The following is a 115,343-nucleotide window of genomic DNA, read 5'->3' as shown; positions in this document are numbered from 1 at the left end:
GTCTATGCTTTACACTCATTATTCCTTTATTACTAAGTGCCTTATTTTTAGTGAAGCGTCAAGTCATTGATTATAAAGTATCGTTTCTTTATTTAGGTGTTTACGGATTAGTAAGTATTTTGCTAGGTGTTATTTTTCAACAACCGAATTGGTTAACGATTTTGTTCTTATTAAATGGTTCGGTGTTAATAACAGGAATTTTTATTTTACCAGATATTGTTGTTTTAGATAGACATTTAATGTTTAAATATGCTTATATTATTATTTGTGGCATTTTCTCAGCCTTATTAAGTTACTTTATTCATTTTATCTTTGCGCCATATTTAGTGGTTATGCTGGTGCAACTTGTCACATTGGGGTTTGATTTTATCAAAAAAGTTATTTATCGAAAACAACTTTTAATTGCATAGTGGGTCCTAATCTTTGTTAGGACTTTTTTTATATCTAAAATAAGCATAATCATATTCTACACACTTATAATATAAAGACAATAGTAGCAATTAGTTGAGATAATGAGGTGTTAGAGATGGATGAATTTTTTAATAAACATAGTCGGATGATTCGTTATTTGCTTTATGCCATTGCCTGTTTAGTCAGTTTAGTGATCATATTTTTATTTATTCAAACATCACCCGTTTGGGGAAGGATTTGGAGTGAAATTTGGGGAAGTTTATTTCCATTTTTTGTTGCATTTTTACTGGCTTATATTATTCATCCGCTTATTTTGTGGATTGATCGAATTCGTTTACCCCGAGTAATTTCGGTGTTTTTATTTTATGTCGTTGTATTTGGAAGTTTATATGGAATTATTTCGTGGTTTTTACCAACCATTATTAGAGAAATTCATGATTTGATTTTAAATTTACCCATTTATTTAACAGCTATTCAAAATCAATTACTAATCTTTGATGAACGAATGGGTTTAAATTTAAGTGAGATATTTTTTAGTGAATATAATACGTGGGTCAGTACGTTAACAGAGCATATTCGTGAAGTGACTGGTTTTACTTTTAACTTAATTTTTTCAATTGTCGGGTCATTAATGTTTATTGTTATTGTTCCAATTGCGTTGTTTTATTTTTTGAAAGATTATGAAAAAATTTTGAATGGGTTATTAAAGTTAGTTCCGAAACGATATCGATCACATGTTGCTTCTTTGTCTAGCTTATTAGATGATTCGTTAGGTTCTTATATTCGTGGGCTAGCACTTATTATGGTTTGTGTCTCATTAATTGCGACCATTTTATTAATGTTTGCTGGAATTGATTATGCTTTACTTTTCGGATTTTTAATTGGTTTAACTGATTTTATTCCTTTTATTGGACCCTTTATTGGTGCCATTCCTGTGATTATTTTTGCGCTCTCTATTTCCTGGAATAAGGTTATTCTTGTCATTATTATTCTTGCTATTTTACAAGCAGTTGAAGGAAATTTTCTACAGCCATTTATTATTGGACGTAATTTAGATATTCATCCTTTGTTTATTATGATTTTAATGATGCTTTCAGGAAGTTTTTTTGGTCTAAAGGGAGTATTTTTTGCGATTCCAGTCTTTTTAGTGATTCGTACGGTTACTCGATATATTCATAATTTAAAAAGTTAATAAAATAAAAGAGAGGATAATGAAGGATGTAAGGGTTATTTTTTATAAGTAAGTGATACGTAAAAAACGACATAAAACTTTCAAAAAGTACAATTATCTCTTGAAAAAATGTTTTAAAATAAATAGGTTTTTGGTAGAATTAATAACGAGTTGTTATATAGTCCCAATAATTGTTTAAATTTTTATGTTGAGTTAAAAGGATTAACTAAAAATGAAAAGGCTATTTTTTTGTTTTTCGCTATAACCTTTAAGACTTCAGCTATAATAATAAAGACTTATATAGCGGTATTTTATAGTCATTAGGAGGCTCCATATGAAAGCAAGTAAGTATATCGATCATACAGTTTTAAAACCAGAAACGACAAAAGCACAAATCTTAACATTATGTCAAGAAGCCAAAGAACATGATTTCGCTTCAGTTTGTGTTAATCCAACTTGGGTTTCTTTATGTGCAGATGAATTACAAGGAACAGATGTAAAAGTTTGTACAGTAATCGGATTCCCTTTAGGAGCAACAATGAAAGAAGTTAAAGCATTTGAAACAAAATGTGCAATTGAAGCCGGTGCAACTGAAATTGATATGGTTATCAATGTAGGTGCTGCTAAAGATGGTAATTGGGAATTAGTATATGAAGATATTAAAGCAGTTGTTGATGCTGCTAATGGAACATTAGTTAAAGTAATCATTGAAACTTGCTTGTTAACAGATGAAGAAAAAGTCAAAGCTTGTGAAATGTCTGTTAAAGCTGGAGCTCACTTTGTTAAAACATCAACAGGATTCTCTACAGGTGGAGCAACAGTTGAAGATGTTCGCTTAATGCGTCAAACTGTTGGTGAAACAGTAGGTGTTAAAGCATCAGGTGGAGTTCGTACATCTGAAGATATGAAAGCGATGGTCGAAGCTGGAGCTAACCGTATCGGAACTTCAGGCGGAGTTGCTTTAGTACAAGGAAAAGAAAACACAACAGCATACTAAAATATCATTAATTAGAGGAGTGAAGTTTATGGCAATTCCAACACCACACATTGGATGTTCTGAACAAGGTGTTATCGCAGAAACAGTTTTATTACCAGGAGATCCATTACGTGCGAAATTTATCGCGGACACATTTTTAGAAGATGTTGTTCAATTTAATACAGTACGTAATATGTTCGGATATACTGGAACATATAAAGGGAAAAAAATCTCTGTTATGGGTTCAGGAATGGGGATTCCCTCAATCGGAATTTATTCTTATGAATTAATCCACTTCTACGGAGTGAAAAACTTAATTCGTATTGGATCTTGTGGATCAATTCGCGAAGATGTTAAAATCCGTGACGTTATTATTGGAATGGGTGCTTGTACAAACTCAAATTACGCTGCACAATATGAATTACCAGGAACATACGCACCAATTGCTTCTTGGGATCTATTAAATAAAGCAGTGAATGTTGCGAATGAAAAAGGAATTGAAGTTAAAGTAGGTAACATTTTATCTTCAGATACATTCTATGATGCTCAAAAGGATTCATGGAAAAAATGGTCTGCAATGGGAGTTATGGGAATTGAAATGGAAGCTGCTGCTTTATACATGAATGCAGCTTACGCTGGAGTTAATGCCTTATGTATCTTAACGGTTTCAGATTCATTAGTAACACATGAAGTAACATCTGCAGAAGAGCGTCAAAATACATTTACTCAAATGATGGAGATTGCATTAGAATTAGCATAATTTTTCTTTCAAAAGAACAACCAGTTTTGGCTGTTCTTTTTTTATCTTCAATAAGTAGCAAGGATTGATGATTTCGCATGAATGTATCGTTAAAATGTGTATAAAATTATAGTTCTAACTGATATTAAATAAAGTAATGGTGGATTAAAAAGGATGTGAAGGAGTTTGTTTAAAAAGATCATAAGAATTTATTTTATGATTTGTGCCCTTTTACTAGGGGCATGTCAGACTAATACGTCATCAACAACGTTAGCTTTATTAGATAAAGTAACTTTTACATTTGAAGCCAAAAAATCAATCATCATCAATCATTCCAATCAAAATCCGTCATCTTCAAATCACATAATGGATGGGACTTTTTTAAAGCCTGAAAAGCCAAGTGATCAAAATGAAGAGACTGATCATAAAATAGTTGAAGAAACGACTCCTAAAAAACCACCTATACCTGATAAAAATGAAGCAACAGATGATGTGATAGGATTTTATGATACTACAATTGAACAAGAGGTGATTGAGTTAGTCAATGATTTACGCCTTCAACTTGGGCTTAAGGCAGTTGAACAGTCTGAGTCATTAACAACAACTGCCCGTTTAAAATCGAAGGATATGGCTAAGTATAATTACTTTAGTCATGAAGGACATTTAACATTCGCCAGTCTGGTAGAAACCTATCAAATATCCTGTCAGATTAGTGGTGAAAATATTTTCAAATCTCAAAGTCCATTACTAGTTGCCTCGGAAATTTTTGAAGCTTGGAAGCAATCACCAACTCATTATGCTAATATGACGAATGAACAGTTTACAAAAATCGGTATTGGCGTTTATGGAATTGAACAAGAGGGTGTACGAACATATTATGTCACCCAACATTTAACGGATTAAATGAAAAAATATGGAATTTTTTTGATTTAATCCTTAAAATAACCTATAATGAAGGTGCACAAAAAAAGATAGTAAATAGAAAATAGGTGGTGACTTTATGGAAGTTCGTCAATTTGATGATTTAGGTTATTCCTTAACAACAATTAAAACGGATAAATTTAAGACAAATTTAATTTCAGTTTCATTTCAATCTGAAATTAATCGTGAAACAGTAACGAAACGTTCTTTACTTCCTTATGTTTTACGTTCAGCAACAGAAAAATATCCGTCTAAAAAAGAAATTAACACGTATTTAGAATCTTTATATGGAGCCTCTTTATCGACAACAGTTGAAAAACGTGGGCAAACCCATAATATTAAGTTCTATCTTTCATTAGCGAATGAAAAGTTCTTAGGAAATCGTGAACCGTTGCTTGAAGAAGGGGTTGAGCTTTTAAAAGACGTGATTTTAAAACCATTAGTGATTGATGGTGGTTTCAAAGAACAAGTGGTTGAAATAGAAAAGCGCTTATTAAAAGAATACATTGAATCGATTTATGATGATAAAGTATCATACGCCTTACAAAAGCTTGTTGAAAATATGTGTGAAGGTGAAACTTTCAGTATTAATTCAATTGGTTATGTGGATGATTTAGAACAAATTAATGGTCAAACATTAATGGAAACATATGAACAGATGTTAAATGAAAATCAAGTGAATATTACAGTGGTCGGAGATATTGATCATGATAAAGTTTATGAAATCTTTAAAAATCACTTCGATTTTGCGCACCGTTCAGTAAATTTACAAGTCGTTGATCATCAAGATAAAGAAATCGAAGAAGTGAAGGTCGTTAAAGAAGAACAAGATATTTCACAAGGGAAATTAAACATCGGATATCGTACCCATACCCGTATTGGTGATGAAGATTATTTACCATTACTTGTATTCAATGGTATGTTCGGAGGATACGCACACTCTAAACTCTTTATGAATGTTCGTGAAAAAGCATCATTATGTTATTACTGCGCATCTCGCTTAGATAACTATAAAGGTGTGATGTATGTTTACTCTGGAATTGAGTCTCAAAACTATGAAAAAGCCCTTAAAATTATTGATGAGCAACTAAAAGATATGGTGGCAGGTAATTTTACAGATAAAGAAATTGATTTAGCTAAGAAGTCATTAATTAATTCAAAATTAGAATCAATGGATCAAGCTTCAGGAATGATGGCGCATGAAGCTTTAAATAAATTATTACCAACTCCATTAACAGTAGAAGAATGGGTAAACCAAGTGAATTTAGTGACAGCTGAACAAATTGTTTCAGTTGCTAAAAAGATTAAAGAAGATACAATCTTCTTCTTAACAGGGAAAGAGGTGACTGAGTAATGGAGTTTAAAGAATTCCCTCAACTACAAGAAAAGTTATATTATGAACAATTAGAGAATGGTTTAGAAGTATACATGTTACCTAAACGAGGTTTCAATAAGTCATTTGCAACCTTTACAACAAAGTATGGATCAATTGATAATCATTTCGTTCCAATTGGGCAAAGTGAGATGAAATTAGTTCCTGATGGGATTGCGCACTTTTTAGAGCACAAAATGTTTGAAAAAGAAGATTATGACGTGTTTGAAAAATTCTCTGCACATAGTGCCTCATCTAATGCTTTCACATCGTTTACAAGAACATGCTATTTATTCTCTTGTACGAGTGACTTAAAAGAAAACTTAACAACATTAATTGATTTTGTACAATCTCCTTATTTCACCGAACAAACCGTGGAAAAAGAAAAAGGGATTATTGCGCAGGAAATTAAGATGTATGATGATAATCCAGATTTCCGTGCTTACTATGAAATCATTGGAAATTTATTCAAAGAACATCCAGTAAAAATTGATATTGCTGGAACAGTCGAATCGATTCAACCGATTACAGCAGAATTATTATATGAATGTTATAATACGTTTTATCATCCATCAAATATGTTATTATTTGTGATTGGAGATTTCGATGTTGAAGAGATGATGGCATTAGTCCGTGAAAATCAAGCGAAAAAAGATTATAAAAAAGAAGAGCCAATTCCACGTGAATATCCAAAAGAAGAGCCTCAAGCTGTTCGTCCGGAAAGTACGTTAGAAATGGAAGTTGGAACAGCAAAAGTTTTTGTTGGAGTTAAAGATGCAAGTGCGGATCAAGATGGTAAAGATTTGCTTAAAAAGGAAGTGGCCTTAGACATTATTTTTGATTTAATATTTGGTAGCTCATCAACGTACTATGAAGAGATGTTAGATAAAGGCTATATTAATGATACGTTCTCATATGAAACAAATTGTGAATTATCATTTGGCTTCTCAATTGTTGGTGGAGATACACGTTATCCTGATGAGTTAGCACACAGTATTAAAGAAAAATTATTAACAATTCCAACGATGACATTTGATGAAACTGAATTCACACGTATTAAGAATAAAAAGGTTGGACGTTTCTTATCAGCATTAAACTCGGTTGAATTTATTGCAAACCAATTTACTCAGTATGCATTTAATGGAGTTCAATTATTCTCAATTCTAGATATTTTAGATGAATTAAGAATTGAAGATTTACAACAATTAGCAAAAGATTACTTTGTTGAAGATCGTATGAGTATCTTTAAACTTTTACCTAAACAAGCATAAAGAAAAGCTCCCTTTTGGGGAGCTTTTCTTTATAGCTATAATGAAGAAAATAAAAAAGGAGAACTGGTGGGGGGCACCAGTTCTCCGAGAGGGGAATAGTATAAGGTTGCATTGGTACTTAGCGAAAAAAGTTTGCTAAGTTCATAACCCAATACGTTTGTTTGATGAGGGGATGTAAAAAATTAAAAATGGAATGAAAAACAATAATGAAAGGAATGTATTGCATGAACGGGGGGGTGTTCATGAATACATTTGAAATTATATCAAAATTCGACAAAATAATGTGTCCTTTCTGTGTTCAGTTATGAAAACTTACATGAACACGTTTTCTTTTGAAAAAAGAAAAAATATAAAAGGAAGTTATAAAAGATGGGCGTATATATAGATAAGTGCGCACAAATAAAGAAGTTAAAGGAGATTATTGATATGTTAAATAATGTTGTGTTAGTTGGGCGTGTTGTACGCCAACCTGAATTGATTCAAACTCAAGAAGGGAAAAAAGTTTCGACTGTTACACTGGCCGTAACGCGTTCCTTTAAAAATGCAGCCAGTGGTGAATATGACACTGACTTCATCAATATTACGTTATGGGAAGGGATTGCTAAGAGCGTCGTTGAATATTGTGGTAAAGGTGCTATCATCGGTGTTAAAGGACGTTTGGTTCATAAAACATATGAAATTCCTAATCATAAATCATTACGTGCAGTAGAGGTGGTTGCAGAAAAAGTATCATTTATCCAGACTCGAACTGGTGATCAAAGAAGCGAATTAGAGAATCAGGAAGTACAAATTGAAGAAATAGCTATGTAAATTAAATGAAGCTAAAAAAGTCGTTACTAATGTAGTAGCGGCTTTTTTTATAAAAGTAAGTTAGTTTGAAAAACATAAAAAGAAGTTATTTAAAACGGCTTGAACTTCAAAGCATTATCTGTCAAAATATTAAGATAGAGTTTAATGAAAAGCGGTGACATGATGATTATTACAACAGCATTTGATGAAACAGAAGAATTGATTATAAAGGCGAAAGAGTTGTCTGAATCTTTGCAAGTTCCATATATGGCACGAAATAAAAAAACCGTTAAATATCTACTTGAGCATGTCGATCCTCATATTTTTGTTGTGAATAACCAACGTGGACTAAGTTATTATGAACAGGGACAAGAGGAAGTCTTCTTTCATCCGAATATGGCGATGCATCGAATTAAGCAAATTAAGAATGGGCAATCGGATAGTTTAATGACGGCTTGTCAGCTTAAAGAAGGAATGACTTTTTTAGATTGCACGTTGGGATTAGCTTCTGATACATTAGTTGCAAATTATATTGTTGGACCTACTGGGAAAGTGATCTCACTTGAGAAAAGCTTCCCTCTATCTGTTTTAGTAAGGGAAGGATTACAGTATTATGCCACTAATGAAAAGCTGGAGTGGAAAGCAATAATTGATCAAGTATCCATTATTAATACTGATAATTTGGATTATTTAAAACAATGTCCAGATGAGTCAGTGGATGTTGTTTACTTTGATTTTATGTTTAATCAATCAGTAGAAAGTTCACATGGTATTAAAATAATTAAGCCAATTGTATCATATGATGTGATGACGGAAGAACATGTTCAAGAGGCATTAAGGGTAGCTAAAGAGCGTGTCGTTGTTAAATCGAGTTATGGGAATCATCAGCTAGGGAAGCTTGGTTTTCAAATAGATCGTCAAAATCAAAAACGTCATTTCTTCTATGGAGTTATTGAAAAATTTTACAAATAGGTTCATTAAGTGTGCATCGTTTATACTGTTCGGAACGTAGAAGTCAATAAGATTGAATGAGTGAGGAAAGAACATTATGATTTCATTGATTGTTGCCTTTGACCGTCATCAATTGATTGGGTCAAAAAATCGATTGCCTTGGCATTATAAAGAAGACCTTGCTTATTTTAAGCAAACAACGATGGGGCATGATATCCTGATGGGACGTCAAACGTTTGAATCCATTTTATCGTATCAAAATAAGCCGTTACCAAATCGACATCATTATGTTTTAACAACTACAACGAACTATGATTATGAAGAGGTAACGGTACTTGCGAATTGGAAAACGATAATACAGAATTATCCAAAAGAAAAAGAGTTATTTATCATTGGGGGACGTTCGGTTTATGAACAGATATTACCTTATGCTGATCGCTTATATATCACACATATTGATCAAGTATTTGAAGGAGATACCTATTTTCCAACGATTGATTGGAACGAATGGGTGTGTATGAAAGAGTACTTAAGTGGTGAATTACGATTTGCTGTTTATGAAAGGATGAGTTAAGTTGTTAAAATTTTTATGGATTGTATTAGGAATTTTATTAGTTATTATTGTGTTAGCTATTATTGTTGTTTTATGTGTGAACGCTCGTGTTCAACAATTAAAAGATGAAAAATATTCTGCACAGGAGCGTTTTTCATTTATTAGTTGGGTTGTTTCATGGGCGATTCCAGTACTATTTAATGTAAAAGTGAATGCTAAAGGATTAGAAAAGTTAGACCAAGTTAAGCATGGAGTTATTTATGCAAATCACCAAAGTAATATAGATATTGTCGCAATGTTAAAAGCGATTAAAAAACCACATGGCTATGTCGCGAAAAAAGAGTTAGATAATATTTTCTTATTAAGTGATTCAATGCGTTTAATTCAATGTCAATTCATGGATCGTACAGATGTTAGACAATCAGTTAGAGTCATTTCTGCAGCGGCGAAAAGTGTTAAGGAAGGACATTTAATGGTTATTTTCCCGGAAGGGACACGTATGGTTCAGGCTGAAGTTGGTAGTTTTAAAGCAGGAAGTTTTAAATTAGCTCAAAAAGCAAAGGCGGATATTGTGCCAGTAACCATTTATAATAGTTATGAAGTATCTAAACGTTGGCCACGTCGTACAGTAATTAATATGGAAATTCATGATCCAATTCCATACGAAGCATATGAATCATTGTCGACGAATGAAATTTGTGAACAAGTTGAAGTAATTATTAAAGAGCCAATGAAGGCATAAAAAAAAGACTGTTTTGATTTTCAAAACAGTCTTTTTTTTGTCAGAAAAATACATAAATAGGTATAAAAAAATGTTTTATTCAAAAAATATAAATATCTTTTATGATGGAGGATATAAAAATCGTGGAACCTCGACAAGAGAAGGAGTCATTGCAAGCAGTGGTTAAAATAGAAGAATGGCTTTTTCTTATCTTACTTGGAATGATTCCAGTCATCAATTTAATTGCCTTTCTTTACTTGAGCTTTAGTCGAAAGATTAATGTTAACAAGCGTAATTTTGCAAGAGCTGTCTTAATTTACTTAATCATTATCTTAATCTTAGTGATTTTGACAACTATTTTGTTATAAAAAGGAGTCATCGACATGAAAAAAAATCGTTCTGTTCAAAGTAATCAGGATTATCCGAGTGCTTTTTCTCACGCTTGGCAAAATGAGATAAATCGCTGCATGTTTGGAAATTTATTAACTCCATTTGAATATGGAAATGAATTTGGGTCAGAATTGATATTTAATGATTTATCTATGACATCAGATGAAGAAAAAAAGAATAGTAAAAAATAAAACTGTGAAGGAAATACCTTTACAGTTTTTGTTCCTTAAGACGAAGTAAAACGCTTACTGAAGTTGAAAATAAAAACCACCCGTCAAACGGGTGGTTTTCACTAGGGCTATAAGCCCTTGTTACCGGCTAGCGTCTCAAGGCGCTAGCTTTCACTTTGTTCAAGCTACTTGCCTTTGCCGCTTTTGCTTACTCCTAAAGGAGTTTTCGTATGGCTAGCTACCCTTTAAAAGGGTCTTCATATTCTTTTACACTTAATTTATCCATGGCTATATCATGGCTTTCTTGTTCCTGTATATATTTCTTAATCGTTGCTTCATTTAATCCAACTGTACTTACGTAATATCCTTCGGCCCAAAAGTGTCTATTTCCAAATTTATATTTTAAATTTGCATGTTTATCAAAAATCATCAATGCACTTTTCCCCTTCAAATATCCCATGAAACTTGAGACACTCATTTTTGGTGGGATACTTACTAACATATGGACATGATCTGGCATCAGATGTCCTTCTATTATTTCTACTCCTTTGTAGGCACATAATTGTTTTAATATATCTCTTATACTGGTTTTATATTGATTATAAATTATTTTTCGTCTATACTTAGGAGTAAACACAATGTGATACTTACACATCCACTTTGTGTGAGATAAACTATTTGCCTTATTGGCCATAAAAATCACCTTTCTCTTCTAAAATAGTAGCCTGAACAACTCTATTATAGGAAGAAAGGTGATTTTTTAGTGGTATAACCCTTATTTCCCACCCGCATAGCAGGTGGTTTTATGTTTCGCACGCTTCGCGAGCTCAACAGGCTAAAGCCTTTAATAAAAAGTGATAATCGCTCGATTATCACTTCTAAATGGAAGATATGTTCGTTTATCGATAAAGACTTACTACATTTGTGGCGTAAGATCTTGGCTTACGATGTTGATTGATGAATAAATCTTTAACAATGGTTGACTGATAGACGATTCTCACATGATTTCCAAGACATTTAATATTATGTTGGTTGAAGTAGTCAATAATTCGTGATTCAAGGGTCATATTTGAAATTTGAGAGAAGATATTTTTCATCGTATCTAAATCAATTTGTTGATCATAAAGAAAAAGATAGATGACTGTTTCTTTATTTTCGCATAAAATTTTGTGTTGTCGAAACATGTTTTCACCTCAGTTTGTTAAGGTTATATTTCTATTTTTCCACGAGCCAGTCTAAGTATTCAATAAAACAAATTTTTTAGCATATATTTTATTGAAGCAGTTTCAAGAGGAATAACTTTAGGGTATAATTTAAGGGGATTTTATTCTGTGTAAAGAAATAGGTGATAATAATGAGAATGGTAGATTTAATTTCTAAGAAGAGACATAATATTGAGTTAACAACCGCTGAAATTGAATGGATTATTAATGGATATACAAACAAAGAGATTCCGGATTATCAGATGTCAGCTTTATTAATGGCTATTGTTTTTAATGATATGACGAAAGCAGAACGTTTAGCATTAACTCAAGCAATGGTTAATAGTGGAGATGTTGTTGATTTATCAGCTATTGAAGGAGTTAAAGTTGATAAACATTCAACAGGAGGTGTTGGAGATAAAACGTCTTTAATCTTAGGTCCTCTTGTTGCATCAATGGGCGTACCTGTTGCGAAAATGAGTGGTCGTGGTTTAGGTCATACTGGTGGGACACTTGATAAACTTGAATCAATCTCAGGAATGAAAATTGAAATTGAGATGGATCAGTTTATTCAGCAAGTCAATGATATTAAGTTAGCGATTATTGGTCAAACAGGAAATTTAGCCCCAGCTGATAAATATTTATATGCTCTTCGTGATGTAACTGGAACTGTTGAGTCAATTCCTTTAATTGCTTCTTCAATTATGAGTAAGAAAATTGCAGCGGGTGCAGATGCGATTGTCTTAGATGTTAAGTTTGGAGCAGGGGCCTTCATGAAAACATTAGATGATGCAAAAGAATTAGCCACTGCAATGGTTGAAATTGGACGTGATGCAGGTCGTGAAACAGTTGCCTTTTTAACAGATATGAATCAACCATTAGGATTTGCCATTGGAAATGCCCTTGAAGTTAAAGAGGCGATTGAGACCTTAAGTGGAAATGGTCCTAAAGACTTAGAAGAGCTTGTTTTACAATTAGCCAGTCACATGGTTGTGTTAGCCAAAAAAGCTGCTAATACTGAGCAAGCTTATGCGCAACTAAAAGAAAAATTACAAAATGGTGAAGCTTTACAAAAGTTTAAAGAGTTTGTTGCGGCACAAGGTGGAGATACTTCTCAAATTGAAAATCCTGAATTATTACCAACGGCGTCTTCTGTTATCCCAGTCACTGCAACAGAAGCTGGATATGTTGAGAAGATTGACGCATTGTCAATTGGAATTGCTGCTATGAAATTAGGAGCAGGTCGTGCGACAAAAGAAGATACCATTGATATGGGTGTTGGTGTAGTATTAAATAAAAAAGTTGGGGAAGCCATCAATCAAGGTGATGTCTTAGCTTATGTTCATACAAATCAAGCAGATTCCCAAGAAGCTATTGAATACATTAAAAAAGCTTATGAGATTTCTTCATCTTCAGTTTGTTCACCTACTTTAATTTATGATATTATTGCCTAGGTTAATCTAATTTTAGTTTGACAAAATAGGTGTGTTTATTTTTGTTTTTTTCATCTCGTTTTAAAGGAGTCGAAAGCTTATCGACTCCTTTTTCTATTTAATTCAGTTATTCAACGGACTTAAACAAATTGAGTGAGTGTTCCTCGTTTTTCTATTTTATCCGCTAATCTCTTCATAAGTTACAAAATAAAAATTAGCGGCCTTCCTAGAGACACTGCATATTTTAATTCCTCTTTTCATACATGTGTAGTAACGCTGCAGGTAGAAAAAGAGGTGCAAAAATGAAAATAAGAAAAGTGTTAATTAGTCTAGTTACATGTTTTATCGTTAGTTGTTTTATTCATGTGACCATCGTTCAAGCTGATGACTTAGTGACGGATGGAAAAGCAGCCATTCTAATCGAAGCGGAAACCGGAGAAATTTTGTACGAAAAAAATTCACATGAAAAACTTGCTCCAGCTAGTATGACGAAAATGATGTCAATGTACATAATTCTTGAAGCAATTAATAATGGATCAATGCAATGGGATGAAGTGATTCGCGTAAGTGAACATGCAGCGAGTTTAGGTGGATCACAAATCTATTTAAAACCAGGTGAAGAAATGCAAGTGCGGGATTTGTTTAAAAGTATTGCTATTGCTTCAGCTAATGATGCAGTGACTGCGCTAGCGGAACGTGTAGCGGGTACGGAAGAAGCCTTTGTAGAAAAAATGAATGCAAAGGCCAAAGAGTTAGGAATGAATGATACAGTCTTTAAAAATCCAACAGGATTAACAGAAGAAGGCCATTTGACAACTCCTTATGATATGTCGATTATTGGACGTCATTTAGTACAAGATTATCCTGAAATTATAGAATTCTCTGGACTTTATGAAGATTATATTCGTCAAGATACAGAATCACCATTTTGGCTTGTTAATACGAATAAGCTTCTAAAATATGTAGATGGTGTAGATGGCCTAAAAACAGGATACACGCAAGAAGCAGGTTACTGTTTGACGGCGACAGCGAACCGTGGAGAGATGCGCGTTATTGCTGTTGTAATGGGGGCAAGTAAATCCGATATTCGTAATCAAGAGGTGACTCGCCTAATTGAGTATGCTTATGGACAATATGAACTTGTACAAAAACTTGAAGGCCAAAAAGTTGTTTCAAATGGTTATAATATGCTGGCTAAAAATCGTAGTTTTGAAATTGTTACATCTGAACCAGTAACAGTGCTTAAAAAGAAAACAGATGCTGAACAAGAATCAAAATATGATTTAAGTTTAAATGAAGAAATTAAATTACCGATTCAACCGGGTGACCAAGTTGGAATATTAACTTACTACTACAACGGAAAAGCATATAAGGAAATTCCACTAACCGTTAAAGAACCAGTAGAGAAAAATAGTTTTATTGGACTTTTAGGATATATAGTGTCACAAATCTTATTCGGGGAAAATGCATAACATGTTTTATGCATTTTCCTCTTTTTTTTTAATTTTAAGACAAATAGAGTCGTGATTTTAATCTTTCTTTATTTACGTATAAAAAAATAAAAACACTATAATTGTCGAAAATGACATATAAACTCAAACTTTCATTTAAAATGAAATCAATCTGACACGGGAAGGGGATTATTATGAGTATAACTGTCTCACTTTATGTTGAAAATCAAGTGTTATATGTGAATTTAAATGGAGAGTTAGATCATCATACATCTGATCAATTACGTAGCCGACTTAATACTGTGATGAGTGAATCACAGATTAAACATATCGTTTTTAACCTTAAACATTTGGACTTTATGGATAGTTCAGGAATTGGGATTATTTTAGGACGATATAATCAATTAAAAGCTGTCAATGGATCGGTCATGGTTATTGGTATGAAACCATTAGTCGCGAAAGTGTTTGAATTATCAGGACTTTCACAAATTATTAAAGTAATTAATGATGACTCGCATCTCGAGTCTGTAATTAGGGGGATTGCATAATATGAATAATGAAATGCATTTACAATTTCCTGCAAAAAGTATTAATGAAAGTTTTGCAAGACTTGTCATTATTGGCTTTATTGCACCGCTTGATCCAAATGCACAAGAATTAAATGAAATTAAAACGATTGTCTCAGAAGGCGTTACGAATGCCATTATTCATGGCTATGAAGATAATGAAAATGGAATCATCGATATGAAAGCAAGTCTTGAGGGACGACGCTTGCGTGTGACAATCCAAGATTTTGGAAAAGGGATTGAAAATATCGAATTAGCTAAACAGCCTCTTTATACAACGAAACAAGAAGAGGAACGTAGTGGACTTGGATTTATGATCATGGAGTCATTTAGTGATCAATTTGAAGTTAAATCAGTTCTAGGAATAGGAACAACCATTTCATTTGAAAAAGAATTTTTACCAGTAGATTCATCAACGAAGTAACATGACAAACATGATACTTAAATGACAAGGCATGAGGGATGGTTAGATGAATAAAAAAGAAATTCAAGAGCTGATTAAAAAGGCTCAAAGTGGTGATGAAGAAGCAAAGTTAATATTAGTTAAGAATCATATGGATTTAGTTTGGTCGGTTGTTCATAAATTTGGTCATTTAGAAGTTGAGAAAGATGATTTATTTCAAATTGGATGTATGGGCTTATTAAAGGCAATTATTCAGTTCGATGCTTCTTATGATACGACATTATCTACTTATGCTATTCCTCTAATTATTGGAGAAATTAAAGCCTTTATTCGTGAACAGAGTCCGATTAAGATTAGCCGTAGCATTAAAAGTAATATCCATAAAATTCAAGAAGTTAAAGATCAATTAAATAAGTCATTAGAACGAGAGCCTACGATTAAAGAACTCGCAGAAGCAACAGAATTAACAGAAGAGCAAATCATTTTGGCATTAAATGCTCCAATGAATGTGGCTTCTTTAGATAATTATGAAAAAGAAGATATGCCACTGATTGAGCGAATTCCAAATCATCAAGAAGGGATGCAACTTGAGCAAAAGATTGTGTTAAAGCAATTAGTCTCAAGTTTAGATCCAATCGAGAAAATGCTCATTTATTTACGCTTTGACTTAGGATATACGCAATCTGAAGTAGCAAAACGCTTAGAAATTAATCAAGTAGCTGTTTCTCGTTTGGAGAAGAAGATTCTAAAAGAATTAAAAGAAAAAATGACGATTTAAAAAGAGCGTGTCTCAAAATGACTGAAGTTTTATAGTCATAGAGCGATACGCTCTTTTTTTGTTTTTATTCGTATATACCTGTCATCAATGTTAATTTTAAGTCTATCTATTATTATCACGCATGACAAATAGAAGGTGTTTATGTTTCAAAAAATGAGTTTGTATGATTATTTTTTGATTGTCATCGAATGATAACAATCTTTTTTATTAGTTATTTATATGAAATGTTAGTTTATAAGGAAATTTGAGTGACTAGCTAATAATTTCTAGAAAAAAAGTCATATTAAAGTGTAGAGTTCATTTTTGAGGAGTGGTGACAAGACGTGAAAACGAAAAAATATGAAGAAGTCATAAAAAATCATGAAGTAAAACCCAATTATGTAAAAAACGCTGCTGTTTCATTTTTCTTTGGTGGCCTAATCTGCTTGGGTGGTCAATTACTGATCGAAATGTATATTCATTGGTTTGGGTTTGTTCGTGAGACCGCTAGTACACTTACGTTAGTAACTGTTATTTTGATTACAGCTATTTTAACCGGTTTAGGTGTTTATGATGAGTTTGGCCAAATTGCAAAAGCGGGAGCTTTCGTTCCAATCAGTGGATTTGCGAACTCATTAACTTCAGCGGCGTTAGAAAGTAGAAGTGAAGGAGTGGTCCTTGGAATTGCAACGAACCTCTTTAAGCTAGCAGGGGCTGTTATTGTGTTTGCTGTTGTTTCTGCTTATGTGTTTGGAATTATTCGCTATTGTTTAGTAGAGTTTAATATTTTCCCTCAACTTAAAGAGTTTGAGGAGATGATGAGGGTAGTGGGGCTTCTAATTATCCGATGATGATTAATCAATGAATTTCATAAGAAAAGGATGGTAGCGATGAAAGTTGGAAGTCAATCATGGAAATTTAATAATAACGTCTATTTACTAGAGACGGCAACGGCAGTTGGTCCATTAGAGTCACAGGGACCATTAAAAGATGATTTTGATATTTTATACGATGAACCTTACTGTGGTCAAAAATCATGGGAACAAGCGGAATCACAATTAATGAGAAGTGCTATTCAAAAAGTCATTAATAAAGCAAAAATTAAAGAAAGTGATATATCTGTTTCATTTGCTGGAGATCTTGTGAATCAAATTGTTCCAACACACTATGTCTTTAGAGAAACGAATATTCCGTTTTTTGGGATTTATGGAGCGTGTTCAACATCAATGGAGTCTTTATTATTAAGTTCCATTTTTGTTGATAGTGATAATGCTAAAATTGCATTAGCAGCAACAAGTAGCCATAATTCATCAGCAGAGCGTCAGTATCGTAATCCAACAGAATACGGTGGCCCTAAACCGGATACAGCTCAGTATACCGTAACTGGTTCAGGTGTTGCGTTAGTAAGTCATAAAAAAACTAAAATTCGTATTGAATCTGGAACTGTTGGAATTATCGTTGATGCTGCGCAAAATGACGCAAATGATATGGGATCAGCGATGGCGCCAGCCGCGGCTCAAACGATTAAACAACATTTCCAAGACTTAGGGCTTGATCCTTCATATTATGATCTTATTTTGACAGGTGATTTAGCAACGTGTGGAAGCCCAATTTTAATTGATATATTAAAAGGTGAAGGATACGATATTAGTCAACAACATAATGATTGCGGAAAGTTGATTTTCTCTGATGACCAACCGGTATTTGCTGGTGGTAGTGGTTGTGGCTGCTGTGCGGTTGTAACTTATGGACATATTAAAAAATTATTAGAAGAGAAAAAGCTAAAACACGTATTAGTCGTTGCAACAGGTGCTTTATTAAATCCAATAATTCTACAGCAAAAAGAAACAATTCCATGTATTGCACATGCTGTTGCTTTATGTGCTGCAGATTAAGTAAAAGATTAAAGATAATTTTAATAAGAAAGAAGCGATTATAGAGATGATATTTATAAAAGCCTTTATTGTCGGTGGTATTATTTGTGCAATCGGACAATTGATATTAGATTATTTTAAGTTAACGCCAGCACATATTACGTGTGGATTTGTTGTTGTAGGAGCCGCGCTTGATGTATTTGGATTATATGATAAATTAATTAAATTTGCTGGAGCTGGAGCTCAGCTTCCAATCATGAGTTTTGGACATTCAGTCATTCACGGTGCCATGGAAAAATCAGAACAGTTAGGTTTTATTGGAATCGGGATGGGAATGTTCGATTTAACAGCCGCCGGAATTACAGCCGCCATTTTATTTGCATTTATAGTTGCCTTGATTTTTAAACCAAAAGGCTGAGAGATAAAGGGCAGATTTATTAAGGGAAAGGTGGGATATTATGGCCTATGACCCATATGTACCAGTCGAAAAGAATATCGATGAAACGCAAAAGATATTAGAAGATAAGCTAGGTATTGGAAAAAGTTTTGATGTTGGTCAGCGTGAGATTGTCGTAATGGAACGTCGAATTCAGCTGTATTATGTAACAGGGCTAGTTGATTCAGAACTAGTTGTAGATTTAATGACGCAGTTATTGTTATTAAATAGTTTACCACATCCGAACGATGATATTTTTCAAACGATTCATAATCGACTTGTTCATCAGCAAGTCACGGTTACGGATAAAGTCAATGATATTTGTACCTCTGTTTTAAGTGGATTAGTTGCGATTATAGTTGATAAAGAAACTCAAGCCTTTGTTGTGGATGTTCGTAGCTATCCAGGCCGTGGTCCAGCAGAACCAGATACAGAAAAAACGGTTCGTGGATCTAGAGATGGTTACACAGAAAATATAGTTGTCAATACGGCTCTGACGCGTCGTCGGATTCGAACAGGGAAACTTCGAAATGTTATTTTGAAGGTTGGCGACCAATCAAAAACAGATGTGGTATTAATGTATATTGAAGGTATTGCAGATCAAGGTATGGTTGATGAGGTAAAGCATCGTATTGAGCAAGTTAAAGTCGATGGATTGACCATGACTGATAAAGAATTAGAAGAATTTATCACAGGACAGGTCTATAATCCGTATCCGCTCGTACGATATACAGAACGTCCAGATGTTGTAGCTGCGCATTTATATCAAGGAATGATTGCGATTATTGTTGATACGTCACCAAGTGTCATGATTGGACCCGTGACTTTGTTCGATCACTTAACAAGTGTGGAGGAGTATCGTCAAACGCCTGCTGTGGGAACCTTCTTACGCCTTATTCGTTATGCTGGGATTATTGTATCAGTCTTCCTAATGCCAACATGGCTATTATTCGTGCTTCATCCAGAATATTTACCTGATTTTCTGAATTTTATAGGACCACAAGAAGAAGGGAATATCCCAATTGTTCTTCAAGTTATATCAGGTGAAATTGGAATGGAGTTTTTACGTCTAGCCTCTATACATACGCCAACGGCTATTTCCTCAGCTCTTGGGATCGTATCTGCGATTTTAATTGGTCAAGTGGCTGTTGATGTAGGATTATTTGGACCAGAAATTTTATTCTATGTAGCTATTGGAGCTTTAGGTGCTTTTGTTACACCAAGTTATGAACTTGGACTGGCTAATAAAATGTTTAAGTTATTTATTATTGTCGGAACAGCATTATTAGGATTGTGGGGCTATATTGGAACAATTGTTATTGGCTTCATTTTCTTAGCAACAATGAAAAGTTTCGGTAAGCCATATTTATACCCACTGATTCCATTTAACTTTAAAGCTTTATTAAAAAGTGTCATTCGTTATCCAATTCCTTATCGATATAATACGCATAAAAGGCAAGAACAACAAAAATCACAACCTGAATAAAAGAGGAAAGTTCCTAATCACTCATGATTGTATGATAGTGAAGGAACTTTTTTTCAATTCTTTAGCTTATTGAGATAAATAGAGAAGTTAGGGATATCATGAACTAAACATCAATAAAAGGAAGTATGTTTTTTTCTTAGACTTATTGTACAAATGTTAAAAATTCGCTACAATTAAGAAATGTTATTAAGTAGGAAGTAGGTGGGTTATGAGTTATGAAGTACGAATTGATGCGTTTGAAGGGCCACTTGATTTACTTTTACACTTATTAAAAGAAGCCAAAGTAAATATTTATGATATTAAAATTGCCGAGATTACGCAGCAGTACTTAGATTATATTCATGCCATGGAAGATTTGAAGCTTGAGATTGCGTCAGAATATTTAGTAATGGCCGCAACTTTAATTGAGATAAAGAGTAAGAGCTTATTACCGAAACAGGTCGTTGAAATAGAAGATGAATATGAAGAGGATTCAAGAGAAGCTTTGATTCAACGATTAGTTGAATATCAACAGTATAAAGAAGTGACGAAAGAGTTACGAGAGTTAGAAGAAGAACGTGGACAGTTCTTTACGAAACCACCGATTGATTTTTCTGATTATATTGATCAAGAAGCTAAGCTTCCACAAAACCTTCAAGTAGAACAATTAATTTCAGCTTTTGAGAAATTACTACGTCGTCATAAATTAGCCAAACCATTGAAGACAAGAATTGTACCACAAAATATTTCCGTAGAAGAACGAATGCGATCATTAGGTCAACAGTTAAAATATAAGAAACGCGTTGCATTTATAAGTTTGTTTGATCGTTTTGATAAAGAATATATCGTTGTAACCTTTTTAGCACTACTTGAACTGGTAAAAGGAAATCAAATCAGTATTTCTCAACAAAATTATTATGAGGATATTTATATTTCTAGTTTAGAAGGTGATGAAATTGTTTAAACAAGAACGTTTAGGTATTTTAGAAGGGTTATTATTTGCTGTTGGTGATGAAGGGATTAGTACACAGCAATTAGAATACGTTTTAGAAGTAAATGAAGTTGAAATTAAATCATTATTGATTGAATTAAGAGAACGATATGCAAGTATTAGTAGTGGAATTGATATTATTGAAGTTGCAGGTGTCTATAAAATGACAACTAAAAAAGATCATGCAATTTATTTAAAACGTTTAATTCAAAACCCAAATCAACGTGGATTATCGAATGCGGCACTTGAGGTTCTAGCGATTATTGCCTATCGTCAACCAATTACCCGTCATGAAATTGAAAATATTCGTGGGGCAAGTAGTGATAATGTTCTAAGAAAGCTTTTAACGTTCTCTCTTATTGAAGAAGCGGGACGTTTAGAAGGTCCAGGGCGTCCTATTTTATTTAGAACAACGGATGACTTCTTAGATTACTTTGGAATTAAGACATTAGAGGAATTACCAGAGTTACCATTCGTTACACCAGACTTTAACTTAGATGAGGAATCAGATTTGTTTAGTTTCTCTGAGGAGGAATAAATACTCATTATCATTTTGTACATACTAAAAAGGTATCCTATTTTAAGTAGAGGAGGTTTTAGTATGCCAAAAGATCCGAAAAGTAAAAAAGTATCTAAAGCTAAAGCTGCTAAAAATACAGTGGATGTAGAAATTGCAGCCGAAGTAGTTGATGATTCAAAACCTAAACTTAAAAAAGGTAAAAAACCGAAAAAAACATATAATTAAGCATTGAGAGCTAAAGCTACCTTATCAATAGATGGGGTAGTTTTTTTTGTTAGAAGTCGTATACAAATCGTGTAGATGTTTAAAAATCTGTCATAACAGGTGCTTTTATTCACTGATATTTTACGGACATTCATCATACAGTTGTAATAGTTACAGGACTGAGGTGAGCAGAAAATGAAAAAAATTAAGATACTATTGACTATTGCGATATTCGTTGTCTTATTAGCGAACGATTCGAACGGGGTATCGGCAATGGAGATTAGTTCGCAATGTGGGATTCTGATGGAACAATCGACAGGGCGTGTGTTATATGAAAAGTGTCCAGATGATCAAATGTATATTGCAAGTATTACGAAAATCTTAACAACCATTGTTGCGATTGAAAATGCAAATCTGGATGAATGGGTAGAAATATCTGATAATGTCACACGCCAAGTGGGTTCAGCTTTGTATTTAACGTTAGGCGATCAAGTGAAACTAATTGATTTACTATATGGTCTCATGCTTCGATCTGGGAATGATGCCGCAATGGCAATTGCGGAATTTGTTGGGGGCGATGAAGCAAGTTTTGTTAAGATGATGAACGACAAGGCAAAAGAAATCGGAATGACAAATAGTGTATTCCAAAACCCTTCCGGGTTAGATGAGACCACTTATAATTTATCGACGGCTAGAGATATGGCACTCATCATGCAATATGCGATGAATAATCCAATTTTTAGAGAAATTACAGGAACAGAAACACATAAGGCAACTACTAAAAATGGGATGACTTATGTTTGGCATAATAAACATAAATTGGTAACTGGTTATTATGAGTATGCCATTGGGGGAAAAACAGGGTTTACCAAACAAGCTAGACGAACGCTTGTGACATCTGCACGTAAAGATGATATGGAATTAGTTGTAGTAACATTAAAAGCAGGAGATGATTGGAACGATCATATGAATTTATTTAATTATGGATTTGATAATTATCAGGTACAGACCATTATTGAACCAGGGGAAATTCAAGTCTCGAATCAAACATTAAGTGATAAGTTATATGTTGAAAAAATGGTCAATGTGATTGTTAAAAAAGATGGAAGTGAAAAAGTGACAACTAATTTATCATTATATAAAAAAGCAAAGGACAATGAAGTTGGGGTACTGCAAGTTTTAATTAATGGAGAAATTCAACAAGAGATTCCTGTTTATAAGGCTATTACACCAAAAGTTGAAAGCCAATCTTGGTTTGATAAATTAATGAATTGGTTTACAGGGGCGGTGAGCTTCTAATGATACATAAAATATGGATGGGACTTTTTACAGTCGGTATTATCTATAGTTTTTTTTATGGAACAACAAGTGAAGTCAATAACGCGATTTTATCTGGAGCACAAGAAGCTATTAATTTAGTCATTTACCTAGCAGGGATTATGGTGTTTTGGACGGGCGTGTTACAAGTGGCTAATCATTCGAAGATGCTTGATGTCCTTTGCAAGGTATTGGCTCCAGTGACACGCTTTTTATATCCAAAACTTCGAGCGGATCATCCAGCTTTAAAATATTTAACGACAAATATGGTAAGTAATTTATTAGGATTAGGAAGTGCCGCCACGCCAACAGGTCTTAAAGCAATGAAAGAATTACAAGCGACCAATCCCGATCCAAGCAAACCTAGTTTTGAAATGTATACACTTCTTGTCATGAATACAGCAGGATTTACAATTATTCCAACTACTATCATTGGGGTGAGGCATATGTATCATTCAACTAATCCGAGTGAAGTGTTTTTACCTATTCTATTTGCTTCAGGAATCACGACGATTGGTGGGCTAATCATTCATAACGTTTATAGTCGAATGAAACGAATTCCTTCGTCTGGTGATAAAACGATTGCTAAGCGCTATGAAAGAAGGTGATGCGGTGGGAGCGATTAGTGTCTATGTTTTACCTGTATTTTTACTTTCTGTTTTCATGATGGCGTTTGTTAATAAAACAAATGCGTTTGATCACTTCGTTGAAGGGGCTAAAGAGGGGATGAGAACGACAGTATCTCTCGTTCCGAATATTGTTGGAATGATTGTAGCGATTAAAGTGTTTCTTGCCTCAGGGATTGTTGATGCCATTGCACAGTTTCTAAATCCTGTCTTAACAGCGATTCATGTGGATGCTCATGTGTTACCTCTTATGATTCTTAGGCCACTTTCAGGATCAGCTGCTTTAAGTGTAACAACGGATTTAATCTCTATTTATGGTCCAGATTCAACAGTTGGTCGTTTAGCTTCAATCATGCAAGGAAGTACAGATACAACGATTTATATTATTACGGTTTATTTCGCTGCAGTGGGACTAAGTGAAATGAAACATGCCCTTAAACTAGGGTTAACAGCTGATTTAATCGGATTTTTTGCTGCTATTTTAGCAGTCTCACTTTTCTTTTAAGAGTTAAATCACATATGAAATAACACCTCGATTGGATTAAACATTGATTTTTACTTATAATAAAGGTAAAATGATGGTTAAATACAAATTCTTGTCGAATTTAGTATCATCTCTGATTGGAGGATTTTTTACATGGAACGATTACAGAAAGTTATTGCCCATGCTGGAGTTGCATCACGTCGTAAGGCAGAGCAACTAATCTTAGAAGGAAAAGTAACTGTTAATGATAAAGTAGTTCGCGAATTAGGTGTTAAAGTAACTGGAAAGGAAAAAATCGAAGTAGAAGGCATCCCGCTACAACGTGAGAAAAAAGTTTACTATGTTTTACATAAACCACGTGGATTTGTAAGTACGGTATCAGATGAGAAGAATCGTCGTACGGTTGTAGACTTCTTCCAAGATAAAGTATCAGAACGTGTTTATCCGGTTGGTCGTTTAGATTACGATACAGCAGGTGTTTTATTAATGACTAATGATGGTGATTTTGCAAATAAAATGATGCATCCAAGTGGAGAAATCGATAAAGTTTATTTAGCACGTGTTAAAGGAATCGTGACACAAGAAAGTTTAAAGCCATTAGCTCGTGGAGTTAAAATTGATGGATATCAAACGAAACCAGCAACAGCTCAATTAGTGTCAGTGGATAAGAAAAATCAATCCTCATTAGTTCGATTAGTGATTCATGAAGGCCGCTACCATCAAGTTAAAAAGATGTTTGATGCAATTGGATTCCCTGTTAAGAAGCTACGTCGTGAGCAATTTGGAAACATTGATGTAGCTGGACTTGCGGCGGGAGAATTCCGTCCATTAACGCCACATGAAGTTAAAACATTAATTTCGATGGCAAATGATAAAAAAGAAAAACCGAAATTACGCTTTACAAAAATGCGTCAATTCTAAAAAAAGAGCGATTAGTGATCACTAATCGCTCTTTTTTTGAATAAAACATAAAAAAATCCTACATAATAATGTGTGATTTGGTAATATTAGTTAAAAGGTGAGTCTTGAACTTTGATTGCTTCAGTTGGGCATCCTTCTGCAGCATCAATAACATCAGCTTCTAAGCTAGCTTCGATTGCAACAGTACCAGTGTTGTTATCTCCTGAAAATACGTTTTCTGCGTATCCTTCATCATCGTATCCGAATACGTCTGGAGCTACAGCACCACATGCACCACAAGCGATGCACTCATCTTTTGAAACAATTGTGAATTTAGCCATTGTTTTGTCCCCCTTCACAGGAATGATAGTTTGATATCGTGTAATTCAGTTGAATTACATGACTTATTATAAACTAAAAAGACAAAAAAATTCAAATTTAATACTCTAAATAAAATAAAATTATGATATAATTACCTAGTCTTATTTGTTTTTTTTACAAAATAGTAAATAAATCGATATTAAATGTCGGTGCATGATATAAAAATTGTTTAGGAAAAAGGAGTGTGAGTGAGGTGGAACAAAAGGCGGATTATGCTGAATTACGAAGATTGTACTTTAGTCATCCTGAAAAAGATAAAACGCCATCTCATTCGATTGAATCTAACTTTGAATCAGAATTAGATGAACCACTTGAAACGCCTTCTTCTCGTCTACATGAGGTGATGACATCAACTCTAGATGCGAATGAGATGTTTTCATCGATTGGTCAAGATGAGGTAAATGAATTTACGACGCAATTAAGTCAACGTTCAAATGACATTATTCATGCGTTACACGATAAATATGGAGCCCGTACCTATTCAAAAATTACCCAAATGATTAAAAGTGAAGATTTCAGTGAATGGGAGCAATTAGAACAAGAATTACTTTCTGTTCAAGTGGAGTCATTAGTTGAGGAGTCAAGCGATGCTAAATTAGAACCGTCTAGTTTATCACTGTTTGAAGATTCATTTGAAGAATTAGCACTTGATGCGGACGCAGATTTGGATTATTTAGATGCCCTTGTTCAACATGATTACGGCCGTTTACGAAAGTTACAATCTGATAGTGAATGTATTAGCTCTATTTTTAGTGAAATTATTGAAAATGAGCAAAAATCAAGTTCTAATTATCAAGATGATGTTTTTAATAAAAATATTGAATTAATCTTTAATTCAGATGTTGATTTAGATGATTGTGAGTGGGAAGAATTTGAGCGACCGATGATTCAACCGTTAACAACAGATTTAAATGAAACCATTGATCAATTGAAACAAAATACTCAATCATTAGAGACGGAGAAAGTAATAGCAGTTGAACATAAGCAAGCAAGTTTAGAAGTTTTTTATTCTGAACAAAAGAAAGAACAATTAGCAGTGGACGAAGCAACAATGATGGATGAAGTCGTTACTCAACCTATTAAACACAATAAAGTTAATGCATTAAATATGTATATTTTAATGACAGGAATAGTTGTTTTAGCGATTATAATCTATTTAGTGTTACAATCTAAATAAGTAATTTGATTAAACTAAACAGAATCGAATTTAATTCGATTTTTGTTTAGTTTATTTTTTGTAAATATTATGAATAATTGGGGTGAGAACCCTATTTTGTTGTTGTTTATAAATGAAATAATGTGATAAAATAATTACAGTCGAGGTGATAATATGGTTCGTTCTAAAGTAATTGCAATTGATGGACCAGCAGCAGCAGGAAAAAGCACAATTGCTCAAAAAGTAGCTCAAATGTTAGGGTATGTATACATTGATACAGGTGCGATGTATCGTGCAGTAACGCTAAAAGCATTAAATCAAAATATTGATGTTGAAGATGAAGAAACAATTGCAAAAATGCTTCAAGATACAAGTATTCGTTTAACGAATGATAAAAAAGTATTCTTAGATGGAGAAGATGTGACGGATGCAATTCGACAACCGATTGTATCACAAAATGTTTCAGCTGTTTCAGCTCATAAATTTGTTCGTGATGAATTAAAACGTCGCCAAATTGAGTATGCTAAAACAGATAATGTGGTCATGGATGGACGCGATATTGGGACAAACGTATTACCAGATGCAGATTATAAAATCTTTATGACTGCTTCTGTGGAAGTTCGTGCACAACGTCGTTATGATGAAAATTTAAGACGTAACATTCCATGCGATTTAGAAACTTTAAAACAAGAAATTCAAACGCGTGATGAATTAGATTCAACACGTAAACATTCACCATTAATTAAGGCTGAAGATGCGATAGTCGTAGATACTTCAGATTTAACAATTGATGAAGTGATCGATGCAATTATAAATATTGTAAAAGGTGGGGAAAAGTAATGAAACAATTCGATGGTTTCAACCATGAAGAAATGACAATGGGTGACGTATTAGCAATGGAAAACTTTGATTTACCATCAGTAAATGATGTGATCGAAGGTGAAGTTGTTCGTGTAACAAATCAAGAAGTAACTGTTGATATCCATGGGGCAACCGAAGGAACAATTTATTTAAGTGAATTAACATTAGATAAAGTTGATTCAGCTAAAGAAGTTATTAAAGTTGGAGATAAAATCAAAGCGATGATTAAAAAAGTAGACGATGAGCAAATCTTATTATCTCGTCGTGCTTTACTTGAGTATCAACGTTTCCAAGACTTAAAAGTAGCGTTTGAAAAAGGGGAAACATTAGAAGCAAAAGTTGAACGCGCTGTAAAAGGTGGATTAATTGTAAACATCGGAATGGAAGCTTTTTTACCAGCGAATATGATTGACGTTACATATGTTTCTGATTTAGAACAATATGTAGGACAAACCGTTTCAGTACGTATTGTTGAGTTCAATGCTCGTAATAAAAAAATTAAAGTATCTCGCAAAATCGTTGTGGCTGAGCAATTAAAAGCACAACGAGAAGACCAATTCTCAACATTAACAGTTGGAGAAGTGGTTGAAGGGACAGTTGTCCGTATTGAAAAATACGGGGCATTCGTTCGCTTTGGGGCTTTAGAAGGATTAGTACATATTTCTGAGATTTGTCACTTACCAGTAGAAAAAGTTGAAGATGTGTTAGCTGTAAATCAAGCAGTGACAGCTAAGGTGATTAAAATTGAAGGAACAAAACTTCAATTATCAATCAAAGCTATTTTACCAACTCCATTTGAACAATTCGTTTCAGCCTATCAGGTAGGGGATATTGTTGAAGGTGAAGTTGTTCGTTTAATGGATTTTGGAGCATTTGTTGAGGTAGCACCAGGCGTAGAAGGATTAGTTCACCTTTCTGAATTATCTTGGGATCATAAAGTGAAGCTTGAAGATATTGTATCTGAAGGAAAACGTGTATCTGTACGTGTTCTTTCAATTGATAGCCAAAATCAGCGTTTAGCTTTATCAATCAAAAAAGTTGAACAAGATCCATGGGTAGCCTTCGGACATAACGTTGGAGATGTAATTAAAGGTCAAGTGACGAATATCACGGACTTAGGGGCATTCATTAAAGTTGCTCCATACATTGAAGGTTTATGTCATTATACAGAAACTTCATGGAATCCTAATGTGAAATTAGCGTCATTAGTTGCTGTTGGGGATGAAGTTGAAGTGAAAATTATTTCATTAGATGCTAAAAAACATCGCTTAGGATTATCTTTACGTCAAGTAAAATCAAATCCTTGGACAGAAGTAACATTTAAATCTGGAGATGTGATCACTGGGAAAGTAGAATCAGCGAATGATCGTGGTGCTTTCGTGGCAGTTGCTGAAGATGTTGTTGGCTTCTTACCAATGAATCAAATCACTGAAAAACGTATCTCTCGTGTAGAAGATGCGTTATCAATTGGACAAGATGTTGACGTAAAAGTGGTTCGTTTTGAACCAAATAATTTTAAACTAGAATTAAGTATTCGTCGTATTAAAGAAGATGCAGAGCGCGAAGAATTCAATAAATATATGCAACAACAAGAAACAGTAGAAAATGAAACATTAGGGGATTTATTTGGGGATGCTTTAAAAAACTTACTATAATAAATTCCAAGTTTCAGTTATAAAAAGGGGGAATTTCCCCCTTTTTATATTCATGATTGAAAATTTGACTAATGCCGTCAAAAACTACTATAATATTAACGACTTATTTTTTGTGTAAAGATGAAAGAAGGTGGCAACATGGTATTACCTGTAGTAGCAATCGTAGGACGTCCGAACGTTGGAAAGTCTACAATTTTTAATCGTATCGTAGGATCACGTGTGTCAATCGTAGAAGATGAGCCAGGGATTACTCGTGACCGTATTTACAGTAGTGGAGAATGGTTAACACGTAAATTCAATGTTATTGATACGGGTGGTATTGAAATTGGTGATGAACCATTTATGAAACAAATTAAGCATCAAGCGGAAATCGCAATGGATGAAGCCGATGTTATCGTATTTGTTACAAATGCTCGTGATGGAATCACACAAGCGGATCAAGAAGTGGCAAATATGTTATATAAGACAAATAAACCAGTCGTTTTAGTTGTTAATAAAGTGGATGACGTAAACTTTAAGGAGCAAATTTATGAATTCTATTCATTAGGTTTAGGTGATCCAATTGCAACATCAGCTGTTCATGGGATTGGATTCGGGGACATGTTAGATCAAATTGTGTTAAACATGCCTGAGAAAAAAGGAATGGAATATGATGAAGATGTCACAAAATTCTGTTTAATCGGACGTCCAAACGTTGGGAAATCTTCGTTAACAAATGCGCTTCTTGGTGAAGAACGTGTTATTGTTAGTGATATTGCTGGAACAACACGTGATGCAATCGATACAGAGTTCACTAAAGATGGACAAAAATATGTAGTTATCGATACTGCTGGTATGCGTAAGCGTGGTAAAGTATATGAAACAACTGAAAAATATAGTGTTCTTCGCGCTTTAAGTGCTATTGATCGAAGTGATGTTTGTTTAATTGTAATTGATGCCTCTAAAGGGTTAATCGAGCAAGACAAGCGTGTGGCAGGATATGCACATGAAGCTGGAAAAGCAGTTGTGATTGTAGTAAATAAATGGGATGCAATTGAGAAAACTGATAAAACGATGAAAGAATGGGAAGATTTAATTCGTACTGACATGGCGTTCTTAGACTATGCCCCAATTGTCTTCTTATCTGCTTTAACAAAACGTCGTTTACATACCTTATTTGAACCATTAAATTTAGCGGCTGAAAACCATAAGAAACGTGTCGTAACACATGTCTTAAATGATGTCATTATGGATGCAGTGGCAATGAATCCAACGCCAACTCATAATGGACAACGTTTACGTGTTTACTATGCGACACAAGTTTCAACACAACCACCAACATTTGTTATTTTCGTAAATGATCCTGAATTATTACACTTCTCATATAAACGTTATTTAGAGAACTGCTTACGTCAGGCATTTGGATTCGAAGGAACACCAATTCATATCATTGCAAGAAATCGTGATTAATGATAGGTTAATGAGGAGGATTTATAATGGCTAAGAATGTAACAGTAGTGGGTGCTGGGAGTTGGGGAACAGCATTAGCACAAGTTTTATGTGATAATCAAAATAATGTAAAATTATATGACTTAAATCAAGAAATTGTGGATGATATTAATCAAAATCATCGTAATTCACGTTTCTTTGCAGATGTTCAGTTACCAGTTGGACTAGTTGCAACAACAAATTTAACAGAAGCATTAAAAGATGCACAAATAATTTTACTTTCTGTTCCAACGAAAGTGATTCGTGATGTCTTAAAAACGATTAATGAGCAGTTAGATCACGCTGTCATGATTATTAATGCAAGTAAAGGGATTGAACCTGGAACGCATAAGCGTGTATCTGAAATTGTAGCTGAAGAAATTGATCAAACTTACTTAGAGGCGTTTGTTGCCTTATCGGGACCTTCTCATGCTGAAGAAGTGATTGAGCGTGCGCTGACAACCGTTACTTGTGCGGCAACAGTAGCAGATAAAGCAAATGAAATTCAAAAAATGTTTAATAATGAATATTTCCGCGTTTATCGTGTCGATGATTTAATCGGTGTTGAAATTGGTGGGTCAATTAAAAATGTGATTGCACTTGCTGCTGGAATCATTGCGGGACTTGGATATGGAGATAATCCGAAAGCCGCTTTAATCACACGTGGCTTAGTTGAGATTAAACGTCTTGGAGCAGCTGTTGGAGCAAAAGAAGAAACATTCAGTGGTTTAAGTGGTTTAGGCGACTTAATCGTAACATGTACGTCTGTTCATAGCCGAAACTGGCAGGCTGGATATAAAATCGGAAGTGGTTCAAATCTTCAAGAGGCGATCGATAGTATGACGATGGTCGTTGAAGGAGTACGAACTTGTCAAGCGACATATGAAATGGCACAAGCTTTACAGATTGAAATGCCAATTGTTGAAACGGTTTATGAGGTTATTTTCAATAAATTAGATCCACGTGTTGCAATTGCTCAATTAATGACTCGTGAGATGAAACCTGAGTTTTATTAATGATAAAAAAACTTTTAGGATTGGACAAAAAATATAAATTATTTGCCTAATAGGTACAAATTACCTCCTGGTGTCATATGTTATATTGAACATGAGACATGAGGAGGTTTTAATTATGTTTGATAATCTTTTTGGACGATTTGGGAAAGATGTAAATGTGAATCAAGCGGATCTTTTTAATATTGCCGACCAAGCTTCTACAATGGATTTGAAAAATGAAGAGCAAGTTCGTGCTTTGATTCAAAGTGTTGGGGCAATGGTAGGACGTAAAGTAGATAAATCAGTTGAAGATCAATTAACAAAAATGATTATTAATGGGGAAGTTCCAACTGATATGAATGAATTATTAAAAATGATGATGTAACCATCATCAATGGTTTTAATTAAGATGGTATTGATTGAGAAAAGAACTTAGCTACGCTAAGTCCTTTTTTTGTTTGAATAAAGTAAAAGATAATCAAGAATATAAAATTCATTAAAAGTTATCATATCTGACACACAGTGATGCATATAATTCGAAGAAAACGCAGGCCTGCAGCCTAATTCACAATCAAATTAGGTTAGAGTGAATCATAAAAATTCATTCAATCGCAGTACAGTAGAAAAGTTTTTAAAAGTTTTATTTAAATTCTCTCATAAAGTAGAGGATAAGCATCATACATTGATATTGACAAATATAAGTGAAAATGGAGGTTTACGATATGGAAACTAATGAACTGATGAGAGACGTCTTTGCCCGCACTAATGGAGAATTCTATTTAGGTGTAGTAGGAGCAGTTCGTACGGGAAAATCTACGTTCATCAAAAAATTCATGGAAACACTTGTTATTCCATTAGTTGAAGATGAAAACGTAAAAAAACGTATGATTGATGAATTACCTCAAAGTGCGAATGGAAAAACAATTATGACAACGGAACCAAAATTCGTTCCAGCACAAGCCGTAAATGTAACGGTTGAAGGAGAAGTATCAGCAAATATTCGCTTAATTGACTGTGTGGGATACGTGATTCCGAGTGCGGTTGGTTATGAAACAGAAGAAGGACCACGCATGGTTAATACACCATGGTATGAAGAACCAATTCCATTTGTTGAAGCCGCAGCAATTGGAACACAAAAAGTGATTGAAGATCACTCACATATTGGAATTGTAATGACAACTGATGGATCGATTGGAAACTTTGATCGTGAGGATTACTTAGAAGCTGAGCAATTAGTTATCGAGCAATTAAAAGCGATTAATAAACCATTTATCGTCATCTTGAATACGACGCATCCAAAAACAGAAGATGTGGCGGAGTTACGTGGACAATTACAAGATGAATATGGGGTTCCAGTTATTCCATTAAGTGTTGAAAATATGACGAAAAAAGATATCTATAGTGTGTTAACTGAAGCATTATATGAATTCCCAGTTTCAGAATTAGATATCAAATTGCCAAGTTGGGTGGATGCTTTAAGTGATGACAACTGGTTAAAAGCTCGTTTCTTAAAATTAATTAATCAAAGTACAAATGAGTTTTATAAGCTTCGTGATATCAACTACTTAGCTGAAGAGTTAAAAGCAGAAGATATCGTTGAAGATTGCTATATTAGTGCCCTTGATGCTGGGGTGGGGTTAGCTGAATTAGAAATTAAAGTTCCTAATCAGTTATACGATCAAATCTTAACTGAATTAGTTGGACCAATTAAAGATAAAGCAGATTTAATGTATTTATTACAAGATTATGCAAATATTAAAAAAGAATACGAACCAATCGCGGGTGCTTTACAAATGGTAAAACAACTTGGATATGGGATTGCCACACCAGCTATTGAAGATATGACTTTAAGTGAGCCAACAGTCGTTAAACAAGGGGCTCGCTATGGCGTACGCTTAAAAGCGATTGCACCATCTATTCATATGATTCGTGTTGATGTTGAATCTGTTTTTGAACCAATTATTGGAACTGAACAACAAAGTAAAGATTTAATCGACTACATCTTAAAAGATGCGGATGAAAATCCATTATCAATTTGGTCAACTGAAGTCTTTGGACGTTGCTTAAGTGACATCGTTCGTGATGGAATTTCTGCTAAACTATATGCAATGCCAGAAAATGCTCGCATGAAACTTCAAGAAACATTAATTAAAATTGTCAACCAAGGTAATGGCGGATTAATTGCGATCATGCTATAATGTATGCGAAAATTCTCTCATCAGCCTGTTGATGAGAGAATTTTTATTATTATTTTGAAAAATTTTGCTTAGTTGTTTAAAGCTTACGGAATTATTACATAATAGGATAAAATAGTGTTATATCAACAAAATATGCAAATAAATGTTTGCAACCCTATAGGGGGTGTGGTAAACTTTTACTTGCAATGAAACATCTTAGGAGGTATTTAAAACTTATGAACCGTTCTCAATTAGTAGATAAAATCGCTGAAAAAGCTGAGTTAACAAAAAAAGATGCAGATAAATTTTTAAGTGCTTATATCGAAACAGTAACTGAAGCGTTACAACAAGATGACAAAGTAGCTTTAGTAGGATTCGGTACATTCGAAGTTCGCGAACGTGCTGCACGTCAAGGACGTAACTTACATACTGGAGAAACTATTGAAATCGAAGCTAGCAAATACCCAGCTTTCAAACCTGGAAAAGCTTTAAAAGACGCTTTAAAATAATTGATAGATGATTGACAAGACAACTTCTGATGAGTTGTCTTTTTTTTCATTTTTTTAGCACCTTTAGAACATGGTATAATAACAATAGATTTCATCGTTTAGCATACATGAAAATCAACCATATTACACTAAAGGATAAAGAGGTGAGAGTATGAGTATTCGTTTCATTGTGGGACGATCTGGGGTAGGAAAAACTCGTGTTATTTTAGATGAAATTAAACAGGCTTGTGACAGTGTACCACAAGGGGATCCTATCTATGTCATCGTTCCCGATCAGATGTCATTTCATATGGAGTATCAGTTACTGAAGCAAAGTGAGCATCCGAGTTTAATGCGTGTTCAAGGATTAAGTTTTAGCCGCTTTGCTTATCGTATTTTACAAGAAACTGGGGGATTAAGTCGTTATCATTTGGATCAAGTGGGACTGGCTATTTTACTTCAAAAAGTAATGAACGAAAAAAAGGAAGACTTAACAGTATTCCCGTTTTATGCAAACAAGCCCGGTTTTATCAATAAAGTCAGTGAAATGATTGCGGAGTTTAAAAACTATTGTGTTAGTCCATCGCAGTTATTTCAATGTGTGAATCAACCACATGAAGATCTAAATTGGTCATTACAATCAACGAAAAAAATTAATGACTTGGCGGTTTTATACGAAACATTTCAACAAGTCTCTTTTAATAAATATTTAATGAGTGAAGATTATTATACGCTTTTAAGTGAGCAAATTGCCAACAGCCAAACGGTGGCAAATAGTGATTTTTACGTCGATGGTTATCATATTTTTAATAAGCAAGAGGAATTAATTTTATTCCAACTCATGAAATATGCTAAATCAGTGACCGTTGTTTTAACACACGATTTAAACTCAGAAAGTCAAGTGTTTGAAATGTCAGGGCGTACACTCACTCGTTTACAAAATGGGGCAGAAGAACGAGGATTAACTTATGAAATATGTGAGTTAACCGCACATGAACAGTCTCGATTCTTTAAGGCAAGTGCACTAAATCACTTAGAGAAACATTTTTTACAAGTTCCACTTGTTCCCTCAAATGAAGAGGGGATTTCTTTCTTTACAGCCGCCAATCGTCGAATCGAAGTTGAGGAAGTCGCGAAACGAATTCATCACTTAGTTCATGATGGTGGGTGTACTTATAGTGATATCGCCATTTATACAGGAGACGCGGCTGCTTATGATGAATTAATTGCGGCCATCTTTACGAAATTTGAAATTCCAATGTTCTTAGACTATAAAGAGTCCATGTTATACCATCCGTTAATGACGATGATTTATCATTTATTTGATGTTATCCTAAATCAATGGCGTCACGAATCGTTGTTTACGGTGATCAAGACCGGTTTGCTAATGAATGTCGAAGGATTAAAAAAAGGACAGTCTTTTTATGAGTTGTATCAAGCTTATCAACGACAAGTTGATTTATTAGAAAACTACTGCTTAGCTCGAAACTTAAAAAAATCAGATTGGCAAACATCAGAAGATTGGGTCTATGAACGTTATCAAGGTCTTGGACGTGGGTATGTTAAAACGGATGCCGACCTTGAATTAGAACAAAAAGTGAATCGAATTCGTAAAGAAGTCAGTACACTGATTTCTTCCTTTGAATCGAAGTTAAAGAAAGCTAAAACGTACAAGGATTATGCGATCGCTACGTTTAGTTTCCTAGAAGAGTGTCAAGTTCCACAAAAACTGGCATTATTCGAGGAAAGTGCTCAAGAGTTACAAGACTTGAAGCTATATAAACAGCACGGTCAGGTTTGGAATCAATTGCTTTCTCTTTTTGAACAACTGGTTGAAATTGGTCAAGAAGAAGCCGTTAGCTTAGAAGACTTCGTGAATGTCTTTAAGTCTGGGATTGAAGAGATGGCGTATGCAACTGTTCCACCACGTCTGGATCAAGTGTCGATTGGGGAGCTTCGTCGTGCCCGTTATCAGCTCGTGAGTGATTTAACGACACCTGGACAATATGGCATTAAGCATGCCTTTGTCTTAGGAGTTAACGAAGGACAAATTCCAAAATCGATGACGGAAAGTAGTTTATTAAGTGAAACAGAACGTGAATCATTGAAAGCATTTGGAATTGAACTAGCGCCAAGCCTTGTTCAAACGCAAATCGATGAGCAATTTATTTTATATACCGTGTTTACGTCGCCCAAAGAATCATTAACGTTATCGTATGCAAGTAGTAACGATGAGGGAAAAGAATTTTTACCATCGTATATTTATGCGCATTTAAGAAGTTTATTCCCAGATGCTCCTGAAGATCATGTTGGACGTGAATGGGAAGAGGAAGTGTATGAGCATTTAACAACCCATTCACAAACGGTGGCTCATTTAATTGCGACGTTAAAGCAATATCCGAATCGTCGTTCTTACTATGAACCGTTATTAGATTATTATCAAGAAACGCAGCCTATTGTCTACCAAATGATCATGCAAATTTTAAATTATCAAAATGAAGTGACAAATTTAGATGCACAGATTACGAAGCAATTATACAGTGATGAAATTGTTGCTAGTGTTTCACGCTTAGAGCTATTTAACCAATGTGAGTTCGCTCATTATCTCCGTTATGGGTTAAAATTAAAAGAACGTGAACAATATAAGCTTGATTTACCGCATATTGGAGAGCTTTATCATGAGGCCTTAAAACGGATTGCGGAGTTGATTAAGAAAGAGAATCGTACCTTTGCGGATTTAACACCTGATGAATGTTTGACGTTATCAAAAATGGTATCCGATGAATTAAGTGAGCAATTATTATATAAAATTTTACGTCAAAGTAAACGAATGATGAAACTAACGGAACGTTTAACCCAAGTCGTCTATAAGACGTTACTTGGACTAAAATATCAAGGGAATCATAGTGCATTTAAGCCACTATTCTTTGAATTACCCTTTGATACGCAACAAACAACGGGAATTCACTTAAAATCACGCGAGTTACCTAATGGTTTTAAGTTATCGTTAAAGGGAATTATTGACCGTGTCGATGTGGCGAAAAATGAAAAAGGTGATCACGCGTATTTACGAATCATTGATTATAAATCGAGTGAAAAGGATTTAGAGCTTGATAAAGTGTATTATGGACTCAGTTTACAGTTACTGACGTATTTAGATATCGTTGTTTCAAATGCTCTACAGTTAATCGACATGCCAGCTGAGATTGGAGGATTATTATACTTCCATGTGCATCGCCCATTTATTAGTCATGATGTTGATGATTTATTACGGCAAGAAGCGTATGAACAAAAAGTTGAGCAAATGCAGCATGAAAAATATAAGATGAATGGTTATTTACCAGAAGATTATGAAGTCGTTCATTTAAGTGACCAGCGTTTAAGTGAGCAGTCAAAAAGTGATATTGTGCCGATTACACTCAAGAAAGATGGAAGCTTCTCAGCAAGAGGAAATGCAACGTTAACGGGGGAGTCATTACAGATGCTTCGTAGATACACAAATCAAATGATTGAGGAGTCAGCCACAAGAATTACGCAAGGCCAATTAAATATTAATCCAATGAAGTACGGAAAAAGTACAGCCTGTGATTATTGTCAGTATCGAGGAATCTGTCAATTTGATCCCGATTTCTTAGGAAACGAATCCCGACTGTTACCTAAAATGAAAGCTGATCTTGCGATGGAAGCGATGAAATGTAAATTAGAGGAAGGAGGAGACGGAGATGAGTAATATTCCTAAAAAGCCGGATGATACAATATGGAATGATGAACAATGGCAAGCTATCTATGAGAAAGGACATGATTTATTAATCTCTGCTGGAGCAGGATCAGGAAAAACAGCCGTCTTAGTTGAACGAATAATTCAAAAAATTTTAATTGATCATATTAACATCGATGAATTACTCGTCTTAACCTTCACAGAAGCAGCAGCAGCTGAAATGAAGCAGCGTATCCGTGCTCGTATTGAGCAAGAACTTGCTAAACAACCAGGGAATTTAGTTCTTTCGGCTCAATTAAATAAAATTTCAGCAGCCAATATTTCGACCTTTCATGCCTTTTGTAATAAATTAATTCGTCGTTACTATTACTTACTTCAACTCGATCCAGTGTTCAAAATTGCAGATGACATTGAAGTGGGTATTTTACAAGATGATGTCATCGAAGAATTATTTGATGAACTGGCGGAAATTGAGGATGAGAATTACCTTTGTTTAAGTGAGAGCTTTAATAGTGATCGCGATGACGAGGCGTTAAAAACGATGTTACTGAAAGTTTATGAGTTGGCTCGTTCTAATCCACAGATGCATCAGTGGCTCATGAATTTACGCTCTTTATATGAGTGGGATGGACATGATTTACAGTCATGGCGCTATTATCAGGAAATTGGAAAACTAATTGCGCCTTCGATTGATGAAGCCCTTTTAGATTTAGAAAAGGCACGTGAATTTGCGAAAGATGCTGAAGTCATGGGAATTGATCATAAATATCGGACAGAAGTTTATGACCAAGACGTCGCTTATGCAACTCGTTTAAAAGAAAGCCAACAATCAGCTTATGCTGATTTGCGTGAAGCCTTTAAAAATACGAAATTAGCTACCTTCCCTCGTTTTAATGCAAAACAATATGATAAAGAAGCTCATGAACAGAGTAAAAATGCACGAGATGCTTTTAAAAAACGTTTAGGAAAACTTGAAGAGAAGTATTTCGTGTACTCTAATGAAACACATGCCCGCCATTTTAATGAAAGTGAACACTTAGTCATCGCATTATCAACGCTTGTGATGAAGTTTCATGAACGATTTCTGAAGGCGAAGCGTGAACGTCAGATGCTTGACTTCTCCGATTTAGAATGGAACACGCTTCACTTATTAGTTCAAGAGGATCAACCAACCGATGTTGCAAGGGATATTTATCATCAATTCAAAGAAATTATGATTGATGAGTATCAAGATACGAACTCGATGCAAGAATGTATCATTACCTCAATTGCAAAGGTTGCCCAGCCTGAAATTCCGATCTTCATGGTAGGAGATGTGAAGCAATCAATTTATCGCTTCCGTTTAGCAGAGCCGAGCATTTTTCAAGGTAAGTATCAAGCCTATTCAAGTAATAAAGAGGCCGGAAATAAAATCGACCTAATGAAAAACTATCGTTCACATCAACAAGTCATTGATGCGACGAACTTTATCTTTAAGCAACTCATGGATGAACCAGTTGGAGAAATTGAGTATGATGAAGCGGCCATGTTAAAGCTTGGAGTAACCGGTGAAAATAATGATGAATTTAACAAAAGTGAAGTGCATTTAATTGATAAAAAACAGTTTGATGAAGAGAGTGAAGCAGACTTAAATGCGATCGAAATTGAAGCCCATCATATTGCCCGTCTGATTTTACAGTGGGTAAATAATGGACAAGAAATTTATGATCGTAAAAAAGGATGTTATCGTCCTATTACGTATCAAGATATTGTGATTTTAATGCGTTCACTTGGTAGTGTGACGATTTTCCAAGATGTCTTCAGACTTTATAACATCCCACTCTTTACGGAACAAAATACCGATTTATTTGACTCGATTGAGATTATTAACTTAGTCTCTTGTTTAAAAGTCATTGATAATCCATATCAAGATATTCCACTCGTTGGTTTGATGCGTTCCCCATTATTCTTCTTCACTGAGCGTGAATTGTCATTGATTAAAGTGGCAACAAAAGCTAATTCATTTTATGATTTAGTTCTTTACTACCGACAGGCCGGAGAAGATGAACTGTTAAAACAAAAAGTGGCTCAATTTGTACAGACGATTGAACGTTGGCGTTTTGAATCAAAAACGACATCGTTATCTCAATTGATTATTCGTATTTATGAGCAGACCTTATACTATGAATTCGTTTTAGGACTCCCACATGGCTATTTACGAAAAGCGAATCTTGATGTCTTTGTTGATAAAGCGCGAATGTATGAAAATAGTACGAAAAAAGGATTGTATGGGTTTGTGAATTATATTGATCGTATGCAAGCACTTGGGAAGCATTTCGGAAAAGCAAAGACGGTGACAGCGAATGAAAATGTCGTTCGAATTATGTCGATTCATAAATCAAAAGGATTAGAATTCCCAGTTGTCTTTGTGTCACAAATTCATAAAACATTTAACCGTCAAGATGAATTAGGAAATTATCTCGTGCATAAAAAGTATGGGGTTGCTGTAAAATACATTGATCCTGTGCTTCGACTAAAGCAAAAGACGATTGCTCAAAGTGTGGTAGGGTCGATGATCCATAAAGAGATGTTAGCTGAAGAGATGCGTCTGTTATACGTAGCCATGACGCGTGCAAAATCAAAACTGATTTTTACGGGGGTCTTTGATACTGAAAAGAAATTGGCTTCAATGAATGAAGTGATTAAAGATTCATCTTGGTTACTACCATCAAGTCATCGTTTAAGTGCAAAAAATTATGCAGATTGGGTGATTCCGGCCGTCTTAAAGCATAAAGACTCAAAGGAAATCGTCGAAACGTGTTGTGAAGCGAAGCCGTTCTTCTTAGATGATCAAAGTTCATGGTGTTTACGTATCATTACCGAGCATGAGCAACTAGAAGAACAAGAAATTGAAAACCAACAGGTTGAAATGCAACCACCGGCTCTTGACTTTGAGAAGATTTTTGATCATTCATATGATTATCAACCGCTTGTTGAAATTAATGCGAAACAATCCGTCTCTCAACGAAAAGAAGAAGAAACCACCCCGATGTTTAAAGGGATTCCTGAAGTTAAGCCACAAGTCGCCTATGATCGTCCATCATTTATGAAAGAACAACAAGTGAGTGGACCAGAAGCGGGAACTGCACTACATCAATTCATGCAACACTTGCCGATAAGTCTCGATCATACGCTTGAGAGTTTGCAAGATATGAAAACTCGTGTGATAGAAAAAGAAATGATGACTGAGGCAATGGCTAATAAAATTGATTTACAACAAGTATTAGCTTTCACAAAGAACCCTCTTTATGAACAATTGACGAAAGCAATAAGTGTGAAAAAAGAGGTTCCATTCATGACGCTTGTTAAAGTTGCCGATCATGAACAATCTCAAATTTTATTACAAGGGGTTATCGATTTATTAGCAGAATTTGAGGATTACGTTTGGATTATTGATTATAAAACCGATTATGTTCGTGATTTTAATACTCAATATGAAGAGCTAAAAGATCGCTACGCGGTGCAGATGAAGTATTACTCAAAAGCCATTAAAGAAATTTATCCTACTAAAAAAGTAAGCTGTTATGTATACTTTTTAAAAGTTCAACAATATATTGTTTATGAATAGAAAAAAGCTGAATCCCAAAAGGGTTCAGCTTTTTTAATCATCAAATTTTACATTGTCTTTAATATAGGCTTTTGTTTTTAAATAGAGCGTACGCTCATGATAATCGACTTCGTTATGTTTAATCTTAATGCCTTCAATATAAGAAGCTAAGACGAGACCGAATAAAATCATGTAAGAGAGTGAAGAACTCCCCCCATAACTAACAAATGGTAATGTTACCCCTGTGATCGGAAGAAGACCAATCGTCATTCCAATATTTTCGATTTGTTGGAAGAATAACATACCAAAAATTCCAATACAAACATAACTGTTATAATGTCCACGGTTTAATGTGGCGGTATTTAAAATTTCATAATCAAATAAACCACATAAAATAACGGTAATTAACGTTCCAATGAGTCCAAAGTCCATCCCGATGACCGCAAAGATAAAATCGGTATGAGCTTCTGGGAAGTAGACTAACGAACTTTGGAATCCATTCCCAATTAAATTTCCAGAACCAATGGCTAATAACCCTTTAGCAAGTTGCATTCCTTCATTTCCCATCGTTCCAAAGGGGTCAAACCAACCAGAGAAACGACTTAATTTATAAAGGTCAATCTTTAATGTTTCCGTTAGAAACTCAGGAAAGACGCCTACTAATAAAATAAATAAAGTAACGATAACCGCTACAAAGCCACCAACAGTTAAAATATAACGCCATTGAATACCGGATGCAAAAATCATCAGAGCAACGAAGAATAAAATAATCATCGTAATTCCTGAATCGGGTTGTTCAAAGATAAGGAAAGCTGGCGGTAAGACAGCTGCCATAATTTTAACTAACAAATGTAAATCTGTTTTAAATGTTCGTGTCAGATGTGGATATCGCTCATTATGCGTTTGAATAATATCAGCGACAACTAGCACAATTCCAATTTTCATAAATTCAGAGGGCTGGATGGTTCCAATACCGGGTAAATTATACCAAGAAACAGCGCCATTTGTTGCTTCTTTTACCAATGGAATGGGGATATGAAATTTTTTATAAATGAATAAACCTAATAAAGGAATCATCCAAAAACCATAAATCCACCAACGAAGGGCGCGAATTCGATCCACACCAATGATGACAACTAAAATAGCGACAAATGCACCTAGACTAACGAACATTAATTGCTTCGTCGCATAGTTAGCCGGAAGGTTAGGATAGTTGATTTTAGCAAGTGGAATGGCAGATTGGATAGCTACAATTCCAATTCCGATAATTAAAATCAAGTACACGATAATGGGATTATATAATAAAATCCGAAATTTATTTAAAATAGTTCTCAAGTTTATCACCTATCACATAAGGATAATTTTATTCTATCAGATAATCGTGGAATTGATAAGTAATTGAAGGGAAATGTTTTGATAAAATCAAATTCATTACTTTAAGTCTACTCTAGAATTAAAAAAAGCTGGTAGTGACTTCTGACGAGTGATTGCATAGATTATAGTATGACGAAGGTAAGGGAGGTTAGTTTAATGGCAAAATCATTTGAAAAAGAGCCACTTTTATTTGTTGATACAACGTATAAAGGATGTTTTGTGAACGAACAAAGCTTTTTTAAAACACCAACGCCAAAGCCAAAAGATATTGTAGCGGATAATTACGTTCATAATTTTGATCAGATGAGTGAAAGTAATTTTAAATCATTAATTCCATCCAATGTGACCATCCGTGAAGTTGTTGAAGAGCGACCAAGTATAGTGCCAACATCTCCATTAGTTGATGAGTCAGAAGCGATTGCTTCTTATGAAGAAGAGAGTTGTCCGTATGAAACTGTTAATATTTTAGTCGATTATGGAGAGCATCCACAAACATCATTCTTTAATGAAAAAGAGATAAATGCTTCAGATGAACAAGATACTTTGGTTGAAGAAGAAATTAGCCCCTTCTATGAAGAAGGTGTTCTGGCAGAAGAAAAGATGAGCGACTTATCTGAAGAAAACACTCTAGCTGAAGAAGATAGCCATTCGATTACAGAAGAAAGTGTTATTCATGAAGCAGAGGATAATGAGGTGATGATAAATGATGTCAATGAAAGTAATCAGGATGTTGTTCATGTTATGAATAGCGAAGGTGCTGAACAAAATGGTTCTGAATTGCAGTTAGATGAAAAACAACAAGAGATTTTAATGTTTATTCAAGATTTAACCAATCGACCTTCAATGATGAAAGCTCCAATTGTTCAAATTGTAAAAAAAGATGGAAGTTTAAAATCGGGAATGATTGAAATTGTAGATGATCGGCACATCACCATTGATAATTTGATGGACGACGTTGAAACTATTTCATTGGCAGACATTGAAGGAATTAGAATTTTACATTTATAAAAAGAAGCCAGTTAGTTGGCTTCTTTCACTTATTAAACTAATATTGACACCCTTTTAAGTTTAAATGAACGTCATCAAGACATTGAATAGCACTGATATCATCTAAATTAATGGTTACGCATGTTTGGGTAACTTTATAGAGTTTAGATGTAGAAGGTGAATATAAGTTTATTTTCTCATTATGATATGGACAAATTGGAATTAATAATCTTAAAACTGCACAATTCCCTTTGACTTCTTCAACTCGAAAAATGAGATGAGAGGCAGAAGTATTCTCTTCACAATAGATAATTTCAAATGGATCGCCATTTTTTAAATATAGAATAATTGGTCGAGTATTAGCTGTTGAACGATGTCCTAGAAATGGCTTATCACAGCGTGTACAAAGACTTTCCTTTTCTTTAGATTGGCATTGACGTTGTAATCGATCAATTAATTTTAATGTGTCTGCTATACAATTTTTCTCAACACAAGAAGGACTAGTTTCACAATGAATAGTATGATAATAACTACAACTCACACGGTTCACCCCCTTACACTTTATAATTTATGCTCACTGCGATAGGCCGTATAGTGAGTTTCCCTAAATATTAAAAAAAGAGGATTAATCCTCTTTTTTTTAAATACAATCACAAATCTCTAATTTTAAGAATACATCATCTAAACACTGAATAGCAATAAAATCATTTAAGTTGACAGTGACACAAGAACGTGTCGGAATGAATTCTGACTCTGGATTATTTGAATTAAATTCATTAAGCATATCACGGTCATTCATACAACAAGTTCTTCTTGTTGTTAAAGCTCTTAAGGTAGCACAATTTCCATTAACATCTTCGACCCGAAAGACTGGAATTGGTTCATTTGGACTATCTGTTAATACGGCTAGTCTAAAGGGTTCACCATTTGGAAGATATAAAATAAATGGCCGTGTATTAGCCTTAGAAGTTTCGCCTAATACAGGCGTATTACAACGAGAGCAACCAATTTCAGTTGGAACAACCGCTTGTTGTAATCGATTAATGAATCTGACTGTGTCAGCTACACAATTTGCTGATCTATTTGCATTTGAGTTATTGTTTGTTGATGGAGTACTACATTCACAACTCATATCCTCACCTCCTAGATACACTACTAATTTATGCCTATTTCAGACAGATGTCTATTTAAAATCCCCAAATTTGATATTTAATTTATCTATTTTAATTGTTAAATTTTAGGTTTATTTTTTAAAAGATGGTACATACTAAACATGATGTGGAAAGGGGTGCTTGTTAGATGCAAAAAGTATTAGTTCCTATTGGTATTGTCGCTTTGCTTGGGTCAGGTCTATTATTTTACTCCTATATGATGAGTGATGAAATGGTGTTAAGACGACTTGGTTATGATCGAACACTGATTGAGAGCCTAATAAATGAACAACCTGATCTTGTTCAAGATTTAATCGAGGATGATCGAAAAAGCGAAGATATTGTAGATTATCTAACGATTAAAGGATTTAATTATGATTGTTATGACGCTTATGTGAAGTTAGCGGAGTATTATCCAACTCTTGAATCGAGTGAAGTGGTTTATTTAGCGACATTTTTAGATCATGTCTTTTTTCCAACTTTGCTTCAGCAAGGATATGAAGAGGAGACCATAAAGGCCTGGTTCTCTGATCCTGATTTTAATACGTATGTGGAATCAGTTGATATCGTAGCGTTAAATCGTCTATTAAACTATGCTAAAGAAACAGAAAGTGATTTGATGACTTTATTTAGTTATGTTAATTATGAAAAGCAAAATCCATATTTAAAACTTGATGAAGTTATCTCAGCTATTGATGAATATCAAACGGTTGTGCTACCCAATTTAAAATCTAAAGGGTATGAATCACAAGAAGTTGAGGCATTGTTTTATCAATTTGGCTTATCAGATTTGAAATCATTAATGGAAACGACTTTAAATCCAGATCAAGCTTTTGAGTTGATGGCGGCAAGTAGCTTTGATTCTTCAAGTTTTGCCATCTACGATGAAGTGTTAAGTCAAGATGAAAATTATTCGGTGACTTATGCATTGCAATATGCTAAGTATCCGAACGTAAAATCTAAATTTTATCAAGACATCGTTGAAACACCAAATACGAACAGCTTACTTGTTTTAGTGAATCAAAATTATCGTTTAGATGAATTTTATGCACCGACAGATTTTGTTCCTGTGGATGTACCAGTCACACCGTATTCTCAAGTGAATACGAATTATTTACGTCGTGACGCTGCTGATGCGACGGAATTATTATTTTCTAAAGCTCAAGAAGCGGGATATGAATTAACACTAAGAACAGGTTATATTTCGTATAGTGTGCAGAAGAGTTTATACAATCAAGACGTCTATGAAATGGGACTTGAGTATGCTGATAAATTCAATAGTCGACCAGGACATAGTGAACATCAAACCGGACTAGCCATTGACATCACGACTCCATCGATTAATAACGAGCTATCACTAGAGTTTGCTGATACTGAGGAAGGGAAATGGGTATTAGCACATGCGCATGAGTATGGATTTATTATTCGTTATCCCGAAAATCGTGAATCAGAAGTTGGCTATTTCTATGAACCGTATCATCTTCGTTATGTTGGAGTTGAAGTAGCAACTGAAATTTTTGAAAACAATTGGACGTTAGAAGACTATATTTTAAACTATGGTTTATTAGATGCCGTATCAGATGAAGTTCAGACTCCAGAAGAAGGGACAATAGAGCAAGAGCCTTCACATTCAGACTCTTCTCTAGAGGACTCTAATGAGGCGGATGATATAGATGAAGAGGAATCGACTGATCACCTTGATGAATCAGATCAAGAAGTGTTGCCCGATAAAAGTAATGCTAGTCAGTCTGGTTCAACGGATTCTGAATTAAATGAAGATTCCTCTACCGATGATTCATCATCAGATGAGGATAGACAACAAGCGATTCAAGAAAATAGGGAATTAAGTGATCAAGAAAAATATCAATTATAGATTGATTTATCCCCAGTTTAAAGTGCAGATTTGCACTTTTTTTATTTCCAATTTAACTGAAAAAAATGTCGGGAAATAGGTGATGTTTTAGGCTCGATAAAAAACGTGTCGGGAAATTGTTTGTCGATAATTAGAGGGTAGAAAAAGTTGTCGGGAAATAGTTTAAAAGGATTGTCGAAATGTTCGGAAATAAGGTGGATTTGTCAGAAAAATAAAAAAAAGCTAGCGAGGTTTGCGAGAGGTAACCAAAGCTAGCTTTTTCAATAAAAAATGTAATGAATGAGCATGATTGTTGAAGAGATAGTCATATATTTTTAAAGAGGTAGTTATACACAAATAAGGAGGACGTCATAAGATGAAATCTATAAAAATCTGTGTCGGGAGTTCCTGTCATTTAAAAGGATCATATGAGGTGATTCAACTGTTACAACAACTCATTAAATCTGCGGGTTTAGAAACATGTATTGAACTAAGAGCTGCATTTTGTTTAGGTCATTGTACAGAGGCTGTTTCATTGGTGTTACCAACAGGGGAAGTGATAGGTGTATCACCGGATCAAGTTCAACATATTTTTAAGTCTGTTATTCTTCCTCTTGTAATGGAGGAAGAGTAAGATGAGTGTGATTAATTTTGAGTCAACTAATTGTAAGAACTGTTATGCCTGTGTGAGAGCATGTCCTGTTCAATCAATTAAAATAAAAGATGAGCAAGCTATCATTATGGAAGAGCGTTGTATAGCATGTGGATTATGTTTAAAGGCTTGTCCTAAAAATGTAAAAAAGGTTGAAACGGAACTTGAGAAAGTTAAGTCTTATTTAAATAAGGGGGAAAAGGTCGCTATTTCTTTAGCACCGACTTGTTTTGGTGTATTTGATGTTTCAGCCCAAAAGATTTGTGGTGCATTAAAGAAGTTAGGTTGTTTTTATGTTGAGGAAACAGCTGTCGGTGCCTTAGCGGTCACCAATGCTTATCAAAAGATTCAAGAGGAAATGGAAGAGACTTGTTGTATTACAAGTTGCTGCGCTTCAGTTAACTTATTGATTGAAAAACATTTTCCTAAGCTCATTCCATTACTTATTCCTGTTTTAACTCCATTAATGGTGCATGCTAGATTATTAAAACAAAAATATGGTCATGAAACGAAGGTGGTTTTTATTGGTCCATGTCTAGCAAAAAAGATTGAAGGAGAAGAAGATGAGTTTATTGATGCGGTCCTTACAATCGAGGAGCTCATTCAGTGGATTTCTGAAGAACATCTCGATTTTGATCAAGTTGAATCGATGAACTTAGATGCCACGGAACAAAGTCAACGAACGTATCCTATAGTTGGGGGAATGAGTAGTTGCTTTACTAAACGAAAGAAAAACATTGAGATTGTTCCAGTAGATGGCATTGAAGATTGTATTAAAGTCTTAGAAGGAATTGAGCGTAGAGAATTTGAAAATTGTTTTTTTGAGATGAGTGCTTGCCACCATAGTTGTATCGGAGGACCTGCGATTGGTGATAAGGAAGTTAATATTTTCAAACGTAAAATGAGAATTAAAAAATATCGGGAACTTAATGATCCAAATCAAATTCCTGCTTCACAAACCTACCCGCTTCACGTTAACGTAGGTCGAATATTTAAAAATAAATATGCCCCCATCCTTCAGCCAAGTGAAAAAGAAATTGAACAGATCTTAAATCATATAGGCAAATATTCATCTGCTGATGAGCTGAATTGTGGTTCGTGCGGGTATAAAACATGTCGGCAGAAGGCGATTGCTGTTTATAATCATATGGCTGAACCATCAATGTGCTTACCTTATATGAAGCATAAGGCAGAGACATACTCACATGTTATTTTTGATGTGACGCCAAGCATTATTTTAGTAGTCAATCATGAATTAACGATTGTTGATATGAACCCGGCCGCACAACGTTTTTTTGATATTACGAAAGATCAAGCGATTGAGCTGCCCATTTCCGTCTTTTTAGAGGAGGAGCCTTTTTTAGAAGTGATGGAGTCAAAACAAGATTTAGTAGGGTTACGTTTGACACTTAATAATAATCAAACAACCGTAATTGAGAGTATTATTCGAATCGAGCACCAAGAGGTAATGCTTTGTATTTTACATGATTTAACTGAAGAAATTCGTCATGAAGAACATTTACAGCGGTTAAAAATTAATGCGATTGATATGGCTCAACAAGTCATTAATAAACAGATGATTGTAGCACAAGAAATCGCTAGCTTACTAGGAGAGACAACAGCTGAGACGAAAGTAACCTTAACCCGACTAAAAGAATTAATCCAAGAAAATGAGGTATAAGTGATGAATTACTTTGTCGATTTTGCTTGTCGTAGTTTAAATAAGGTAGGAGAAGAACTTTGTGGAGATAAAGTTGAATTTTTTCGAACGACTGATTGTGTGATTGCAGTTTTATCGGATGGACTAGGAAGTGGAGTTAAAGCAAATATTCTAGCAACGTTGAGTTCAAAAATTGCAATTACGATGCTTAAAGCGGGACTTTCGATTGATGAGGTGGTTGATACAATGGTTCATACCCTCCCGGTTTGTCAAGTGAGAAAGCTTGCCTATTCGACCTTAACTATCGTTAAAATTGACGTCTCTAATAATGTCTATGTGGTAGAGATCGATAATCCTAGTGTGTTTTTTATTCGAGATGGAGGGGTAAAACCTTTAGAAAGTACAGAGCGTTGTATTAATGGGCGAACAATTAAAGAAAGTCAATTTGTTTTACAAGAAGGCGATACACTGGTGTTAACAAGTGATGGTGTGATTCATGCAGGCGTTGGGACGATTTTAAATTTAGGATGGAGTTGGCCAGAAGTGTCTTGTTTTTTACAGTCAGTCATTGATGAAGAAAAGACAGCTCGTGAAATCACGAATTTATTGCTTGACGTGTGTTCTGATTTATATGTCGGTCAACCGGGGGATGACACAACGGTGGCGACTTTAAAAGTTATGAAACCCAAATGGGCAACCTTATTTGCTGGACCGCCACAGGTGAAATTAGAAGATCAACAGGTTGTCAAAACACTCATGAAAAGTAGCGGGAAGAAAATTATTTGTGGAGGAACAGCCGCTAATATTGTGGCACGAGAAATTGGTGAAGAGATACAGACGAGTTTTGATTATATTGATCCACGTTTTCCACCGATTGCTTCCATTCGTGGGATTGATTTAGTCACAGAAGGCGTATTGACGATTAAAGGAGCCGTCGAGATTTTAAAAGATGTGCAAATGAATTCGAGATTTGAAAAACTTGAAGAAGGACATGGAGCAGCACGTTTAGCGAAGTTATTGTATGAGGAATGTACGCATATTCAATTACTGATTGGTAGGGCCATTAATGCGGCTCATCAAAATCCTGATTTTCCTAAAGAATTGAGCATTAAATTACGAGTTATTGAGGAGCTAGAAGAAATTTTAATTAAAGTTGGAAAAGTTGTTCATATTCAATATTTTTAAAGCAAAAGGCATCCTCGATTAGTGAGGATGCCTTTTATGATGAGGTTAAAATTTTTAAAAACTCGTCTTCATTTAAAAAGAGGATTTCTTGACCATGATACACTAGTTGAATGGCTTTTTTTAGTTTTGTGCTCATTTCATCAGCAGAGAGTTCATAAATGTTTTTAATCCCTGTCACAATAATGTTTGTCTTTTTCGTAACTGAGCTGCCTACCGTTCCACCTAATTGGCCGATTAAAGCAATCGCTTCTGTGCGTGAGAGTGATTGAAGAGGACCAGTAAAGACGACTGTTTTGTGCTTGAAAAAGTCTGTTTGACTATTAAACAACGGTGAGGTAATTCGTTGGAATTGACGGTTAGAAGTTAAGGTCGAATGCCCTTTTTTGGGTGCTTGATAACCTTTATCATACACTTTTCCGGGTTTAATTCCAACTTGATCAAACACGTCGTGAATCGTTAAGGAATTAAGCTCATCTTTAACTTTTAATAAAATATTTGCGCAGGCAAACGCATCGGCGCCCGCATGATGGTGATTAAATTCAAGTCCTAAGTAATGATTAACAGTATTTAGTTTGGCATTTTCAAGCATAGGAAAGAAGTTTTTTGCTAAGAGCATCGTACAGCCATAGTCAAATGATGGATAAGGAAGGCTATAGGCGTCTAAGGTCGCACGTAAAACACTGATATCAAAGGATGCATTGTGAGCAATGACAAAGTTATTTCTAAAGTAAGGTTCAAGTTCAGGCCAAAGAGCATCAAATTCTTTTGCATTTTTCACATCATGAGCTCTTAATCCGTGAATCCATGTATTCATCGGACTAAATCTTAACTCCTTAGGTTTGATTAAATAATATAATTCATCAACGACTTGTCCATTTTTGACAATCGTCATCCCGAGTGAACAAGCACTCGCACGTTTTTCATTTGCTGTTTCAAAGTCGATAGCGATAAAATTCATGACGAAGCCCCCTATATAATGATTGTATTCACTATTATAACTGTCAAATGGTTTTCTGTTAAGGGTTAGAAGCAAAAGTACAGAAACTGACAACCATAGAGACTACCATCAGATTTAATGAAAAAAGAATCATCGAAATATGATGAATGTGTCGTTGATTTACAAAAAGTGACCAATTTCTATTTTTAAAGTTTGCTAGAATAATGACGAAGCCCCGCTCATATATTGGGTAGCAGTGACTACATATGAGGGGGCGGTTGCTTTGAATAAAGAAGTTCAAATAAGTGTTCAAAGTTTAGGAAGAAAGCAACTACGTTTAACACCACAACTAACTAGGACATGCTATTTTTATAAGATTGGAAACCATCAAACAAGAAATAATCTATTGCATACAGTTTTATTAATTGACGGCTCAGCAAGTATGCTTCCTTATTTAGAAGACCTCAAGCAGATTGTTCATGAAACCATTCATCAATTAAATGTATCCCATAAACTTTCCATTTTACTGTTTGGGAATGAATTTGAAGACGATTGGCTTGTCAATCAAGAGTTTATTATAGATAAAGATCTACTTACTGAAGAGTTACACAAGCGTCTAGAAGAACGATGTGGTGATGAATGGACGGTGTTATCGTCTGCCCTTGAAACCACATTTGCCATGTTAACGAAACAAAAGGATAAGGAAGAAATCCAGCTCATTGTGGTGACAGACGGTCATCTTTATCCATCCAGTCATTCCATTGTCGTGGAGCAATCGAGATGTTATGGTTGGATGCTTGATTTGGCGAAGCAACACGTCATGACGCATATTGTAGGGATAGGAACATATAACTTAAATTTTTTAACTTGGTTAGCTACGACAAGTCGGACAGGTGATTTTTATCCTTATCAAAACTTAAAGACATATCGAACTCATTTCAAGCAATGGAAAAGTTCACTAAAAAAAGGCGCTCATCAGGAAATCTGTCTATTTAATAAGGACTATTTTCTCATGGCCCAAACGTTACATCTTCATCAGCCTAAACAGTTATTGACGCTTCCTCAACTCGTGGTGACCTTTGATGAAACGTTAAAACTTGAACAACAAGAAGTTCCAGCGTCAGCTGATGAAGTTTCAAAGGAGATTGAACAACACTTTAAGCTTGCTTATGGCTACTATCTTATCAAGCAACGTCAGATTGATGATGCCTCTTTTTTACTTCAAGAGACAGAGCTTTTCCCAATCATCCATCAAGGGTATTCCATCAATGAAATAAGTCGAAGTTTAGCAGCGATTAATCAAGCCCGATACACACGGCAGGCATTAAGAGTGCAATCGTTTATTCCATTATCGGTGTTTGAATTGATTCAAATGATTTTAGACGATTCCTTCTCTCAGCTTTATTATAAAAATGAAGCTCGATTTCCCATTAAACAAGACGATGGTCGGGTGACCTTTACGGCACATGATAAGTTATATTTTCCAATTATTCAAGTTCGAGCTAGTACGACCAAACAAAATGTGACGTTCACGGTAAAAGTCGAAGGTGTTGCGAAACAAAATCAAACGGACTTGAAGTTAGATTGTTATATTTTTCGACAATATTTTTTTATTGAAGGTGGAAATTTAAAATTACAAACGTTAGCGTGCCGGTTATCACCGACACTCAGAAAGAGATTTGTAGCATTAAAGCTCATTTCAGGGCAACTCAATCATGAATCTGAAATTGATTTAATTGATTTATCACGATTAAAGTTAACTCATTTTCAATGTTTTTCATCTGATATTAGTCAAATGATGGCTCAACAATTATATGAACTCGAACAATTAACCTTGAGACAACAAGTCTTAAAAACACTTATTTCAACGAATCAATCGACGTTTAGATTAGACAAGCATCAAATAGATGAATCGATTAATCGCATCCGGAGTCAGTATCATGTGAGTCCGTCAGGATTATTTATTCCAAGGGTGAAATCAAACGCATTAGCGAAACGGGATGCTTATGATGAGAGCTTCACCAAATGGTCAATAGAAAATTTTCCAAAACAGAGTGAATGGCAACGACTCTATGAAAATATTCAACAACAAGTGCTGATGAGTCAAGAGAATCCTCTTCAGTTATTATATACACGGTTAAATGAGACGAAAAAGCAACGATTAATACTTCAAAATAAAATCTACTTATTAAGAATCCAGTCTCAGTTATGTGGGCAACCTATTTTTTATTGGGATGAGGTATATGAGAGAGAAGTGAAAAAACAAGGTCAACACACGTACCTAACAACTGGGAAAATGCTGACTTCAAAACAAAAAATTGGTGAAATTGTCGTCTGTGAGAATAAATATTACATTCACTCGACAACCTAAGAAGAGACACTAAAATCATTAACAAAGGAGGTATATAGGAGATGGAGATGAATCAAGGACGAATCATTCGCTTAATCATTGCTTCTTTAAATACGGTGTTTATCTTATCGTTCATTGCATATAAGGTGTTTGAATTTCAAGATGCGAAAGCGTTAGTGTTAGCGTATGAAGACATCGCCTTACCAAATATCTTCATTAATGATTTAGACGTGTCGAACTTAAATCGAGATGAGATTAAAGCGATGATTGATGATCAAATAAAGCAGTATAAAGAACGGAAAATCATCGTTCATGTTGGAGAAAAAGATTTTGAAACAACGTTATCACAGTTTAATCCGACGGTTAATCAAGAGATGGACCAGTTAGTTGATGAAATTATTGCGATTGGAAAAGATTTAGAACTAATGGAACAGGCCTCTCAAATCAAAGAGCCGATGCGTTATGAATTTACGGTCGGCTATACTTATGATCATGATGAAGTTGAAAAATGGGCGCGAATGATCGAGAAAGAGGTTTATGTTGAAAAAGTGGAACCGAAATTCGAAATGGCTGGTTACGGAATCTTAAAATTAAATGAAGGTCAAGATGGTCAACTCATTTTGACCGAAGAATTAAGGGATATGTTAATTGAGGAACTGGATATAAGTTCTATGGATCCGATTGAGGTTGAGGCAAATGTGATGACTGATCCTCGTGAACGAGATATTGAGCAGTTAAAAATGATCAACACTAAGATTTCCTCTTATTCGACAGATTATCCAACAGGAATTCCTCGTGCTAAAAATGTTGAGCTAGCCGCATCTAAAATCAATCATACGATTTTGATGCCGGGTGAACAGTTTTCTTATGCAGAAAAGGTGTCCCCGGTTGATGGCGCGCATGGTTATGTGAATGCAACGATTTTTTTAAATGGGAGAGCTGTTCCTGGAGTTGGAGGGGGAATCTGCCAAGTCTCTTCAACCCTTTATAATGCTCAACTTAAGGCAGGTATTATCGCCACTGAGCGACGCAATCATAGTTTGCCAGTTAGTTATGTTCCACTCGGTCAAGATGCCACGATGGCGGATAATGCGATTGATTTAAAGTTCATTAACACGCTAGAATATCCAATCTACATTCATACTTATGCGCAATATGGAAGCCTAACGGTTGAAATTTGGTCGAATTCCGAAGCGCTACATGGCATTACTTATCGTCCTAAAACGATCATCTATGATGGCGGGCTAAAGGCAGATACGACGCTTTATGGCTATAATGCTGATGGGGAAGTGGTCTACGAACAGTTTTTACATACGAGCGTTTATAAAAAGAAAACTCATTAAAAGGGGCTGTCTCAAAATGACTAAAATTTTATAGTCATGGAGCGACATGCTCCTTTTTTTGGCTATTCATCGTAAAAAAATTAGGCCCTGGATTGAATTTTATGGATTGAATTTATTTTTGAGTACGATGAAAAGAAGGACGTTTCTTTCCTTCAAAATGACCGTATATTCTGATTTTTTAAGCCACTTTTTGTGTATGGAGTTGTTGCCCGCAACGATTGTTTTGGATTTTGTTATGTAATTTTTGTACATTATATCCAAAACATAGAAGCAACATTTCTACTGTGACATGAACTTTTCCACGGGTTAAAAATTTTCTGAAGCCGTAATCTTGTTTTAACACGCCAAAAGCACCTTCAACTTGAATGGAGCGATTCTTTCTTAAAATAATCCCTTCTTCACTTTGGATATTTTCAAGTGACTCTGTTCTTAGCGAAAGCATTTTTTTAGACACTTCTATTCGTTTATGGTTTCCTTCTTTCGCTTTTGTACATTTGGAACGCAAGGGACAATCTTGGCAAGTTTCACATTCATAAATCGTGACTTCTTTTCGATATCCCGTCCGACTTTCTCGACTTTTAACTTCGATCGGTTTTAACACTCTTCCATTGGCACACGTATAGGTATCTGTGAGTTCATCATATGCCATGTTTTCTCGTTTCCCCAGTTGAGCTTTATATTTTCTTGTTTTTGAGGCTTCATAGTTGAGAGGCTTAATGAAAACTTTTTGATGGTTCTCCTTCAAATAAGCATAATTTTCTTCACTTTCATAACCTGCATCTGCGATCACCCGTTCAAATGTGTTAGATAATCGAGATTCCATGGATGTCAGAAAGGGAATCAAAGTCGTGACATCATTGGCCGAACTAAAGATTCCAACATGCACAATATACTCCGCTTCAACGCCAATTTGGACATTATATCCTGGTTTTAATTGACCATTTTTCATGTGATCGTCTTTCATTCTCATAAAAGTGGCATCAACATCCGTTTTTGAACAACTTGAACGATGCTCGCCAATCCTTTCTTGATACGTCAAATACATGTTCTGTTTTTCAATATAATCCTCGAGTGCTTCCACTTGACGTTGGAGAACGGTTTTTCTCTTTCCTTTTCCAGAAACAAATTCAATGGATTGTTCAATCACTCGTTGTTTCAAATTCATTAAACAAGATTCTAAAACATCTAAGGGTTGATTCGAATTGAACTGATACGTTGTTAGATACATTTCGTTGATTTGTTGAAGCAGTTTTTCAATTTTTGTATGAAGTTTAGATTCATTTTTAGTGACTGATTTTAACCAAACAAAGGAATAACGATTGGCATTCGCTTCAATTTTTGTTCCATCAATAAATAGGTTTTTAAAATGAATTTCATCTAAGGCGTGAAGACGCTCAATCCATTGATCAAATAAATCTTCCATGACACCATCGCTTAAATGATGTTTTCTAAATCGATTAATCGTATGATGGCTAGGCGCGGGATAACCGTTTAACAACCAGATAAAATGAATATCCCGTTGACAAAGTCGCTGAATTTCTCGCGAAGAGAAAGCGCGATTCATATACGCGTAAACTAAAATCTTAAACATAATAACCGGTGGTACGACAGAATTTCTCCCTTTATCAGAGTAAGTGCTTAATAATTTTTTATCATCTAATCCCTCCAATAATTGATTAAGCAAACGTACAGGGTCATGAGGTGCAATATAAACTTGAATATCCATCGTTAAAGAGAGTTGATATCCAGCTGAATAAGTTGTATAATCTTGAGGTATATTTTCTTTTTTTAGCATAAAAAAAGTATACAAAAAAGCAGTCCCGAATGGGACTGCCTTTTTTTGTAAACTGTAGTTTTTTAATTCAAAGGGTCATCTATTTTGAGACAGCCCCTTTGTTATTTTAATTTCGTTAAGTTCATAATGAAGCTTTCATCTGGATCGATATAAATCGTTTTTTGATTCTCATATGTGACGAATCCAAGATGGGCAGCAGGTACTTTTTTAACGTGGCGTACGCGTGTGTAATCAATAGGCACACTTGATGATAAGCGCCCTTTTGAGAAATAAGATGCGAGCTGTGCCGCTGAACGAATCGTAGCTTCGCTTAACTCATCGGCATCGCTTCGAACTAAGACGTGCGAACCTGGCATATCTTTAGCGTGGAACCACCATTCGTGACGACGGGCGAATTTATGGGTTAAGTAATCATTTTGTAAATTATTTTTCCCAACGAAAATCTCGACACCGTCTGTTGATAAATATTTCTCGATGTTTGGTTTTCCATTCGTTTTACGTTTTTTAATTTGACGTTTACGTAAATACCCTGCTAACTCAAGTTCTTCTTTAATCTCATAGGCATCTTTTAACGTTGCTGTTTCAATTTGAATCATCAGCGTTTCAAAGTAAGCAATCTCTTTTTCGGTTAACTCGAGTTGCTCTAAAATATAATTCACCGCATTTTTAGCTTTGGTATACTTTTGGAAGTATTTTTGAGCATTTTCAGATGCTGATAACATCGGCTCTAATGGAATATCAAGTTCTTCTAGGTTCTCTGAATAGAAGTTTTGTACACGCACAACTGAGTCACCGCGTTTAATTTGATAGATATTCGCTAAAATTAACTCACCTAAAACTTTATACTGCTCCGCTTTTTCGGAATTCACTAATTCCTCATTTAACTTTTCAAGTTTTTTTACGTTTTTGTCATATTCTTGACGGATAAAACGTTCAATATCATGGAATTGTTGTTTAATACGATCGCGTTCATCTTTTCCAAAATAATAGCGGTCAAACATGTCCCATAATGTAACGCACGGAATCAGTTCTCCTTCAATATGATATAGCGGAAGAAGGTAGAAGTATTCTTTGGACGCTATCATGACATGAGGAGTAGGTGCTTTTTGAATTTTAGTCAAGACATTTGTAAACGAGTCATAGATATTTTTGATTGAATCTGATTCACTGCGATAAATGATTTCACGCGCAATGAGTGGAGATAAGCCTTGGAACTTAGCGACCAGTTGTTTATCGTAACGTTCACCTTCAACAATTAAGCTTGAGAAGGTTTCAAAGTCAACATCTGTTGGGAGTTGTTTTTCTTGCGTAGGCGGTAAAATATAGGTAGCACCCGGTTGTAAAGAACGATAACGATTGACAAGAGGTGAGATATGTTTAATCGTATCTAAAATACGATGCGTCGCATCTGTTAAAATTAAGTTACTATGTTTCCCCATAATCTCAATATATAAAAATTTAATCATTTGATCACCGAGTTCGTTGATATGACGAATCGTAAACTTGATGATACGATCATGGTTAATCTGTTCGATGTTATAAATAATTCCACCTTCTAGATGTTTTCTTAAAAACATACAAAACATCGGTGGCTCATCTGGATATTGATAATCAAGCTTTGTGATTTGCACACGAGCATAAGATGAATGTGTTGAAAATAACACTTTCTGATTTTTTCCTTGCGCACGAATTTGCATTAAAATTTCGTGGTTTGATAATTGATAAATTTTATTGATACGCCCAGCAAGTAGCGATTCCTTTAAGGAAGCAGCGACACTAGACGTCATAAGACCATCAAAAGCCATTAAAAATCACCTCTTTAACAATGAATTTATATTCAAAAGTATATCATTTTTTAAAACTGTTAGACATAAAAATAACTGAAAAATCTCATAATAATCATACTGTGTGTATAGATATTTCTAAAATGTCTAAAATGAACTGTAAAATAATTCATGATAAATTCTGTGTCGAGCTATTTAATTTTGTTGAAATTCATGCTATTATAGTGGAATGAAAGTTTAAGGAGAAGTGAATGCATGAGATTAGTAGAAAAAGGCGTACTAATAGTCATATCAGGTCCTAGTGGTGTAGGAAAAGGAACTGTGCGCGCATCAATATTCGAACAAGAAAACCATAATTTAGAGTATTCAATTTCAATGACAACAAGAAAACCACGCGTTGGAGAAGTTCATGGTGTGGATTATTTCTTCGTTGAAAAAGAAGAATTTTTAGATAGAATTGATCAAGGTCAATTATTAGAGTGGGCTGAATTCGTTGGAAATTATTACGGAACACCGCTTGATTATGTGAAACAAAAATTAGATGAAGGAAAAGACGTTGTTCTTGAAATCGAAGTTCAAGGTGCATTACAAGTTAAAAATGTAATGCCAGATGCATGCTTCATCTTTATTGCTCCTCCTAGCATGGAAGAGCTTCGTAATCGCATTATGACTCGTGGAACAGAAGCGATGGAAGTTATTAATAAACGTATGCAAAAAGCAGAGTCTGAAATTGGACTTGCTCATGAATACGACTATATCGTTATCAATGATACGGTAGAAAATGCTCGTGATCGTATTATGGCAATCATTGAAGCTGAGCATTCACGCTCAAACCGTGTCTTAGAATATTATAATAAGAATATTGTGGAGGTTGAATAGTAATGACAGGAATGCGCTATCCATCAATCGATAAATTATTAGATAAAGTAGATTCTAAATACAAAATCGCTTACATTGCTGCAAAACGTGCACGTCAAATTGTTGACGCTGGACAATCACAATTAGATTATGTTGACGGATTACCAACAGCTAAATGTGCAAAACCAGTTGGGGTTGCTTTAGAAGAACTATTAAACGACGTTGTTGATTTCGAATTAAAAGAACAATAATGATTAAACCTTAGCGAATGCTAAGGTTTTTGTTTTTGCGTACGTTTATCAAAATATGTCGTGTGTTATAATAAAGGTAATGAATTGGGGAGGTGCCAAAGTGATTGCTGAAGTTGTTGTTGATATTAAAAATAAAGCTGTGAATAAAGTCTTTGATTATACGGTGCCAGAAGAATTAGCACATTTAATTCAACCTGGTGTTCGTGTTTTAGTTCCATTTGGACCTCGCACGATTATGGGCTTTGTTATTTCGTTAAAAGAACAGACGGAGTTACAAAATCTACGCCCGATTAAAGAACTGATTGATGTCGTTCCAGTTTTAAATGATGAGTTGCGTGAGCTTGGAATGAGTTTAAGTGAAGAAACAGGAAGTACGATGATTCAATGTTTCGAGGCGATGATTCCAAATGCCATGCGTGCAAAATATAAGAAAAAGCTTCTTTGTTTAAGTGACACGTTATCGCCAAATTTAGCGTCGCTATTTCAAAATTCACGCGTCATTGATTATGAGCAAATCCCTGCTAACCTTTTAAAAGAAGTTAAACAAGCAATTGAACATAAACAAGTTGAACTCATTTATGAAGTGAAAGATCAGCTTGGTAAAAAGATGATTAAATATATCGCACTTGTCGATCCGAAATTAGATTTATCATCATTTAATCGCGCAGCGAAGCAAAAGCAAGTGTTAGAATATTTAATAGCACAGCCGAACCCCGTTTTAAAGTCTCAACTAATGGATGAGTTACAAGTTACTCATGCCATTATGAAAACACTTGTAGATAAATCGGTCATTAAAGAAATCGAGGTAGAAGCCTATCGTGATCCATACGCAGATGTGGTGCATCAACAATCGAAGGCGTTAAAGTTAAATCAAGAACAGCAAGTTGCAGTGACTACTGTCGCTCATGCGTGCGAGGAAAATGCATGCGATATCTTTTTGTTACATGGTATTACAGGAAGTGGGAAGACAGAAGTTTATTTACAAATGATTGAAAATGTGTTGGTTAAAGGGCAACAGGCGATTATGTTAGTACCAGAGATTGCCTTGACACCACAAATTGCAGGGCGATTCAAAAGTCGCTTCCAAAATAAAGTAGCCGTTTTGCATAGTGCTTTGTCAATGGGTGAGAAGTATGATGAGTGGCGTAAGATTTTAAAACAAGAAGTACAAATTGTGGTGGGCGCACGTTCAGCAATTTTTGCTCCATTTAAAGACATCGGTATTATTATTATTGATGAGGAGCATGAGGCGACATATAAGCAGGAAGAGGCGCCACGCTATCATGCGATTGAAGTAGCTAAACAGCGTGCAATTACGCATCGATGTCCAGTTGTGTTAGGAAGTGCGACACCGTCTTTAGAATCATTTGCTCGTGCTCAAAAAGGGGTTTATCGATTATTAACGTTATCGAAGCGTGCCGTTTCTACAGCGAAGTTACCCACGGTCAAATTGATTGATATGCGTCAACATTCAACGGTCAGTGATCAAATGATTTTAAGTGATGTTTTGCAAGAGGCGATTGCAAAGCGTTTAGAGCGTCAGGAACAAGTCGTGTTACTTTTAAATCGTCGAGGTTATTCGAACTTTATGCAATGTCGCGAGTGTGGAGAAGTGGTGAATTGTCCAAATTGTGACGTCTCACTGACCTATCATAAACCAAATCAAAAATTAAAATGTCATTATTGTGGCTTTGAGTCATTCATTTTAAGACGATGTCCATCTTGTCAGAGTGAAGAGTTACGATTTTTTGGTTTAGGAACTCAAAAAGTTGAAGAATATTTACAAGATCAATTTCGGGGTGCACGTATTATGCGAATGGATGTAGATACGACATCAAAAAAAGGTTCACATCAAGAGCTCATTGCAGCCTTTGAACGAAAAGAAGCCGATATTTTAATTGGGACACAGATGGTGGGAAAAGGACTTGATTTCCCAGATGTAACCCTTGTTGGTGTCTTAGCGGCTGATTTAATGCTTCATTTATCTGATTTTAAAGCCGCTGAACGAACCTTCCAATTATTAACTCAAGTTGCAGGTCGAGCGGGTCGTCATGAACTAGAAGGGGAAGTATTTATTCAGACCTATAGTCCAGAACATTACGTCATGAAATGTGTCGTTGAGCAAAATTATCATGCATTTTATGTCGAAGAAATGAAGATGCGCCGTCGTTTTGGCTATCCACCATATTATTATTTAGCCAGTGTCATGATGAGTAGTGAAGACTATAATGATCTTATTATGGCATGCGATAAAGTGAATCAATATTTACGAAATCAACTTGGACATAGCTGTATTATTGTTGGTCCAACTATGCCGTATGTTGGGCGAATTAATCAGCGCTTTCGCATGTATTTTATGATTAAATATAAGCAGGAACCGAGGTTAAGAGCTATTTTGTCTCAGCTTTTAATGTATTTCCAAGAAGGTTCAGTGAGCTTATCACTTGATTTTTTTCCAAATCAGTTTAATTAATTAAAAAAACTTACTAAAGATGGTAGTAAAATGTCGATAGATGTGGTAATAATAATTAGAGTCTAGATTTATCGTTTAATCTCACATCCATATGCTAGATGTGATTTGAGCTACAATAGAGGAGGGACAACATGACACGTGTTGTATTTATGGGAACTCCTGACTTTTCAGTTCCTGTTTTAGAAACAATTATTAAAGAAGGTTATGAAGTCGTTGGGGTTGTCACACAACCTGATCGTCCGGTTGGACGTAAACGTATTTTAACACCAACACCAGTTAAACAAAAAGCGTTAGAGCACAACATCCCAGTGTTCCAACCTGAAAAAATTAAAGAAGATTATCAGACAGTTTTAGATTGGAATCCAGATTTAATTATTACAGCTGCCTTTGGTCAAATCATCCCGAAAATTTTATTAGATGCACCAAAGTTCGGATGTATTAATGTCCACGCTTCGTTATTACCAAAATATCGTGGTGGTGCACCGATTCATAAAGCGATTATTGATGGTGAAAAAGAAACAGGAGTTACAATCATGTACATGGATGTCAAAATGGATACAGGAGACATGATTAGTAAAGTGGTTGTTCCAATTGAGGAAAAAGATCACACAGGAAGTATGTTTGAAAAATTAAGTGTAGCTGGGGCGAAGCTTTTAGCAGAAACATTACCTAAATTATTAGCAGGTGAGATCGAGGCAATTCCTCAAAATCATGAAGAAGCGACATTTGCATGGAATATTAAGCGCGAAGATGAGCGTATTGATTGGTATAAACCAGCCAATGTTTTATATAACCAAGTTCGTGGACTTCACCCTTGGCCGGTAGCATTCACGCAATTAGATGAGTTATCAGTAAAAATTTGGTGGGCCGAACCAAATAATCATTTATATGATGCTGAACCTGGAACGATTGTGAAAGTTGAAAAGGATGGAATCGTGGTGGCATGTGGTGATCATGCCGGATTAAAGATTACAGATATTCAAATCTCAGGTAAAAAACGTATGGATGTTGCAAGCCTTTTAAATGGTTCACATCCAATTGAAGTTGGAAAGAAATTCAACTAAGAAATAATCTATAGGAGGTAGTAAGACATGGCAAAACAATATGTTGGACAAACAGAATACTCAAAAGATACGAATCCAGTGGCAACAATTGAAATGGAAAACGGTGGAGTAATGAAAATCGAATTATATCCAGAAGTAGCTCCACAGTCAGTTCGTAACTTCATCTCATTAGCAAACAAAGGATTCTACAACGGTGTTATTTTCCACCGTGTCATCCGTAGTTTCATGATTCAAGGTGGAGACCCACAAGGTTTAGGAATTGGTGGACCAGGGTACAGCATCTACGGAGAATTCAAATCAAATGGATTTGACAACCCAGTCAAACATGAACGTGGAGTTATTTCTATGGCGCGTACAAACGTTCCAAACTCAGCTGGATCACAATTCTTTATCATGCATAAAGATTCTTCACATTTAGATGGAAGCTATGCAGCCTTCGGTAAAGTGATTGAAGGAATCGATGTTGTTGATCAAATTGCTAGCGTAGAATGTAACCATTTAGATCAACCAGTCATTGGGCAAGTCATGAAATCAGTGACAGTTGATACTAAAGGTGTTGACTACGAAGAACCAAACAAATTATAATTTCTAAAAGGACTAAACGAAAGTTTAGTTCTTTTTCTATATATAAGTTGCATTAATTTTTTCATATCGTAAAAAAATTTAATTGGACTATAGGATGTCTTGATATCAATGTTTTTATGGTTTTAGTCTGAAGTAAATAATGTGAAAAACTTTTTTGTTTATATATCAGTCCCGATAAGTTTTTCACGTCGTAAAAACTTAAGCCCTGCCAATGCAGGATACATTTTCTTCGAAAATGACACGTGACCCCTGGACTATAGGATGTCTTATACCCTGCCAGTTGAGGATTAATGCTTCGCATGGTAGGTGACCGAGTATCAAAAAGCCTTAAGAACTATGTATTATTCAAAAAATTTGAAAGATATTTCGGCTTATATATAGTCACACATGAAGCTTATTTATTGAAGGTATAAGTCTTAAACTCATTAAATGTTTATCACATAGGCTAATAATAGAAACAGTAAATTTTTATGATTTATAAAAATGATGATTTCTTATTTATCATTTAAGGTAGCGTTTGTTTTTTTGGAGTAAAGCTAGTAAAATGATAGATAAAAGAGGGGGGAGATTGATGTTTAAAAATATTCATCATGTTGCGATTATTGCTTCTAATTATGAGGTATCGAAATCATTTTATGTGGATGTCTTAGGTTTTGAAGTGATTCGAGAAAATTATCGTATCGACCGTAATTCGTATAAATTAGATTTAAAAATTGGAGACAGTGAAATTGAGCTATTCTCATTTCCAAATAGTCCAAAGCGTCCATCTTATCCAGAAGCATGTGGATTAAGACACCTTTGTTTTAAAGTAGATGATATAGAAGCAGCTGTTAACATGTTAAAAGATAAAGGAATTGAGACTGAAGAGATTCGTCTAGATGAATATACTAATACAAGATTCGTCTTTTTTAGAGACCCAGATGGTCTACCACTAGAGTTACATGAGTAGAAATAAATTTAAAACATAATAATGTTTAAAATTAAAGTGCATATTATTGGGAATAAAAAGGATAGTATGTTAAACTTTAAAGGTAAAAAAACTATATAAAATACTTCGCAATTTTCTAAAGGAGAGATCAGTTAATGGAGAGTTTGAAGCTAGTTGAAAATGTTTACTGGTTAGGGATTCAAGATCACGATCTTGAAGTGTTTGACGTTGTTATGGAAACAAAATATGGAACATCATATAATTCTTATTTTGTAAAAGGAGAAGACAAGGTTGCGTTATTTGATACAGTGAAAGCGCCTTATTTTGAAGATTATCTTCAAAAAATTCAAAAACATGTTTCAATTGATGAAATCGACTATATCATCGTTCATCATACAGAGCCCGATCATGCAGGATCAATTGAAAAATTAATCAAATTAAATCCAAATATTACGGTTATTGCTTCAGCCGTAGCTATTCGTTATTTACGTAACATTGTGAATATTGATTTCAAATCACAAGTTGTAAAAATGAATGATGTATTAGATTTAGGTGGGCGTACATTAAAATTCATCTCAGCACCAAACTTACATTGGCCAGATACTATTTATAGTTATTTAGTAGAAGAAGAAATTTTATTTACATGTGACTCATTTGGTAGTCATTATGCGTTTGATGATGTATTAATGTCAAAATTACCAGTAGAAAAAAATGACGACTACATGGATGCATTATTAAACTATTATAATCCAATCTTCGCACCATTTAAAACGTATGTGTTAAAAGCAATTGCGACTCTTTCGGGATTAAATATTAAGATGATTTGCCCTGGACATGGACCGGTATTAGATGCACGCATTGAAGAAATTATGAATATCTATAAAGAATGGTCAACGGAAGACTTCTCAACAGAAAAATTAGTGGTAATTCCATTTACATCAGCTTATGGATATACAAAGATGATGGCTGATAAAGTTAAAGAAGGAATCTTAATGGTTAACCCGAATGTCACAGTTCGTTTATATGATTTAGATATTAAGAGCTTCCCAGAGGTAAAAGAACAATTATTTGCGGATTTATATGCAGCTGATGCGATTGCTATCGGAGCAACAACTGTGAATAAAGATGCAGTGCCAATTGTTTGGGATGTCTTAACAGGAATGAATCCCGTGACTCATGGTGGGAAATTTGGTGCAGCCTTCGGTTCATATGGATGGAGTGGAGAAGCGGTAGATAATGTTCATGCCCGTTTAACCCAATTAAAATTAAAAATGGTTGAACCGGTTAAGCTATGCTTTAAACCTGATGAAGAAAAATTAGCTGACGTACTAACGCTTGGAAAAACAATCGGACGTAGTTTATTAGAAGGACGTTTAGTTTGTGATTTAGATTAGTTATTTAAAAGACAGTCGATTAAGACTGTCTTTTTTATAGTGGTTATTTTGAGTGATTCATGTTATAATTTAAGAAAATTTTGGAAGAGAGGGTGCTTGAATGGAGTTAGAAAATCAGTTAGATATCAGTCAAGGTTGTGTGATTGAAAAGAAAAAAGGGTTAGATGCCTCGCAATTAAAAATAATCGCTCTAATCACCATGTTGATTGATCATATTGGTGCAATTATCATCCCTTTTTTACAAGGATATACTGAAAATATGACCACGTTTATTGCGCTTGAAGGATTGATGGTCATCATGCGTTTAGTTGGACGAATCTCATTTCTAATTTTTGCTTTTTTGATTGTCAATGGGTTCTACCACACGAGTAATCGGAAAAAATATTTATTAAGATTAAGTATTTTTGCTTTGATTTCTGAGCCATTTTTTGATGTTGCTATTTCAGGGAGATGGTTAGAATTCACTCACCAAAATGTCTTTTTCACCTTGGCTTTAGGTTTATTAGCCATTTGGGGATATGATAATATCTCTAAAGATCAAGGATTTAAATTTATAGGGGGATTATTTATTATTCTCATAGGCTTAATGGCTGCAAATTTAAGAACAGACTATGACCTTTATGGAATTCTCACCATTTTTATGATGTATCTCTTTTTTGAAAATAAAACTCGTATGAGTATTATGCTGGTTGTCCTTAATTTATTATTATATGGTCAATCGATTGGCATGTGGTCCTCTGTTTCATCTTTTATTCATGATGGATATGGCTTTGTGACGACCGATGGGTTGGGAATGATTCTACAAGTTTTAGTGTATTTACAGTGTGTTGCTCAATTGTTCTGTCTTGCTGCCTTATGGCCAATTTCGAAATACAATGGAGAGAAAGGATCAATAAAGCTGAATAAATATTTCTTTTATGCTTTTTATCCTCTTCACCTTTTTATTTTAAGTTTAATGATTGTTATTTTGAAGAATATATTATAACTCATTAGCGAAGGCTGGTGAGTTTTTTTGATATAAGATTTTTATTCATGTAAAATAGTGTATTTTTTACTAAAAATATATTATAATTTACTTAAGTTTTAGTAAAGGGTGGTGTTGGTTATGGCGAGAATGAATATTAAAAAGGCATATAAGAAAAATTTCATGTTAGCAAAAGTGTTATATGAGGATGGCTTTTTTGCCTCTTATCATGTCTCGAAACACTTAAAAAATTTATTACGTATCCGTTCAATTTTATTGTCATTAGGTTCAGAGTGGCAACAATATGGTTATTTAGAAGCTTCATTGTATAAAAAACTTGAGGATTTACAGCATCATACACAAAAAAGTTTAAAACAATCAACCATGAGTATTAAAGAGTGGGAAGCAAAAGTGTATGAATTAGAAGCTCATGTGGAACGATTACCACTTAAGACTGGAAATGAACAGTTATTTTTATATCTTCAAAAGTTAAAAAGTTTAACGGTTGATTTAAATGATAAATTATTAACGTATCATCGCCGTTATGAGCGAGTTGAAGCTGATTTATTATTTATTATGGAACAAGTTGAAAAGGAAGACTTCGTTGCTTAATTTGAAAGAGAAAAAAAGCCTTAAGAACCCTTTAGGAGTTTCTAAGGCTTTTAATATGAGCAGATTAACGTTCATCCGAATCGCTATAAACATAAAATGAATGTTGCAAAGTCATACAGTTTTCATGACTTTATGCTTCGATATATAAGTCCAGATAAGTTTTTTACATTGTAAAAAATTTTAAATCCCTAGCAGTTGAGGATTAGATTGTCTTCGACAATCTGCCAGGTGACCCATTCCCTAGCAATGGTGGATTGTTTCACAAGTGAAGCTGCTAGGTGACCCCTGGACGATAGTCTGCCTTGCATTCCCTACCAATGGAGGAAACATGCTTCGCATGGCAGGTGACTCACGGTATGACTATCATATATTTGAGTTGCTATATTAAATGTAGAAAAGGTTTCTGTTTCTATATAGATTTGTCATCGTGTTTGAATGAGTAGAAATCTTTGGTTTTAGTTAGGTAGGGTTGATCTTTTATTTTTTCCTGCTCATGACGGTAAATGTTTTTTTAAAAATGAATATTTAATGAGTAGATGTTCAAATTTAAAAAATAAGAAAAAGATGGATTGATTTAAGTAACGTCGGTGATAATAAAATTATATGTGATTTGATACATAAAACGATTAAATAGAGTGAAAAAGCAATTTCCACTTTTCACGAATTTTGGTGCATGTTATAATATATTGACTTTAAAAGGAAAGTAAGTGATGAAATGTTAGCAGGAAAATTTCATGAAATGAAAGTGGAGCGTCAGACGCCACTTGGTTATACATTAATGCTAGATGGTGAAGAGTTCTTCTTACATCAAGCAGAAGTAACGCATCCTATCGAAGTTGGAGAAACAATCGAAGTCTTCGTTTATTATGATGCAAAAAAACGTTTAACAGCAACGATGCAAGAGCCAGCAGTGACAACAGAAGAATTCGGTTGGGTTGAAGTAGTAGATGTGCGTAAAGATTTAGGAGTTTTTGTTGATATCGGAATTAACAAAAACATTTTAATCGCACCATCAGACTTACCAATTTTCGAATCATTATGGCCACAAGTCGGAGATTATGTGTATTGTTATTTAAAAGAATCACAATCAAACTACTTATTTGCAATCTTAGCTCGCCCACAAGAGTTTGGCGGAGTTAAAGAGGAGGCGCCACAATCATTACATGGTAAAAAGGTAAAAGCGCGTGTAATTCGTACAGGTAAAATCGGAACAAACGTCATTACAGAAGAAGGATACATGGGATTCATTCATGAAAGTGAACGTCGTGAAGAACCACGTCTTGGAGAAGTAGTTGAGGGACGTGTCGTACGTGTAAAAGATAATGGTGAATTTAATATGTCATTAATTCCACAAAAGGAATTTGCGATTGTGGAAGACTCAGACATTATTTTAGAATATTTAATGGGACGTCGTGGGGCGATGCCGTTTTATGATAAATCAGAACCAGACGATATTCGTCGTGTCTTTAAAATGAGTAAGGCCTCATTTAAGCGTGCATTAGGGCGTTTAATGAAAGAGGGAAAAGTTTATCAAGAAGATGGATGGACTTATTTAAAAGAAGACACAGATTCAAACGAATAAGTCTAATTATTCATCAGGACATCAGAGAAGGAGTGTGGAACAGATGAATATTTTAAAAAATGAACAAGTTTCAATTAAACTGAAGAACTTAGGGATTATGATTATAGGGGTATTTTTATATGTGTTAGCGATGAATATGTTTATTTCGCCTGCTAATCTATATACAGGTGGAGTGACAGGGATTGCGCAGTTAATAATAGCCTTTGCTTCTTCTGCATTTGGGATTCATTTAAGTTTAGGTGGATTAATTTTCTTATTGAATGTGCCACTTTTATATTTAGCGTGGCGTTCAATTGGAAAACGATTTGCTGTCTTAAGTATTTTAACAGTTGTGTTGCAATCCATCATTTTAGAATTAGTTCCCATGGGAAAATTCTCTGATGATATTTTACTAAACGCTGTATTTGGTGGGGTGTTAATCGGTGTTGGTGTAGGAATGATTTTAAAAATTGGTGCATCAACTGGGGGAACAGATATTGTCTCACAATACATCTCAATGAAGTTTAATGGTTCTTTTGGAAAGTACTCATTTGGTATTAATGCAGTTATTATTTTATTAGCTGGAATTACACAAGGATGGGAAACAGCCTTATATACTATTATTTCAATTTACATTACGTCCGTCGTCGTGGATAGAATTCATACGATTCATCAAAATTTGACATTATATATCGTAACGAGTAAAGAAGATGAAATGATTGATGCGATTCAAAAACAACTTTATCGAGGAATTACGGTTTTAGAAGGCCGTGGTGCTTATACAAAGAATAATAAAAGTGTGTTGATGATAGTATTATCAAGTTATGAGTTATATGAAGCATTAGCGGTTATTAAAATGGTTGATGATCATGCTTTCACAAACGTCGTGCGTAGTGAGATGGTTCAAGGTCACTTTGTTAGAAAAGAAATTAAATAGATTTCTGTTTTTTGACAAAAATTCAAAGCTTCGAATGGTATTCTGTCTTTAATGTGATAGGAGGGAGACAGAATGTCGGTTCAAGTGAAATGTTTTGATGAAGAACATGAGCTAGATTTAGAAAGTGTCGTCAATGAATTTTTAAAAACATTACCTTATCAATCGGTCATAGATATTAAATACTCTATCTCTCACTTCAGTGATACAGAGGGACAGGTTTATAGTTATTCGGCTATGATTATTTATGAAGCATAGACAAAAAGTACCTTTTTTTAGGTGCTTTTTTTCATGGAATAATTACCTCTAAAATCATGGGATAAATTGTATGTGGATGTACACAAAATAGTAACAATTTTTTCGTTTCCTGTCGGGAGAAAACATGTTATAATTTCTCAAGAATTAAATCAAAGATTCCGTTTTAATAGAGAGAAAGCTGCATGAAAAACGGAAGTGGAGGAATTTAGTAATGGGTATTATTAAGGCAGAACATTTGAAAAAAGAATTTAAAAGTTTAGCAATGATTTCGGTTGGGATTTTACTATTCTCCATTGGAATTAACTGGTTTATCAATCCATCGGGGTTATATGTAGGTGGGGTCACAGGGATTTCTCAGTTAATTAGTCGATTCCTTTATAGTGCATGGGGGATTAAGATTAATCTTGGAATGCTTATTTGGTCAATTAACATCCCGTTATTACTAATTTCATATAAGTTTATTGGGAAACGTTTCACCTATCATACGCTATATACGGTAACACTGATGACGTTAGGTTTAAATATTGTTCCAGAAATTTCTTTTTCTGATGATGTGTTATTAAATATCGTTGTTGGTGGAATGATTTATGCTTTAGGTAGTGGAACGATCTTAAAGTATGGCGGTTCAACGGGAGGACTTGATATTTTATCACAAATTTTATCCATGAGAACGCAAGGGTCATTTGGTCAATACTCATTTGCTGTAAACTGTGTGATTATTGCAATTGCAGGATGTGTTGATGGATGGGAAATTGCATTATATACGATTTTATTAATCTTTGTTCAAATGCAAATTATTGACCGTATTCATACTCCACATCAAAGCTATACAGTGTTTATTGTCACAAATAAGCAAGATGAGGTGATTTCAACTTTACAAAGTCGATTAGGTCGTGGGATTACTATTATTAATGCGGAGGGAGCTTACACGCATCAAAATCGTAGTTTATTAATGATGGTTGTTTCAAGCTATGAATTATATATTGCTTTACAATTATTAAATGAGGTCGATCCAAACTCGTTTACGAACGTCTTACAAAGTTCACAAGTTCAAGGGAACTTCGGGCGTAAAATTGTTGATAAAACACAATAATCAAAAAGTTGCTTCTAATTTAGAAGCAACTTTTTTAAAATTTCTCAATCAATGAGGAAAGACTGATGAATTTAGGGGAGAATTGTGTGAAATGACAGATGAAAGTAGGCAGATTATGTTATAATATAAAATGACATCACTATACATACATCAGGTAAACAGGAGAACGGAGTGGTATTATGGCAAATGCCCGCGAATTGGCATTGCAGACGTTAACCGATATTTTAATAGATGGAGCTTATAGTAATCATGCTTTAAGTGAACAAATTGAAAAAAATGAGTTAACAGTTCAAGATAAAAATTTCATGACTGAATTGGTTTATGGAACATTACAACATGAACAGTTATTGAATTTTTATGTGACACCCTTCTTTAACGGAAAAGTCAAAGCATGGGTTCGTATTTTAATTCAAATGACCCTATATCAAATGTTATTTTTAGATAGTGTCCCAGAACACGCAGCAATCTCTGAAGCGGTTAAGATTGCTAAAAAACGTGGAGGGCAATTTAATGGCAAATTAGTGAATGCTATTTTACGTGAAATGACACGTACCCCATTGCCAAGTCTTGATACGATTAAAGATGAGGCGGAGCGTTTGGCGGTTGAAACGTCACATCCACTTTGGTTGATTAAATTGTGGAGTAAGCAATTCGGTTGGGAAAAAACGATTCAGATGGCTCGTGCTAATAATGAGCGTGTCAATGTGACGATTCGTGTCAATGGTGTTCGTGGAACACGTGAAGAATTAAAGCAAAAACTTGAATCGGAAGGCATCACATGTGAGTATGGTAATTTGAGCCAAGATGCACTACTTATTTTAAAAGGTAATGTGATTAAGACGAAGGCTTTTGAGCAAGGATGGTTCTATGTTCAAGATGAATCGTCAATGCTAGTCGCACGTGCGTTAAAACCAAAACATCATTCGAAAGTATTAGATACATGCTCAGCACCTGGTGGAAAAACGACACATGTAGCAGAGTTAATGCGTCAAACAGGAACGGTTTATGCCCATGACGTTTATGAGCATAAAATTAAATTAATCAAAGATAATGTGAAACGTTTAGGGTTAACAAACGTCGTAGCGACATTGCAAGATGCAACAACTTTAAATGAACGTTATGAGTCAGATAGCTTTGATGCCGTTTTAGTTGATGCTCCATGTTCAGGATTAGGTATTTTAAGACGTCATCCAGAAGTTAAAATTACGAAACAACCTTCGGATTTAGATGAAATCATGATGATTCAAAAGAAAATTTTAAATACAGTTGCCCCATTAGTTAAAGTAGGGGGAACACTGGTTTATAGTACATGTACCGTAAATCGTAAAGAAAATGACAAAATGGTTGAGCAATTCCTAGCACAACATCCAGAATATGAACTCGATCCAACATTAGTCAATCGACTTCCAGAGGTTTTACACGAGCAAACGAAAAATGGAATGGTTCAATTATTCCCAGGTGATTATCAAACAGATGGTTTCTTTATTGCTTGCTTAAAGCGCCAAGCTTAATTTCAGAAATGATTGCATGAGAATCTGTGTTTTAGCAGGATAATATATAGAAGAAACAGTCGTTTTTTTACATCGGTAAACGTGATTATTTCTGGCGTTAGCCTTAGTTTAGGATAGTTTAAGACTATAACTTTGAGTTAGGCAATGTAAATGATTGATCTGTTTCTATATAGATAGATGACTGACACAGCAATGACTTTAACGAATTTAGTAGAAATGGTGGTGCTAATATGGAGTTTAAATCCATTTTTAGTTTAAATATTGAAGATTGGCAGAATTGGTTAGTAGCCAATAACCAACCAAAGTTTCGTGCGAAACAAATTTTTGATTGGTTATATAAAAAACGTGTGCCATCAATTGATGAGATGAGTAATTTACCGAAAGATTTAAAACATTTATTAAGTGAAACATTTGATTTCACAACCTTATCAGAACGTAAAAAACAAATCGCAAGTGATGGAACAACAAAGTTTTTATTTGAATTAGCAGATGGAAACTTAATTGAAACGGTGTTAATGCGTCACAACTATGGTTATTCTGTTTGTGTGACGACACAAGTTGGGTGCCGCATTGGATGTAAGTTCTGTGCTTCTACCTTAAGCGGCTTAAAACGTAATTTAGAGGCAGGGGAAATTGTAGCACAAGTTTTACGTGTTCAACAATACTTAGATGAAACAGAAGGTCGTGTTAGTCATATTGTTGTGATGGGAATTGGAGAACCATTTGAAAATTATGATAATTTAACTCGATTCATTAATATTATTAATGATGATAAAGGGTTAAATATTGGAGCACGTCATATTACTGTTTCAACAAGTGGGATTGTTCCGAAAATTTATGATTTTGCCGAGCATCATCCTCAAGTTTCATTTGCGATTTCATTACATGCACCAACCGATGAATTGCGTACGCAATTAATGCCAATTAACCGTGCTTATCCATTAGAAAAGTTAATGGAAGCGGCGAAGTTTTATGTAAATAAAACACATCGTCGTATCACTTTTGAATATGGATTAATTAAAAATGTCAATGATACAGTAGAATGTGCAACAAAATTAGCGGACTTATTAAAAGGAATGAATTGTCACGTCAATTTAATTCCGGTGAATTATGTACCGGAACGTGGGTTTGATCGTACACCAATTGAACATATTGAACAATTTGAGAAGACATTAAAAAAACGTGGGATTAATGCAACTGTTCGACGCGAGTTAGGAAGTGACATCGACGCGGCTTGTGGACAGTTAAGAGCTAAAGAGGGGGCTTTATAGAATGTTTGACCAGATGTGTTATAAGACTGATGTCGGAAAAATCCGACCACATAACGAAGATGCTGTTAAAATTTATAAAAATCAACATTGCTCAATTATTGTAGTAGCCGATGGCATGGGAGGGCATGAAGCGGGAGAAGTCGCAAGTGCCATGGTATTAAAAACAATCGAGCAATACTTTAATGAGGACTTAACATTTGATGACTCAGAAATATTGAGAAAATGGTTAAAGAAGATTTTACATCAAGTAAATCAAGATATCTTGACGTATATTGAAGATCATCATATCTCACATGGAATGGGAACGACAGCTATTGTAACTGTGATGACTAAGTCTTTTATCGCATTTGCACATATTGGGGATAGTCGAGCTTATCTTTTATCCCATCACCAATTAAGACAGATTACAAAGGATCATACCTTCGTTCGTAAACTAGTCGAAGAAGGAAAACTATCTGAACAAGAAGCAAAAAATCATCCACATCGTAATATTATTATGAATGCTCTTGGGGTGAATAAAGAATTGAAATTTGATTATCTTGTGTTAGAGCATTATCAATTAGATGCCATCTTACTTTGTACAGACGGGTTAACATCGATGGTAGATGATCAAGAGATTCTTGCTATTTTAAGCAAACAAACGTCAACAGAAGAAAAAGTAAATTTACTGATTGAAGTGGCGAATCGTAATGGAGGAAAAGATAATATATCAGTGGCTTTATGCGAACGCCTCGAAGGGAGTGACTCTTTATGATTATCGGAACAACGATTAATTCGCGCTATGACATTAAGATGCTAATTGGTGATGGTGGAATGGCTAATGTTTATTTAGCGTATGACCGTACACTAAAACGACATGTAGCGATTAAAATGTTACGATATGAGCTTTCGAAAGATGAACGTTTCATTAAACGATTTAAACGTGAATCAGCACAAGTGATTAATTTGGATCATCCGAACATCGTTCATGTTTATACAGTTGGTGATTATAAGCAACAGCCGTTTATTGTCATGGAATATGTTAAAGGAAAAACATTGAAAGATTATTTACGTGAACATGGAGCGTTAGAACCTCAAACAGTGATTCATATTATGACACAATTAGCTGAGGGGGTTTTATATGCTCATCAAAACAATATCATTCATCGCGATCTTAAATCGCAAAATATTATGATTACTGATGATCAAGTTGTAAAAATTACTGATTTCGGAATTGCTCTTTCAAGTAATGAGGCAGATATGACACAAACGAACACGATTATGGGTTCGGTTCATTATTTAGCACCGGAATTAGCACGTGGAAATTTAGCAACTGAGCGCTCAGATATTTATGCGTTAGGAATTATTTTATATGAATTATTAACGGGAGATGTGCCTTTTAAAGGAGAAGGTGCGGTTAATATTGCCCTTCAACATTTAGAAGCAGAAATGCCTTCAATCAAGCTAGTCAAAGAGGAATTACCGAATAGTTTAGATAACATTATTAGTCGTTGTACCTGCAAGCTACCAAGCGATCGATACCACAGTGTTGATGAATTATTAATTGATTTAAACTCAGCGTTAACAACTGAGCGTGTCGATGAGCCTCTTCTAAGTGAAAGTATAAAAGATGAGGCACTTGAAAAAACGATGGTGATGTCTGACCTGAAGAAGGAGGTATCAGAAGAAATGGCTAAGAAATCAAAGAAAAAGCGTAAAGGACGAAAAGGAAAGAAATTTGACTTTTTAAACTCAGCTTTATTAGTCTCTTTCACTGTTTTCTTAATTTGTGCCATCACGCTTTATTATGTCATTATCTATCGACCTGCAACTCATAAAGTCGCTGAAGTTTATGTTCCAGATGTTTCAACGATGACAGTGACAGAGGCAGAAAAGGAATTAAAAGACATCGGACTTAAATATGCAAAAGTCATTTATATTGAAGATGAGAATTATGAAGATGGTGATGTATTTAAAACATCACCGGCTATCGGAACACGCGTAAAAGTGAAGTCTAGTGTTACGTTATATGTCGCAAAGACTCCAGAAAAATCATCTTCAACGAGACAAGAATAATAGACAATAAAGAAAATGATGAGTGAACCTGATCATTTAGTAGGTGATAATTTGAAAAAGGGAATTATTTTAAAAGCCTTAAGTGGGTTTTATTACGTTGAAGATTTAGAAAGTAAAGAAATGATTCAATGTCGAAGTCGAGGATTATTTCGTAAACAGAAAATTACTCCGTTAGTAGGAGATGAAGTTGAGTTTTTAGTTGAATCTGATGGAAATGGTTATGTGATGGAAATCGGCCCTCGAAAAAATGAATTAGTGCGCCCACCTATTGCTAATGTAGATTTAGCATTAGTTGTTTTTTCAGTGAAAGAACCCGACTTCAGTCCGAAGTTGTTAGATCGTTTTTTAGCTGTTATTGAAATGAATCGCATTGAACCTGTTATTGTGCTAACGAAGATGGATTTATTGAGTGAAGAAGAGAAACAATCAATTGAACCAACGATTAATTATTACCGTGAAATTGGTTATGAAGTCATTGAGACCTCATCTAAACGACAATTTGGATTAGAATCGATTAGTGATTTAATTAAAGATCGTATTGTTGTGATTTGCGGTCAATCAGGAGTAGGAAAATCGTCATTACTTAACTCAATCGATCATACATTAGATATTCAGGTTAATGAAATTTCAAAAGCACTAGGACGCGGAAAACATACAACTCGACATGTTGAATTACATAAGTTAAGCGAAGGCTTAATCGCAGATACACCAGGATTTAGTTCTTTAGATTTAGATCAATTAGAACCTATCGATTTATCACAATGCTTTATCGAATTCTATGAGCGTTCAGAGCAGTGTAAGTTCAGAGGTTGCTTGCATGAAAATGAACCTCGTTGTGCTGTCAAATCGGCTGTGGAGGCAGGAGAAATCATCCCAACCCGATATGAGAACTACTTACAGTTCTTAACAGAAATTAAAACTCGTAAACCGAAGTATTAAGACATGAAGGAGTAGGAAAGATGTTGAAAATTGCACCATCAATTTTAGCTGCTGATTTCTCAAAATTAGCAGAAGAAGTAAAATGTGTTGATTCACTAGGAGCGGATTATATTCATATTGATGTGATGGATGGTCATTTCGTCCCTAATATTACATTAGGTCCAGGGATTGTGAAATGTTTACGTCCTCATACAGAGTTGCCATTTGATGTTCATTTAATGATTGAAAATCCGGATCAATATATTAAAGATTTTAAAGAGGCGGGAGCAGATATTATTACAGTTCATGTAGAGGCATGCCGTCATTTACATCGTACGTTACAATTAATTAAGCAATATGAGATGCAGTGTGGAGTCGTTTTAAATCCGCATACACCACTTGAAATGATTAAACATGTTTTACAAGAGGTAGATTGGATTTTAATTATGTCAGTTAATCCAGGATTCGGAGGTCAAACCTTTATTCCGGATTCATTAAATAAAATTGCGACATTAAATCAGTGGCGTCAAGAACAAAACTTATCTTATGTGATTGAAGTTGATGGTGGAGTTAACGAGGAAACAGCCCGCTTATGTGAAGAAGCTGGGGCAGATGTGGTAGTTGCTGGATCAGCTGTGTTTAATGCAGTAGACCGTCAATTAGCCATTCAAAAAATTAAGGGGTAATTTGAATGAAAATTGCGATTATTAGCGGAGCACCAAATGCGTGGTTAGATTTAGAACATATTAAAGCGAGCTTCGTGATTGGAGTCGATCGAGGAGCTTTAACTTTAGTAGAGCATGGAATTTGTCCGGATATCGCTATTGGAGATTTTGATTCAGTGACGGAATCTGAGTTTGCTAAAATTAAAGATTCTGCGTTGGAACTTGTTCAATTACCAAGTGAAAAAGATGAAACGGATACTGAAGTGGCTTTGAATGTAGCGATGACGAAAGAAGCAACTGATGTTCGGATTTATGGATCATTAGGTGGACGAATCGATCATAGCTTAGCTAATATTCGCTTATTACTTCAGTTTGCTAAAAAAGGCTTACCGATTACATTAGTGGATGAAAGAAATCACTTAATGGTGTTAGCCTCAGGTCAGCATGAAATCAATCATCCAGGCTTGCCCTATATTTCATTTTTTGCCTTAGAGTCAACGGTAACTAATCTAACGTTAAATCGTTTAAAATATCCATTAACGAATTATGAGTTAACACAGGATGATATTCGTTGCATTAGTAATGAGACAACTGAATCTAGCTTTTTTGTCTCGTTTGATAGTGGTTATTTATTAATGATATTTAGTCGTGATTAAGTTGTAGTCATATCTTTTTCCATGAGGACATATAGTGTACAGTAATTAATATCCTTGAATAGGGGAGCGGATAAGATGAGATTTTATACGATTAAATTACCAAAATGGATCAGTGCAATTGTTGTAGGTATTATGAACATCTTTAAAAAACATTAAAAATAGTTGTCGATTTATTCGGCAACTATTTTTTATTATTGTCTTTGTTTTAAGGACGGGGGATATCATATTAAATTAGCTTGAAAATTATTTTGTGCTCATTGAATTAGAATAACGATTGAATGATATAAAACAGTAACAGTTATTTAAAGCTAATTATTTTTCAAAAAATATATTGTTTTTTTAAATAATATTAATTTATATATTAATATTATTAATTATGGAGTTGGATTTTTAGATTCGTGGAGTATAATGGTAATGTAGAGACGTAGGAATTGAAAGGAGAGAAGCTTAAAGTGTCATATCTTTATGTTTTAGAGAAAATCGAAGACGGACGTCTGACAGTTCAGCAAGCAATTAAAGAGATTGAAAAAGAATCAAAACGGCGACAAAAGCATCGTGCTAAGAAGATTAAATTATTTATTGTCGATGATGGGAAGAGAATATATTTGCCGGCAGTTTCATTTGGATTGATTAAAAGTTTTTTTAGATTATGTGCTCCTTTTATTAAGTTTGATCAAGAGGCTATTAATGGAAAGTTTAGTAAAGAAGAGATACAGACTATTTTAGTAAACTTAGAAGAAGTGCTGAAGATTATGAAGGAGTATCCACCACTTGAGTTTATTAATGTGAAGTCTAAAAATACGGTTATTAAAATTATGACAAAGTAAGGAGGGTTTAGGTGAAACAGTACGAAGTGTTGGGACATTGTCCTATTTGCTATAAACGACTTTTAGTTACACAATTGACGTGCCAAGGATGTAAAACACAAATTAATGGTCAATACACATTAAATGAATTTTGTTATTTAGATAAGGAACTATTAAATTTTGCCATAGTCTTTATTAAAAATCGTGGGAATATTAAGGAGGTTGAACGTGAACTTGGAATCTCTTATCCAACCGTTAGACGAATGCTTGATCAAACAATTCAAGGATTAGGGTTTACAACAGGACAAGAAACAATCGATAAACAAGATAGTTTATCTCAGCTTGAACGAGGGGATATCACTGTTGAGGAGGCAACTGAGTGCTTAAAACGATAAAGAGGGGGAGTTTATATGGGTGATGAGTTAGGAAAGATTTTAAAAATGATAGAAAGTGGTGTTATTACGTCAGAAGATGGTCAAGCGTTGATCAAGGTGATTGATACAGCACATCGAAAAGTTAATGAGGTGAATCAGGGGATGACGGGACGTTTTTTACACATTAATGTAGACAGCCATGACAAAGAAGAAGAAGTCATTGAAATCAATATTCCTCTTAATCTTGCAAGGTCTGTTTTAAAAATGGGATTTATTCAAAAACAAATTAAGGCGCAGACTAGAACTGGAATTGAACCGGATTTAGATGAGATGATAGATTTGCTTAATCTAGATTCCATTGGTGATTTAATAACTATTGATCGTAATTCAGTAAATGTACGAATCTGGATTGATTAATGATTTTAGCTAGAAAGGATGATTAAAATGAGTGAAGAATTAATACGAGTATTAAAAATGATAGAAAGTGGTGTCATTACATCGGAGGAAGGTCAGAAACTGATTCAAGCTATGCAAAAATCTGAACAAAAAGTGGCCCGAGTAAATTCACACCCGATAGGACGATTCTTAAGATTAGACATATTATCGACGGAAGAGGGAGAAAAAGAAACAGTTCAAATTAATTTTCCATTAAATTTAGCTAAAGCCGTTCTAAAAATGGGAATTGTTCAAAAGCAATTAAATGCTAAAGTCGGTGAAAATGTTAATCTAGATATTGAAGAAATTTTAGCACTGATTGATTCAGAGGTAATGGGAGATCTAATGACGATTGATACGAAAGATGCTAAAATTCGAATTTGGATTGACTAAAGAGAGAAGAGAGAGATGAAGTAATCATCCTTAAAATGAGAAGATAATGAGGAACTTCATCGTTATGCATCAAAAGCTATATACGAATAGGCCCATGAAAAAAATCAAAATGTGGACTAAGAAGAAGTAGAAGTTGTAAAAATGTAAATAATTTGTTTAATTGTTTACTTTCTCAACAAGAGAAAATATTTGCTTGCTATCTCTATCTTTCGCTGGTAATTCCGGTATCTCATTGCAGAAGCTGTGCAATGATAAAGGCTTAACAAATTAAAGTTGTATGTTTTTGCACCTAATGAAGTGGCCGGCCATTTGTATAAGTTTGATGTTTGAGTCAATAAAGATTGATATGAAAAATTATTTAATAACATAAAAAAAGTTACCTCCGAAGAGATAACCTTTTTTATGTTATTAATAAACGCGTTCTACTTTTCCTGATTTTAATGCGCGAGCAGAAACGTATACTTTTTTAGGTTTACCGTTAACTAAGATTTTAACTTTTTGAACGTTAGACTTCCAAGTACGTTTTGAAGCGTTCATTGCGTGTGAACGAGCGTTTCCAGTTTTAGTACGACGTCCAGTTACTGTACAAACACGAGCCATTAGTAAAAACCTCCTTACTTCACATTCTTATCTAAGACTCCTATTAATTTATCATACTTTTTGTGGATTAGCAAGTTTTTTTGAAAGAAATGCAGAGAATAGTCATGTTAAGGCGGTTTTACACCTTCTAGATGACATTTTATATTTGTCAATGTGTATAATATATAGTAAAATTGAAAGTAAGAATATAGCGATGAGGGAGGTTTGTCACATATGACAGTCCAAATTAAAAATGAATATGGTCGAATTGACATTTCAAGAGATGCCCTTTCAACAGTCATTGGAAATGCAACAACAGAATGTTATGGTGTTGTCGGGATGGCTTCAAAGAATTTAGTTAAAGATGGTTTAGCTGTTGTTTTAGGAAAAGAAAACTATAGTAAAGGTGTTACACTGCGCGCAGATGAAAATAATAAACTGATTGTAGACTTATATGTAATTGTCGGAATCGGAATTAAAGTTTCAGAAGTATGTTTTGAAATTCAGAAAAAAGTTCAATATGTGATCGAAAAAACTTTCGGAGAACATGTTAAAGAAGTTAATGTGTTTGTACAAGGAGTTAAAGGGTTAGATCGCTAGGAGGAGTATTATTCATGTCGTTGAAACAGATTAATGGTATCGTATTTAAACAAATGGTAATTAATGGAGCTAACAACTTAGCGAACAGATCTAAATATGTAGACCAGCTTAACGTATTCCCTGTTCCAGATGGTGATACAGGGACGAATATGAGTATGACGATGACGGCTGGAGCTAAAGAATTAGTTTCTTTAGAAGAAGCTTCAATTGGAAAAGTTGCAAAAGTTTTATCACGTGGTTTATTAATGGGTGCACGTGGAAACTCAGGTGTTATTTTATCACAATTATTTAGAGGATTTGCAACAGGTCTTGAGGGGAAAGACGAAGCGGATATTGAAGATATTGCTAAAGCCTTAGAAAGTGGAGTTAAAACAGCATACAAAGCTGTTATGAAGCCTATTGAAGGAACAATTTTAACCGTTGCTCGTGAATCTGCTGAAGCAGCTGGTGCAAAATATGAAACAGTTGAAACAATTGTTGATTTATATGATTTAGTAGTAAATGAAATGCAAATTTCATTAAATCGTACACCAGAATTATTACCAGTTTTAAAAGAAGTTGGTGTTGTTGATAGTGGTGGACAAGGATTACTTTATATTTTTGAAGGATTCTTAAAAGCGTTAAAAGGAGAAACAATTGTTTTAGAAGCTCAAACAGAAGCAACAGGAGAATCTGCACAAACAGCTTTATCGAGTGATGAGGTAGAATTTGGATATTGTACAGAGTTTATCATCCGTTTAGATGAAGAACGTACACCATTTAAAGAAGATGTCTTCCGTGGACGTTTAGAGAAATTAGGAAACTCAATTGTTGTGGTACAAGATGAAGATATCGTTAAAGTACATGTTCATACATTAACACCAGGTGATGCGTTAAACTTAGCACAAAAACATGGTGAATTCGTGAAGTTAAAAATTGAAAATATGACGGAACAACATAATGAAATTATTGGTCAAAATGCACCACAATCAGAACCAGCGAAACGTGAACAAGCTGAATATGGAATTATTTCAGTGGTAGCGGGAGAAGGAATTAAGCATTTATTTGAAGAGCAAGGATGCCATTATGTGATTGAAGGTGGACAAACAATGAACCCTTCAACAGAAGACTTCTTAAAAGCTATTGATGAGTTAAATGCTAAAAATATTATTATCTTACCAAACAACAGTAATATCATTATGGCAGCTAATCAAGCCGCTCAAGTAACGGAAGATGTTAATGTCGTTGTTGTTCCATCAAAAACAATCCCACAAGGATACACGGCTTTAATGATGTTTAATGAACATGCATCAGTAGAAGATAATACAGAAGAGATGAATCAGGCCATTACAGAAGTGAAATCTGGACAAGTGACATATGCAGTTCGTGATACACAAATGAATGGTGTAGACATTAAAGAAAACGACTTTATCGGAATTTTAGATAAGGATATTATCGTGTCTGTTCCAGAGCGTTTCGAAAGTGCTTGTGCTTTAGTGGATAAAATGATTGATGAAGATAGTGAAATCGTCACAATCCTATACGGTGAGGGTGTCGATGAAGATGAAGCAGATGAATTAGCTGAATACATCGAAAATAAATACGATGACGTTGAAGTTACAATCTTCGACGGTCAACAACCTGTTTACTCATACATTATCTCAGTAGAATAATTTACAAAAGATGTGAGGTTTCACCTCACATCTTTTTTATGCTTTGAATGCCTAAACTGTTTATGCTAAAATATCAATTAGAGAACACTTGTTCACCAAATCATTTAAAAAATAGTTGAAAGGGTGTGATGAAATGTCACTAGCAAGTATTCCTGTTGAAAAAATAAAAGGGGTAGGTCCTTCGCTGCTTGAAAAATTACATCAATTAAAAATTGTAAGTGTGAAAGATTTACTGGAGTATTTTCCTTATCGTTATGAAAACTTTGAGTTAATTGACATTCATCGCGCCATGCATGAAGAAAAAATTACAGTTGAAGGGAAAGTTATTACAGCTTGCCAAGTTCAATACTATGGAAAAATGAAAGCACGTATGACGTTTAATGTGTTAGTGAATCATGAGGTTGTGAAAGTCGTTGTTTTTAACCGTACTTTCTTAAAAAATCAATTAAAGCTAGATACATTGATTACCGTGACAGGTAAATGGGATCTCGGACGTAAAGTGATTACTGCTACTGATATAAAAATGGGTACAGCAGATGGACGAGGGATTGAACCGGTCTATTCCCTAAAAGAAGTTCCACTTAAAACGTTCAAAAAGATTGTAAAAGAGGCCTATGATCAGTATGCGATGCAATTACGTGATGACCTCCCGCTTCAATTGAGACAGCAATATCGTCTCATTTCTTATGAAGATGCGGTATTGTTTTCACATTTTCCAGAAAATAAAGAGCAAGTACGACAAGTACAGCGACGTGTTAAATATGAAGAGTTATTAAAATTTCAATTAAAAATTCAATATTTACGTTATCAAACGAAAAGTGAGCGCCAAGGAGCAGAGAAGATTTTTGATGAACACCAAGTTATTGAATTTATGAATCGACTGCCATTTACGCTTACGGATGCTCAGAAAAAGGTATTAGAAGATATTAAACAAGATTTGCGTTCGGGAAGTCGCATGAATCGTTTATTACAAGGGGACGTTGGATCAGGGAAAACAGTCGTCGCGGCGATTAGTTTATTAATGGTCATGCTATCTGGGTATCAGACGGCGTTAATGGTGCCGACAGAGATTTTAGGACAACAGCATTATAAATCACTCTTAGAACTCTTTAAGCCTTATCCGGCGTTTAAAATTGAGTTTTTAAGTAGCTCGGTTAAAGGGAAACGTCGAAGAGAAATTTTAGAGCAACTAGCGAGTGGTGAGATTCATTTAATTATCGGAACGCACGCCATTATCCAACAGGATGTTATCTTTAAGCAACTAGGACTTGTTATTACGGATGAGCAGCATCGCTTTGGGGTTAATCAACGAAAAATGTTGCGTGAAAAAGGGGACTTTGTTGATGTTTTAATGATGACAGCAACACCTATTCCACGTACGCTTGCGATTTCAGCATTTGGAGATATGGATGTCTCGATTATTAACCAACTGCCACAAGGTCGTAAACCGGTGGAAACGTTCTTGATTGATAGCTCTAAACTGGATCGTGCACTTGGATTTATTCAAGAAACGATTTTAGATCAAGGGCAACAAGCTTACGTCATTACGCCACTCATTGAAGAATCAGAAGCGATGGACGTTCAAAATGCCGTTGAAGTGTATCATTTATGGCAACATCATTTTGAGGGGAAAGCAAAAGTTGGACTGATGCACGGACGTTTATCACAAGCTGAAAAAGATGCAGTCATGGAAGATTTCGTCGCGAATCGTTCGCAAATTTTAATCTCGACAACGGTGATTGAAGTTGGGGTAAACGTTCCAAATGCGAACTTAATGCTGATTTATGATGCACACCGATTCGGACTTTCACAGCTTCATCAGTTAAGAGGGCGTGTCGGGCGTGGAAGTCAGCAAGCTTATTGTTTACTCATGAGTGATATTAAAAATGAGCAGAGTTTAGAACGTTTAAAAATTATGACAGGAACAACCGATGGATTTGAAATTGCAGAGGCGGATTTAAAACTTCGTGGACCAGGGGATTTCTTTGGTGAAAAACAATCAGGTGCACCAGTCTTTAAAATGGCAGATCTCGTTGAAGACTATAAAATTTTAGAAGTTGCGATGCAAGATGCTTATCATCTTGTGAGTTCAGATGAGTTCCACCATAATAATGAATTCTTAGGACTTCGTGATTATATCCAGGAGACTGTTGCTAATGAAATGCACCAATTTGATTAAAATAGTATTCTTTCTGTTATAAAATAGTTTATAATGGTAATTAGTGAAATAAAATAGAAGAGATAGGTGAACAAATACATGATTAAAATCGGATTAGATGCCATGGGTGGCGATTTTGCGCCAGAACAAACTGTCTTAGGTGCCTATGCTGCTGTTGAAAAATTTGATGATATTGAAATCAGCTTATATGGAATTGAATCAGAGATTCAAAAGTTTATGAAACAACCACATGACCGTATTAAAATCGTTCATTGTGAGCAAGTCATTCCGATGGACGTTAAAGATCCTGCGATGGCTATTCGTAAATTTAAAGATTCATCAATGGTTCGTGCGTGTAAAGATGCAAAAACAGGTGATATTGATGCTGTCGTTTCAGCTGGAGCAACAGGAGCATTAATTGCAGCGGGAACATTAGTCGTTAAACGTTTAAAAGAAGTCGAGCGTCCAGCTTTAGCACCAGTGATGCCAACGATCAAAGAAAATAAATATACTATTTTATGTGATGCGGGAGCAACAAGTGACGCCAAACCTCAATATTTATATCAAAATGCTAAAATCGCTTCTATTTATGCACGTGAAGTGATGAATATTGAAAATCCTACAGTTGCGCTTTTAAATATTGGAACTGAAGATGGAAAAGGAACTGACTTACAAAAAGAAGCATTCGCCTTAATCGCAGCGGATCCAACGATCAACTTTGTTGGGAATATGGAAGGGAAAACGATGATTGCAGGTGAAGTGGATATCATTGTAGCAGATGGCTATTCTGGAAACATCGCTTTAAAATCAGTAGAGGGAACGTCTAAATCGTTATTATCATTAATTAAAGAAGAATTAATGTCATCCACTCGAGGTAAAATTGGAGCTTTATTATTAAAGCCAGCGTTTGCCCGTATTAAAAAGCGTATGGATGCATCAGAAGTTGGTGGTGGAATTTTATTAGGAGTTTCAGCGCCAGTTATTAAAGCACATGGATCATCAGATTCAATTGCGTTAATGAATGCGATTCGTCAGGCACGCGAAACGGTATCTAAAGATGTCGTAGCAAAAATTAGTCAGGCATTAAAAGCAGAGTAATGAGTGAATGATTTCGGCGAAAATATCATCTATTTTCGTCGAAACACGTCGTCTTAGCTTGAATCACTTGTGAAATAACAGGAAAAGGGTTATAATTATTTGGTCTTTGAATGGAGGTGAAAACACATGGCGTATTTAGATCAATTAACGGAGTTTTTAAAAGAAAATAAGATCCCATTTAAACAACTTGACCGTTATTGTCAAGCATTTACACATTCATCATACGTCAATGAACATCGTCACCTAAAAATTGAGGATAATGAACGTCTTGAATATTTAGGAGATGCAGTCTTAGAGTTGACGGTATCGAATTACTTATTTAATTTAAAACCTGCGTTATCTGAAGGGGAAATGACTAAAATTCGTGCCCAATTAGTCTGTGAGCCGTCTCTAGAGTCTTACGCGCGTAATTTAAATTTAGGAAAGCTAATGTTGCTTGGTCGTGGTGAAGAAAATTCAGGTGGACGTGAACGTCCAACTGTCTTAGCGGATGCATTTGAAGCATTTATCGGTGCGATGTATCTTGATTTAGGAATGGATACCGTGTATTCATTTGTTCATACGATTATCCATAAAGCTTATCAAAAAGGTGAAGTCACACAAGTCTTTGATTATAAAAGTACCTTGCAAGAACTTGTACAGGCTGACTCTAAAAAGGCAATCGAATATCGTATTGTCTCTGAAACAGGTCCAGCCCATAATCGTTCATTCGAGGCGATCGTTTTATTAGATGGCATCACATTAGGTCGTGGAATCGGTAAAACAAAGAAAGAGGCTGAACAACAGGCAGCTAAGGGAGCTATCGAAATTTTAGCAAAATCATGTGAGAAAAAATAATCTCATGAAGGAAGAATGCAAAACTCTATTTGTTTAAAATATGGTTTTGCTTTCTTCTTTTTCTTTTATAAGGAGGAGGCGACTATGTCTTATTTCATTGTAACGGGTGCTTCATCAGGAATTGGAGAAGCAATGTGTGATGTTTTAGCTCAACAAGGACATGATCTTATCATTGTAGCTAGACGAGTAGATCGACTTAAACAAATAAAAGCAAAGATTGAATCTAACTATCTACGCGAGGTCATCATAATGCCAGCTGATTTATCTGATCTTAGCAGTTTAAAACAGTTGCATGAAAATTGTCAAAGTTATCACGTTGTAGGATTAATTAATAATGCGGGTTATGGCTTATATGGTGAATTTTTAAATCTTGATATTGAAGATGAATTTAATATGATTGATTTAAATATTAAAAGTGTTCATTATTTAAGTAAGCTGTTTTTAAAAGACTTTGTCCGTCAAGATGAAGGATATCTATTGAATGTCGCCTCGACTGCTGCGTTTCAATCAGGTCCATTAATGGCAACCTATTATGCGAGTAAGGGATATGTCTTGCAGTTAACAGAAGCGATTGCAAAAGAACTAGAAGCAAAACAATCAAAGGTTGTAGTGAGTGTGCTTTGTCCAGGACCAGTTGATACAGAGTTTCAACAAAAAGCAGACATTAAATTAGCAAAGTCAATATTAAAAGTTCCAACGGCAAAAGAAGTCGCAGAGTATGCGTATCAAGAGTTGATGAAAGGACAGACTTTAATTGTTCCAGGTCTTTCTAACCGAGTGTTACTCTTCTTCAATCGCTTCATTCCAAGAAAGCTAGGATGTCAAATTGTCTATAACACACAACTAAAGAAAAAATAAAAAATCGTCATTTCGACGATTTTTTTCATTAAGATTATTAGAATTTAGGTATGGAATAAGCTTAAGTTTTTAATAGTGATAAAAATCAAAAGGAATATATTGTAAAATGAAAAAAGTTATGTTAAACTTAAATAGTCGCAAATATTAAATTAGCGCTTGTAGCTCAATTGGATAGAGCATCTGACTTCGGATCAGAGGGTTGTGGGTTCGACTCCTGCCAGGCGCGCCATTTTGATTTTTATAGCTTATAGCTATGTCATAGATAAAAAGCACTTTAGAATCCTCTAAAGTGCTTTTTTCGTTTAGATGGTCATAACACCACCGAATTTTTCAAGGTAAGCTTGGTGTTGTTTATAATTAGGATCATACATTCCGACTTTACGCCAGAACGAACGGTCATGATTCATATGGTGAATATGACACAGCTCATGAATCACGACGTAATCAATGACGTTGGTTGGCGCCATTGAAAGTTTGTAATTAAATGTTAAATCTTTGTTTGAATTACAAGTTCCCCATGTACGAGGGGAGTCGACGACGGTAATTGATTTAGCTTTCACGCCAATGATTTTTTCGAAATAAGTGACACGTTTCTTTACATATTGTTTTGTCTTTTTCGTATATAACTTCTTCAGTTGGGATTGAATTTCGACTTCTGTTTCAGGAATTTCATCTAGTAATTCATGAAGTGGGAATCCTTTTCCTAAATATAAAAATAATTCTTCATTATCATATGATTTTTGATTTGAAATATATTTTCGATTGTTTAATTTTTCTTGAAGATTTAATAAAAACTTTGATTGAGATTTCATATAGGTCATAATTTCATCTTCACTTGTTTTAGTCGGAACTTTTAATGTCAGATATCCTTCTGGGCTGACATCTAAGTTTATTTTTGAACGTTTTGAAAATTGAACCTCAAAATAAATTGGCACCTCATTAATAATAATTTGCATCTTATTACTCCATTACTCTTTAATCTTTTGTTTTATTATAACACAAATGAAAAAAAGATGACCGTGTATTCACACTTCTTAACATTCGTGAGTAAAAAATTCGTTGCTTTTCTTGAGACGCTTAAGAAGATAGATCAACGCCATGTCATAACACGTGATTAAGGAAGAACTATATTGCTTGTAGGGAGAGGATTAAATATGAATGTCGGGAATGTAATGGCTGAAAAAACAAGTATTCTTTTAAATGCGAAAATGGTGGTCGTTTTTATAAGTATTTCCTAGGAAAATGTCGATTGGTTTGGATAAGTGAGTATGGTGATTCAAGTGCTCTAAAAAATTAAGTGCATAGCTTAATTTTTTTGCATATTTCATCCATCTAAGCATACAGTTTAATGTGACGCAGGGCATTCTGCCAATATGAAAATGATAGTCGCATCAGATGTATTTTAATTTATATAAGCAAAGGGAGAGAGAAATATGTGGAAAGATACTAACAATGGTTCTGTTAAACAATTCGAAACTAGACAAAAAGAAGTAGTCACAGTAGAAATTAAAAAGAAAGAAGGCGTTGCAGTCGTTGTACGTCCAAATTATGAACAGGTCATTGCAGGAATGCGTGATAATCAGGTAAAAATTTGGAATGATTTATTATTTGATCCTGTGAGTTATCATCAAATTAAAACTAAAATGGAGGCGTTATTGGTTAAAAAAGAAGCTAAAGGCAACGATAAGTCAAAGCGCCGCTAATTAAATACAAAGGCTCTGTTTTAGAAGCGTGTTGATATTTCTTTAAAACATACTAATTTACTTACATCATTGTTCGATAACTACAAGATATATAGTAGTTAATATCAATGGTTTTAAACCTCAACATTTATTTAAAACACAACCTAAAAAAGATAAAACTTTTTATTTCTCCTATTACAATCAAATCCTAAAATAGAAACGCTTTACATAAGTTGTGTAAAACTGTTAAAATAAGCACAAAACGGGGAATAAACATGAAGAAAACATTTTATTTAATGAGACATGGGCAAACACTGTTCAATGTTCGTCGAAAAATTCAGGGGGCTTGTGATTCACCTCTAACAGAGCAAGGAATCATTCAAGCAAAAGAAGCGGGAGAGCGATTAAAGGGAATTAACTTTGACCATTTCTACAGTTCAACAGCTGAACGAGCATCTGACACCTTAGAATTAGTCGTTGGTGAGTCCATTACTTATCAACGTCTAAAAGGATTAAAAGAAATGAATTTCGGAACCTTTGAAGGTGAAAGCGAAGACTTAAATCCAAAAACGCCAGAGGGATATAAAGACTTTTTCGTTCCTTATGGGGGAGAATCTCAAGAAGAAGTGAAACAACGAATGAAAGAAACTTGCCTTGGGATTATGGAAAAAGACGATCATCAAATCGTCTTAGCCGTTTCACATGCGGGAGCTTGTTTTCATTTCATGAGAAACTGGATAACTGAAGAGGAAGCAAAACAAGCGATGGTGAATGGTGCTTTTTCGAATTGTGCCATTTGTAAGTACGAATATGAAAATAAACAATTCAACCTGGTTGAAATAATTCGCTAAGAAAAATAAAAATGTATAATCTTGTAAAAAGTTTGGTAAAAGTGAGTGACGAGGAAGATAAATTGAGGTATGATAAGCACCTGAATATAGGATCATGGTTCATATAGGTACTCAATGTTTAAAGGTTGTCTAAACCAATGATTTACCCCAGTATCAATACCCTTAACAAACTATTTTTACCTACACTGTTAAACTAAGAACGATTTAAATAAAAACCTAATCCATTTAAATCATAGGCTGTGTTTTAGAAGAGTGTAGTTAATATTAATCACTTTAACCATCAACATTTATTTAAAACACAGCCAATACAGAAGAGGTGTATCCAAATTGATACACCTCTTTTTCTATTTGATTAAGTCATAAATTTCAGATTTAATTTGTTCATAAATCCCTTCAATGATTTGAAAGTTCATGGCTTTAATATAAATTTCTTCTAATACATCATGGAGTTTTTTTGCTTCGCCTAAAGCAGTTGTTCCTTTTTTAATAGTTGCTTTATATAAACTGGCGATTTCAGCTAATCGATCGGCATTAGCTTCATCGGTACCTGGAGTAATTAACGTTTCATACGTATCAATTACTTCATCTGTTTCAAGACTTGGAAAGTATTCATGAGGAGCGGTTGAATCGAAGAAGCAGATGTTTAGTTGAGGGATTAAAACCATATCTAATGATTCAGGGTCGAATGAACAGTGATAAATTTCAGTATCATACCCTAATGTTTCACTTTTTTTAGCTAATTCTTTTAAAAGTGTTGATTTCCCTGTTCCAGGACGACCTTTAATAAAATAACGTTTTAAATCATGTGTTAAGTCTTCAATGTGATCTACAGAACCAGTAGGAGTCGATGCACCAAAGAATCGATGTTTAACAGTTGGAGTACGGTTAATTGAAGGATATTTTAATAAGGTTTCGCAAATAACGTATCTAAATTGAGGAGCTAAGTTAAAGTCCATCTCATCAATATAAATTTTTTCCCATGCATCATGAATTTCTAATGCATGAGCATATTCTGAATAAAGTCGTTCATAACAGGCACTAATTTCATGTTTTAATAAAAGAATTTCATCTTTATAAGGGGAAAGTTTTTCTTTATCCCACGCGATCCCTAAGTTGACATATTGCTCAATTGCACCAGGAGCGGTTGGCTCAATCACATGTGGCGCTGTCCCATCAACAATTCCAACTTTTAAAGCAGGAATTAAAACACCATCTAATGAACTTGCATCAGATGAACAATAAATAAACTCAATATCGTAACCTAAATCATAGAAGTCAGCGCCGATTTTTTTCATCAACGTTGATTTTCCAGTCCCAGGTCCTCCTTTTAAAATATATAAACGTTCAAGCCCTTGAAGATTTGACTCAAAATAATTACAAAATCCACGAGAACTATTTGCACAAGCAAAATAGCTTTTAATAGTTGCTGTCATTCAGATGCCTCCCTTAAGCTCACAATACATTATCCATTATTATCTTATGGGACAGTGCCTAAAAGGTGAATAATATCTTAAAGTTTGTCTCAGGATGTAAGTGTTTTAACAATGGTTCTTGGATTGAAGTCTTTTAAAGATTATGTTAGAATTAATTTTGGAAAAGATTATCTTATGTATACATAAAGTGGATAATATTAAAAGTAGAAATAACGGATGAAAATATCAGAATAGGTAAAGGTGAAAAACATGTTTATTGTTAATTTAATTCGTGGTTTTTTTATGGCCTTAGCAGATAGTGTGCCAGGTGTATCAGGAGGAACGATTGCATTTATTTTAGGATTTTATGATAAATTTATTGGATCATTAAATACACTTGTTTCAAAAAATAGCAAAGAGGAAAAAATTGAAGCATTACAGTTCTTGTTAAAAATTGGAGTTGGATGGGCTATTGGGATGATTACATCCGTTTTATTCTTAGCTTCAATCTTTGAAGAGCATATCTATAGTATTAGCTCTGTCTTCATTGGATTTATTATCTTTTCAATTCCATTAATTATTAAAGCGGAGAAAGAGACAATTAAAAATAAATATCTAAATATTGTTTGGACCATTACAGGGATTTTAGTGGTCGTAGCCATTACGGTCTTTAATCCAGTAGCGGGAGGCACAGGGTTTGAAGTTTCGTTAAGCCAGTTAAATATTGGATTGATTTTATATGTATTTATTGCTGGAATGATTGCCATCTCAGCTATGGTTTTACCAGGAATTTCAGGATCAACTTTATTGTTAATTTTCGGATTATATACAACGATTATTAGTTCAATCAAAGAAGTGTTAACGTTTAATTTTTCGTATTTACCTATTTTAATTGTATTTGGATTAGGAGTTATTATCGGGATTTTATCAACGATTAAAATTATTCGTCATTTCTTAGAAACAGCACGCCCTCAAATGATTTATTTAATTTTAGGATTAATGATAGGATCATTATATGCTGTTTTTATGGGACCAACGACATTAGAAGTTCCACAACCTCCAATGTCACTTAGTACCTTCAATATTATCTTCTTCATTATTGGAGGGGCAGTTATTATTGGATTAGAACAGTTCAGTAAAGTTATTGAAAAAAAACATAAATAATCGAGAAATAGCTGATGTTTGTCAGCTATTTTTTAATAGCGTGTGATAAACATTTCATTAATGAAGTGAGGCAAATTTCCATATTGTACTGGTGTTTTATTTTTATAAGTTGTATTGATAAACAAATCAAGTATAGTCACTCTTTGAAAAGAAGCTAAATTTTCTTTTTAGAGATAGGAGATAAGGGATTAGTACTTTTAACTGAAAGGTTGAAAGTCCTCCTTTGCTTTGTATTAAATGAGTGGGTAATGATTACACTTTTTTAAGTTACCTAAGATAAAAGAAGACTTTTGATTAAAGTAGAATAATAAAAAGAACTCGCTTCAAACGAGTTCTTTTTCATTTATAGTTTTTTTACCGATTGTCGTACAATTAGCTCCGGTTCATAAACATATTTAATCTCATAATCAGGATTTTCAATCATCATTAAAATAGATTCGGCTGCTAATCGTCCAAGCTCTTTTCCTGGATGAGTCACACTCGTTAAAGAGATCGTCCCGATTTGACTTAAGCTCGAGTTATCAAAGCTCACAAGCGATAAATCCTCAGGAACTGATAATTCGCTATTTGATAACAATTGCATTAACTTCATTGCAATTTGATCGTTGTAACAAACAATCGCCGTTGATTGATCTAATTTTTTTAGTAGAGTAGGGAGATTTTCGATTGAGAATTGTTGTTCTGCATTTTCAGTTGAATACCAGATAATCGTTGATTCATCCACGGATAAGTTTTGATCATACATTTCAGTTAAAAATCCTTTATAGCGAAGATTCCCTTGTATGTCATCATATTTGAAGATTCCAGTAATCTTTTGGTGTCCCTGCTCAATTAAATAGCGTGTGGCTAAGCGGCCCCCTTTTTCGTCATCGACGACAACGAAATTACAGTTTAGTGACGAATAGTAGTTGTTAATGAAAACAACTGGAATCCCACGATCAGCAAACTGACGATAAATATCAAGATTTGGATTTGGTAAAGCAGATTTTGTACCTTCAACTATTAAACCATCAATATCTGATTTTAAGAGTGATAATAATTGTTCTCGCTCATTATTAATCCTATTTCTTGTTAAGCGTAACGTCGTATTATAACCATTACTCGATAAAACTTTCTCCACCCCAGAGATGATTGCAGGAAAAATATAATCATCTAGATTCGTTGTCACCAATCCAATATTTTTAGAAATTGTTTTAGCTTCAGAGAAAATCTGACTAACATAAGTCCCGCTTCCTTGTTTTTTAAGAATTAATCCTTCTTTTTCAAGAACAGAAATGGCTTGGCGAGCAGTTTGACGACTAATTGAGAACTTTTCACACAATTGATTCTCACTGATTAACTTTTCTCCCGCTTTAAAGGTATGATTATAAATATTTTGTTTAATCCACTCTGCAACGGCTAAGTATTTAGGTAAGTTTTGATTAAGAATAAATATCGCCCCTTATCAAGTCATTTTTGTTTTTAAAAAAAGTTGTCTGTTAATAGTATATATTTTTTTTACAGAGTTAAGCAATGATTTTGAAGTAATTAAATGAGCTTGTACCATCCTTGAAGAATTGATAGTACAACTTGATTTGAAATGAGTGATTATGTCAATAATCCATAAAAAAAACGATATATAAACAAATAAGTAGTCTACCTCTCAAGTAGCAAGTAAAAAATACTGATATGTTGTACCTATCGAGACAGCCTATCGTCCGGGGGTCACCTAGCAGTTTCACTTGTGAAACAATCTACCATTGCTAGGGAATGGGTCACCTAGCAGTTTCACTTGTGAAACAATCCACCATTGCTAGGGAATGGGTTCCCTAGCATTTTGGAAGAAAATGTATCATCCACTGATAGGGCTGGGTCACCTAGCGATTTCTGAAAGAAATCTATTCCTCCATTACTAGGGCTTGGGTCACCTAGCGATTTCTGAAAGAAATCTATTCCTCCATTACTAGGGCTTGGGTCACCTAGCGATTTCTGAAAGAAGTCTATTCTTCCATTACTAGGGCTTTAAATTTTCTCTGAAGAAAGTTTATCTGGACTTATATAGTAGCTGTCAAAATATAACCTGTGTTACTTTAAATAAAAATCACAAGACAGCAGGAGTGTGAAATCTTGAGGAAGACATAATTAGTTAATATAACATCTTCATAAGGGCCATTAGTCATCAATCGTAGTCGAATATCCAAAGTCATAGGATGAGTTTTATATCTTTATCACTAGATGGGATACCAGGTTGTGTTTAAATTCGGATAAAAAAATTGTCAATTGACGATTTTTTTGTATGTATTTCCTTGGTAATAAAGTAAGAAACTTGTCGATAGTTTGGAACCTAATTTCATTGACGGTTCTTGTAAAAAAAGCTTATAATGAGAACAAATATTCGCTTTTTTGAGGAGGAAATTGGTTTGAGGTTTTTACATTTAGGAGATTTACATTTTGGTAAAATTGTTAATTCATTTTCAATGATTGAGGATCAACAGTATGTGTTAGAGCAGGTAAAAGAGTATGTTAAAAAGTATAAACCAGATGCTGTTTTGTTAGCAGGAGATATTTATGATCGAAGTGTTCCACCTGCCCGTGCGGTTTCATTGTATAGTCAGTTTTTAAGAGATGTATTAATGGAGTTAAAGACGCCAGTTTTAGCGGTGGCAGGCAATCATGATGGGGCGGATTTAATTAGTTTTGGTCATGAATTATTTGAAGCTGCTCATTATTATGTAGCGGGGCGTTATACGAAAGAGATGAAAAAAGTAGTTTTACATGATGAGCATGGACCTGTGAATGTTTATTTACTTCCCTTTGCTGATTACGCGGTTGTACGTGAAGCCCATCAAGATGAAACCATTAAATCACTCGATGAGGCAATGAGGGTCACACTTGAGTCTAACCCGATTAATAAGGAAGAGCGTAACGTGTTAGTCACGCATGCGTTTGTTGTTGGTGGAGAGGACCCACAAGAATCAGATTCAGAGAAAAAATTAGTGGTTGGGGGAAAAGAGTCTGTTTCTGCTACACATTTTGAGCCTTTTGATTACGTCGCCCTCGGACATTTACATCGAACACAAAAAGTTGGTAGTGATAAAATTCGTTATAGCGGTTCGTTACTCAAGTATTCATTTTCAGAAGAAAATTATCAAAAATCGGTCACGATGATTGATTTAAGTGGAACAGGAGAGCTAACGTGTGAACTTTTACCGTTAACGCCAAGACGTGATTTAAGAACGTTAACAGGACAGTTAGATGATTTGTTGAATCAACCAGGTAGCGAGGATTATTTACGTGTCATCTTAACGGATAAAGGCCAATTATTAGAACCGATGGCAAAGCTACGTCAAGTGTATCCGAATGTGATGATTCTTGATCTCCTTGAAAATAATAGTGACTTTAAAGGAAGCGGATTAACAAAGCAAGCTCGTGAACAAAAAACACCTGAGCAATTGTTTGCTGATTTTTACGAACATCACAAGGGAGAAACTATCCATGAAGAAGGAGCTCAGCTCATTACACAATTAATTCAACAATTGAGAGGGGAGTGTTAACATGAAGCCATTGTCATTAAAGATTACGGCTTTTGGGCCTTATGCGAAGCAAACGACGTTGAATTTTAAGGAAGATTTAGACGGGCAAGATATTTTTGTTGTGACAGGACCAACGGGTGCAGGTAAAACAACGATTTTTGATGCCATTTGTTATGCGCTTTATGGTGAAACGAGTGGAGGTAGTCGTACAGGAAAAGAGCTCCGCAGTGATTTTGCAAAGGATAGTGAGTTAAAAACTGAGGTTGAGTTTAGTTTTAGAGTGAAGGATAAAACGTATCAGATTACACGTGCCCCCCAGCAACTTCAAAAGAAAAAGCGTGGGGATGGATTTAGAGAGGTTCCTGCAACAGTGGAGTTACTAGAGGTAGGAAGTGAGCAGGCGCCAATAACGAAGGATGGTGAGGTAAAAGAGCAAATTCAACAAATCATTGGATTGAAAGTTGAGCAATTTCGTAAGATTGTGATGATTCCACAAGGAGATTTTAAAGAATTTTTGCTTGCGAATACAACGAATAAAGAAGAGATCTTACGTAAGATTTTTGGAACTGATTTTTATAAAACGATTCAGGAACAGCTAACTCAACAGGCCAATGCACTGAAGCTAGAGGTGGCAGATACACAAAAGTCAATTCAGGCAGAGTTAAAGCTCATTAAAACGGATGAAGAACATGTGATTGAGCTAGAACAGCCATTAACGAACGTATTAGCAATAGCTAAAGATCAGCAAGCCGTTTGGAAAGCATCGGCGAATACGTTAACTGAGATGTCAAATCGCTTAGATGAAATGATACAAGAGCATCGCACTCATCATGAAGCGGGAATGAGATTGAATGAGAAGTTTACACAATATGAACAAGTGATTCAAACACTAGAACAATTAAATCATTATCAAGCCTCGATTTCAGAACGAGAAAAACAGATACAAGAGGCAAAATCTGCACAAGGTCTCATTAATTTAGAGAATGAGTGTCTGAAATATCAAGTCCTGCAACAGGATACAGCAACGAAACAGCAGCAGTTAATGCACTCATTAAAAGAGTGTGAAACAGAGTTCATTTTAGTAGAAAAGTGCTACACTGCCATTGAATCATTAAGACAGGAAATTGCTGGTTTAATTGAGTCAAAGAGTGACTTATCACGTTATATCGAGGGGGTTACTCAGTTAGAACAAAAACAGCAGTTACTTGAGAGTCTTAAAAAAAGTGGGCAGACATTAAAGACAGAACTTGAAGTCGAAGAAGGTCGTTTAATCGTGTTACGTCAAGAAGTTTCACAATTGGAGCAATTGACATTGCAATTAGCGACTTTTAAAGATCAACAACATACGTTAAATTTGAAACAGTTGAAATTAAATGAAGATTTTGAATATGTTCAGTCACTGGTTAATCGACTCCATTCGTATGAAAAAACAACGAATTTGATTGAAACACAGCAGATTTATTATCAGCAATTGATGAGTGACGCTACGACTCAGCGTCACGCTTATGAACATCAAGCTGAGTTGTTCATTAATGCAGCCGCCATACGATTAGCGAATGAATTAAAGGTGGGTCAAGCTTGTCCGGTCTGTGGGTCTTTAGACCATCCAAATCCACGTCGTAGTGATGAGAAGATTTTGTCGAAAAACGAGCTTGATCAGTTTCGCTTTGACGTAGAATCATTAGAAAATAAAGTGCGTCAAGTCCAACAGGAGCTAACAGTGTTACAGACTACCCAATCAGAAGAGCAACGCTCATTAAATGAATTGGTTCAAACATTACAAGGACGACATGTCGTTTCATCTGATTTCAGATTAAATCAAGAAGTGGCTGATCAGTTAAGTGAGGCGTTAAGAAAAGAGACTCATGAATTAGTACAATTAATTGAAAAAGTTCATTTAGACGTTCAAAGATTAGAGAATGAGATTCAACGATTGACACAATTGAAGCTTGAGATTGAACCATTAGAGCAGCAGATTGATCAAAAGCAAGGTGTACTTCAAGAGCAACGGGACCGTTATAAAGCTGAACAGCGTTCAAAAAAAGATTTAGAGGAAAGTATCCCAGAAAACTACCGTTCATTAGAGGTATTAAATCAAATGATGAGTGAGGTCGAATTGAGAAAAGTTGAACTGGAACAAAATATTTCTTCAAGTGAAGCAGATTATCAACGAGTCACGACACAAATCGCTGGTTTAAAAGCGGCTATCGAAGAAGTTAATCAACAATTAGCTTATTATATTGAACAGTTTGAACAATCTAATGAGGTCTTTTTTGAACAAATTCAAACTTATTTTGAATCAGTTGAACGTTATGAAGAGGCAAAACAATGGATTGAATTATTAGCTCAACTTGAGCAACAGGTTCAAAATTATTATCAAGAGCTTCATACGGCAACGAAGATGCAAGAAATACTTCAAGAAGAATTAAAAGGTAAAGATCGTGTCGATTTAAGTGTCTTGGAAGAAATGATGGCTGAACTTGATCGTCGAAAGGTTGAAATAACGAAAGATCGTGCGACATTAATGGCGAACCTTGAACAAAATGAGACGATTCTAGCCTCTATCACAAAAAAATATCAAATCATTCAAAAGAGAGAACAAGAGTATGCGATTGTTGGTGAGTTAGACTCATTAGCTAATGGACGTAGTGGTGGAAAGATGTCTTTTGAAACATATGTGTTATCCAGCTATTTTGATGAGGTATTAGCGGCAGCTAATGTAAGACTTCAGAAGATGACCTCACGACGTTACTATTTACTTCGTCGTGAAGAGGTTAAAGGTGTAGGGCGTAAAGGATTAGATTTAGATGTTTACGATAGTCATACATGCAACAATCGTCCCGTTAATACATTATCAGGTGGTGAGAGTTTTAAAGCTTCGCTAGCACTTGCATTAGGGCTTTCAGATACAGTGCAACAAAATTCTGGAGGAATCCAATTAGATACGATGTTTATTGATGAAGGATTTGGAACGCTTGATTCGGAGTCGCTTGATCAAGCAATTGATATTTTAATGGAGTTACAGGATCATGGTCGATTAATTGGTGTAATTTCACATGTGAATGAATTAAAAGAAAGAATTCCAGCTAAATTGATTGTTGAAACGGATGGTGCAGGAAGTCAGGCTTATTTTAGAAAATAGTACGAAGACGTTAAGTTTTATCAAATTTAGAGGGTGAAAAAGAGCTTAATCATTGAAAAACCTGAGAAAATCTATCACTTTAGTGTTGATTTCTCAGGTTTTTCTTTGTTTTTTTATAAATTTTTAGATATCAAATTAAGAATACGGTTCTTCGTGTTGTTTATAGACAAAATAACTGTTAGAGATAGTGATTTGTATTATTTTTATGGAAAAATCAACTTCATTTCCATAAAATATATGTCGGAATGTGTCAAAATTGTGTTATAATTTTTTTAAGACAAAGAAATCAAAGGAGGAAATGATGTGTTAAGTTTAATCGGTGTTTTTATCATCATTATTGGGTTCATCTTAAAAATCGACACACTGGCCATCGTTGTGGTAGCAGGGATTGCCACAGGATTTGTTGGAGGATTAGATTTTAATGAAATTTTAACAAAGTTAGGGGAAGCTTTCGTTGCCAATCGTTATATGACGTTATTTGTCATTACGTTACCAGTTATCGGATTAATGGAGCGTTATGGTCTAAAAGAACGCGCAGCTTGGTTAATTAGTCAATTAAAAAGTGCAAAAGCAGATGGTGTTCTTTCTATTTACTTAGTATTTCGTTTATTAATGGCAGCGTTAAGTATTCGTATGTCAGGCCATGTTCAATTTGGTCGTCCATTAGTTTTACCAATGGCTGAAGGAGCAGCTCGCGCTAATTATAAAGAGTTAAATGAAAAAGATTCTGAAAGCATTAAAGGGTTAACAGCAGCGGCTGAAAACTATGGGAACTTCTTTGGACAAAACTTATTTATTGGTGCTTCAGGAGTAATGTTAATTGTCGGAACTTTAAATGAATTAGGTTATACGGTTGATTCAAAGCAAGGACCAACAACAATTGCGTTGTATACGTTACCAATCGCAGTGATTGCCTTAATTCTTGGGGTTATTCAGTTTAAACTGAACGAGAAAAAAATGCAACGCGCACATGGTGTGAGCAGTAGGAAAGGAGGAAATAACTAATGACGAATGTACTTTTATTTGTTATTTATGCGATTATTGGATTAATTTGTGTTTCCTTAGCTGTCTCAGCTTTACGTACTAAAGGACAACAAGCACGTGTTGGAACGGCTCTATTTTGGTCGATTTTAGGGATTATCTTTATTTTAGGTGACTATATTCCAGCTAATATTGTTGGAGTTTTAATTATTGTAATGGCTATCTTATCAGCTACAAAACAGGTTAAACTAGTTAGCTTCAACACAACGACAGAAGAGTTCAAACAAGAATCAGCAGCTAAGATTGGAAATAAATTATTTATTCCAGCGTTAGTCTTAGCAATTTTAGCATTCGTGATTGCCCAGTTTACAAACCTAGGATCGTACAATGCCATTGGATTAAGTGGTATTGGAGCGTTAATTGTCATCTTATTGATTTCAAAATCAAGTATTGGGGAAGCTAATTCTGAGGCGACTCGCTTATTAAGCCAAGTTGGGCCAACAGCGATTTTACCTCAAATCTTAGCCGCTCTTGGAACTTTATTTACGATTGCTGGTGTCGGTGATGTGATTGCTGGTGGAGTAAGTCAAGTGATTCCTACCGGGAACATTTGGTTAGGGGTAACGGCGTACTGTGTGGGTATGGCGTTATTTACAGCAGTTATGGGAAATGCCTTTGCAGCCTTCTCAGTTATTACAGCAGGAATTGGAGTTCCATTTGTCTTTGCATTAGGGGCAAATCCATTAATTGCAAGTGCCCTTGCTTTAACTGCAGGATTCTGTGGGACATTATTAACGCCAATGGCGGCAAACTTCAATATCGTTCCCGCTTCAATTTTAGATATTAAAAATCAATACGGTGTCATTAAAGCGCAAGCTCCATTTGCGGTTATCATGTTAATTATTCATATTATTTTAATGCGTTTTTTAGCATTTTAATTTGTTAATTTGAGGAGGAATTTTCGATGAAAAAGATTTTAGTCACTGGATTTGATCCATTTGGTGGAGAAGCCATTAACCCAGCAACAGAATCTGTCAAACAATTACCAGATGAAATTTTAGGGGTACAAATTTTAAAACGTGAAATTCCAACCGTTTTCGATCGTAGTATTGATGTGTTATACGGAATTTTAAAAGAAGAGCAACCAGATGTTGTGATTTGTGTGGGACAAGCAGGTGGACGTCCGAACATTACCGTTGAGCGCATTGCGATTAACCAAGATGATGCTCGTATTCCTGATAATGATGGAAAACAACCGATTGATCGTTCGATTTTTGAAGAGGGACCAGCGGCTTATTTCTCAACTTTACCAATCAAAGCAATGGTACGTGATATGAAAGAAGCTGGAATTCCAGCTGCTGTTTCGAATACAGCAGGAACATTCGTTTGTAACCATATCATGTATGGAGCACTGCATTATGCAGCCCTACATCAACCAAGCTTAAAAGCTGGATTCGTTCATATTCCATATTTACCAATGCAAACAGTCGATAAACCAACGATGCCATCGATGTCACGTGATGAAATTGTTAAAGGGTTAACGACGTTAATTAAAACAGCCATTCAAGTAGAAGAAGATGTTAAAGAAACAGGAGGAGCTGTATGCTAACACATCAAGAAAATGAGTTACCTATTTTCGTTTATGGAACATTGATGTTGGGAGAGCGCAACTATATTGATATCTTACACGAAAACTTAGAGCATCATGAAGCTGCCAGTGTAAAAGGAGAGTTGTATTATTATCGTAAGGAAGATTATCCTGCATTAGCAGATGGAATTCATACGGTAAAGGGACAATTATTCTATGTTAAAAATTTAGACAAGGTTCTTCCACCACTCGATGTGATTGAAGGGTATATTGCTCCTAATCATCCAGAAAATATGTATGATCGTAAAATTCTTGATGTTAAAACTGCTAGTGGGGAAATTAAAAAAGCCTATGCTTACGTGATTAATCCACGATTAATAGAACTTGAACCTAACGAGTTTAGCTTAATGGAGACTCGTTGTTGGAAAACATTTAAAGGTTAATCAAAAGAAAACAGGTCCAAAGTTTTGGACCTGTTTTCTTTTTGCTGATTGTAGAGTAATCATCTCTTGACGATATAAGTGAAAATACAAAAACAAAATGAAGTTGAAATTAGAGAGTATTGCCTTCTTTTAAATCATATGATGAAGTTATCATAAAAAGCACAAAAATTGCAACAATTTGTGAAGAAAAAATTACCTATAAATGGTATAATAACGATTAAAAAGATGTTGAGATAGTTGACTGATTTTAGGGGGGATTTTAAAATGGAAAAACAGTATGATGATAATTTATTTTTTAAATTGATTTACACATTAAGTGATATGGCAATTCTATCTATTTTATGGCTTATTGGGTGTTTGCCTATCCTAACAATTGGCGCATCGACAACTGCGTTACTTTATGTGGCTGGTAAAAAAGTAGGTGGAAAAGAGCCTAAGATAGTTTCTGATTTTATCAAAAGTTATAAAGAAAACTTTGTTCAATCACTTTGGATTACACTTGTCTTAGGAATTTTGTGGTTTAGTAGTCTCACTTATTTTATGATGGGGCTTTCCTCATTAAAAGATGGCTTTAATCTTTCATTGATTATCATGATTTTAGTTGCTTTTGAGGTCATTATGATTAGTATTTATATGTGTGCTTTATTAGCAAAGTATGAATTAAAGACATTCACAATTATTAAAAATTCATTTTTATTTACACATGCTTATTTTTTAGAATCTATTAAAGCCTTTGGAGTGATTGTGAGCATGTTATTCTGCTTATTGATGGTACCAGGTCTTGTGATTATTTTACCAGGAGCTATCGCTTTAATTGCAAGCTATTTTGTTCGCCAGTCTATTCTTAAGTTCCTTGAGCGTCAAGAAATTTTAAAAGAATTAAATGAAGAAGGATTAGATTTTTAGAAGACCAAAATTTTTGGTCTTTTTATATTTATTTGCAACTTTTTAAGATGAAATTCTGTCTAAGAGAGTGGATCCAAAAGTCAGATTATAAGGAGGATGAAATGAAAAAGGTTATCATGATGCCATGGTGTCGAGATTATAGTCAATTAGAGGAAGTACAACTGGTTAAAAAAGCAATGAAACAAGATGATTTAGCATTTTTAGAATTAATGAAGCGTTATGAGGGCTATTTTACTCAGATTGCTTATCGATATGTGAAGAATGATCAGGAAGTTTTGGATTTAATCCAAGAACTAGCTTATAAAGGGTTATTAACGATTGGGTAGTTGAAGGAACCTAAGTATTTTAAAACATGGATGACCAAAATTTTAATGAATTTAGCGCTTGATTCGATTCAAAAAGTAGATTTTTTAGAACTTGATGAAGGGATGATGAAGCATCATCATGTTTTTTCAATTGAAGAAAAAATCGATTTGCATGAAGCCATCAAGAACTTACGACCTGAATATCAATCCGTCATTCATTTAAAGTATTTTGATGATTTAAGTATTGAGGAAATTGCAACTCAACTTGGAATGAGCTCAAATACGGTCAAGAGTCATTTAAGAAGAGGGAAGCGAGAACTTCGATTGATGTTAAAGGAGGGGAGTTGCTAATGAATTCAAAAGCATATGAAGAAGCCGTATTAAAAGGGATAACGCGTGCTAAAACTGAAATGAAGCAACATAAAAAACCGATGAAGTGGAAAAAAACGATGTCAATAGCAGCCTCTGTTGGAATCGTAGGTATCATTGGATTAAGTCAGCCAGAGGTGGCAAAAGCATTACAAGAAATGACGCAATCATTCAATGCGTTCTCGGCACATTTATTTGGGGAACCAACCGGAAGGTTTCAAGAAGTGGCTAAAATGATTGGGGTATCAGAAGTTGATGAAGAAACAACTATAACACTAGATGAAGTTGTATTAGATGATAATCTTTTAATGATGGCACTAACGGTAGAGAGTGACTTTTTAGCTGGCTATGAGAAATTAAATGAAAATGATTTTTTTAATTTAGATTATTATTTATTCGTTAATGGGAAAAAAACGATGGCTAATAGTCCAAAAGTTCGCCAAATTGATGAGAAAACCGGAGCCATTATTATTGAAGCAAGTATGGGCGATCTTCATTTACCAGATGAAGTTACCATTGATTTAAGAATTAGTCAGTTAACACGTGGATTTGAGTCATTAAAAGGAAAATGGAATTTTAAATTTAAAGCCTCTAAATTATTAGGAGGAGAACGTTTGAATCCGGATGCTACAATAGAGTATGAAAGGACAATGATTTCAGCTAATCAAGTCGTAAAAAGCCAGTTAGCTAATACGATTTATATGAGTGTTGAAGGGGAATCGGCTGATGACGTTTTTTATGAACTAGGAGATTTGGTCATTAAGGGTTCAAATGAAGAGCTTTACGATGTAGATGATGTTCAAGGGAGCTTTGATTCTGAGAAAAAAGAGGCAACTTTCAAATTAAGAGTGAATTCGAATTGGTCAGATTTAGAGTGGATTGAGATTTATCCCAGAACAACCGAGCCGTATCGTTATATTGTGAAAGATAAAATTCATTATCAGATTTATCAAACACCAAACACTCAAGTGATTGATGATGAATACCAAGCGATTACAAGAAAACCAACTGATCAGGAATTAGCCTCAGGATTTGCATTAGATGAAGTCATTTATTATTTGAATTTACAAAAATCAACCGAATTTAAAATTCTAACTGAGTTTATTGGAGAAGAAATATGGGTAAATTCAACTGAAAAAGTAATGATAGAAGATATTGAATTAATGGAGGATGAAGTGAAGATTATCTTTAGACTTCCAGATACTTATTGGCCACATAATTTAAGTAGTCTTGTTTTATTTGATGAAGAGTTGAATGATTATGCTCGACGAGAAGGACAATCGTGATGGCGGTAGAAGATCAATCGCAAGGGTTATATAGTGTCAGAATTGACTATATTGATACATCAAAAGCTTATACGATTGTTATTCTTTTGATGCCTGAATTAAGTGAAGAAGCGCCAGCATGGAGTTTGCGAATTCCGTTAAAATAGAGAAAGTTTTAAAGAATTAGGAACCAAAAAAGAGCCCTATGTCATATATTGGACAGTAGATAAGGGCTCTTTTTTCATAAGTCAGAACGACCTTTATCAGAAATGTAAGAAAAATTTAAAAATCTTCATCAACCATTGTTGAAATAATCGACAAGAGGTCATATAATAAACGTGAAAAACAAAAAAGAAAGGGTTTACATTAATTGGGGGAGAGGTTATGAAAGATGAGAATTTAAAAATTGTATTACCAGATCATTTACAAGGGCGTTCGTTAACCACGAAAGTTATTCCAATGCTATGTGGATTAAAAACGATGCTAACCCATTTAGTTGAATTAAACGGAGATGCTTCAATGTTACGTCAGTGGGAGAAACGTTGTTATAAGTCATATTGTATTAATGAAATCCAAGACTTACTATTAGAAAGTTATCAAGAAGATTGGCCTGAAATTTTGAAAGAACACCTTTTAAGTAAAGATCCTTGTGAACTAGGAGCTAGTGCGATTGATATTTATTTAGTGGCTTATATCACTGAAACATTTGGAGTTGGAAAAGATATTTTTATTCAATGTATTAAGGACATGGGAATTTCAACGAAAGATAATACAGCCAATGCGATTTGGAAAGTTGGAAAAAATGATGGAGTTTACTTAGGTTTATTAAACTCTGATGGCAGCATTCGGGATATTAATTTTTTCCGTCAATGGACGCATACGGAGTTTGTTTATTAAGGAGGGATTTCCATTAATTCATTTAAATAAGTTCAGACATAGGGGAAAAAGAGAACCTATGTCTTTTTTGTATGCTTACAAGTTAATCAAAATTTTGTTATAACAGTAGCATTAGAGAGCAGGGAATAAGATGAGTATCAAACTCCATTGTTGGTCCAACTAGGTGTGGGAAAATGACACTTATCAATTTAGTACTCAATTAAGAGATGGACAGGATACCGAAGAGGGGGGGAATTTATCTCAAGGACAAAAGTAGTTATTAGGTATTGATTAAATCATGCAACGGCATACCACGTTCATTGTGCTTCATCGCTTGTCAACCATTTAAAAGCTGATCAAATCTTCTTGAGGAATAATGGATAGGTGATTGAGTAAGGAAAACATGATGAGCTGTTAGAAAAGAAAGGTTAAACTCAAACCATTAATTATCCTCTGAATAGGACAGTATGATGGATGAATTGGAATTCATCGTTGTACAGGGAGAGTAGGGATATAAAAATAAAATAAAAAAGAACACCATTACGGTGTCCTTTCGCTTGAATGGGAATATTTTTTATTGTGCTTCGGATGGATCAATGGAATGAATGGTTAATGTCGTTCCATCGTGTTCTAAGTGACCAATGATATCCCCTGCTTCACTTAAACCGATTAATGAAAAATTATCACCTGTAAAATCGGGCGAGTAAGCCATCCAGATATAAGTTCCTTCAACGGCTGATTCAAAGATTTTGGCACTATGAGCAATGCTAAAGGTTGGTTCCGTCACAAGCACTTCAAATAAGTCAGGATTTTTAGTGACCCCAGCATAAATCGTATAGGGAATATCATCCGATTGACGAAGAGCGACATAAGTTAACCCAGCTTGTTCTTCTAGGGTCGTTGTTTCATATTGAATCGAACCATCGATATATTCATAACCAAAAAAGCTACGATCTAAAAATGCAAGAGAAATCTGTTCTTCACCTGGTACTCGATAAAGTAGAATCGATCCTTCTTCCGTCTTTTTCTCATAAAGGACTTCAAGAGCGCTTAAACCCGCTATAGTCATGGCTTCTTCTGTTGTTTTGGCACCAGAGTTATATTGTAAGACAAAGACGACGAGTAAGGCCGTGATAGATAGAGATAATGTAGCGATAATTTTTTTCAAATAGGTCAACCCTCTCTCTTATGATAAGTTTGATACATTATATTAAGCACGTTTTTGGTTTACGATTAGAGTGACAAATGATTACAAAATGAGCACAGGGATTAACGAGTCAATTCACGAAGTCCGATAAAATGAATCAAGGAAAAAGATTTATTTTTAAGGAGATGTCGAAATAAAGGAGGAGCTATTTGCTTCATAAGAAAATTGAAGGGTTATGATTTACATTTTTTTCTAATGCTTGTACAATGTAACGTGAGATTTATTTGTTTATGGGGGAGTTATGGAAAGAAAAGAGAGGGCGTATTTACAGCATTATTTATCGACAGCTAAAGAACGAAAGCAGACAGTGAATCAGAGTCAGTCGTTCAAAAAAGTGCGGAAATTACAACAAGGTGAAGAAATTAAATTATATGATAAAGTCAAATTATTAAATTTAACAGATCATCTTATTTTAAATGTGATGATTGTCCCTGATCATGAGGTGAACTTATTTGAAGGAAAATGGGGTGAAACTTCAGAATTAGGCCATCTGATTTTAGAAGGTTCAGTTTTAACAACGTTTGAGTGTCAAGAAATTGAATATAAGATTTTATCTGTCAGTGGAATGAGAGGATAGAAAGATGTCTTGCTTTAGGGGAGACATCTTTTTTATGCGTTTTCTTTTAAAAATAATGTCTAAAATGGTGAGGTGAACCATACAATGACAATGTAGTAAAAAAGACGACTACAATCGAATATCTTTGATAAAAGGGGAAATGGGTTCATGAGATTAAATCATCAATTCTGTACGACTTTTCAGGGACTAAATTTAAATTTAGAAGAGTTGTTAGGAAAATATGCTGCTCGTGAGTATGCTTATGGAAATTTAGTGGAATATGATATTTTAAATTACAGTATCTGTGTACCAAATCATTTGAATACGATGACCAATTGTGATGGTTATGAGTTTATTGCTTATGAGGCGAATCAGTATCATGATTATAGTATCGCGCCTCTAACCGTGACGATTAGTAGTCAACGACTTAATGACGCATCTTTTCAAACGAAGACAGACAAACTAGCCTTTTTAAAACGGATGGTTGGCATTATGCAACATCAATTTTCAATTAAAACGATGACTGAAGCCATGATCGATGGTTATCCAGCTGTGATTATCGAGCAGGCGATGAGTACCGCTGGAAGTCAAACGTATGCGATGCTTATTTCTAATCAATGTTTGACACAAATTTCAGTTTCTCTACACGGAAATTTTACGAATGCACGCGAAATCACGCATGCGATTGTGACGTCATTTAAAGTGAATTCGACACCAAGTCCTCAAAATGCCTCTTTGACAACGATGGAGAACCATCATGAGGTATTTGAACTAGAGGAAGAATATCGTTTAAAAGAATCGGTTCAGTATGTGATATCCCCTTCACATACTGAACTGGTGGATAATTGTGATATTCAAATAAAAGACTTGAAGCGGGATACACAGAGCGCTGTTGCTTTTTTAGGATGCGATGATTTAATTGATTTAATGTTTTGTACTTGGGGAAATACCGTTAATCATTTAGCTAGACTGATGATTGAAGCAGATCAAAAAGAGGAATATTAGGTGTTATTTTCACATATAAATGGTAACGGAATGTCTAGATAAATATTCATTTCATCACTAAAGAAGCTATGGCTAATTGTTGTCATAGCTTTTTAATATGTCAAGTTTAGGCGAATCATTGAATATAATGTACTATCAAAGTCATAGAGACTCTTAAAGGAGAGGAAATCTAATGAAACAAATAATGAGTGTGATTTGTTTTTCGTTAATGACTCTTTGCTTGGTAGCTTGTTCAATGAATGGTAAAAAAGTAGATGAGGGATTAGATGATCGAGAAGATGAATGGACGATTCCACTATCGAATGAACAAGTCGCAGAATTAAATGAATACTTTAAGGCATTGACTGTTACACATTTTGCTGATTATGAAGAAGGAGACGACTGTTCGTTACAACTATTAAATTTTTCCTCACAACTTTTGCAGTTAGACTATCCGGCGATGGTTGAACCGATGTGGCGTGAAGATGAAGCCTATGCTTCTTTTGATAAAAAAATGATGTTTTCATTGATAGAGCAGTATTTTAATCAAGAGGCACAATTGTCAGGAATCTATATTGATTTAGGAGATTATGTGGCACGACCAGATATTAAGTTAAAAACCTATCAAATCTATCCTGAAATTTATCAATGTCAGTTCAATGATGATGGAACTTATACGATTGATTTAGATTTATATGAAGTGGATGAAACAGTGATAGAACCCATCTCTTTAATTAAAAATTGGCATCAATCTATTGAGTGTCATCAAGTTGGGGTGGCAAGTGTAACCCTTCAACATGATGGAAATGAAAGTTATATTATTAGTTATCATCCCATTTATTTCGAATAAAAAAAAACCACCAGTTCTACTGGTGGTTTTTTTTAGATCATTTGATCAGTTTCCATGATACCTTCAAGAATGTGATCAAGTTGATTCAGTTGAAGTGTTACAGTATTTAATTCCGTTTGACGCTTTTTATAAGCCATTTGCAAATTCCAAAGCGATTCATAAAGAGGCTGTACGTCTGTTTCTAAAAAATTTGGATTAAGTTCAATCCCATGAATATTTTCTTCTAATAGGGTCATTTCAGTTTTTAGTGATGCTAGTTCATGTTTGATTTTAGAAGCCTTTTGTTGTAAATCTTCGTATGTCTCTTTTAAACTCATTTCAATCACTCCCAGTATTAATCTAAATTTAGTTTATCCTAATGAGATGCTTTTATCAGGAGAAATAGATATTTTGGCTAAGAGAGGTGTGTGAACGGACCATAATGAAGGCTAAAGGATTATTTAACTGTTTAAACCCTAAGTACGATTTTAATTTTGAACGTTTCTAAATCTGATTTTATTGTAAATTCAGAGATGAATTGGAGTATGTAATTATCGGAAATTACATAAATTGGTAATAATGGAGGTGAGGGAGGTGAAGTCCTTTACGCAAGAAAGTTTACGGATTATCAAAAAGGCATCAGAAGATAACAAGCTAGTCATCGTTGTTGGAGCAGGTGTTTCGATGTTATCTAATTTTCCATCATGGAAAGAAGTCATTGATCGATTTTCTGGTCCATTTTCAGAACAAAAAGAACGCTATTCGCAAAATGAATACTTACGAATTCCACAAAAATATTATAACCTGCGTGGACATAAAGAGTATTATGATTTATTACGAGATATTTTTGATCTCGATTTACAAAGTAATAAAATTCATGATGAAATCTTAAACTTAAATCCGATTCATCTCATTACAACGAATTACGATGATTTACTTGAGCAAGCGATTTATGCGCGAGGACTTTTTTATGATGTCATTGCAAAAGATGAAGAAGTATCGCAAACGCGAACTAAGAAATTCCTCATTAAAATGCATGGCGATGTGAAACATCAAAATGTGGTCTTAAAAGAGAATGACTATCTCTCTTATAGTAGTCAGTTTCGTCTCATTGAAACGATGGTGAAATCCATTATCGCCTCAAATATTACACTTTTTATTGGATACTCATTAAACGATCGAAATATGAAACTTATTTTAAATTGGGTGAAAGAATTACAGGGAAGTAGTTTTCAACCCGTTTATCTATTATATTTAGAGCAAACGTTGGATCAAAATAACTTTGATTATTATAAGTCACAAGGCATCCATGTGATTGATGTGAACCATCTTTTATCGAATGTGGATGATGCAACGTATGAACAACGCTATTTAACATTTTTTCAGGCACTTTCAAAACTAAATCTTGATGAATTATATCGCTATTCTAGCGATGATAATGAGCTTGGTGAGCGACTCACGCCTCTTGATGAATTAAATCGAGTCCGCTTAAATGATTTAAGGCATCTAATCAAAGAAGAAGTGACTGAAATGGGAGTCTTAAACTTATCTAAACCTTATGTTCTAGATGAACGGACGTGTTGGCAACTTAACAAAGCAGGGATTAGGACGGTTAAATTTCCAGATGGATCGGTGCATTCTATTCAAAATGATGATAAAAATTATTTGCTGCCACCGTATACGAGTGTCTTAACCGAGTGCATGAACCAAGGAGATGGGATTTGGCAACATTATCACCGTGCCTACTATCAATTTAAGCATGGGAATTTATTGTTAGCCTATGATTTGTATAAGAAAACAGCGGTAGAGGCGTTTAAATGTAAACATTATTTACTTCATTTTCTTGCTCAGTTTAATCGTTATTGGACCGGTCGCACGATTCAACGATTGTTAAGCAGTGAGCAATCACAGCAGATTGTGGATGAAATTCGTCAATTGAATTTAGAGTTGATGTATCATCATCTACCTGCCTCGTTTAAACGAAAATATGCCTTTTTAGCGGATTTGAGTAACTTTTATTTTATTTATAAATACTTAAATGATATGATTCAACTCATTAATGAATTGCCGAATCAAGACCAAGCGTTCGCGAGGTTAAATTTTAAGGCACAAGAATTATTTGAATTTATGCATGAAAATCAACTCGTGATTGATCAATATTTAGAAGTTTCGCACTTGTATAAAAGTTATATTGAAGCACGTTTGTATCATAATAGTGAGGAGTTAGACTCCTTTACCGTGCATTTGATTATTAAATATATGGGTGAAGAAGAACTCAAGCATCTCATGAAACGCCTCAATCGAAAACAGTTTCAAACCCCTCATGTCAATGAGTTAATTCTTTATTATAAACAGCTTTTAGCAGTCTTAACCCAACCTAATCTTACGACACTGATGAAAGTCCATGTTCAAAAGATGGTGAAGATCACTTTAGCTCTTCTTTCAGTAATTCAATTGAAGGAAGAAGAGCTACTAAGTATGTTACAGTTGTTGTTTAATGATGGTTCATCTATGATTTTGATAACGGATTGTCTCAACTTTTTGAGAGCTCAACTCAATCAATCTTCTCAGTTTCCAAAAGCAGTGGAGAACTTAATAGAAGAACAGCTCACTCATCAATTTATTAAGAAATATTTATTAAATGAGGAGATTGAGTCTTGCTACATTCAGTTCACGTCATTCTTAAGTCAACCGGTAGAAAAATTACGCCCATTGATTGACCTTTATTTGACACAGATTGATAGCTTTGAATTAGTAACCTTAACTCCAGTTATTGATGAGGAACTTCAAATGAAAGTCAGTGAGGCATTAACAAGACGATTAAAAAAAGAATTTAATTTCAAGTTACTTAGACAAGCCTTTGAGTTTAAACTAGAGCTAGCTTATGATGAATTTGAGCAGCAAATTAAAGCACATATCACTCATCATCCAAAGGATTTATGTGCAGTTGGTGAGCTTATTGCGTGTGGTGTCCTCGATAGGAATAGCTTTGAATTTTTCATGAACCAAGATTCATGTGCTTATTTTTTAACTCATTATGAACAAATAGAGCAAGCCCCTTTAGAATCAGATTGGTTTTGGCAGTTATCAAGAGACATTCATCAACGCCTAGCCAAGACACATCACTACCAAGCCATTAAACAAGCATTAATTCAAAAAATCCGAACAAAGGTTGCAGCTCCTGAGCTGATTGACTTATATTTTGACTTATATCATCATTAGTTAGTCGTTGAAATGGAATCAATCCTAAAGAATGAAGTCTTTCATAAAAGAAGCTTCATTCTTTTAAAGGTTATAGTCATCATTTAATACCTAGGCGCATAGAATATGATGTAAGGGAAGAAAACGAAACATCGGGCGCTATAGCCAAGCGGTAAGGCAAGGGACTGCAACTCCCTGATCATCGGTTCAAATCCGATTGGCGCCTCCATTTTTCTTAGACTACAAATGATCATAAAGTCTGTCAGAGTGAGTCATAGAATGATCCTTGTGACAGGCTTTATTTTTATGACAATGAACGATTAAAAGACTCCTAAAGATTAAGGAGTCTTTTGATTGTTCAATTAATAAAACAGATAAATAGCTTCAATAGAATGGTCTAGTTCAAATTCAAGGTGTTTGTTTTTAGGAGTGTAAATGATAACCTGATTTGATTCATTGATATAGTAGTGATAGCCTCTGAACAAGATGAGTGGATCATTCATCGGAGTTAAGGTTGAATCCATTTGAAATGGGTTGGCTATGATGATAATATTTTGGTAACTGTAATGTTGAGATGATCCTTATTCAAGTTAAGGGAATATCAGTTATTAAACTCATTATTAAATACAATGAAATCAGGTTGAATATCTAGATTTGTTAGTCTTTGATTTTTCGTTTCAAGGAGATAGATATCTCTGAATTGCCCTTCAATAAGGGGAGTTGTAGCATAATATCCATAGATTTAAGTATTGAGAAGATGAATGATAAACTAATTAAACTAAACAATAGAAATAAACTCAATAAAGAGAACCGCATCAGATGCCTCTTGTACCTTCATCTTTTTTAAACTGTTTGAGACTCTTTTTCACGAGGTATCTTTCTCCTTTATCAGGGGGGATATCATTTAAACAGACTACTTGAAATCATCACTTCTTGAAAAAGAAATGGTTGTTTTATTCCAGATGGGTGTAGGAGTTTGAGCAATTGTTTGGTATAATTTTAAGTAATCAGAATCAGGAGAAAGGTACGATATATTGGGGAGAAAAGAGAATGTGCCACGCTGTGCGAGATTGATAAGTAGTAATCAAGAAGGGATGGATGACTATGTTAAATTCTTATTTTTATTTAACGATGAATAATGATTCAATTGTTTGCCAACAAAATGCATTAAATGATGACCAAATTTTACGTGCGATTTTCTTAATTTTAAGCCGTTTGGAACGTGATCCGGATTTAAAGATGGCACGTCATTGGATGCTAGAAAGTGAAACATGCTCATTAGAAGAATTAGAACAAAAACTGTTAGAGTTTAAACGTTTAATTCATGATAAAGATGATAGTGAATTATTACTCGAGTTTGATGTGGAAAAAATTAATGTAAAGGCTCATACAAAACTTGTTGGAATGTTCTGTGCTATTGCTTACCTTTATACAGGATTAGATGTGGATGGCATCATTAAGAAGAATCTTCATCAAGATATGGTGAATAACGGAATTGAAAATATTAAGCGTCACTTAGATAAAGAAGGATTAAAACCACATCGTATTGTTAATCATGTAGTAAATAATCAAGTTTGTTAATTAACCGTTATTTTACAAAAGTTTAAAAAT

General features: G+C 34.6%; 112 protein-coding genes and 2 tRNA genes (1 of these 114 only partly in view). 99 read left to right on the top strand and 15 right to left on the bottom strand.

The features are described from left to right. The 13 genes from J0J69_RS04555 to J0J69_RS04495 form a co-directional block, all read left to right on the top strand. On the top strand, positions 1 to 410 hold the final stretch of the coding sequence (locus tag J0J69_RS04555) for an RnfABCDGE type electron transport complex subunit D (protein ID WP_212725224.1). 649 nt of this gene lie to the left of the window's left edge; only the last 410 of its 1,059 coding nucleotides appear in the window; its start codon lies off the left edge, out of view; the stop codon is at positions 408 to 410. Between the two features lie 116 nt (positions 411 to 526). Continuing rightward, on the top strand, positions 527 to 1,603 hold the full coding sequence (locus tag J0J69_RS04550) for an AI-2E family transporter (RefSeq protein ID WP_068758902.1): 1,077 nt from the start codon (positions 527 to 529) through the stop codon (positions 1,601 to 1,603). Positions 1,604 to 1,916: 313 nt separating this feature from the next. Then, positions 1,917 to 2,579 carry a deoxyribose-phosphate aldolase gene (deoC, locus tag J0J69_RS04545; RefSeq protein WP_212726196.1) on the top strand — a complete coding sequence of 221 codons (663 nt, stop codon included), beginning with the start codon at positions 1,917 to 1,919 and terminating at the stop codon, positions 2,577 to 2,579. Positions 2,580 to 2,607: 28 nt separating this feature from the next. After that, a complete protein-coding gene (deoD, locus tag J0J69_RS04540; RefSeq protein ID WP_055242000.1) occupies positions 2,608 to 3,318 on the top strand; it encodes a purine-nucleoside phosphorylase in 711 nt (236 codons plus the stop codon). 165 nt (positions 3,319 to 3,483) lie between these two features. After that, positions 3,484 to 4,200, top strand: a complete 717-nt coding sequence (locus J0J69_RS04535; RefSeq protein ID WP_212726197.1) for a CAP domain-containing protein — start codon at positions 3,484 to 3,486, stop codon at positions 4,198 to 4,200. Positions 4,201 to 4,297: 97 nt separating this feature from the next. Then, positions 4,298 to 5,572, top strand: a complete 1,275-nt coding sequence (gene yfmF / locus J0J69_RS04530) for an EF-P 5-aminopentanol modification-associated protein YfmF (RefSeq protein WP_055242006.1) — start codon at positions 4,298 to 4,300, stop codon at positions 5,570 to 5,572. Then, positions 5,572 to 6,861, top strand: coding sequence for an EF-P 5-aminopentanol modification-associated protein YfmH (gene yfmH / locus J0J69_RS04525; RefSeq protein WP_068758901.1), 1,290 nt, complete (start codon positions 5,572 to 5,574; stop codon positions 6,859 to 6,861). Before yfmF ends, yfmH begins: the two co-directional genes overlap by 1 nt. Positions 6,862 to 7,287: 426 nt before the next feature. Next, positions 7,288 to 7,671, top strand: coding sequence for a single-stranded DNA-binding protein (locus tag J0J69_RS04520; RefSeq protein ID WP_055274769.1), 384 nt, complete (start codon positions 7,288 to 7,290; stop codon positions 7,669 to 7,671). Positions 7,672 to 7,833: 162 nt separating this feature from the next. Continuing rightward, the gene (locus J0J69_RS04515; protein ID WP_212726198.1) at positions 7,834 to 8,622 is read left to right on the top strand and encodes a class I SAM-dependent methyltransferase; all 789 of its coding nucleotides are present in this window, start codon (positions 7,834 to 7,836) and stop codon (positions 8,620 to 8,622) included. A gap of 76 nt (positions 8,623 to 8,698) precedes the next feature. After that, entirely contained in the window at positions 8,699 to 9,175 is a 477-nt protein-coding gene (locus tag J0J69_RS04510; RefSeq protein WP_055242010.1) for a dihydrofolate reductase, read from the top strand. Position 9,176: 1 nt separating this feature from the next. Continuing rightward, positions 9,177 to 9,896 (top strand): lysophospholipid acyltransferase family protein, encoded by a 720-nt coding sequence (locus J0J69_RS04505; protein WP_055242013.1) that lies wholly within the window; start codon positions 9,177 to 9,179, stop codon positions 9,894 to 9,896. Between the two features lie 122 nt (positions 9,897 to 10,018). Next, on the top strand, positions 10,019 to 10,243 hold the full coding sequence (locus J0J69_RS04500; protein WP_055242015.1) for a hypothetical protein: 225 nt from the start codon (positions 10,019 to 10,021) through the stop codon (positions 10,241 to 10,243). Positions 10,244 to 10,258: 15 nt separating this feature from the next. Then, entirely contained in the window at positions 10,259 to 10,456 is a 198-nt protein-coding gene (locus J0J69_RS04495; RefSeq protein ID WP_055242016.1) for a hypothetical protein, read from the top strand. A gap of 217 nt (positions 10,457 to 10,673) precedes the next feature. On the opposite strand, the gene tnpA is transcribed toward J0J69_RS04495, so the two are convergent. Continuing rightward, entirely contained in the window at positions 10,674 to 11,129 is a 456-nt protein-coding gene (gene tnpA / locus J0J69_RS04490; protein WP_055166236.1) for an IS200/IS605 family transposase, read from the bottom strand. 205 nt (positions 11,130 to 11,334) lie between these two features. Next, a complete protein-coding gene (locus tag J0J69_RS04485; protein WP_055242018.1) occupies positions 11,335 to 11,619 on the bottom strand; it encodes a hypothetical protein in 285 nt (94 codons plus the stop codon). A gap of 170 nt (positions 11,620 to 11,789) precedes the next feature. Between J0J69_RS04485 and J0J69_RS04480 the strand changes: the two genes are divergently transcribed. The 16 genes from J0J69_RS04480 (at position 11,790) to J0J69_RS04405 (ending at position 25,085) form a co-directional block, all read left to right on the top strand. Next, the gene (locus J0J69_RS04480; protein ID WP_055242020.1) at positions 11,790 to 13,091 is read left to right on the top strand and encodes a pyrimidine-nucleoside phosphorylase; all 1,302 of its coding nucleotides are present in this window, start codon (positions 11,790 to 11,792) and stop codon (positions 13,089 to 13,091) included. A gap of 281 nt (positions 13,092 to 13,372) precedes the next feature. Then, positions 13,373 to 14,542, top strand: a complete 1,170-nt coding sequence (locus J0J69_RS04475; protein WP_212726059.1) for a D-alanyl-D-alanine carboxypeptidase family protein — start codon at positions 13,373 to 13,375, stop codon at positions 14,540 to 14,542. A gap of 173 nt (positions 14,543 to 14,715) precedes the next feature. Further along, entirely contained in the window at positions 14,716 to 15,069 is a 354-nt protein-coding gene (gene spoIIAA / locus J0J69_RS04470) for an anti-sigma F factor antagonist (RefSeq protein ID WP_055242024.1), read from the top strand. A gap of 1 nt (position 15,070) precedes the next feature. After that, positions 15,071 to 15,511 (top strand): anti-sigma F factor, encoded by a 441-nt coding sequence (gene spoIIAB, locus J0J69_RS04465; RefSeq protein WP_055242025.1) that lies wholly within the window; start codon positions 15,071 to 15,073, stop codon positions 15,509 to 15,511. A 46-nt stretch (positions 15,512 to 15,557) separates the two neighbouring features. Beyond that, entirely contained in the window at positions 15,558 to 16,268 is a 711-nt protein-coding gene (locus J0J69_RS04460) for a sigma-70 family RNA polymerase sigma factor (RefSeq protein ID WP_055274773.1), read from the top strand. Between the two features lie 323 nt (positions 16,269 to 16,591). Further along, positions 16,592 to 17,098: a stage V sporulation protein AC gene (gene spoVAC / locus J0J69_RS04455; protein WP_212723456.1), complete on the top strand. Its 507-nt coding sequence runs from the start codon at positions 16,592 to 16,594 to the stop codon at positions 17,096 to 17,098. A 39-nt stretch (positions 17,099 to 17,137) separates the two neighbouring features. Next, positions 17,138 to 18,142, top strand: coding sequence for a stage V sporulation protein AD (spoVAD, locus tag J0J69_RS04450; RefSeq protein ID WP_212724575.1), 1,005 nt, complete (start codon positions 17,138 to 17,140; stop codon positions 18,140 to 18,142). A gap of 46 nt (positions 18,143 to 18,188) precedes the next feature. Then, complete coding sequence (spoVAE, locus tag J0J69_RS04445) at positions 18,189 to 18,539, top strand: stage V sporulation protein AE (RefSeq protein WP_055274776.1); 351 nt, start codon at positions 18,189 to 18,191, stop codon at positions 18,537 to 18,539. Positions 18,540 to 18,579: 40 nt separating this feature from the next. Then, positions 18,580 to 20,043, top strand: a complete 1,464-nt coding sequence (locus tag J0J69_RS04440) for a spore germination protein (protein ID WP_055274777.1) — start codon at positions 18,580 to 18,582, stop codon at positions 20,041 to 20,043. A gap of 208 nt (positions 20,044 to 20,251) precedes the next feature. Next, on the top strand, positions 20,252 to 20,986 hold the full coding sequence (locus J0J69_RS04435) for a segregation/condensation protein A (RefSeq protein ID WP_055242037.1): 735 nt from the start codon (positions 20,252 to 20,254) through the stop codon (positions 20,984 to 20,986). Continuing rightward, entirely contained in the window at positions 20,979 to 21,551 is a 573-nt protein-coding gene (gene scpB / locus J0J69_RS04430; protein WP_082411166.1) for an SMC-Scp complex subunit ScpB, read from the top strand. The genes J0J69_RS04435 and scpB overlap by 8 nt, the downstream gene beginning before the upstream one ends. 63 nt (positions 21,552 to 21,614) lie before the next feature. Continuing rightward, the gene (locus J0J69_RS04425; RefSeq protein ID WP_156344111.1) at positions 21,615 to 21,758 is read left to right on the top strand and encodes a hypothetical protein; all 144 of its coding nucleotides are present in this window, start codon (positions 21,615 to 21,617) and stop codon (positions 21,756 to 21,758) included. A 174-nt stretch (positions 21,759 to 21,932) separates the two neighbouring features. Continuing rightward, positions 21,933 to 23,036 (top strand): D-alanyl-D-alanine carboxypeptidase family protein, encoded by a 1,104-nt coding sequence (locus tag J0J69_RS04420; RefSeq protein WP_055305515.1) that lies wholly within the window; start codon positions 21,933 to 21,935, stop codon positions 23,034 to 23,036. After that, entirely contained in the window at positions 23,036 to 23,662 is a 627-nt protein-coding gene (locus tag J0J69_RS04415) for a nucleoside recognition domain-containing protein (RefSeq protein WP_212726058.1), read from the top strand. Before J0J69_RS04420 ends, J0J69_RS04415 begins: the two co-directional genes overlap by 1 nt. A 4-nt stretch (positions 23,663 to 23,666) precedes the next feature. Further along, positions 23,667 to 24,185, top strand: a complete 519-nt coding sequence (locus J0J69_RS04410) for a spore maturation protein (protein ID WP_082411177.1) — start codon at positions 23,667 to 23,669, stop codon at positions 24,183 to 24,185. 132 nt (positions 24,186 to 24,317) lie between these two features. Continuing rightward, positions 24,318 to 25,085, top strand: coding sequence for a pseudouridine synthase (locus tag J0J69_RS04405; RefSeq protein ID WP_055305516.1), 768 nt, complete (start codon positions 24,318 to 24,320; stop codon positions 25,083 to 25,085). Positions 25,086 to 25,171: 86 nt separating this feature from the next. On the opposite strand, the gene J0J69_RS04400 is transcribed toward J0J69_RS04405, so the two are convergent. After that, positions 25,172 to 25,405 (bottom strand): ferredoxin, encoded by a 234-nt coding sequence (locus J0J69_RS04400; RefSeq protein ID WP_055242048.1) that lies wholly within the window; start codon positions 25,403 to 25,405, stop codon positions 25,172 to 25,174. 233 nt (positions 25,406 to 25,638) lie between these two features. Between J0J69_RS04400 and J0J69_RS04395 the strand changes: the two genes are divergently transcribed. From J0J69_RS04395 to addA, 10 genes are all read left to right on the top strand, one after another. Next, positions 25,639 to 26,622, top strand: a complete 984-nt coding sequence (locus J0J69_RS04395; RefSeq protein WP_212726057.1) for a hypothetical protein — start codon at positions 25,639 to 25,641, stop codon at positions 26,620 to 26,622. Positions 26,623 to 26,775: 153 nt separating this feature from the next. Continuing rightward, positions 26,776 to 27,441: a (d)CMP kinase gene (cmk, locus tag J0J69_RS04390; RefSeq protein ID WP_055242051.1), complete on the top strand. Its 666-nt coding sequence runs from the start codon at positions 26,776 to 26,778 to the stop codon at positions 27,439 to 27,441. Continuing rightward, positions 27,441 to 29,117, top strand: coding sequence for a S1 RNA-binding domain-containing protein (locus J0J69_RS04385; RefSeq protein WP_212726056.1), 1,677 nt, complete (start codon positions 27,441 to 27,443; stop codon positions 29,115 to 29,117). The genes cmk and J0J69_RS04385 overlap by 1 nt, the downstream gene beginning before the upstream one ends. A gap of 138 nt (positions 29,118 to 29,255) precedes the next feature. Continuing rightward, positions 29,256 to 30,566 carry a ribosome biogenesis GTPase Der gene (gene der / locus J0J69_RS04380; RefSeq protein ID WP_055274792.1) on the top strand — a complete coding sequence of 437 codons (1,311 nt, stop codon included), beginning with the start codon at positions 29,256 to 29,258 and terminating at the stop codon, positions 30,564 to 30,566. A 26-nt stretch (positions 30,567 to 30,592) separates the two neighbouring features. After that, on the top strand, positions 30,593 to 31,600 hold the full coding sequence (locus J0J69_RS04375; RefSeq protein WP_055305519.1) for an NAD(P)H-dependent glycerol-3-phosphate dehydrogenase: 1,008 nt from the start codon (positions 30,593 to 30,595) through the stop codon (positions 31,598 to 31,600). Positions 31,601 to 31,715: 115 nt separating this feature from the next. Then, positions 31,716 to 31,964: a stage VI sporulation protein F gene (locus tag J0J69_RS04370; protein ID WP_055242059.1), complete on the top strand. Its 249-nt coding sequence runs from the start codon at positions 31,716 to 31,718 to the stop codon at positions 31,962 to 31,964. A 337-nt stretch (positions 31,965 to 32,301) separates the two neighbouring features. Then, on the top strand, positions 32,302 to 33,777 hold the full coding sequence (spoIVA, locus tag J0J69_RS04365; RefSeq protein ID WP_055305520.1) for a stage IV sporulation protein A: 1,476 nt from the start codon (positions 32,302 to 32,304) through the stop codon (positions 33,775 to 33,777). 215 nt (positions 33,778 to 33,992) lie between these two features. Continuing rightward, positions 33,993 to 34,265 carry a non-specific DNA-binding protein Hbs gene (hbs, locus tag J0J69_RS04360; RefSeq protein ID WP_212724580.1) on the top strand — a complete coding sequence of 91 codons (273 nt, stop codon included), beginning with the start codon at positions 33,993 to 33,995 and terminating at the stop codon, positions 34,263 to 34,265. 151 nt (positions 34,266 to 34,416) lie between these two features. Further along, entirely contained in the window at positions 34,417 to 37,974 is a 3,558-nt protein-coding gene (addB, locus tag J0J69_RS04355; protein WP_212726055.1) for a helicase-exonuclease AddAB subunit AddB, read from the top strand. After that, a complete protein-coding gene (addA, locus tag J0J69_RS04350) occupies positions 37,967 to 41,569 on the top strand; it encodes a helicase-exonuclease AddAB subunit AddA (protein ID WP_212724582.1) in 3,603 nt (1,200 codons plus the stop codon). The genes addB and addA overlap by 8 nt, the downstream gene beginning before the upstream one ends. A 33-nt stretch (positions 41,570 to 41,602) precedes the next feature. Here the strand turns inward: addA and J0J69_RS04345 are convergent, their stop codons facing one another. Continuing rightward, complete coding sequence (locus J0J69_RS04345; protein WP_055242069.1) at positions 41,603 to 42,883, bottom strand: FtsW/RodA/SpoVE family cell cycle protein; 1,281 nt, start codon at positions 42,881 to 42,883, stop codon at positions 41,603 to 41,605. 195 nt (positions 42,884 to 43,078) lie between these two features. Here J0J69_RS04345 and J0J69_RS04340 point away from each other — a divergent pair, with 195 nt between their 5' ends. Further along, positions 43,079 to 43,930 (top strand): hypothetical protein, encoded by an 852-nt coding sequence (locus J0J69_RS04340; protein ID WP_055242071.1) that lies wholly within the window; start codon positions 43,079 to 43,081, stop codon positions 43,928 to 43,930. A 37-nt stretch (positions 43,931 to 43,967) separates the two neighbouring features. Here J0J69_RS04340 and J0J69_RS04335 read toward each other — a convergent pair whose 3' ends face one another. Both J0J69_RS04335 and J0J69_RS04330 read right to left on the bottom strand, forming a co-directional pair. Further along, entirely contained in the window at positions 43,968 to 44,450 is a 483-nt protein-coding gene (locus tag J0J69_RS04335) for a CotY/CotZ family spore coat protein (RefSeq protein ID WP_212726054.1), read from the bottom strand. Between the two features lie 99 nt (positions 44,451 to 44,549). Then, a complete protein-coding gene (locus J0J69_RS04330; protein ID WP_055242075.1) occupies positions 44,550 to 45,041 on the bottom strand; it encodes a CotY/CotZ family spore coat protein in 492 nt (163 codons plus the stop codon). A gap of 167 nt (positions 45,042 to 45,208) precedes the next feature. Here J0J69_RS04330 and J0J69_RS04325 point away from each other — a divergent pair, with 167 nt between their 5' ends. The 4 genes from J0J69_RS04325 to J0J69_RS04310 all read left to right on the top strand — a co-directional run bounded on the left by J0J69_RS04325 (position 45,209) and on the right by J0J69_RS04310 (position 50,409). Then, positions 45,209 to 46,933: a M15 family metallopeptidase gene (locus J0J69_RS04325; RefSeq protein ID WP_212726053.1), complete on the top strand. Its 1,725-nt coding sequence runs from the start codon at positions 45,209 to 45,211 to the stop codon at positions 46,931 to 46,933. Positions 46,934 to 47,288: 355 nt separating this feature from the next. Continuing rightward, positions 47,289 to 47,546, top strand: a complete 258-nt coding sequence (locus J0J69_RS04320; RefSeq protein ID WP_055242077.1) for a (2Fe-2S) ferredoxin domain-containing protein — start codon at positions 47,289 to 47,291, stop codon at positions 47,544 to 47,546. A gap of 1 nt (position 47,547) precedes the next feature. After that, positions 47,548 to 49,245 carry a [Fe-Fe] hydrogenase large subunit C-terminal domain-containing protein gene (locus J0J69_RS04315; protein ID WP_068758887.1) on the top strand — a complete coding sequence of 566 codons (1,698 nt, stop codon included), beginning with the start codon at positions 47,548 to 47,550 and terminating at the stop codon, positions 49,243 to 49,245. A 3-nt stretch (positions 49,246 to 49,248) separates the two neighbouring features. After that, complete coding sequence (locus tag J0J69_RS04310; RefSeq protein WP_055274802.1) at positions 49,249 to 50,409, top strand: SpoIIE family protein phosphatase; 1,161 nt, start codon at positions 49,249 to 49,251, stop codon at positions 50,407 to 50,409. Positions 50,410 to 50,443: 34 nt separating this feature from the next. Here the strand turns inward: J0J69_RS04310 and J0J69_RS04305 are convergent, their stop codons facing one another. Beyond that, positions 50,444 to 51,367: an exonuclease domain-containing protein gene (locus tag J0J69_RS04305; RefSeq protein WP_055242082.1), complete on the bottom strand. Its 924-nt coding sequence runs from the start codon at positions 51,365 to 51,367 to the stop codon at positions 50,444 to 50,446. Between the two features lie 262 nt (positions 51,368 to 51,629). On the opposite strand from J0J69_RS04305, the gene J0J69_RS04300 reads away from it, so the two are divergent. Next, positions 51,630 to 53,717 (top strand): vWA domain-containing protein, encoded by a 2,088-nt coding sequence (locus J0J69_RS04300; RefSeq protein ID WP_212726052.1) that lies wholly within the window; start codon positions 51,630 to 51,632, stop codon positions 53,715 to 53,717. A gap of 41 nt (positions 53,718 to 53,758) precedes the next feature. Next, positions 53,759 to 55,039, top strand: a complete 1,281-nt coding sequence (locus tag J0J69_RS04295) for a VanW family protein (protein WP_212726051.1) — start codon at positions 53,759 to 53,761, stop codon at positions 55,037 to 55,039. A gap of 178 nt (positions 55,040 to 55,217) precedes the next feature. Here J0J69_RS04295 and J0J69_RS04290 read toward each other — a convergent pair whose 3' ends face one another. Beyond that, entirely contained in the window at positions 55,218 to 56,834 is a 1,617-nt protein-coding gene (locus J0J69_RS04290) for an IS1182 family transposase (RefSeq protein ID WP_256637850.1), read from the bottom strand. Between the two features lie 101 nt (positions 56,835 to 56,935). Further along, entirely contained in the window at positions 56,936 to 58,639 is a 1,704-nt protein-coding gene (locus tag J0J69_RS04285) for an Rqc2 family fibronectin-binding protein (RefSeq protein WP_212725685.1), read from the bottom strand. Positions 58,640 to 58,873: 234 nt separating this feature from the next. Here J0J69_RS04285 and gmk point away from each other — a divergent pair, with 234 nt between their 5' ends. From gmk to J0J69_RS04165, 25 genes are all read left to right on the top strand, one after another. Further along, the gene (gene gmk, locus J0J69_RS04280) at positions 58,874 to 59,497 is read left to right on the top strand and encodes a guanylate kinase (protein WP_055242092.1); all 624 of its coding nucleotides are present in this window, start codon (positions 58,874 to 58,876) and stop codon (positions 59,495 to 59,497) included. A 2-nt stretch (positions 59,498 to 59,499) separates the two neighbouring features. Beyond that, positions 59,500 to 59,727 carry a DNA-directed RNA polymerase subunit omega gene (gene rpoZ, locus J0J69_RS04275; RefSeq protein WP_055242094.1) on the top strand — a complete coding sequence of 76 codons (228 nt, stop codon included), beginning with the start codon at positions 59,500 to 59,502 and terminating at the stop codon, positions 59,725 to 59,727. A gap of 100 nt (positions 59,728 to 59,827) precedes the next feature. Next, positions 59,828 to 62,200, top strand: a complete 2,373-nt coding sequence (gene priA / locus J0J69_RS04270) for a primosomal protein N' (RefSeq protein WP_212725684.1) — start codon at positions 59,828 to 59,830, stop codon at positions 62,198 to 62,200. A 131-nt stretch (positions 62,201 to 62,331) separates the two neighbouring features. After that, positions 62,332 to 63,264: a methionyl-tRNA formyltransferase gene (fmt, locus tag J0J69_RS04265; protein WP_055242099.1), complete on the top strand. Its 933-nt coding sequence runs from the start codon at positions 62,332 to 62,334 to the stop codon at positions 63,262 to 63,264. Positions 63,265 to 63,291: 27 nt separating this feature from the next. Beyond that, positions 63,292 to 63,849 (top strand): peptidylprolyl isomerase, encoded by a 558-nt coding sequence (locus tag J0J69_RS04260; RefSeq protein ID WP_055242101.1) that lies wholly within the window; start codon positions 63,292 to 63,294, stop codon positions 63,847 to 63,849. 571 nt (positions 63,850 to 64,420) lie between these two features. Next, positions 64,421 to 64,798, top strand: coding sequence for an SMU1112c/YaeR family gloxylase I-like metalloprotein (gene gloA2, locus J0J69_RS04255; RefSeq protein ID WP_055242103.1), 378 nt, complete (start codon positions 64,421 to 64,423; stop codon positions 64,796 to 64,798). A gap of 134 nt (positions 64,799 to 64,932) precedes the next feature. After that, a complete protein-coding gene (locus tag J0J69_RS04250; protein ID WP_212725683.1) occupies positions 64,933 to 66,171 on the top strand; it encodes an FprA family A-type flavoprotein in 1,239 nt (412 codons plus the stop codon). 100 nt (positions 66,172 to 66,271) lie between these two features. After that, positions 66,272 to 67,156, top strand: coding sequence for a TraX family protein (locus tag J0J69_RS04245; protein ID WP_212725682.1), 885 nt, complete (start codon positions 66,272 to 66,274; stop codon positions 67,154 to 67,156). A 120-nt stretch (positions 67,157 to 67,276) separates the two neighbouring features. After that, entirely contained in the window at positions 67,277 to 67,747 is a 471-nt protein-coding gene (locus J0J69_RS04240) for a hypothetical protein (RefSeq protein WP_055242109.1), read from the top strand. 715 nt (positions 67,748 to 68,462) lie between these two features. Next, positions 68,463 to 69,329 carry a CvfB family protein gene (locus J0J69_RS04235; RefSeq protein WP_055274816.1) on the top strand — a complete coding sequence of 289 codons (867 nt, stop codon included), beginning with the start codon at positions 68,463 to 68,465 and terminating at the stop codon, positions 69,327 to 69,329. Positions 69,330 to 69,372: 43 nt separating this feature from the next. After that, a complete protein-coding gene (locus J0J69_RS04230; protein WP_212725681.1) occupies positions 69,373 to 70,245 on the top strand; it encodes a YitT family protein in 873 nt (290 codons plus the stop codon). 72 nt (positions 70,246 to 70,317) lie between these two features. Continuing rightward, positions 70,318 to 70,500 (top strand): sporulation protein Cse60, encoded by a 183-nt coding sequence (locus tag J0J69_RS04225; RefSeq protein WP_055242115.1) that lies wholly within the window; start codon positions 70,318 to 70,320, stop codon positions 70,498 to 70,500. A gap of 211 nt (positions 70,501 to 70,711) precedes the next feature. Next, a complete protein-coding gene (locus J0J69_RS04220) occupies positions 70,712 to 71,593 on the top strand; it encodes a YitT family protein (RefSeq protein ID WP_055274818.1) in 882 nt (293 codons plus the stop codon). 179 nt (positions 71,594 to 71,772) lie between these two features. Continuing rightward, on the top strand, positions 71,773 to 73,104 hold the full coding sequence (rsmB, locus tag J0J69_RS04215) for a 16S rRNA (cytosine(967)-C(5))-methyltransferase RsmB (protein WP_212724591.1): 1,332 nt from the start codon (positions 71,773 to 71,775) through the stop codon (positions 73,102 to 73,104). Between the two features lie 230 nt (positions 73,105 to 73,334). Beyond that, complete coding sequence (gene rlmN, locus J0J69_RS04210) at positions 73,335 to 74,375, top strand: dual-specificity RNA methyltransferase RlmN (RefSeq protein ID WP_055242121.1); 1,041 nt, start codon at positions 73,335 to 73,337, stop codon at positions 74,373 to 74,375. 1 nt (position 74,376) lies between these two features. Beyond that, entirely contained in the window at positions 74,377 to 75,129 is a 753-nt protein-coding gene (locus tag J0J69_RS04205; RefSeq protein ID WP_055274823.1) for a Stp1/IreP family PP2C-type Ser/Thr phosphatase, read from the top strand. After that, positions 75,126 to 76,430 carry a Stk1 family PASTA domain-containing Ser/Thr kinase gene (pknB, locus tag J0J69_RS04200; RefSeq protein ID WP_082704855.1) on the top strand — a complete coding sequence of 435 codons (1,305 nt, stop codon included), beginning with the start codon at positions 75,126 to 75,128 and terminating at the stop codon, positions 76,428 to 76,430. The genes J0J69_RS04205 and pknB overlap by 4 nt, the downstream gene beginning before the upstream one ends. A gap of 51 nt (positions 76,431 to 76,481) precedes the next feature. Further along, entirely contained in the window at positions 76,482 to 77,369 is an 888-nt protein-coding gene (rsgA, locus tag J0J69_RS04195) for a ribosome small subunit-dependent GTPase A (RefSeq protein WP_055242125.1), read from the top strand. Positions 77,370 to 77,389: 20 nt separating this feature from the next. Further along, a complete protein-coding gene (gene rpe / locus J0J69_RS04190; RefSeq protein WP_055242127.1) occupies positions 77,390 to 78,034 on the top strand; it encodes a ribulose-phosphate 3-epimerase in 645 nt (214 codons plus the stop codon). Positions 78,035 to 78,039: 5 nt separating this feature from the next. Next, positions 78,040 to 78,669 carry a thiamine diphosphokinase gene (locus J0J69_RS04185; RefSeq protein ID WP_055274827.1) on the top strand — a complete coding sequence of 210 codons (630 nt, stop codon included), beginning with the start codon at positions 78,040 to 78,042 and terminating at the stop codon, positions 78,667 to 78,669. A gap of 75 nt (positions 78,670 to 78,744) precedes the next feature. Further along, positions 78,745 to 78,825 carry a stage V sporulation protein SpoVM gene (gene spoVM, locus J0J69_RS13490; RefSeq protein ID WP_070099811.1) on the top strand — a complete coding sequence of 27 codons (81 nt, stop codon included), beginning with the start codon at positions 78,745 to 78,747 and terminating at the stop codon, positions 78,823 to 78,825. 296 nt (positions 78,826 to 79,121) lie between these two features. Then, positions 79,122 to 79,496, top strand: coding sequence for a hypothetical protein (locus J0J69_RS04180; RefSeq protein WP_055245023.1), 375 nt, complete (start codon positions 79,122 to 79,124; stop codon positions 79,494 to 79,496). 11 nt (positions 79,497 to 79,507) lie between these two features. Next, the gene (locus tag J0J69_RS04175; RefSeq protein WP_055274829.1) at positions 79,508 to 79,870 is read left to right on the top strand and encodes a DUF2089 domain-containing protein; all 363 of its coding nucleotides are present in this window, start codon (positions 79,508 to 79,510) and stop codon (positions 79,868 to 79,870) included. Positions 79,871 to 79,885: 15 nt separating this feature from the next. Beyond that, the gene (locus J0J69_RS04170; RefSeq protein WP_055245026.1) at positions 79,886 to 80,266 is read left to right on the top strand and encodes a hypothetical protein; all 381 of its coding nucleotides are present in this window, start codon (positions 79,886 to 79,888) and stop codon (positions 80,264 to 80,266) included. A gap of 27 nt (positions 80,267 to 80,293) precedes the next feature. Beyond that, entirely contained in the window at positions 80,294 to 80,677 is a 384-nt protein-coding gene (locus J0J69_RS04165) for an SHOCT-like domain-containing protein (RefSeq protein WP_055245028.1), read from the top strand. A gap of 408 nt (positions 80,678 to 81,085) precedes the next feature. Here J0J69_RS04165 and rpmB read toward each other — a convergent pair whose 3' ends face one another. Further along, positions 81,086 to 81,277: a 50S ribosomal protein L28 gene (rpmB, locus tag J0J69_RS04160; RefSeq protein WP_055245030.1), complete on the bottom strand. Its 192-nt coding sequence runs from the start codon at positions 81,275 to 81,277 to the stop codon at positions 81,086 to 81,088. 213 nt (positions 81,278 to 81,490) lie between these two features. Here rpmB and J0J69_RS04155 point away from each other — a divergent pair, with 213 nt between their 5' ends. From J0J69_RS04155 to J0J69_RS04125, 7 genes are all read left to right on the top strand, one after another. Further along, the gene (locus J0J69_RS04155; protein WP_055245032.1) at positions 81,491 to 81,856 is read left to right on the top strand and encodes an Asp23/Gls24 family envelope stress response protein; all 366 of its coding nucleotides are present in this window, start codon (positions 81,491 to 81,493) and stop codon (positions 81,854 to 81,856) included. 14 nt (positions 81,857 to 81,870) lie between these two features. Next, the gene (locus tag J0J69_RS04150; protein WP_055274831.1) at positions 81,871 to 83,508 is read left to right on the top strand and encodes a DAK2 domain-containing protein; all 1,638 of its coding nucleotides are present in this window, start codon (positions 81,871 to 81,873) and stop codon (positions 83,506 to 83,508) included. Positions 83,509 to 83,641: 133 nt separating this feature from the next. Beyond that, on the top strand, positions 83,642 to 85,687 hold the full coding sequence (recG, locus tag J0J69_RS04145; RefSeq protein ID WP_212724594.1) for an ATP-dependent DNA helicase RecG: 2,046 nt from the start codon (positions 83,642 to 83,644) through the stop codon (positions 85,685 to 85,687). Between the two features lie 78 nt (positions 85,688 to 85,765). Continuing rightward, positions 85,766 to 86,764: a phosphate acyltransferase PlsX gene (gene plsX / locus J0J69_RS04140; protein WP_212725680.1), complete on the top strand. Its 999-nt coding sequence runs from the start codon at positions 85,766 to 85,768 to the stop codon at positions 86,762 to 86,764. 126 nt (positions 86,765 to 86,890) lie between these two features. Beyond that, positions 86,891 to 87,601 (top strand): ribonuclease III, encoded by a 711-nt coding sequence (gene rnc / locus J0J69_RS04135; protein WP_055245039.1) that lies wholly within the window; start codon positions 86,891 to 86,893, stop codon positions 87,599 to 87,601. Positions 87,602 to 87,685: 84 nt separating this feature from the next. Continuing rightward, positions 87,686 to 88,459, top strand: coding sequence for an SDR family NAD(P)-dependent oxidoreductase (locus tag J0J69_RS04130; RefSeq protein ID WP_212725679.1), 774 nt, complete (start codon positions 87,686 to 87,688; stop codon positions 88,457 to 88,459). 152 nt (positions 88,460 to 88,611) lie between these two features. Continuing rightward, positions 88,612 to 88,688 (top strand) — tRNA-Arg (locus J0J69_RS04125). Positions 88,689 to 88,761: 73 nt separating this feature from the next. Here J0J69_RS04125 and J0J69_RS04120 read toward each other — a convergent pair. Continuing rightward, positions 88,762 to 89,415 (bottom strand): M48 family metallopeptidase, encoded by a 654-nt coding sequence (locus J0J69_RS04120; protein WP_212725678.1) that lies wholly within the window; start codon positions 89,413 to 89,415, stop codon positions 88,762 to 88,764. A gap of 477 nt (positions 89,416 to 89,892) precedes the next feature. Here J0J69_RS04120 and J0J69_RS04115 point away from each other — a divergent pair, with 477 nt between their 5' ends. Both J0J69_RS04115 and J0J69_RS04110 read left to right on the top strand, forming a co-directional pair. Next, positions 89,893 to 90,162, top strand: a complete 270-nt coding sequence (locus tag J0J69_RS04115) for a hypothetical protein (RefSeq protein WP_055245150.1) — start codon at positions 89,893 to 89,895, stop codon at positions 90,160 to 90,162. A gap of 254 nt (positions 90,163 to 90,416) precedes the next feature. Then, positions 90,417 to 90,992 carry a histidine phosphatase family protein gene (locus J0J69_RS04110; protein ID WP_055274840.1) on the top strand — a complete coding sequence of 192 codons (576 nt, stop codon included), beginning with the start codon at positions 90,417 to 90,419 and terminating at the stop codon, positions 90,990 to 90,992. 344 nt (positions 90,993 to 91,336) lie between these two features. On the opposite strand, the gene J0J69_RS04105 is transcribed toward J0J69_RS04110, so the two are convergent. After that, complete coding sequence (locus J0J69_RS04105) at positions 91,337 to 92,425, bottom strand: PRK06851 family protein (protein WP_212725677.1); 1,089 nt, start codon at positions 92,423 to 92,425, stop codon at positions 91,337 to 91,339. Between the two features lie 249 nt (positions 92,426 to 92,674). Between J0J69_RS04105 and J0J69_RS04100 the strand changes: the two genes are divergently transcribed. After that, a complete protein-coding gene (locus J0J69_RS04100; protein ID WP_212725676.1) occupies positions 92,675 to 93,568 on the top strand; it encodes a DUF368 domain-containing protein in 894 nt (297 codons plus the stop codon). 343 nt (positions 93,569 to 93,911) lie between these two features. Here J0J69_RS04100 and J0J69_RS04095 read toward each other — a convergent pair whose 3' ends face one another. After that, entirely contained in the window at positions 93,912 to 94,997 is a 1,086-nt protein-coding gene (locus tag J0J69_RS04095) for a GntR family transcriptional regulator (RefSeq protein WP_082411169.1), read from the bottom strand. 970 nt (positions 94,998 to 95,967) lie between these two features. On the opposite strand from J0J69_RS04095, the gene J0J69_RS04090 reads away from it, so the two are divergent. From J0J69_RS04090 to J0J69_RS04035, 12 genes are all read left to right on the top strand, one after another. Further along, positions 95,968 to 97,101 carry an exonuclease SbcCD subunit D gene (locus J0J69_RS04090; protein WP_212725675.1) on the top strand — a complete coding sequence of 378 codons (1,134 nt, stop codon included), beginning with the start codon at positions 95,968 to 95,970 and terminating at the stop codon, positions 97,099 to 97,101. A 1-nt stretch (position 97,102) separates the two neighbouring features. Further along, positions 97,103 to 100,222, top strand: coding sequence for an AAA family ATPase (locus J0J69_RS04085; protein WP_212725674.1), 3,120 nt, complete (start codon positions 97,103 to 97,105; stop codon positions 100,220 to 100,222). Between the two features lie 303 nt (positions 100,223 to 100,525). Then, entirely contained in the window at positions 100,526 to 101,227 is a 702-nt protein-coding gene (locus J0J69_RS04080) for a DUF969 domain-containing protein (RefSeq protein ID WP_212725673.1), read from the top strand. Further along, entirely contained in the window at positions 101,227 to 102,141 is a 915-nt protein-coding gene (locus J0J69_RS04075) for a DUF979 domain-containing protein (protein ID WP_212725672.1), read from the top strand. The genes J0J69_RS04080 and J0J69_RS04075 overlap by 1 nt, the downstream gene beginning before the upstream one ends. A 26-nt stretch (positions 102,142 to 102,167) precedes the next feature. Beyond that, complete coding sequence (gene pcp / locus J0J69_RS04070; protein WP_212725671.1) at positions 102,168 to 102,812, top strand: pyroglutamyl-peptidase I; 645 nt, start codon at positions 102,168 to 102,170, stop codon at positions 102,810 to 102,812. Next, the gene (locus J0J69_RS04065) at positions 102,806 to 103,234 is read left to right on the top strand and encodes a gamma-glutamylcyclotransferase family protein (RefSeq protein ID WP_055243777.1); all 429 of its coding nucleotides are present in this window, start codon (positions 102,806 to 102,808) and stop codon (positions 103,232 to 103,234) included. The genes pcp and J0J69_RS04065 overlap by 7 nt, the downstream gene beginning before the upstream one ends. A gap of 264 nt (positions 103,235 to 103,498) precedes the next feature. Further along, on the top strand, positions 103,499 to 104,140 hold the full coding sequence (locus tag J0J69_RS04060; RefSeq protein ID WP_055243779.1) for a YesL family protein: 642 nt from the start codon (positions 103,499 to 103,501) through the stop codon (positions 104,138 to 104,140). A 101-nt stretch (positions 104,141 to 104,241) separates the two neighbouring features. After that, positions 104,242 to 104,466, top strand: a complete 225-nt coding sequence (locus J0J69_RS04055) for an RNA polymerase sigma factor (RefSeq protein ID WP_055243781.1) — start codon at positions 104,242 to 104,244, stop codon at positions 104,464 to 104,466. Beyond that, entirely contained in the window at positions 104,467 to 104,796 is a 330-nt protein-coding gene (locus J0J69_RS04050) for a sigma-70 family RNA polymerase sigma factor (protein ID WP_055304449.1), read from the top strand. Continuing rightward, on the top strand, positions 104,796 to 106,100 hold the full coding sequence (locus J0J69_RS04045) for a DUF4179 domain-containing protein (RefSeq protein WP_212725670.1): 1,305 nt from the start codon (positions 104,796 to 104,798) through the stop codon (positions 106,098 to 106,100). The genes J0J69_RS04050 and J0J69_RS04045 overlap by 1 nt, the downstream gene beginning before the upstream one ends. Further along, entirely contained in the window at positions 106,097 to 106,246 is a 150-nt protein-coding gene (locus tag J0J69_RS04040; RefSeq protein WP_212725669.1) for a hypothetical protein, read from the top strand. Before J0J69_RS04045 ends, J0J69_RS04040 begins: the two co-directional genes overlap by 4 nt. Positions 106,247 to 106,463: 217 nt before the next feature. Then, positions 106,464 to 106,976 (top strand): hypothetical protein, encoded by a 513-nt coding sequence (locus tag J0J69_RS04035; RefSeq protein WP_055243827.1) that lies wholly within the window; start codon positions 106,464 to 106,466, stop codon positions 106,974 to 106,976. A gap of 553 nt (positions 106,977 to 107,529) precedes the next feature. Here J0J69_RS04035 and J0J69_RS04030 read toward each other — a convergent pair. Then, positions 107,530 to 108,123 carry a hypothetical protein gene (locus J0J69_RS04030; RefSeq protein ID WP_212725012.1) on the bottom strand — a complete coding sequence of 198 codons (594 nt, stop codon included), beginning with the start codon at positions 108,121 to 108,123 and terminating at the stop codon, positions 107,530 to 107,532. Positions 108,124 to 108,403: 280 nt separating this feature from the next. On the opposite strand from J0J69_RS04030, the gene J0J69_RS04025 reads away from it, so the two are divergent. The 3 genes from J0J69_RS04025 (at position 108,404) to J0J69_RS04015 (ending at position 110,552) form a co-directional block, all read left to right on the top strand. Then, entirely contained in the window at positions 108,404 to 108,739 is a 336-nt protein-coding gene (locus J0J69_RS04025; protein WP_055304440.1) for a hypothetical protein, read from the top strand. A 147-nt stretch (positions 108,740 to 108,886) separates the two neighbouring features. Continuing rightward, positions 108,887 to 109,723, top strand: coding sequence for a hypothetical protein (locus J0J69_RS04020; protein WP_212725013.1), 837 nt, complete (start codon positions 108,887 to 108,889; stop codon positions 109,721 to 109,723). A gap of 172 nt (positions 109,724 to 109,895) precedes the next feature. Next, positions 109,896 to 110,552, top strand: a complete 657-nt coding sequence (locus J0J69_RS04015; protein ID WP_055274862.1) for a hypothetical protein — start codon at positions 109,896 to 109,898, stop codon at positions 110,550 to 110,552. A gap of 32 nt (positions 110,553 to 110,584) precedes the next feature. On the opposite strand, the gene J0J69_RS04010 is transcribed toward J0J69_RS04015, so the two are convergent. Continuing rightward, entirely contained in the window at positions 110,585 to 110,869 is a 285-nt protein-coding gene (locus tag J0J69_RS04010) for a hypothetical protein (protein WP_212723814.1), read from the bottom strand. Between the two features lie 256 nt (positions 110,870 to 111,125). Here J0J69_RS04010 and J0J69_RS04005 point away from each other — a divergent pair, with 256 nt between their 5' ends. From J0J69_RS04005 to J0J69_RS03995, 3 genes are all read left to right on the top strand, one after another. Beyond that, complete coding sequence (locus J0J69_RS04005) at positions 111,126 to 113,753, top strand: SIR2 family protein (protein WP_068758864.1); 2,628 nt, start codon at positions 111,126 to 111,128, stop codon at positions 113,751 to 113,753. A gap of 134 nt (positions 113,754 to 113,887) precedes the next feature. Beyond that, positions 113,888 to 113,961, top strand: a tRNA-Cys gene (locus J0J69_RS04000). Positions 113,962 to 114,836: 875 nt separating this feature from the next. After that, the gene (locus tag J0J69_RS03995; protein WP_068758863.1) at positions 114,837 to 115,313 is read left to right on the top strand and encodes a hypothetical protein; all 477 of its coding nucleotides are present in this window, start codon (positions 114,837 to 114,839) and stop codon (positions 115,311 to 115,313) included. The last annotated feature ends 30 nt before the right edge of the window (positions 115,314 to 115,343 follow it).

Source organism: Turicibacter bilis (genome assembly GCF_024499055.1).
GTDB lineage: Bacteria > Bacillota_I > Bacilli_A > MOL361 > Turicibacteraceae > Turicibacter > Turicibacter bilis.
This window is presented reverse-complemented; position numbering and strand designations above follow the sequence as displayed.

What these genes read in the sequence shown, in the direction of transcription:
- J0J69_RS04020 (WP_212725013.1), top strand. Translation starts at nt 108,887, where the DNA reads ATGAGATTAAATCATCAATTCTGTACGACTTTTCAGGGACTAAATTTA.
- pcp (WP_212725671.1), top strand. Translation starts at nt 102,168, where the DNA reads ATGAAAAAGATTTTAGTCACTGGATTTGATCCATTTGGTGGAGAAGCC.
- J0J69_RS03995 (WP_068758863.1), top strand. Translation starts at nt 114,837, where the DNA reads ATGTTAAATTCTTATTTTTATTTAACGATGAATAATGATTCAATTGTT.
- J0J69_RS04085 (WP_212725674.1), top strand. Translation starts at nt 97,103, where the DNA reads ATGAAGCCATTGTCATTAAAGATTACGGCTTTTGGGCCTTATGCGAAG.
- rsmB (WP_212724591.1), top strand. Translation starts at nt 71,773, where the DNA reads ATGGCAAATGCCCGCGAATTGGCATTGCAGACGTTAACCGATATTTTA.
- gmk (WP_055242092.1), top strand. Translation starts at nt 58,874, where the DNA reads ATGAGATTAGTAGAAAAAGGCGTACTAATAGTCATATCAGGTCCTAGT.
- J0J69_RS04075 (WP_212725672.1), top strand. Translation starts at nt 101,227, where the DNA reads ATGACGAATGTACTTTTATTTGTTATTTATGCGATTATTGGATTAATT.
- yfmH (WP_068758901.1), top strand. Translation starts at nt 5,572, where the DNA reads ATGGAGTTTAAAGAATTCCCTCAACTACAAGAAAAGTTATATTATGAA.
- J0J69_RS04440 (WP_055274777.1), top strand. Translation starts at nt 18,580, where the DNA reads ATGGCCTATGACCCATATGTACCAGTCGAAAAGAATATCGATGAAACG.
- J0J69_RS04475 (WP_212726059.1), top strand. Translation starts at nt 13,373, where the DNA reads ATGAAAATAAGAAAAGTGTTAATTAGTCTAGTTACATGTTTTATCGTT.
- J0J69_RS04370 (WP_055242059.1), top strand. Translation starts at nt 31,716, where the DNA reads ATGTTTGATAATCTTTTTGGACGATTTGGGAAAGATGTAAATGTGAAT.
- der (WP_055274792.1), top strand. Translation starts at nt 29,256, where the DNA reads ATGGTATTACCTGTAGTAGCAATCGTAGGACGTCCGAACGTTGGAAAG.
- gloA2 (WP_055242103.1), top strand. Translation starts at nt 64,421, where the DNA reads ATGTTTAAAAATATTCATCATGTTGCGATTATTGCTTCTAATTATGAG.
- rpe (WP_055242127.1), top strand. Translation starts at nt 77,390, where the DNA reads ATGTTGAAAATTGCACCATCAATTTTAGCTGCTGATTTCTCAAAATTA.
- J0J69_RS04110 (WP_055274840.1), top strand. Translation starts at nt 90,417, where the DNA reads ATGAAGAAAACATTTTATTTAATGAGACATGGGCAAACACTGTTCAAT.
- spoIIAB (WP_055242025.1), top strand. Translation starts at nt 15,071, where the DNA reads ATGAATAATGAAATGCATTTACAATTTCCTGCAAAAAGTATTAATGAA.
- J0J69_RS04230 (WP_212725681.1), top strand. Translation starts at nt 69,373, where the DNA reads ATGAATATTTTAAAAAATGAACAAGTTTCAATTAAACTGAAGAACTTA.
- J0J69_RS04155 (WP_055245032.1), top strand. Translation starts at nt 81,491, where the DNA reads ATGACAGTCCAAATTAAAAATGAATATGGTCGAATTGACATTTCAAGA.
- J0J69_RS04435 (WP_055242037.1), top strand. Translation starts at nt 20,252, where the DNA reads ATGAGTTATGAAGTACGAATTGATGCGTTTGAAGGGCCACTTGATTTA.
- J0J69_RS04170 (WP_055245026.1), top strand. Translation starts at nt 79,886, where the DNA reads ATGGGTGATGAGTTAGGAAAGATTTTAAAAATGATAGAAAGTGGTGTT.
- spoVM (WP_070099811.1), top strand. Translation starts at nt 78,745, where the DNA reads ATGAGATTTTATACGATTAAATTACCAAAATGGATCAGTGCAATTGTT.
- rlmN (WP_055242121.1), top strand. Translation starts at nt 73,335, where the DNA reads ATGGAGTTTAAATCCATTTTTAGTTTAAATATTGAAGATTGGCAGAAT.
- J0J69_RS04295 (WP_212726051.1), top strand. Translation starts at nt 53,759, where the DNA reads ATGGAGATGAATCAAGGACGAATCATTCGCTTAATCATTGCTTCTTTA.
- J0J69_RS04480 (WP_055242020.1), top strand. Translation starts at nt 11,790, where the DNA reads ATGAGAATGGTAGATTTAATTTCTAAGAAGAGACATAATATTGAGTTA.
- deoD (WP_055242000.1), top strand. Translation starts at nt 2,608, where the DNA reads ATGGCAATTCCAACACCACACATTGGATGTTCTGAACAAGGTGTTATC.
- fmt (WP_055242099.1), top strand. Translation starts at nt 62,332, where the DNA reads ATGACACGTGTTGTATTTATGGGAACTCCTGACTTTTCAGTTCCTGTT.
- J0J69_RS04520 (WP_055274769.1), top strand. Translation starts at nt 7,288, where the DNA reads ATGTTAAATAATGTTGTGTTAGTTGGGCGTGTTGTACGCCAACCTGAA.
- J0J69_RS04120 (WP_212725678.1), bottom strand. Translation starts at nt 89,415, where the DNA reads ATGCAAATTATTATTAATGAGGTGCCAATTTATTTTGAGGTTCAATTT.
- J0J69_RS04320 (WP_055242077.1), top strand. Translation starts at nt 47,289, where the DNA reads ATGAAATCTATAAAAATCTGTGTCGGGAGTTCCTGTCATTTAAAAGGA.
- J0J69_RS04060 (WP_055243779.1), top strand. Translation starts at nt 103,499, where the DNA reads ATGGAAAAACAGTATGATGATAATTTATTTTTTAAATTGATTTACACA.
- cmk (WP_055242051.1), top strand. Translation starts at nt 26,776, where the DNA reads ATGGTTCGTTCTAAAGTAATTGCAATTGATGGACCAGCAGCAGCAGGA.
- J0J69_RS04010 (WP_212723814.1), bottom strand. Translation starts at nt 110,869, where the DNA reads ATGAGTTTAAAAGAGACATACGAAGATTTACAACAAAAGGCTTCTAAA.
- J0J69_RS04065 (WP_055243777.1), top strand. Translation starts at nt 102,806, where the DNA reads ATGCTAACACATCAAGAAAATGAGTTACCTATTTTCGTTTATGGAACA.
- J0J69_RS04305 (WP_055242082.1), bottom strand. Translation starts at nt 51,367, where the DNA reads ATGAATTTTATCGCTATCGACTTTGAAACAGCAAATGAAAAACGTGCG.
- J0J69_RS04025 (WP_055304440.1), top strand. Translation starts at nt 108,404, where the DNA reads ATGGAAAGAAAAGAGAGGGCGTATTTACAGCATTATTTATCGACAGCT.
- J0J69_RS04420 (WP_055305515.1), top strand. Translation starts at nt 21,933, where the DNA reads ATGAAAAAAATTAAGATACTATTGACTATTGCGATATTCGTTGTCTTA.
- J0J69_RS04225 (WP_055242115.1), top strand. Translation starts at nt 70,318, where the DNA reads ATGTCGGTTCAAGTGAAATGTTTTGATGAAGAACATGAGCTAGATTTA.
- J0J69_RS04290 (WP_256637850.1), bottom strand. Translation starts at nt 56,834, where the DNA reads ATGCTAAAAAAAGAAAATATACCTCAAGATTATACAACTTATTCAGCT.
- J0J69_RS04485 (WP_055242018.1), bottom strand. Translation starts at nt 11,619, where the DNA reads ATGTTTCGACAACACAAAATTTTATGCGAAAATAAAGAAACAGTCATC.
- J0J69_RS04405 (WP_055305516.1), top strand. Translation starts at nt 24,318, where the DNA reads ATGGAACGATTACAGAAAGTTATTGCCCATGCTGGAGTTGCATCACGT.
- J0J69_RS04515 (WP_212726198.1), top strand. Translation starts at nt 7,834, where the DNA reads ATGATTATTACAACAGCATTTGATGAAACAGAAGAATTGATTATAAAG.
- J0J69_RS04165 (WP_055245028.1), top strand. Translation starts at nt 80,294, where the DNA reads ATGAGTGAAGAATTAATACGAGTATTAAAAATGATAGAAAGTGGTGTC.
- J0J69_RS04235 (WP_055274816.1), top strand. Translation starts at nt 68,463, where the DNA reads ATGTTAGCAGGAAAATTTCATGAAATGAAAGTGGAGCGTCAGACGCCA.
- J0J69_RS04055 (WP_055243781.1), top strand. Translation starts at nt 104,242, where the DNA reads ATGAAAAAGGTTATCATGATGCCATGGTGTCGAGATTATAGTCAATTA.
- J0J69_RS04205 (WP_055274823.1), top strand. Translation starts at nt 74,377, where the DNA reads ATGTTTGACCAGATGTGTTATAAGACTGATGTCGGAAAAATCCGACCA.
- hbs (WP_212724580.1), top strand. Translation starts at nt 33,993, where the DNA reads ATGAACCGTTCTCAATTAGTAGATAAAATCGCTGAAAAAGCTGAGTTA.
- addA (WP_212724582.1), top strand. Translation starts at nt 37,967, where the DNA reads ATGAGTAATATTCCTAAAAAGCCGGATGATACAATATGGAATGATGAA.
- J0J69_RS04385 (WP_212726056.1), top strand. Translation starts at nt 27,441, where the DNA reads ATGAAACAATTCGATGGTTTCAACCATGAAGAAATGACAATGGGTGAC.
- J0J69_RS04245 (WP_212725682.1), top strand. Translation starts at nt 66,272, where the DNA reads ATGGAGTTAGAAAATCAGTTAGATATCAGTCAAGGTTGTGTGATTGAA.
- J0J69_RS04220 (WP_055274818.1), top strand. Translation starts at nt 70,712, where the DNA reads ATGGGTATTATTAAGGCAGAACATTTGAAAAAAGAATTTAAAAGTTTA.
- J0J69_RS04250 (WP_212725683.1), top strand. Translation starts at nt 64,933, where the DNA reads ATGGAGAGTTTGAAGCTAGTTGAAAATGTTTACTGGTTAGGGATTCAA.
- J0J69_RS04115 (WP_055245150.1), top strand. Translation starts at nt 89,893, where the DNA reads ATGTGGAAAGATACTAACAATGGTTCTGTTAAACAATTCGAAACTAGA.
- J0J69_RS04240 (WP_055242109.1), top strand. Translation starts at nt 67,277, where the DNA reads ATGGCGAGAATGAATATTAAAAAGGCATATAAGAAAAATTTCATGTTA.
- rpoZ (WP_055242094.1), top strand. Translation starts at nt 59,500, where the DNA reads ATGACAGGAATGCGCTATCCATCAATCGATAAATTATTAGATAAAGTA.
- J0J69_RS04460 (WP_055274773.1), top strand. Translation starts at nt 15,558, where the DNA reads ATGAATAAAAAAGAAATTCAAGAGCTGATTAAAAAGGCTCAAAGTGGT.
- J0J69_RS04495 (WP_055242016.1), top strand. Translation starts at nt 10,259, where the DNA reads ATGAAAAAAAATCGTTCTGTTCAAAGTAATCAGGATTATCCGAGTGCT.
- addB (WP_212726055.1), top strand. Translation starts at nt 34,417, where the DNA reads ATGAGTATTCGTTTCATTGTGGGACGATCTGGGGTAGGAAAAACTCGT.
- spoIVA (WP_055305520.1), top strand. Translation starts at nt 32,302, where the DNA reads ATGGAAACTAATGAACTGATGAGAGACGTCTTTGCCCGCACTAATGGA.
- J0J69_RS04510 (WP_055242010.1), top strand. Translation starts at nt 8,699, where the DNA reads ATGATTTCATTGATTGTTGCCTTTGACCGTCATCAATTGATTGGGTCA.
- J0J69_RS04015 (WP_055274862.1), top strand. Translation starts at nt 109,896, where the DNA reads ATGAAACAAATAATGAGTGTGATTTGTTTTTCGTTAATGACTCTTTGC.
- J0J69_RS04375 (WP_055305519.1), top strand. Translation starts at nt 30,593, where the DNA reads ATGGCTAAGAATGTAACAGTAGTGGGTGCTGGGAGTTGGGGAACAGCA.
- deoC (WP_212726196.1), top strand. Translation starts at nt 1,917, where the DNA reads ATGAAAGCAAGTAAGTATATCGATCATACAGTTTTAAAACCAGAAACG.
- J0J69_RS04550 (WP_068758902.1), top strand. Translation starts at nt 527, where the DNA reads ATGGATGAATTTTTTAATAAACATAGTCGGATGATTCGTTATTTGCTT.
- rpmB (WP_055245030.1), bottom strand. Translation starts at nt 81,277, where the DNA reads ATGGCTCGTGTTTGTACAGTAACTGGACGTCGTACTAAAACTGGAAAC.
- J0J69_RS04315 (WP_068758887.1), top strand. Translation starts at nt 47,548, where the DNA reads ATGAGTGTGATTAATTTTGAGTCAACTAATTGTAAGAACTGTTATGCC.
- J0J69_RS04310 (WP_055274802.1), top strand. Translation starts at nt 49,249, where the DNA reads ATGAATTACTTTGTCGATTTTGCTTGTCGTAGTTTAAATAAGGTAGGA.
- J0J69_RS04325 (WP_212726053.1), top strand. Translation starts at nt 45,209, where the DNA reads ATGCAAAAAGTATTAGTTCCTATTGGTATTGTCGCTTTGCTTGGGTCA.
- J0J69_RS04130 (WP_212725679.1), top strand. Translation starts at nt 87,686, where the DNA reads ATGTCTTATTTCATTGTAACGGGTGCTTCATCAGGAATTGGAGAAGCA.
- plsX (WP_212725680.1), top strand. Translation starts at nt 85,766, where the DNA reads ATGATTAAAATCGGATTAGATGCCATGGGTGGCGATTTTGCGCCAGAA.
- J0J69_RS04260 (WP_055242101.1), top strand. Translation starts at nt 63,292, where the DNA reads ATGGCAAAACAATATGTTGGACAAACAGAATACTCAAAAGATACGAAT.
- tnpA (WP_055166236.1), bottom strand. Translation starts at nt 11,129, where the DNA reads ATGGCCAATAAGGCAAATAGTTTATCTCACACAAAGTGGATGTGTAAG.
- spoIIAA (WP_055242024.1), top strand. Translation starts at nt 14,716, where the DNA reads ATGAGTATAACTGTCTCACTTTATGTTGAAAATCAAGTGTTATATGTG.
- spoVAE (WP_055274776.1), top strand. Translation starts at nt 18,189, where the DNA reads ATGATATTTATAAAAGCCTTTATTGTCGGTGGTATTATTTGTGCAATC.
- recG (WP_212724594.1), top strand. Translation starts at nt 83,642, where the DNA reads ATGTCACTAGCAAGTATTCCTGTTGAAAAAATAAAAGGGGTAGGTCCT.
- J0J69_RS04045 (WP_212725670.1), top strand. Translation starts at nt 104,796, where the DNA reads ATGAATTCAAAAGCATATGAAGAAGCCGTATTAAAAGGGATAACGCGT.
- spoVAD (WP_212724575.1), top strand. Translation starts at nt 17,138, where the DNA reads ATGAAAGTTGGAAGTCAATCATGGAAATTTAATAATAACGTCTATTTA.
- J0J69_RS04330 (WP_055242075.1), bottom strand. Translation starts at nt 45,041, where the DNA reads ATGAGTTGTGAATGTAGTACTCCATCAACAAACAATAACTCAAATGCA.
- rnc (WP_055245039.1), top strand. Translation starts at nt 86,891, where the DNA reads ATGGCGTATTTAGATCAATTAACGGAGTTTTTAAAAGAAAATAAGATC.
- J0J69_RS04415 (WP_212726058.1), top strand. Translation starts at nt 23,036, where the DNA reads ATGATACATAAAATATGGATGGGACTTTTTACAGTCGGTATTATCTAT.
- J0J69_RS04340 (WP_055242071.1), top strand. Translation starts at nt 43,079, where the DNA reads ATGGCAAAATCATTTGAAAAAGAGCCACTTTTATTTGTTGATACAACG.
- J0J69_RS04425 (WP_156344111.1), top strand. Translation starts at nt 21,615, where the DNA reads ATGCCAAAAGATCCGAAAAGTAAAAAAGTATCTAAAGCTAAAGCTGCT.
- yfmF (WP_055242006.1), top strand. Translation starts at nt 4,298, where the DNA reads ATGGAAGTTCGTCAATTTGATGATTTAGGTTATTCCTTAACAACAATT.
- J0J69_RS04185 (WP_055274827.1), top strand. Translation starts at nt 78,040, where the DNA reads ATGAAAATTGCGATTATTAGCGGAGCACCAAATGCGTGGTTAGATTTA.
- J0J69_RS04285 (WP_212725685.1), bottom strand. Translation starts at nt 58,639, where the DNA reads ATGGCTTTTGATGGTCTTATGACGTCTAGTGTCGCTGCTTCCTTAAAG.
- J0J69_RS04400 (WP_055242048.1), bottom strand. Translation starts at nt 25,405, where the DNA reads ATGGCTAAATTCACAATTGTTTCAAAAGATGAGTGCATCGCTTGTGGT.
- J0J69_RS04035 (WP_055243827.1), top strand. Translation starts at nt 106,464, where the DNA reads ATGAAAGATGAGAATTTAAAAATTGTATTACCAGATCATTTACAAGGG.
- J0J69_RS04105 (WP_212725677.1), bottom strand. Translation starts at nt 92,425, where the DNA reads ATGACAGCAACTATTAAAAGCTATTTTGCTTGTGCAAATAGTTCTCGT.
- pknB (WP_082704855.1), top strand. Translation starts at nt 75,126, where the DNA reads ATGATTATCGGAACAACGATTAATTCGCGCTATGACATTAAGATGCTA.
- J0J69_RS04100 (WP_212725676.1), top strand. Translation starts at nt 92,675, where the DNA reads ATGTTTATTGTTAATTTAATTCGTGGTTTTTTTATGGCCTTAGCAGAT.
- J0J69_RS04150 (WP_055274831.1), top strand. Translation starts at nt 81,871, where the DNA reads ATGTCGTTGAAACAGATTAATGGTATCGTATTTAAACAAATGGTAATT.